Origin of the sequence: Caecibacteroides pullorum, assembly GCF_019239235.1 — a bacterium.
GTDB classification, from domain to species: domain Bacteria; phylum Bacteroidota; class Bacteroidia; order Bacteroidales; family Bacteroidaceae; genus Bacteroides; species Bacteroides pullorum.
Map to the genome: position 1 here is coordinate 115,343 of NZ_JAAZTS010000001.1, position 115,343 is coordinate 230,685.

100 protein-coding genes, 1 tRNA gene, 2 pseudogenes and 1 riboswitch (2 of these 104 running past the window's edge) are annotated in these 115,343 nt (G+C 49.8%); of the genes and pseudogenes, 67 read left to right on the forward strand and 36 right to left on the reverse strand.

Annotated features, from left to right (window positions below; all coding sequences use genetic code 11):
* The 9 genes from HF894_RS00405 to HF894_RS00445 all read left to right on the forward strand — a co-directional run.
* A protein-coding gene (locus tag HF894_RS00405) for a beta-galactosidase (RefSeq protein WP_246593085.1) crosses the window boundary here: on the forward strand, positions 1-1,440 show its 3' portion. The gene continues 978 nt to the left of window position 1, outside the view; only the last 1,440 of its 2,418 coding nucleotides appear in the window; its start codon lies off the left edge, out of view; the stop codon is at positions 1,438-1,440.
* Between the two features lie 42 nt (positions 1,441-1,482).
* The gene (locus tag HF894_RS00410) at positions 1,483-3,432 is read left to right on the forward strand and encodes a family 20 glycosylhydrolase (protein ID WP_204970711.1); all 1,950 of its coding nucleotides are present in this window, start codon (positions 1,483-1,485) and stop codon (positions 3,430-3,432) included.
* Positions 3,433-3,446: 14 nt separating this feature from the next.
* Positions 3,447-5,909 (forward strand): glycoside hydrolase family 3 N-terminal domain-containing protein, encoded by a 2,463-nt coding sequence (locus HF894_RS00415; protein ID WP_204970712.1) that lies wholly within the window; start codon positions 3,447-3,449, stop codon positions 5,907-5,909.
* A gap of 310 nt (positions 5,910-6,219) precedes the next feature.
* Complete coding sequence (locus tag HF894_RS00420) at positions 6,220-6,774, forward strand: DUF4251 domain-containing protein (RefSeq protein WP_204970713.1); 555 nt, start codon at positions 6,220-6,222, stop codon at positions 6,772-6,774.
* A 46-nt stretch (positions 6,775-6,820) separates the two neighbouring features.
* A complete protein-coding gene (locus tag HF894_RS00425; protein ID WP_204970714.1) occupies positions 6,821-7,441 on the forward strand; it encodes a DUF4136 domain-containing protein in 621 nt (206 codons plus the stop codon).
* A gap of 16 nt (positions 7,442-7,457) precedes the next feature.
* The gene (locus HF894_RS00430) at positions 7,458-8,102 is read left to right on the forward strand and encodes an outer membrane beta-barrel protein (RefSeq protein WP_021847062.1); all 645 of its coding nucleotides are present in this window, start codon (positions 7,458-7,460) and stop codon (positions 8,100-8,102) included.
* A gap of 281 nt (positions 8,103-8,383) precedes the next feature.
* On the forward strand, positions 8,384-9,271 hold the full coding sequence (locus HF894_RS00435) for an electron transfer flavoprotein subunit beta/FixA family protein (protein WP_204970715.1): 888 nt from the start codon (positions 8,384-8,386) through the stop codon (positions 9,269-9,271).
* Between the two features lie 6 nt (positions 9,272-9,277).
* Entirely contained in the window at positions 9,278-10,297 is a 1,020-nt protein-coding gene (locus HF894_RS00440; RefSeq protein ID WP_204970716.1) for an electron transfer flavoprotein subunit alpha/FixB family protein, read from the forward strand.
* The gene (locus tag HF894_RS00445) at positions 10,297-12,003 is read left to right on the forward strand and encodes an acyl-CoA dehydrogenase family protein (RefSeq protein ID WP_204970717.1); all 1,707 of its coding nucleotides are present in this window, start codon (positions 10,297-10,299) and stop codon (positions 12,001-12,003) included. The genes HF894_RS00440 and HF894_RS00445 overlap by 1 nt, the downstream gene beginning before the upstream one ends.
* A 93-nt stretch (positions 12,004-12,096) precedes the next feature.
* Here the strand turns inward: HF894_RS00445 and HF894_RS00450 are convergent, their stop codons facing one another.
* Positions 12,097-12,879, reverse strand: a complete 783-nt coding sequence (locus HF894_RS00450; protein ID WP_204970718.1) for a DUF6261 family protein — start codon at positions 12,877-12,879, stop codon at positions 12,097-12,099.
* Between the two features lie 346 nt (positions 12,880-13,225).
* Between HF894_RS00450 and HF894_RS00455 the strand changes: the two genes are divergently transcribed.
* Both HF894_RS00455 and HF894_RS00460 read left to right on the forward strand, forming a co-directional pair.
* Complete coding sequence (locus HF894_RS00455) at positions 13,226-13,780, forward strand: helix-hairpin-helix domain-containing protein (RefSeq protein WP_204970719.1); 555 nt, start codon at positions 13,226-13,228, stop codon at positions 13,778-13,780.
* Positions 13,781-13,893: 113 nt separating this feature from the next.
* Positions 13,894-14,199 (forward strand): GNAT family N-acetyltransferase, encoded by a 306-nt coding sequence (locus HF894_RS00460; protein WP_317196509.1) that lies wholly within the window; start codon positions 13,894-13,896, stop codon positions 14,197-14,199.
* A gap of 130 nt (positions 14,200-14,329) precedes the next feature.
* On the opposite strand, the gene nifJ is transcribed toward HF894_RS00460, so the two are convergent.
* Both nifJ and HF894_RS00470 read right to left on the reverse strand, forming a co-directional pair.
* Positions 14,330-17,887: a pyruvate:ferredoxin (flavodoxin) oxidoreductase gene (gene nifJ / locus HF894_RS00465; protein ID WP_075317656.1), complete on the reverse strand. Its 3,558-nt coding sequence runs from the start codon at positions 17,885-17,887 to the stop codon at positions 14,330-14,332.
* Between the two features lie 75 nt (positions 17,888-17,962).
* Positions 17,963-19,141, reverse strand: coding sequence for an ATP-binding protein (locus tag HF894_RS00470; protein ID WP_075317655.1), 1,179 nt, complete (start codon positions 19,139-19,141; stop codon positions 17,963-17,965).
* A 102-nt stretch (positions 19,142-19,243) separates the two neighbouring features.
* Here HF894_RS00470 and HF894_RS00475 point away from each other — a divergent pair, with 102 nt between their 5' ends.
* A complete protein-coding gene (locus HF894_RS00475) occupies positions 19,244-20,413 on the forward strand; it encodes a hypothetical protein (RefSeq protein ID WP_204970720.1) in 1,170 nt (389 codons plus the stop codon).
* Here HF894_RS00475 and HF894_RS00480 read toward each other — a convergent pair.
* On the reverse strand, positions 20,410-21,891 hold the full coding sequence (locus HF894_RS00480; protein WP_204970721.1) for a glycoside hydrolase family 10 protein: 1,482 nt from the start codon (positions 21,889-21,891) through the stop codon (positions 20,410-20,412). The two genes, HF894_RS00475 and HF894_RS00480, sit on opposite strands and share 4 nt — an antisense overlap.
* A 117-nt stretch (positions 21,892-22,008) precedes the next feature.
* Here HF894_RS00480 and HF894_RS00485 point away from each other — a divergent pair, with 117 nt between their 5' ends.
* From HF894_RS00485 to HF894_RS00510, 6 genes are all read left to right on the forward strand, one after another.
* Entirely contained in the window at positions 22,009-23,451 is a 1,443-nt protein-coding gene (locus tag HF894_RS00485) for a carbon starvation CstA family protein (RefSeq protein WP_204970722.1), read from the forward strand.
* Entirely contained in the window at positions 23,448-23,648 is a 201-nt protein-coding gene (locus HF894_RS00490) for a hypothetical protein (RefSeq protein WP_021847076.1), read from the forward strand. The genes HF894_RS00485 and HF894_RS00490 overlap by 4 nt, the downstream gene beginning before the upstream one ends.
* 86 nt (positions 23,649-23,734) lie before the next feature.
* A complete protein-coding gene (locus HF894_RS00495; RefSeq protein ID WP_021847077.1) occupies positions 23,735-24,214 on the forward strand; it encodes a hypothetical protein in 480 nt (159 codons plus the stop codon).
* A 133-nt stretch (positions 24,215-24,347) separates the two neighbouring features.
* Positions 24,348-24,448: riboswitch (TPP riboswitch) on the forward strand.
* Between the two features lie 79 nt (positions 24,449-24,527).
* On the forward strand, positions 24,528-25,151 hold the full coding sequence (locus HF894_RS00500; protein WP_204970723.1) for a thiamine phosphate synthase: 624 nt from the start codon (positions 24,528-24,530) through the stop codon (positions 25,149-25,151).
* A gap of 12 nt (positions 25,152-25,163) precedes the next feature.
* Positions 25,164-26,882, forward strand: coding sequence for a phosphomethylpyrimidine synthase ThiC (gene thiC, locus HF894_RS00505; protein WP_021847080.1), 1,719 nt, complete (start codon positions 25,164-25,166; stop codon positions 26,880-26,882).
* Positions 26,883-26,923: 41 nt separating this feature from the next.
* The gene (locus HF894_RS00510; RefSeq protein WP_075317650.1) at positions 26,924-27,697 is read left to right on the forward strand and encodes a sulfide-dependent adenosine diphosphate thiazole synthase; all 774 of its coding nucleotides are present in this window, start codon (positions 26,924-26,926) and stop codon (positions 27,695-27,697) included.
* A 67-nt stretch (positions 27,698-27,764) separates the two neighbouring features.
* On the opposite strand, the gene HF894_RS00515 is transcribed toward HF894_RS00510, so the two are convergent.
* Positions 27,765-28,157, reverse strand: a complete 393-nt coding sequence (locus HF894_RS00515) for a hypothetical protein (protein WP_218417841.1) — start codon at positions 28,155-28,157, stop codon at positions 27,765-27,767.
* 8 nt (positions 28,158-28,165) lie between these two features.
* A complete protein-coding gene (locus HF894_RS00520) occupies positions 28,166-28,840 on the reverse strand; it encodes a hypothetical protein (RefSeq protein ID WP_204970725.1) in 675 nt (224 codons plus the stop codon).
* 451 nt (positions 28,841-29,291) lie between these two features.
* Between HF894_RS00520 and HF894_RS00525 the strand changes: the two genes are divergently transcribed.
* From HF894_RS00525 to HF894_RS00535, 3 genes are all read left to right on the forward strand, one after another.
* Positions 29,292-30,200: a helix-turn-helix transcriptional regulator gene (locus tag HF894_RS00525; protein ID WP_204970726.1), complete on the forward strand. Its 909-nt coding sequence runs from the start codon at positions 29,292-29,294 to the stop codon at positions 30,198-30,200.
* A 377-nt stretch (positions 30,201-30,577) separates the two neighbouring features.
* Positions 30,578-31,843: a hypothetical protein gene (locus HF894_RS00530; RefSeq protein ID WP_204970727.1), complete on the forward strand. Its 1,266-nt coding sequence runs from the start codon at positions 30,578-30,580 to the stop codon at positions 31,841-31,843.
* A 3-nt stretch (positions 31,844-31,846) separates the two neighbouring features.
* Positions 31,847-32,173, forward strand: a complete 327-nt coding sequence (locus HF894_RS00535) for a hypothetical protein (protein WP_204970728.1) — start codon at positions 31,847-31,849, stop codon at positions 32,171-32,173.
* A 1,164-nt stretch (positions 32,174-33,337) separates the two neighbouring features.
* Here the strand turns inward: HF894_RS00535 and HF894_RS00540 are convergent.
* Positions 33,338-34,147 (reverse strand): hypothetical protein, encoded by an 810-nt coding sequence (locus HF894_RS00540; RefSeq protein ID WP_021847083.1) that lies wholly within the window; start codon positions 34,145-34,147, stop codon positions 33,338-33,340.
* Positions 34,148-34,495: 348 nt separating this feature from the next.
* On the opposite strand from HF894_RS00540, the gene dinB reads away from it, so the two are divergent.
* The 3 genes from dinB to HF894_RS00555 all read left to right on the forward strand — a co-directional run bounded on the left by dinB (position 34,496) and on the right by HF894_RS00555 (position 37,507).
* On the forward strand, positions 34,496-35,587 hold the full coding sequence (dinB, locus tag HF894_RS00545; RefSeq protein WP_204970729.1) for a DNA polymerase IV: 1,092 nt from the start codon (positions 34,496-34,498) through the stop codon (positions 35,585-35,587).
* Between the two features lie 143 nt (positions 35,588-35,730).
* Complete coding sequence (locus HF894_RS00550) at positions 35,731-37,080, forward strand: FimB/Mfa2 family fimbrial subunit (RefSeq protein WP_204970730.1); 1,350 nt, start codon at positions 35,731-35,733, stop codon at positions 37,078-37,080.
* A 52-nt stretch (positions 37,081-37,132) separates the two neighbouring features.
* Positions 37,133-37,507 (forward strand): YccF domain-containing protein, encoded by a 375-nt coding sequence (locus tag HF894_RS00555; protein ID WP_204968646.1) that lies wholly within the window; start codon positions 37,133-37,135, stop codon positions 37,505-37,507.
* 93 nt (positions 37,508-37,600) lie between these two features.
* On the opposite strand, the gene HF894_RS15255 is transcribed toward HF894_RS00555, so the two are convergent.
* On the reverse strand, positions 37,601-37,729 hold the full coding sequence (locus tag HF894_RS15255; protein WP_021847087.1) for a hypothetical protein: 129 nt from the start codon (positions 37,727-37,729) through the stop codon (positions 37,601-37,603).
* Positions 37,730-37,957: 228 nt separating this feature from the next.
* Here HF894_RS15255 and HF894_RS00560 point away from each other — a divergent pair, with 228 nt between their 5' ends.
* The 4 genes from HF894_RS00560 (at position 37,958) to HF894_RS00575 (ending at position 44,335) form a co-directional block, all read left to right on the forward strand.
* A complete protein-coding gene (locus HF894_RS00560) occupies positions 37,958-38,860 on the forward strand; it encodes a LytTR family DNA-binding domain-containing protein (protein ID WP_204970731.1) in 903 nt (300 codons plus the stop codon).
* Between the two features lie 143 nt (positions 38,861-39,003).
* A complete protein-coding gene (locus HF894_RS00565) occupies positions 39,004-40,944 on the forward strand; it encodes a TonB-dependent receptor plug domain-containing protein (RefSeq protein ID WP_204970732.1) in 1,941 nt (646 codons plus the stop codon).
* 102 nt (positions 40,945-41,046) lie between these two features.
* Positions 41,047-41,460: a DUF2141 domain-containing protein gene (locus tag HF894_RS00570; protein WP_204970733.1), complete on the forward strand. Its 414-nt coding sequence runs from the start codon at positions 41,047-41,049 to the stop codon at positions 41,458-41,460.
* A 181-nt stretch (positions 41,461-41,641) separates the two neighbouring features.
* Positions 41,642-44,335 (forward strand): transglutaminase domain-containing protein, encoded by a 2,694-nt coding sequence (locus HF894_RS00575; protein ID WP_204970734.1) that lies wholly within the window; start codon positions 41,642-41,644, stop codon positions 44,333-44,335.
* A gap of 252 nt (positions 44,336-44,587) precedes the next feature.
* Here HF894_RS00575 and HF894_RS00580 read toward each other — a convergent pair whose 3' ends face one another.
* A complete protein-coding gene (locus HF894_RS00580) occupies positions 44,588-44,791 on the reverse strand; it encodes a hypothetical protein (protein ID WP_021847091.1) in 204 nt (67 codons plus the stop codon).
* 216 nt (positions 44,792-45,007) lie between these two features.
* Here HF894_RS00580 and mtaB point away from each other — a divergent pair, with 216 nt between their 5' ends.
* Together mtaB and HF894_RS00590 are read left to right on the forward strand one after the other, a co-directional pair.
* On the forward strand, positions 45,008-46,327 hold the full coding sequence (gene mtaB, locus HF894_RS00585) for a tRNA (N(6)-L-threonylcarbamoyladenosine(37)-C(2))-methylthiotransferase MtaB (RefSeq protein ID WP_204970735.1): 1,320 nt from the start codon (positions 45,008-45,010) through the stop codon (positions 46,325-46,327).
* Between the two features lie 25 nt (positions 46,328-46,352).
* The gene (locus HF894_RS00590; RefSeq protein ID WP_204970736.1) at positions 46,353-47,369 is read left to right on the forward strand and encodes a glycosyltransferase family 2 protein; all 1,017 of its coding nucleotides are present in this window, start codon (positions 46,353-46,355) and stop codon (positions 47,367-47,369) included.
* On the opposite strand, the gene folB is transcribed toward HF894_RS00590, so the two are convergent.
* The gene (gene folB / locus HF894_RS00595) at positions 47,364-47,732 is read right to left on the reverse strand and encodes a dihydroneopterin aldolase (protein WP_204970737.1); all 369 of its coding nucleotides are present in this window, start codon (positions 47,730-47,732) and stop codon (positions 47,364-47,366) included. The genes HF894_RS00590 and folB overlap by 6 nt on opposite strands.
* Before the next feature lie 161 nt (positions 47,733-47,893).
* On the opposite strand from folB, the gene HF894_RS00600 reads away from it, so the two are divergent.
* The 3 genes from HF894_RS00600 to HF894_RS00610 all read left to right on the forward strand — a co-directional run bounded on the left by HF894_RS00600 (position 47,894) and on the right by HF894_RS00610 (position 50,824).
* Positions 47,894-48,661, forward strand: coding sequence for a DUF1295 domain-containing protein (locus HF894_RS00600; protein WP_204968653.1), 768 nt, complete (start codon positions 47,894-47,896; stop codon positions 48,659-48,661).
* 91 nt (positions 48,662-48,752) lie between these two features.
* A complete protein-coding gene (locus tag HF894_RS00605) occupies positions 48,753-49,976 on the forward strand; it encodes an NADH:flavin oxidoreductase (RefSeq protein WP_204970738.1) in 1,224 nt (407 codons plus the stop codon).
* A gap of 2 nt (positions 49,977-49,978) precedes the next feature.
* On the forward strand, positions 49,979-50,824 hold the full coding sequence (locus tag HF894_RS00610; protein WP_075317635.1) for an SDR family oxidoreductase: 846 nt from the start codon (positions 49,979-49,981) through the stop codon (positions 50,822-50,824).
* A 105-nt stretch (positions 50,825-50,929) separates the two neighbouring features.
* Here HF894_RS00610 and pfkA read toward each other — a convergent pair whose 3' ends face one another.
* The 3 genes from pfkA to cmk all read right to left on the reverse strand — a co-directional run bounded on the left by pfkA (position 50,930) and on the right by cmk (position 53,636).
* Complete coding sequence (gene pfkA, locus HF894_RS00615) at positions 50,930-51,910, reverse strand: 6-phosphofructokinase (RefSeq protein ID WP_021847098.1); 981 nt, start codon at positions 51,908-51,910, stop codon at positions 50,930-50,932.
* Positions 51,911-51,982: 72 nt separating this feature from the next.
* Positions 51,983-52,861 carry a 4-hydroxy-3-methylbut-2-enyl diphosphate reductase gene (locus HF894_RS00620; RefSeq protein WP_021847099.1) on the reverse strand — a complete coding sequence of 293 codons (879 nt, stop codon included), beginning with the start codon at positions 52,859-52,861 and terminating at the stop codon, positions 51,983-51,985.
* Positions 52,862-52,946: 85 nt separating this feature from the next.
* Positions 52,947-53,636, reverse strand: coding sequence for a (d)CMP kinase (gene cmk, locus HF894_RS00625; RefSeq protein ID WP_204968657.1), 690 nt, complete (start codon positions 53,634-53,636; stop codon positions 52,947-52,949).
* A 280-nt stretch (positions 53,637-53,916) separates the two neighbouring features.
* On the opposite strand from cmk, the gene HF894_RS00630 reads away from it, so the two are divergent.
* The 9 genes from HF894_RS00630 to HF894_RS00670 all read left to right on the forward strand — a co-directional run bounded on the left by HF894_RS00630 (position 53,917) and on the right by HF894_RS00670 (position 59,923).
* Positions 53,917-54,609 (forward strand): energy transducer TonB, encoded by a 693-nt coding sequence (locus HF894_RS00630; protein WP_021847101.1) that lies wholly within the window; start codon positions 53,917-53,919, stop codon positions 54,607-54,609.
* An 87-nt stretch (positions 54,610-54,696) separates the two neighbouring features.
* Complete coding sequence (locus tag HF894_RS00635) at positions 54,697-55,674, forward strand: polyprenyl synthetase family protein (RefSeq protein WP_204970739.1); 978 nt, start codon at positions 54,697-54,699, stop codon at positions 55,672-55,674.
* 38 nt (positions 55,675-55,712) lie between these two features.
* A complete protein-coding gene (locus HF894_RS00640) occupies positions 55,713-56,426 on the forward strand; it encodes a hypothetical protein (protein ID WP_021847103.1) in 714 nt (237 codons plus the stop codon).
* Positions 56,426-57,208, forward strand: a complete 783-nt coding sequence (locus HF894_RS00645) for a TatD family hydrolase (protein WP_204970740.1) — start codon at positions 56,426-56,428, stop codon at positions 57,206-57,208. Before HF894_RS00640 ends, HF894_RS00645 begins: the two co-directional genes overlap by 1 nt.
* A gap of 164 nt (positions 57,209-57,372) precedes the next feature.
* Positions 57,373-57,460 (forward strand) — tRNA-Ser (locus tag HF894_RS00650).
* Positions 57,461-57,540: 80 nt separating this feature from the next.
* Positions 57,541-58,347: a MotA/TolQ/ExbB proton channel family protein gene (locus tag HF894_RS00655; RefSeq protein ID WP_021847930.1), complete on the forward strand. Its 807-nt coding sequence runs from the start codon at positions 57,541-57,543 to the stop codon at positions 58,345-58,347.
* 15 nt (positions 58,348-58,362) lie between these two features.
* Complete coding sequence (locus HF894_RS00660) at positions 58,363-58,848, forward strand: hypothetical protein (protein WP_246593086.1); 486 nt, start codon at positions 58,363-58,365, stop codon at positions 58,846-58,848.
* A gap of 20 nt (positions 58,849-58,868) precedes the next feature.
* Complete coding sequence (locus HF894_RS00665) at positions 58,869-59,459, forward strand: biopolymer transporter ExbD (protein ID WP_021847932.1); 591 nt, start codon at positions 58,869-58,871, stop codon at positions 59,457-59,459.
* Entirely contained in the window at positions 59,459-59,923 is a 465-nt protein-coding gene (locus HF894_RS00670) for an ExbD/TolR family protein (RefSeq protein ID WP_204968661.1), read from the forward strand. Before HF894_RS00665 ends, HF894_RS00670 begins: the two co-directional genes overlap by 1 nt.
* Positions 59,924-60,157: 234 nt before the next feature.
* Here the strand turns inward: HF894_RS00670 and HF894_RS00675 are convergent, their stop codons facing one another.
* Positions 60,158-60,691, reverse strand: a complete 534-nt coding sequence (locus tag HF894_RS00675; protein ID WP_021847934.1) for a GNAT family N-acetyltransferase — start codon at positions 60,689-60,691, stop codon at positions 60,158-60,160.
* A gap of 34 nt (positions 60,692-60,725) precedes the next feature.
* Positions 60,726-62,003, reverse strand: coding sequence for an IgA Peptidase M64 (locus HF894_RS00680; protein WP_204970741.1), 1,278 nt, complete (start codon positions 62,001-62,003; stop codon positions 60,726-60,728).
* A 146-nt stretch (positions 62,004-62,149) separates the two neighbouring features.
* On the opposite strand from HF894_RS00680, the gene HF894_RS00685 reads away from it, so the two are divergent.
* Complete coding sequence (locus tag HF894_RS00685) at positions 62,150-62,635, forward strand: Lrp/AsnC family transcriptional regulator (protein ID WP_021847936.1); 486 nt, start codon at positions 62,150-62,152, stop codon at positions 62,633-62,635.
* Between the two features lie 30 nt (positions 62,636-62,665).
* On the opposite strand, the gene HF894_RS00690 is transcribed toward HF894_RS00685, so the two are convergent.
* From HF894_RS00690 to HF894_RS00715, 6 genes and pseudogenes are all read right to left on the reverse strand, one after another.
* Positions 62,666-63,154, reverse strand: coding sequence for a dihydrofolate reductase (locus tag HF894_RS00690; protein WP_204970742.1), 489 nt, complete (start codon positions 63,152-63,154; stop codon positions 62,666-62,668).
* Between the two features lie 21 nt (positions 63,155-63,175).
* Positions 63,176-63,970: a thymidylate synthase gene (locus HF894_RS00695; protein WP_204970743.1), complete on the reverse strand. Its 795-nt coding sequence runs from the start codon at positions 63,968-63,970 to the stop codon at positions 63,176-63,178.
* 74 nt (positions 63,971-64,044) lie between these two features.
* A complete protein-coding gene (cls, locus tag HF894_RS00700) occupies positions 64,045-65,295 on the reverse strand; it encodes a cardiolipin synthase (RefSeq protein WP_204970744.1) in 1,251 nt (416 codons plus the stop codon).
* A 75-nt stretch (positions 65,296-65,370) separates the two neighbouring features.
* On the reverse strand, positions 65,371-65,697 hold the full coding sequence (locus HF894_RS00705; RefSeq protein WP_204970745.1) for a DUF5056 domain-containing protein: 327 nt from the start codon (positions 65,695-65,697) through the stop codon (positions 65,371-65,373).
* Positions 65,684-66,229: an RNA polymerase sigma factor gene (locus tag HF894_RS00710; protein WP_021847941.1), complete on the reverse strand. Its 546-nt coding sequence runs from the start codon at positions 66,227-66,229 to the stop codon at positions 65,684-65,686. Before HF894_RS00710 ends, HF894_RS00705 begins: the two co-directional genes overlap by 14 nt.
* Before the next feature lie 128 nt (positions 66,230-66,357).
* Positions 66,358-66,990, reverse strand: a pseudogene (locus tag HF894_RS00715) (DUF6249 domain-containing protein); the annotation flags it as partial.
* Positions 66,991-67,177: 187 nt separating this feature from the next.
* On the opposite strand from HF894_RS00715, the gene HF894_RS00720 reads away from it, so the two are divergent.
* The 8 genes and pseudogenes from HF894_RS00720 to HF894_RS00755 all read left to right on the forward strand — a co-directional run bounded on the left by HF894_RS00720 (position 67,178) and on the right by HF894_RS00755 (position 78,030).
* The gene (locus HF894_RS00720; protein WP_204968669.1) at positions 67,178-67,501 is read left to right on the forward strand and encodes a hypothetical protein; all 324 of its coding nucleotides are present in this window, start codon (positions 67,178-67,180) and stop codon (positions 67,499-67,501) included.
* Between the two features lie 73 nt (positions 67,502-67,574).
* Positions 67,575-69,875 (forward strand): TonB-dependent receptor, encoded by a 2,301-nt coding sequence (locus tag HF894_RS00725; protein ID WP_204970746.1) that lies wholly within the window; start codon positions 67,575-67,577, stop codon positions 69,873-69,875.
* Positions 69,876-69,989: 114 nt separating this feature from the next.
* Positions 69,990-70,304, forward strand: coding sequence for a phage integrase SAM-like domain-containing protein (locus HF894_RS00730; RefSeq protein WP_204970747.1), 315 nt, complete (start codon positions 69,990-69,992; stop codon positions 70,302-70,304).
* An 841-nt stretch (positions 70,305-71,145) separates the two neighbouring features.
* Positions 71,146-71,343: pseudogene (locus HF894_RS00735) on the forward strand (DUF3575 domain-containing protein); the annotation flags it as partial.
* 302 nt (positions 71,344-71,645) lie between these two features.
* Complete coding sequence (locus HF894_RS00740) at positions 71,646-72,917, forward strand: DUF3575 domain-containing protein (protein ID WP_204970749.1); 1,272 nt, start codon at positions 71,646-71,648, stop codon at positions 72,915-72,917.
* The gene (locus HF894_RS00745; RefSeq protein ID WP_204970750.1) at positions 72,914-73,918 is read left to right on the forward strand and encodes a DUF5119 domain-containing protein; all 1,005 of its coding nucleotides are present in this window, start codon (positions 72,914-72,916) and stop codon (positions 73,916-73,918) included. The genes HF894_RS00740 and HF894_RS00745 overlap by 4 nt, the downstream gene beginning before the upstream one ends.
* 34 nt (positions 73,919-73,952) lie before the next feature.
* Positions 73,953-75,152 carry a fimbrillin family protein gene (locus HF894_RS00750; protein ID WP_204970751.1) on the forward strand — a complete coding sequence of 400 codons (1,200 nt, stop codon included), beginning with the start codon at positions 73,953-73,955 and terminating at the stop codon, positions 75,150-75,152.
* 112 nt (positions 75,153-75,264) lie between these two features.
* Positions 75,265-78,030 carry a fimbrillin family protein gene (locus HF894_RS00755; RefSeq protein ID WP_204970752.1) on the forward strand — a complete coding sequence of 922 codons (2,766 nt, stop codon included), beginning with the start codon at positions 75,265-75,267 and terminating at the stop codon, positions 78,028-78,030.
* Positions 78,031-78,141: 111 nt separating this feature from the next.
* Here the strand turns inward: HF894_RS00755 and HF894_RS00760 are convergent, their stop codons facing one another.
* Together HF894_RS00760 and HF894_RS00765 are read right to left on the reverse strand one after the other, a co-directional pair.
* The gene (locus HF894_RS00760; protein WP_246593087.1) at positions 78,142-78,774 is read right to left on the reverse strand and encodes a transposase; all 633 of its coding nucleotides are present in this window, start codon (positions 78,772-78,774) and stop codon (positions 78,142-78,144) included.
* Positions 78,775-79,189: 415 nt separating this feature from the next.
* A complete protein-coding gene (locus tag HF894_RS00765; RefSeq protein WP_204970753.1) occupies positions 79,190-80,320 on the reverse strand; it encodes an ISAs1 family transposase in 1,131 nt (376 codons plus the stop codon).
* 250 nt (positions 80,321-80,570) lie between these two features.
* Between HF894_RS00765 and HF894_RS00770 the strand changes: the two genes are divergently transcribed.
* Together HF894_RS00770 and HF894_RS00775 are read left to right on the forward strand one after the other, a co-directional pair.
* On the forward strand, positions 80,571-81,242 hold the full coding sequence (locus tag HF894_RS00770; RefSeq protein ID WP_246593088.1) for a DUF5106 domain-containing protein: 672 nt from the start codon (positions 80,571-80,573) through the stop codon (positions 81,240-81,242).
* 280 nt (positions 81,243-81,522) lie between these two features.
* Positions 81,523-83,004: a methyltransferase RsmF C-terminal domain-like protein gene (locus tag HF894_RS00775; protein WP_204970755.1), complete on the forward strand. Its 1,482-nt coding sequence runs from the start codon at positions 81,523-81,525 to the stop codon at positions 83,002-83,004.
* On the opposite strand, the gene HF894_RS00780 is transcribed toward HF894_RS00775, so the two are convergent.
* From HF894_RS00780 to HF894_RS00805, 5 genes are all read right to left on the reverse strand, one after another.
* A complete protein-coding gene (locus HF894_RS00780) occupies positions 82,999-84,225 on the reverse strand; it encodes a TolC family protein (protein ID WP_204970756.1) in 1,227 nt (408 codons plus the stop codon). The genes HF894_RS00775 and HF894_RS00780 overlap by 6 nt on opposite strands.
* A complete protein-coding gene (locus HF894_RS15335; RefSeq protein ID WP_246593089.1) occupies positions 84,222-87,482 on the reverse strand; it encodes an efflux RND transporter permease subunit in 3,261 nt (1,086 codons plus the stop codon). The genes HF894_RS00780 and HF894_RS15335 overlap by 4 nt, the downstream gene beginning before the upstream one ends.
* A gap of 100 nt (positions 87,483-87,582) precedes the next feature.
* Positions 87,583-88,824: an efflux RND transporter periplasmic adaptor subunit gene (locus tag HF894_RS00795; RefSeq protein ID WP_075317603.1), complete on the reverse strand. Its 1,242-nt coding sequence runs from the start codon at positions 88,822-88,824 to the stop codon at positions 87,583-87,585.
* Between the two features lie 111 nt (positions 88,825-88,935).
* Positions 88,936-89,355, reverse strand: coding sequence for a DUF6769 family protein (locus HF894_RS00800; protein WP_204970757.1), 420 nt, complete (start codon positions 89,353-89,355; stop codon positions 88,936-88,938).
* Positions 89,356-89,388: 33 nt separating this feature from the next.
* The gene (locus HF894_RS00805) at positions 89,389-91,026 is read right to left on the reverse strand and encodes an ABC-F family ATP-binding cassette domain-containing protein (protein ID WP_204970758.1); all 1,638 of its coding nucleotides are present in this window, start codon (positions 91,024-91,026) and stop codon (positions 89,389-89,391) included.
* 301 nt (positions 91,027-91,327) lie between these two features.
* Between HF894_RS00805 and HF894_RS00810 the strand changes: the two genes are divergently transcribed.
* The 4 genes from HF894_RS00810 to fucP all read left to right on the forward strand — a co-directional run bounded on the left by HF894_RS00810 (position 91,328) and on the right by fucP (position 96,037).
* Complete coding sequence (locus HF894_RS00810; protein WP_204970759.1) at positions 91,328-92,311, forward strand: GntR family transcriptional regulator; 984 nt, start codon at positions 91,328-91,330, stop codon at positions 92,309-92,311.
* Between the two features lie 87 nt (positions 92,312-92,398).
* Positions 92,399-94,174 (forward strand): L-fucose isomerase, encoded by a 1,776-nt coding sequence (fucI, locus tag HF894_RS00815; protein WP_021847961.1) that lies wholly within the window; start codon positions 92,399-92,401, stop codon positions 94,172-94,174.
* Positions 94,175-94,315: 141 nt separating this feature from the next.
* On the forward strand, positions 94,316-94,705 hold the full coding sequence (locus HF894_RS00820) for an L-rhamnose mutarotase (protein ID WP_075317600.1): 390 nt from the start codon (positions 94,316-94,318) through the stop codon (positions 94,703-94,705).
* Between the two features lie 21 nt (positions 94,706-94,726).
* Positions 94,727-96,037, forward strand: coding sequence for an L-fucose:H+ symporter permease (fucP, locus tag HF894_RS00825; RefSeq protein WP_204970760.1), 1,311 nt, complete (start codon positions 94,727-94,729; stop codon positions 96,035-96,037).
* Between the two features lie 95 nt (positions 96,038-96,132).
* On the opposite strand, the gene HF894_RS00830 is transcribed toward fucP, so the two are convergent.
* Entirely contained in the window at positions 96,133-96,960 is an 828-nt protein-coding gene (locus HF894_RS00830; protein WP_204970761.1) for a hypothetical protein, read from the reverse strand.
* A 118-nt stretch (positions 96,961-97,078) separates the two neighbouring features.
* Here HF894_RS00830 and HF894_RS00835 point away from each other — a divergent pair, with 118 nt between their 5' ends.
* Positions 97,079-98,515 carry a CCA tRNA nucleotidyltransferase gene (locus HF894_RS00835; RefSeq protein WP_204970762.1) on the forward strand — a complete coding sequence of 479 codons (1,437 nt, stop codon included), beginning with the start codon at positions 97,079-97,081 and terminating at the stop codon, positions 98,513-98,515.
* On the opposite strand, the gene HF894_RS00840 is transcribed toward HF894_RS00835, so the two are convergent.
* The 6 genes from HF894_RS00840 to HF894_RS00865 form a co-directional block, all read right to left on the reverse strand.
* The gene (locus tag HF894_RS00840) at positions 98,504-99,667 is read right to left on the reverse strand and encodes a DUF4249 domain-containing protein (protein WP_204970763.1); all 1,164 of its coding nucleotides are present in this window, start codon (positions 99,665-99,667) and stop codon (positions 98,504-98,506) included. The two genes, HF894_RS00835 and HF894_RS00840, sit on opposite strands and share 12 nt — an antisense overlap.
* A gap of 24 nt (positions 99,668-99,691) precedes the next feature.
* The gene (locus HF894_RS00845; protein ID WP_246593090.1) at positions 99,692-102,433 is read right to left on the reverse strand and encodes a TonB-dependent receptor; all 2,742 of its coding nucleotides are present in this window, start codon (positions 102,431-102,433) and stop codon (positions 99,692-99,694) included.
* Positions 102,430-103,317, reverse strand: coding sequence for a FecR family protein (locus tag HF894_RS00850; protein ID WP_204970764.1), 888 nt, complete (start codon positions 103,315-103,317; stop codon positions 102,430-102,432). The genes HF894_RS00845 and HF894_RS00850 overlap by 4 nt, the downstream gene beginning before the upstream one ends.
* Before the next feature lie 10 nt (positions 103,318-103,327).
* Positions 103,328-103,756 (reverse strand): hypothetical protein, encoded by a 429-nt coding sequence (locus HF894_RS00855; protein ID WP_204970765.1) that lies wholly within the window; start codon positions 103,754-103,756, stop codon positions 103,328-103,330.
* A gap of 339 nt (positions 103,757-104,095) precedes the next feature.
* On the reverse strand, positions 104,096-104,635 hold the full coding sequence (locus HF894_RS00860; protein WP_021847972.1) for an RNA polymerase sigma-70 factor: 540 nt from the start codon (positions 104,633-104,635) through the stop codon (positions 104,096-104,098).
* A gap of 111 nt (positions 104,636-104,746) precedes the next feature.
* The gene (locus tag HF894_RS00865) at positions 104,747-106,084 is read right to left on the reverse strand and encodes an MFS transporter (RefSeq protein ID WP_204968691.1); all 1,338 of its coding nucleotides are present in this window, start codon (positions 106,082-106,084) and stop codon (positions 104,747-104,749) included.
* 443 nt (positions 106,085-106,527) lie between these two features.
* On the opposite strand from HF894_RS00865, the gene HF894_RS00870 reads away from it, so the two are divergent.
* The 7 genes from HF894_RS00870 to HF894_RS00900 all read left to right on the forward strand — a co-directional run bounded on the left by HF894_RS00870 (position 106,528) and on the right by HF894_RS00900 (position 111,312).
* Positions 106,528-107,712: an alpha-L-fucosidase gene (locus HF894_RS00870; RefSeq protein ID WP_204970766.1), complete on the forward strand. Its 1,185-nt coding sequence runs from the start codon at positions 106,528-106,530 to the stop codon at positions 107,710-107,712.
* Entirely contained in the window at positions 107,675-108,235 is a 561-nt protein-coding gene (locus HF894_RS00875) for an alpha-L-fucosidase (protein ID WP_204970767.1), read from the forward strand. The genes HF894_RS00870 and HF894_RS00875 overlap by 38 nt, the downstream gene beginning before the upstream one ends.
* Positions 108,236-108,429: 194 nt before the next feature.
* Positions 108,430-108,753, forward strand: a complete 324-nt coding sequence (locus tag HF894_RS00880) for an ArsR/SmtB family transcription factor (protein ID WP_204970768.1) — start codon at positions 108,430-108,432, stop codon at positions 108,751-108,753.
* A gap of 61 nt (positions 108,754-108,814) precedes the next feature.
* Positions 108,815-109,261, forward strand: coding sequence for a nitrophenyl compound nitroreductase subunit ArsF family protein (locus tag HF894_RS00885; protein WP_204968693.1), 447 nt, complete (start codon positions 108,815-108,817; stop codon positions 109,259-109,261).
* A 12-nt stretch (positions 109,262-109,273) separates the two neighbouring features.
* Positions 109,274-109,981, forward strand: coding sequence for an aromatic aminobenezylarsenical efflux permease ArsG family transporter (locus HF894_RS00890; protein WP_204970769.1), 708 nt, complete (start codon positions 109,274-109,276; stop codon positions 109,979-109,981).
* Positions 109,982-110,002: 21 nt separating this feature from the next.
* Positions 110,003-110,236, forward strand: coding sequence for a thioredoxin family protein (locus HF894_RS00895; RefSeq protein ID WP_204970770.1), 234 nt, complete (start codon positions 110,003-110,005; stop codon positions 110,234-110,236).
* 107 nt (positions 110,237-110,343) lie between these two features.
* Positions 110,344-111,312, forward strand: coding sequence for a permease (locus tag HF894_RS00900; RefSeq protein ID WP_204970771.1), 969 nt, complete (start codon positions 110,344-110,346; stop codon positions 111,310-111,312).
* A gap of 120 nt (positions 111,313-111,432) precedes the next feature.
* Here the strand turns inward: HF894_RS00900 and hemW are convergent, their stop codons facing one another.
* Positions 111,433-112,566 (reverse strand): radical SAM family heme chaperone HemW, encoded by a 1,134-nt coding sequence (gene hemW / locus HF894_RS00905; protein ID WP_204970772.1) that lies wholly within the window; start codon positions 112,564-112,566, stop codon positions 111,433-111,435.
* Between the two features lie 270 nt (positions 112,567-112,836).
* On the opposite strand from hemW, the gene HF894_RS00910 reads away from it, so the two are divergent.
* Both HF894_RS00910 and HF894_RS00915 read left to right on the forward strand, forming a co-directional pair.
* Positions 112,837-114,780 (forward strand): glycoside hydrolase family 97 protein, encoded by a 1,944-nt coding sequence (locus tag HF894_RS00910; protein WP_204970773.1) that lies wholly within the window; start codon positions 112,837-112,839, stop codon positions 114,778-114,780.
* 46 nt (positions 114,781-114,826) lie between these two features.
* Positions 114,827-115,343 carry the 5' end (the start) of an alpha-L-arabinofuranosidase C-terminal domain-containing protein gene (locus HF894_RS00915; RefSeq protein ID WP_204970774.1) on the forward strand. It continues 2,003 nt past the right edge of the window, so the window shows 517 of its 2,520 coding nt (coding positions 1-517); the start codon lies at positions 114,827-114,829; the stop codon falls past the right edge of the window.

Consider the following 115,343-nt stretch of genomic DNA (forward strand, 5'->3'; position numbering starts at 1 on the left):
GGAGGTACCAATTTTGATTATACTAATGGAGCCAATACAGCTTATGGGTATGCTCCTCAACCTACCAGTTATGATTATGATGCGCCTTTAGGAGAGTATGGAAATGCTACTCCGAAGTATTATGCTTTTCGTGAAGTTATTCAGAAATATCTACCTGAAGGAGAAAAGCTTCCTGACGTACCAGAAGAAAATCCAATCATATCCTTTCCGACTGTGAAATTGGCACAGTCCGCTCCATTGTCTGCCGCATTTACGAAACGAATCAAAACTCGTGTTCCTTTAACAATGGAAGCTGTCCATCAGGATTTTGGATACATCCATTATGAAACAGAGTTGACCGAACAGATTAAAGACGGTATTCTGGTACTAAAAGATTTGCGCGACTATGCTGTTGTTTTGTTGAACGGCAAATATGTAGGAAGTTTGGATAGAAGACATCGGCAGAATAAATTGCGGATTTCTGTTGATGAAATTCCGGCACGGCTTGAAATTCTTGTAGAGAATGTTGGACGTGTGAATTATGGGGAAGATATTCAGAATAACTTAAAAGGTATTACGGATAAAGTATTGTTGAATGGTAAAGAAGTAGAAGGGTGGATAGTCAGTCCCCTTCCGCTTTATCAGGCTGATGTGAGAAAATTCAACTGGAATGACGCTTCGGTCAAAGGATCTCCAGCCTTCTTTAAAGGTACGTTCCATTTGGATAAGATTGGCGATACCTTCCTGGACGTACGTGGATGGGGAAAAGGAGCGGCATGGATTAATGGGCATTCTTTGGGTAAATTTTGGTATATAGGACCTCAACAGACCTTATATGTGCCGGGACCTTGGCTTAAAGAAGGTGAAAATGAAATCGTAATATTCGAAATGGAAGATCAAGGATGTCGTACTGTATGCGGATTGGACAAGCCAATATTAAACGATGTTAGAAAAGATAAAAATGCACCAGAGCGCGAAACAAAATATGATGAGCAAGAACCCATATTGGACAGAGGAGACCAAATTTATGAAGGACAGATGGAGAAAAATGCAGACTGGCAGACATTTATGTTTAATGGAAAAAAAACGTTGCGGCATTTATGTTTAGAAGTCTTGTCGTCTTATGATGGAAAACATTCTTGTATTAGCGAAATAGAATTGCTGGACGGAGAAGGAAAGAGCCTTTCGAAAGATTATTGGAAAATATTATATGCCAGCACGGAACAGAAGGGCGAAGGGTATGCTGACCAGTTGATAGATGGTGATGTACATTCTTATTGGCATTCTCAATGGCAAAGCACTGCTTCTCATTTTCCTCATCAGTTGATTATAGATTTAGGAGAAATACAAGTGATCGGAGGAATACGTATAAAGTTACGTAATTCACAGGCTGCCGGTTGTATTAAAGACTTTCGGTTATATGGACGTCCTCAATTCTTTTTGTTTCGTAACCGCAAATAAATCATACTCAATTTAGTACTTAATTTTAAGTTGTAGAGAATTATGTTTAAAATATTCGTTACTCTTTTGTTTTTGTGTGTCCATATCCTAGTTGACGCACAAGAAAACAAGCCTTTCGTCATCCCCGAACTGAAAGAATGGAAAAGTGCTGAAGGTACATTCACGCCCACCGATGGAGGACGTGTTGTTTATAGCGCCCGTCAGCCGGAACTGAAAGCTACTGCAATCACCTTTGCCGAAGATCTTCATCTTATGTTCGGCAGCATATGGACTGTCAGCACCGACAAAGCTCGTCCGGGAGACATCGAACTGACACTCCACACTAAACGTCCTAAACATTCACCGGAAGAATACGAAATCAACATCGGTAAAAAAGTCCGCATAACCGCTCCGCAAGCTGTCGGTATCTATTGGGGAACACGTTCACTGCTACAAATCATGGAACAGAATGATACACACGCACTGCCCTGTGGTACCATTACCGACTGGCCCGACTATGCTGTGCGCGGCTTCATGCTGGACTGCGGTCGAAAGTTCATCCCCCTAGAATTTCTTCAGGATTACGTCCGGATCATGTCCTACTACAAGATGAACACTTTCCAGATACACCTGAATGACAATGCCTTTCCGCGGTTTTATCACTGGGATCTGATGAAGACTTACTCTGCCTTCCGACTGGAGTGTGACACCTATCCGGGACTGACGGCACAAGACGGCTCCTATACGAAACAAGAGTTCATCGACCTGCAGATATTGGCCGAAAGCAAGTTCGTCAACATCATCCCCGAAATCGATGTCCCTGCCCATTCACTGGCCTTTACCCAATACAAACCCGAAATAGGGAGTCAGAAATACGGAATGGACCATCTGGACCTGTTCAATCCGGAGACCTATAAGTTTGTAGACAATCTCTTCAAGGAATATCTGGAAGGGGAGAATCCGGTTTTCAGAGGGAAACAGGTACACATCGGTACGGACGAATACTCCAACAAGGACACGGCTGTAGTCGAAAAGTTCAGGTACTTCACCGACCACTACATCAAATATGTTGAGAAGTTCGGCAAGCAGGCATGTATTTGGGGCGCACTGACGCATGCCGCCGGAAAAACACCGGTCAAGTCGGAAAATGTCATTATGAACGCCTGGTACAACGGATATGCCGACCCGGCAGAAATGATCAGACAAGGCTACAAGCTGATAAGTATCCCCGACGGATGGTTATACATCGTACCCGCAGCCGGATATTATTATGACTATCTGAACACCGAACGGCTTTACAAGGAATGGACGCCTGCCCGTATCGGGAAGGCTGTTTTCGAAGAAAAACATCCCTCCATTCTGGGAGGCATGTTTGCCGTCTGGAACGATCATGCTGGCAATGGCATTTCAACTAAAGACATTCACGACCGTGTATTCCCTGCCGTACAGACATTGGCTGTAAAGATGTGGACTGGAGCACACCCGGTATTACCCTTTGAAGCTTTCGATCAAGAACGCAAGCAACTAAGTGAAGCACCAGGAGTTAATCAAAGGGGAAAGATAGGAAAAGGACAAGGACTGGTTTATGAACAATCCCAAATACACCCCAATTCGACTCTGCCTTATCGGGAAGCCGGATACGGCTATCGAATCGAATTCGACCTGCAAGGACAACCTGAAGCCTACGGTACAGAACTGTTCCGCTCGCCTACAGCCGTATTCTATCTGTCCGACCCCATCAAAGGCATGATGGGATTTGCTCGCGACGGTTATCTGAACACCTTCCCCTATCGGGTAAAAGACGAACAGGTAAAAGTCTGCGTGGAAGGTGACAACCGTTCAACACGTCTTTATATCAACAACAAACTGATAGAAGACATGCAAATAGGTCGCCAATATTTCAACGGGGGGAAAGACTCCATGAAATATGTACGCACACTGGTGTTTCCATTGGAAAAATCGGGAAACTTTAAAAGTCGGGTAACCAATTTGAAAGTATTTCAACAACAATAGTAAATGAGATGAAAATGAAAAGATTGACAGTCATGTTATTATGCGCCGGAATGTGCTTTCCGGCTTTAGCTAGAAAAATTCAAGATCCATTTCCCCACAAAAAGGAAATCTATAAAAAGGGCTGGATCGACTTTAACAAAAACGGAAAGAAGGACATCTATGAAGACCCGACACAGAATATCGAGAAACGAATCGACGACCTGCTTTCACAAATGAACCTGGATGAAAAGACTTGCCAACTGGCTACCTATTACGGTTACAAGAAAGCTCTGGAAGACAGCGTACCTACCGCCGCATGGAAAACAAATATACTGAAAGACGGAATAGCCAACGTAGACGAACACCTGAACAAGGAAATTGGAGATCCGAATACATTGGCCACGGCGCTGGCCGAAACTCAACGTTTCTTTGTGGAATATACTCGATTGGGTATTCCTGTGGATTTTACAAATGAGGGAATTAGAGGTCTATGCGCGCGTAGTGCAACCAGTTTTCCGTCGATGAATGGACTGGGATGTACATGGGACAAGGAACTGGCTTATATGCAAGGTGTCATTGAAGGCCGGGAAGCCCGTGCCATGGGCTACACCAACATCTATGCCCCTATTCTGGATGTAGCGAGAGACCAACGCTGGGGGCGGTGGGAAGGGTCTATCGGTGAAGATCCCTATTTAGTAGCACGTATCGGAGTAGCCATGAGCAAAGGTATACAGAGCCAGCGGGTTGTATCCACTCCCAAACACTATGTCGGTTACGGTGACTGTAAGGCGGCCCGTCAATGGGATTCGCGTACTGATCCTCATATTACTCCTTCGGAAATGTATTATATTCATGAATACCCCTTCCGGAAAGTCTTTCAGGAAGCAGGCGCTTTGGGCGTGATGTGTGCCTACAATGACTACGACGGGGTACCTATGGCCGGTAATTATCATTATCTGACAGAAGTTCTGCGTAAAGAAATGGGATTCAAGGGTTATGTAGTATCAGACAGCTATGCTATTGGCCGTTTGAATGGTGTACACAAGGTTACCCCCAATTATAAGGAATCTGGGCGTAAGGCTATAGAGGCAGGACTGAATGTACGCACCGAGTTCAATGATCCTACTGAATACATCACAAATATTCGCGAATTGGTACTGGAAGGCAAGCTATCTATGGAGAGGGTAGATGAATTGGTAAGAGATGTCTTGTATGTTAAGTTCTGGTTGGGCTTGTTCGACAATCCCTATACCGGTTCTACCAAGGAGGCTTCCGATATCGTTTCATGCGAAGATCACTTGAATACCGCATTGCGGGCTTCGCGTGAATGCCTCGTACTGTTGAAGAATGCTGATAACATGCTTCCCCTCCAGACCCGATACCGCAAGATTGCCGTCATCGGTCCCAATGCCGACTCGAAAGATTACATTCCAGCACATTATGGTCCGATGGGCTTCGAACGTTTTTATAGTGTAGTCGACGGACTCAAAAGTGTCTATCAACATGATGATGTAGAAATCAATTACGTCAAAGGTATCGATATCGTAAACCCGGGTTGGCCCGAAAACGAACTGATGTGCGACACCCTGACGACCGGCGAACAACAATCCATACAGGAAGCCGTAGAACTGGCACGCCGCAGTGACGTGGCCGTACTGGTATTGGGAGATAACCAACGCACATCCGGCGAAAGCCGTACACGTAGCAGCCTAGATTTGCCCGGACATCAGGAACAGTTGCTCGAAGCAGTCGTAAAGACAGGAAAACCTGTTGTGTTGGTTCTCATCTGGGGACGTCCCGCAACTATTAACTTCGCTGATCGTTATTGCAAAGGTATTTTGGCTGCTGGATATCCGGGTGCACAAGGTGGACTGGCCATTGCAGAAGCATTGAAGGGAGACTATAATCCTGGAGGCAAACTTACCGGTACTTGGCCAAAAACGGTCGGCCAGCTTCCAATGAATATACCGACCAAGCCCAATGCTAATTGGGAACCTATGAAATATCATTCGGTTGCCAACAAAGGATTACTGTATTGCTTCGGACATGGATTATCCTATACAACTTTCCGTTATGATGATTTGAAGATAGACAGTATTCACACCCAGACCGCTCATGTCAAAGTATCGTGCCGAGTGACTAATACGGGAAGTGTGGCTGGAGACGAAGTGGTACAGCTATATGTCAACGATGTAGTAAGTTCTACCACCACCTATGAGAAGAATCTTAGGGGATTTGAACGTATCCATTTGCTGCCAGGTGAAAGTAAGGAAATCACTTTCAACATCGTTCCCGATGATTTGATACTTATTAACGAACAGAAGGAACGGGTAGTAGAACCTGGCGAGTTCAAAGTGATGGTGGGCAGCTCATACGAGGACATTCGTCTGGCTGATAGTTTCTACTATCGTTCGGATATCGCAACGGATGGAGATCTTCAGCCTATAGAAAAAGGAAAGATGATTGATGAATCGAACTTCAAGGAAGAAAAGGAATAACGAAGGAGTTTCTAAAATGAAAGAGCCAGCTTCTGCATGAAAATGCGAGAGCTGGCTCTTTTTGTATCGTCTTATTTCTACTGTCATTTCGGCAGGGCTTTTTTACACTTCGGTAGTTTTTTCATGATTGCAACAGTAATAACCATTACTTTTACTTCCGCAAAAATAAAGAAATCTTGAGATGCTTGAATAAAGGATAAAAATGCTTCTGCTTAAGCATTATTAGTCAAAATACAAGCAGTAAAAAGGCATGGATTTTGTTTTAATAATAAAGCTTGGGTAATGTTGCCCGGCAGAAAAAATGTGAACGATGAAGAATTTGACATGGATGATGGCGATGTTCCTGCTCATGCTGGCAGGGAGCGCCGCAGCACAAGAAGAAAAGGAATTGACAAAGGTTGAAAAGAAAGCCTTGCAGGAACGTATTGACAAGTATCTGCACGATGAGGCAGAAGAGGCTCTTAACAACCGCGCTTTCACACTGGAGGCTGATCAGGTGATATTCAAGTATGGACAAACGGCACATGTGACGGCTAATACCAACTTTGTTTCGGTGAAGGATGACCATGCCGTTGTGCAGACTGCTTTCAATATCCCTGTCAGTGGTCCGAATGGACTGGGCGGTGTGACTGTAGAAGGGATATTTTCGGACTATGAGCTGAAAAAGGACAAGAAAGGAAATATCTCGCTTTCTATCAACGTGATGGGTACAGGTATTTCGGCTCGTGTGGACATCACGCTCTATGAGGGAAGTAACAAGGCTACGGTCAGCATTACGCCTAACTTCAATTCGAATCGCATGACGCTTAACGGTGTGATCGTGCCGATCGAAAAAAGTAGCGTATTCAAAGGACGTTCTCTATGAGAAGGACAGGACAAATGATGTGCAATAAACTTAACTATAGAAATTTATGAAAAAGATTTTATTATTGGCTTGCATGGCGCTGACGATTGCGGCATGTGAAAAAGATCCCGATCTGGGACAACTGGATTCGGATATGGTGGTTTACACCGATTATGACAGCGAGACGGATTTCAGTAAATTCCAGACTTATTTCCTGCCGGACAGTATTCTGGAGGCAGGAAGTCACCACGCTACATACTGGAAAGACGAGAATGCGCAAAAACTTATTGATGCTGTAGTGGCTGAAATGAATAGTCGTGGTTATCAACGGATCACTGACCCTGAACTGAAGTCGGAGGCTGACCTTGGTGTACAGCTTTCCTATATCGCCCAGCGAGTAAATATCTCCAGCGGTTGGTGGGGTGGCTGGTGGGATTACGGCTATTGGGGTCCCTGGTGGGGCGGCTGGTACTATCCTTACACTGTCAACTATAGCTATGATACCAATACGCTGGTTATGGAAATGGTAGACCTCTCGGATGGGGGAGAAGAGAATGCCAAATTGCCTGTGGTATGGTATGCTGACGCATCGGGTTACCAATATAATTCGAATTACGATATCCGCCTGATGACCGAGGCCATTGGACAGGCTTTTGAGCAGTCACCCTATATTCAGTCTAACAAATAAGAAACGGAGGTTTACAATGAAAACAATATATAACCAAAACATACTGAAGACTCTAGCGTTGGCAGCTTGCATGCTGCTGGCCTTCCTTCCACAAGCACAGGCTCAATATGCTTCGCAGCGAAAAGTACACTTTGCCGTAGATTGGCAGATGAATGCTCCTCTGGCTACCGATTTCACTGACAAAATCAGTGGCTGGGGTATGAATTTTGAAGGCGTTTACGACGTGACGTCCCATTTTTCGGCTGGTGCGTTCCTCTCGTTTCATACCAATCATAGCTACGTAGGGCGCCAGACCATCAGTCTTTCGCCAACCGAAAGCCTGACTACGGACCAGCAACGCTCGGCTTTCCAATTACCTTTCGGAGCCACGACGGCTTATACCTTCTGCACGAATTCGAACGTCCGCCCTTATGTCGGCGTCAAGCTGGGAGCCATGTTTGGCCGTTATACTACTTACTTTGGTACAGGTGGTCTTTATGATACCAGCTGGGGATTTTATGCCTCGCCTGAAGTTGGCCTCAAAATCTATCCGAACTTACAGAAGAACTGGGGCTTCCATATTGCCGGTTACTATAGTTATGCGACGAACCGGGCAGAGACATTGACTGTCGATATTGAGGGACAGAACAACGTCGGGTTCCGCCTGGGTGTCTTGTTCTGAACGAGGACAGACCGTCCTTTTTATATTCTGTGATTTATTTGAAGAGCCCGCAGGCTTGTCATAATCTTTGGCAAACTTGCGGGCTTTTCTTGTAAATAACAGGAGGAAAATGGGTAGGGGAACAGGGTGTAATTGCTCATTCCCGTCTGTATTGTGCATTTTCTGTCCCTATTTCTTGCCAAACCCGACACTTTCCGTAAATTTGCAGGCTGATAGCCAACTATATATTGACAGTTGACAGAAATAAAAAAGAGAAATACTTATACTAATTATTTAATATCATGAGTTTGAAAATCGTAGTATTGGCAAAACAAGTGCCCGACACCCGCTGTGTGGGCAAGGATGCCATGAACGCCGACGGTACCATCAACCGTGCGGCCCTTCCGGCCATTTTCAATCCGGAAGACCTCAATGCGCTGGAGCAGGCGCTACGTCTGAAAGACGCATACCCGGGATCGACCGTCACCATGCTCACCATGGGACCGGGACGTGCAGCCGAAATCATTCGCGAAGGACTTTACCGCGGTGCCGACGGCGGCTATCTGCTGACCGACCGTGCCTTTGCCGGTGCCGACACGCTGGCCACCTCGTATGCACTGGCCACGGCCATCCGCAAGATAGGCGAGTATGACATCATCCTCGGCGGCCGCCAGGCCATCGACGGCGACACGGCACAGGTAGGCCCGCAGGTGGCCGAAAAGCTGGGCTTGCCGCAGATTACGTACGTAGAGGAAATCCAGGAAGTGAAGAACGGCCGTATCCGCGTGAAGCGCCATATCGATGGTGGCGTGGAGACCGTAGAAGGTCCGCTGCCCATTGTGCTCACCGTGAACGGTAGTGCCGCTCCTTGCCGTCCGCGCAACGCCAAGTTGGTGCAGAAGTACAAACGTGCCATGGGCGGACAGGAGAAAGCTGCTCTGACTAAAGACGGTGCTGAACTGCCCTATGCTTCGCTCTACGAACAGCGCCCCTATCTGAACATCACGGAGTGGAGCGTGGCTGACGTCAACGGCGATACCAAGCAATGCGGTCTCAGCGGTTCGCCCACCAAGGTGAAGAAAATCGAGAATATCGTCTTCCAGGCCAAGGAGAGCAAGACCCTGACAGGCAGCGATGCGGATGTAGAAAACCTGATTGTTGAACTTTTGGCTAACCACACTATCGGATAAAGAATTATGAACAACGTATTTGTATATTGTGAGATGGACGGCTGCCATGTTGCCGACGTCAGTCTCGAACTTTTGACCAAAGGCCGTAAGTTAGCCAATGAATTGGGCTGCCAGCTGGAAGCCATTTGCGCCGGCACCGGCCTCGAAGGTGTAGAAAAACAAGTGATGCCTTTCGGCGTAGACCGCGTACACGTGTTCGACGCTCCGGGTCTCTTCCCTTATACTTCCCTGCCCCACACTTCCATCCTTGTCAACCTGTTTAAGGAAGAGAAGCCTCAGATCTGCCTGATGGGTGCCACCGTCATCGGCCGTGACCTCGGCCCGCGTGTATCTTCGGCCCTGACCAGCGGATTGACCGCCGACTGTACACAGCTGGAAATCGGTAGCCACGAGGACAAGAAGCTCGGCAAGACTTACGAAAACCTGCTCTACCAGATCCGTCCTGCTTTCGGCGGTAACATCGTAGCCACCATCGTCAACCCCGAACACCGTCCGCAGATGGCTACTGTCCGCGAAGGCGTGATGAAGAAAGAGATTCTCGACGAAAACTATCAGGGGGAAGTAATCCGTCACGATGTGGCCAAGTACGTGCCCGAAACGGATTATGTAGTTAAGGTTATTGACCGCCACGTGGAGAAGGCCAAACACAACCTGAAAGGCGCTCCCATCGTAGTGGCCGGAGGTTATGGTATGGGCTCGAAGGAAGGCTTCGACATGCTGTTCGAACTGGCCAAGGAACTTCACGCTGAGGTCGGTGCCAGCCGTGCTGCCGTCGATGCCGGCTTTGTCGACCACGACCGTCAGATCGGTCAGACTGGTGTAACGGTTCATCCCAAGCTGTATATTGCCTGTGGTATCTCCGGCCAGATCCAACACATCGCTGGTATGCAGGACGCAGGTATCATCATCTCTATCAACAATGACGAGAACGCTCCCATCAACGCCATTGCCGACTATGTCATCAATGGAACGGTGGAAGAGGTAATTCCTAAAATGATTAAGTACTACAAAAAGAACAGTAAGTAATGGCAAACTTTTATACTGAACACCCGGAATTGCGCTTCCATCTGAACAACCCGCTGATGGAACGCATTTGCGAACTCAAGGAACGCAACTATAAAGACAAGGATGAGTACGACTACGCGCCGCAGGACTATACCGACGCGATGGACTCATACGATAAAGTATTGGAAATCACCGGTGAGATTACCGGCGAGGTGATTGCCGCCAACGCAGAAGGCGTGGACGAGGAAGGTCCCCACTGTGCCAACGGCCGTGTGGAATATGCCAGCGGTACGAAACAGAACCTCGACGCCATGGTGAAGGCCGGCCTGAACGGCATGACCATGCCGCGCCGCTACGGTGGCCTCAACTTCCCCATCACTCCCTACACCATGTGTGCGGAGATCGTGGCCCAGGCTGATGCCGGCTTCGGCAACATCTGGTCGTTGCAGGATTGTATCGAGACGCTGTATGAATTCGGTAACGAAGACCAGCACAGCCGTTTCATTCCCCGCATCTGCGCCGGCGAAACCATGTCTATGGACCTGACCGAGCCCGATGCCGGTTCCGACCTGCAGAGCGTCATGCTGAAAGCTACCTACGACGAGGCTAACCAGTGTTGGCGCCTGAACGGTGTGAAGCGATTCATCACCAACGGCGACGCCGATCTGCACCTCGTACTGGCCCGCTCCGAAGAAGGTACACACGATGGTCGCGGCCTCTCCATGTTCATTTACGACAAGCGCGACGGCGGTGTGGACGTACGCCGTATCGAGAACAAGCTCGGTATCCATGGTTCACCCACTTGCGAACTGGTTTACAAGAACGCCAAGGCCGAACTTTGCGGCGACCGCAAGCTGGGTCTGATCAAATATGTGATGGCGCTGATGAACGGTGCCCGTCTGGGTATTGCCGCACAGTCTGTCGGCCTCAGCCAGGCAGCCTACAACGAAGGTCTGGCCTATGCCAAAGACCGCAAGCAGTTCGGCAAGGCCATCATCGAGTTCCCCGCCGTTTACGACATGCTGGCTACGATGAAGGCCAAGCTCGACGCCGGCCGCTCGCTGCTCTACCAGACTTCACGCTACGTCGACATCTATAAGGCGCTGGACGACATCGCCCGCGAGCGCAAGCTGACGCCCGAAGAACGTCAGGAGCAGAAGAAGTATGCCAAGATGGCCGACGCCTTCACACCGCTGGCCAAGGGTATGAACTCCGAATACGCCAACCAGAACGCCTACGACTGTATCCAGATTCACGGCGGAAGCGGCTTCATGATGGAATATGCCTGCCAGCGCATCTACCGCGACGCACGTATCACGAGCATCTACGAAGGTACTACCCAGCTGCAGACGGTGGCCGCCATCCGCTACGTGACAAACGGCACATACGCTTCCATCCTGCGTGAGTACGAACAAATCCCATGCAGCGAAGCCATGCAGCCGCTGATGGACCGTGTGAAGGAGATGACCAACAAGCTGGAAGCCTGCACCAACGCCGTGAAGGAAGCCCAGAACCAGGAACTGCTCGACTTCACCGCACGCCGCCTCTACGAGATGGCCGCCGACTGCGTGATGTCACAGCTCATCATCCAGGATGCTACAAAAGCTCCCGAACTCTTCGCCCAGTCAGCACAAGTTTATGTCAACTACGCTGAGGCCGAAGTAGAGAAGCACTTCAACTTCATCCGCAAGTTCAAGGCCGAAGAGTTGGAAAGCTACCGCAAGTGATACGTGTCCGCCTTCGGGCGACGCACTATAAACGAAAAAGAGGATGTCCCCGCTGTGGGGGCATCCTCTTTCCGTTTTTTCTGAGGGATGGCGTCAGTCCTCTGCCCCTTGTGTCGGAGGCGTTCCGTTGTCGGCCTCCCCGCGCTTGCGGCGCCGCCCCTGGTTGGCCAGCTCCTGACGGAGGCGATAGGCGGCACCGTTGTGCCAAGCCACGACGGTCAGCACTTCGTCCGTTGGTTGGGTGATGGCCAGGGCACTGATGTATTGCGTTAGGGCGCGATAGGCACGGTCTACCTGTCGGCGCGTCTGCTGCGTGTCGATGGCGTGCAGCTCGCTGCGTAGCAGGGCGTCGTCGGCCGCTTCGCCGCGGTAGACGGACTCGAACGCACGTTGCGCCTCGTCCAGCGCCTGCACCTCGGCGGCGAGGCCCAGCAGGGCGATTTCCGAGGCAGTGGGTTCGGCTTGCAGGAGCTCGGTCAGGCGGCTGTAGGCCGACGACGACTCGCCGTACTTGCGGCGTCCCGTCCCGCGGTAGGGGGCGAGTAGGTCGATGAGGTGTTGCGCCGCACGGCGGCGGGGCTCCAGCGGATTGGCGCGGTGGGCATTCACGGTTTGCAGGATGACGCCCAACAGGCGGTCGCGGCGGAGGTCGGCTTCGAGCAGCTTGCGCGTGCTGTTCAGGCCGCGCGGGCGCACGTAGATGCGGCTCTCCACCTGTAGGGCGGCGCGGTAGGCCTGGAGCAGGGGCGTCAGGTTGGGGAAGGACGCCTCCAGCGGGGCAACGATGTCGGCAAAATCGTTGTGGAAGCCGTAGTGCGTGGCGGCGGGCAGCTGTGATACGGGAAATTGGTCGAACTTGGGGTGATTTTTGTCCATATTTCGGTTCGTTTATGTTTTCATGCGGCTAAGATAGTGGATTTTTGTTTATTTGCAGGGGTGCAAATGATTAAAAATCTCGATTTTTGTTTGTTTTTAGGGATACAAGTGGTTAAAAATTGCGATTTTTGTTTGTTTGTAGGGGTACAAGTGATTGAAAATCGTGATTTTTGTTAGTTTGCAGGGGTGCAAGTGATTGAAAATCGCTTTTCCCACCCCGCTGCCAGCCGTTTTCCGCCCTACGGAGCCGGCGGACGGGCAGCAGGGTGGAGGATTGCGAAAAATGGCATCCTCGGGTGGGCGGTCGCGTGGAAAATTGTATCTTTGTCAGACAAGATTTCAGGCTATGAGCGAACTCAGACAAATCCCCAACGTCGGAGCCCAGACGGAGCAGGACCTCCTGGACATGGGCTACCCTACTATCGCCTCGCTGAAAGGCAAGCGGGCCGAAGACCTGTATGCTGAAGAATGCCGCCTGCGCGGCTGTACCCTCGACCGTTGCCAGCTTTACCTGTATCGTGCCGTGGAGTATTTCGTCAACACGCCCCAACCCGACCCGGCCAAGTGCAAGTGGTGGTTGTGGAAAGACGAGTTCGTGCGGCCGTCACCCTGCGGGGCGGTGTGTGCCGAGTGTGCCAGCTTCCCCACGGCCTGTGGCGGTTGCCGGAAGATACGCGGCAAGGTGTTTTGGCTGACCTATACGGACAAGGACGTATGTCCTATCTACGAATGCTGCCGCGACAGGAAGCGACGGAATTGCGGCGGCTGTCCCGAGCTGCCTTGTGCCCGCTTCATGAAGGACCCGACCCTCTCGGATGCAGAAAACGAGGCGCATCTGCGACAGATGCTGGCTCGGCTGGAGGAAGGCGTTGGAAATGAGAATGAGGGAGGCGCGGAATAGAAACAGGAGCGTCGTTATAGTACAATGTCATCCTTCACAGCGTGAAGGATGACATTGTATTTTTTTATTCGTAAGAGGAGTATTGGTAAGTAGAATCTTAAAATTAGAGCATTATGATGGATATTCTTCACGACCCAGAAAAACATCGTTTTACTTTATTACAAAATGGTGAAATGGCTTATGTAGCCTATCGTATTGAAAATAAGATGTTCGATATTCGCCATACTGTCGTTCCAGTTCCTCTGGAAGGCCAAGGAATTGCTTCAGCACTTGTTAAAGAGGCTTATGATTATGCGCGTCAGCAGGGCTATAAATTAGTGGCTACTTGTTCTTATGCAGTTTGTTGGTTGCAACGTCATCCAGAATACGGCGGAGAGCCCAGCTCGGATTATTGTGAGGGTAATGCTTGTGCTCTTTGATTGCAGATAATAACAAAATCCCCTACAGATATGTCTTCTTCCAGTGAAGACATCTGTAGGGGATTTTTGTATGAGGGGTAATGGAAAGCAGGCGGATGTCCGCCTATGCTTTCCTTATGATTTAGCTGGATTATTCAGCAACTTCAGCTCCCCAGTTTTCACGGGCCAGACGCTTGTAGCTGTTGTAACGCCACTTAGCGTTGTCCTCGGCAGCCTGGAAGAGTTGTTCGGCTTCTGCAGGATATTGCTTCATTACAGATGCGTAACGAACTTCACCCTTCAAGAAGTCTTTGAATCCTTCCCATTCGGGCTCTTTGCTATCCAGTGTGAACGGATTCTTGCCTTCAGCTTCCAATGCCGGGTTGTAACGCCACAAGTGCCAGTAACCACACTTAACAGCTTTTTCTTCCTCAGCCTGGCTCTTACCCATACCAGCTTTCAGACCGTGGTTGATACACGGAGCGTAAGCAATGATGAGTGACGGACCGGGATAAGCTTCAGCTTCGCGCAGAGCCTTCAGAGTCTGAGCCTGATCGGCACCCATAGCAATCTGTGCTACGTAAACGTAACCGTAAGTAGTAGCCATCAGACCGAGGTCTTTCTTACGTACGCGCTTGCCGGCAGCAGCAAACTTGGCGATAGCACCTACCGGAGTAGCCTTAGAAGACTGACCACCAGTATTAGAGTAAACCTCTGTATCGAGTACGAGGATGTTTACGTCTTTACCGCTGGCGATAACGTGGTCAAGACCACCGTAACCTATATCGTAAGAAGCACCGTCACCACCGATAATCCACTGGCTGCGTTTTACGATGTACTGTTTCAGGTTGTAGATACCTGCGCAAACCGGACATTTGTCTTTGGCAGCTTCCAGCATCGGAACGATACGTTCGTAGATGTCTTTGGTCTTGTCTGCATCCAGGCTGTTTTCCAACCATTCAGTGAAGATAGCTTTGTATTCAGCCGGAGTAGCTTCGTTTGCAATGCCTTCTTCCATCAGTTTGGCGATACGGGCACGCATCTTTTCGTTAGCCAGTTCCATACCCAGACCGAATTCGCAGAAGTCTTCAAACAATGAGTTAGCCCATGCAGGACCGTGACCCTTCTCGTTCTTGGTGTAAGGAGTAGAAGGAACAGAACCTGAGTAGATAGAAGAACATCCTGTAGCGTTGGCTACCATTTCACGGTCACCGAAGAGCTGAGAAATCAGCTTCACATACGGAGTTTCGCCGCAACCAGAGCAAGCTCCAGAGAACTCGAACAGCGGAGTAGCGAACTGAGAGTTCTTCACGTTGGCCTTGATGTCTACCAAGTGCTGTTTGCTCTTCACGTTCTCTACGCAGTAAGTCCAGTTGGCTGCTTCGGCCATCTGGCTTTCCAGGTGAACCATTGACAAGGCTTTGCCACCTTTCTTCGGATTACCCGGACATACGTCAACACAGTTGCCGCAACCCAGACAGTCGAGTACGTCAACCTGCATGCGGAATGTCATACCGTCGAATACCTTACCGACAGCTTTCAGCTGAGTGAAGTTAGCACCCTTCTGCTCTTCAGCGTCGAGGATGAACGGACGGATGGCAGCGTGAGGACATACGTAAGCACACTTGTTACACTGGATACAGTTTTCGGCATTCCATTCGGGTACGAATGCTGCAACACCGCGTTTTTCGTACTTGGCAGTACCTTGTTCCCAAGTACCGTCTTCGATACCCTTGAAGGCAGATACCGGCAGCAAGTCGCCGTCCTGAGCGTTGATAGGACGAACTACTTCGTTGATGAATGCAGGATCGTTGTTGGCGGCCTTTTCGTCATCAGGCAGGTTAGCCCATGCCGGATCGATAGTCAGTTGTTTGTATTCGCCACCACGGTCAACGGCAGCATAGTTCTTGTTTACAACATCTTCACCCTTCTTGCCATAAGACTTCACGATGAACTTCTTCATCTGCTCTACAGCCAGATCAACGGGGATAACGCCTGTGATGCGGAAGAATGCAGACTGCAGGATAGTGTTGGTACGGTTGCCCAATCCGATTTCCTGTGCAATCTGAGTAGCGTTGATGTAGTAAACAGTAATGTTGTTCTGTGCAAAATATTTCTTAACCTTGTTCGGCAGGTTCTTAGCCAGTTCTTCGCCTTCCCAGATGGTGTTGAGCAGGAACGAACCGTTCTTGCGCAGACCGCGGGTTACGTCGTACATGTGCAGGTAAGCCTGTACGTGGCAAGCTACGAAGTTAGGTGTATTAACCAAGTAAGTAGAGCGGATAGGAGTGTCACCGAAACGCAGGTGAGAGCAAGTGAAACCGCCTGACTTCTTAGAGTCGTAAGAGAAGTATGCCTGACAGTGCTTGTCGGTATTGTCACCGATGATCTTCACTGAGTTCTTGTTGGCACCTACTGTACCGTCAGCACCCAAACCGTAGAACTTGGCTTCGAACATGCCTTCGCCACCTACGGCGATTTCAGCTTCCTGAGGCAGAGAAGTGAAGGTTACGTCGTCTACGATACCGATTGTGAAGTGGTTCTTCGGAGTCGGCAATGACAGGTTGTCGTAAACGGCAAAGATTTGTGCCGGAGTGGTATCTTTCGAACCCAAACCATAGCGTCCGCCAACGATAAGCGGGGCATTTTCCTGTCCGTAGAAGCAGTCTTTAACATCCATGTAAAGAGGTTCGCCGTTAGCACCCGGTTCCTTAGTACGATCGAGTACGGCGATGCGCTTAGCAGTCTTAGGTACAGCTGCCAGGAAGTGCTTAGCCGAGAACGGACGGTAGAGGTGAACAGCTACCAAACCTACTTTTTCGCCCTTAGCACGCAGGTAGTCGATAACTTCGCGGATAGCCTCTGTTACAGAACCCATGGCGATGATGACGCGATCAGCTTCGGGATCACCATAGTAATCGAACAGACCATAGTTGCGGCCAGTGATTTCGCTGATCTTCTTCATGTAGTCTTCCACGATGGCAGGAACTGCATCATAGAAGCTGTTGCAAGATTCACGATGCTGGAAGAAGTGGTCGGGGTTTTCGGCCATACCACGTGCTACCGGAGTCATGGGGTTCATGGCGCGGCTGCGGAATTCAGCTAAAGCTTCCTGGTCGATCAGCGGAGCGAGGTCTTCGTTATCCAGCTTCTCGATCTTTTGGATTTCATGAGAAGTACGGAAACCGTCGAAGAAGTTGATGAACGGAACGCGTGCCTTCAGTGTAGACAGGTGAGCAACACCGGCGAGGTCCATCACTTCCTGTACAGATCCTTCAGCCAACATGGCGAAGCCTGTCTGGCGGCAAGACATAACGTCCTGATGGTCGCCGAAGATACACAGAGCGTGGCTGGCCAGTGTACGTGCAGATACGTGGAATACGCAAGGCAGGTTTTCACCGGCAATCTTGTACATATTGGGGATCATCAGCAACAGACCCTGAGAAGCAGTGTAGGTGGTAGTCAGTGCACCTGCCTGCAATGAGCCGTGTACAGCGCCGGCAGCACCAGCTTCCGACTGCATTTCCTGTACCAATACTGTTTCGCCGAAGATGTTCTTACGACCTGCGGCAGCCCATTCGTCTACGTGCTCAGCCATCGTAGATGACGGGGTGATGGGGTAGATAGCTGCTACCTCGGAGAACATGTACGAGATGTGAGCAGCGGCTTCGTTACCATCACAAGTGATGAATTTTTTCTGTTTAGTCATAACTAAATGAATTTATTAAGTGAAAAATCTCTTTTTTATTTTAGTTTCGTTTTTCTGCGTTTTTACCGTGTGTGTTTAGTACAAGAAACCGAACAGCCACAACGGGATCTGGTTGTCACGTCCGATTTCCATCTTGTGCATAGCATACACCATGTTAGGATTATTTTTTATTTTGATCCCTTCCGGACAAATCTTGAAAGCTTTGTCCTTATCTACCATGAATGAGACGTTTTTATCTCCTCGATTCACCTTGTGGTCTTTCCACAGGGTGTTGACGAAGAACGTGTCAAGCACATCCTGCTCTTCAACCTTGACCGGGTAGATGGAATACATCAGATTTGAATTGTGCATCATGATTTTGGCCGGCTTCTTGGGGAATTCTTCTCCTACAGGATAGACCATGTTGATGAGGCGGGCGTCAGCCAGGTATTTGATGTAGTTCATTACCGTGGCGCGCGAAGTCTCTATATCGTTGGCCAGTTGGCTTACGTTGGGTGCTTTAGGCCCGTCTACTGCCAAGAGATACAACAGCTTTTTTATTTTCGACAAGTATTTCAGTTCGATTTGCTTGATGAGCAGGATGTCCACTTCTACCATCATGTTCATGGTCTTGAGCAGATTTTCGGAAAAATTACGCTTTTCGAGGAAGAAGGGGTAGAATCCATGGTGCATGTAATCCTGAAAATAGTCCAACGGATGTACTTTGGCCAGTATACCCTTGGCTATCTGTTCGTGGTTGTTCAGGATTTCGTCCAGCGTGTAGGAGTGGAATTTCATGCCTGTCTGAAGGTTCAGGAATTCGCGGAAAGAGAAGCCACGCAGGTTGTAACTTTTTACGATGTCGCGCAGTTCGAGGTTTTCTTCTTTCAGGCGCATGACCGACGAACCAGTGAAGACAATCTTCAGGTTGGGGAAACGGTCGTAGCACATGCGCAACTCCTTACTCCAGTTAGGAAACTTGAATACCTGGTCAATCAGGAGCACTTTGCCGCCGCGGCGTTGGAATTCGTAAGCAAATTCTACGATGCCGTGGCCGGAAAAGTAGAAATTGTTCATGTTGATAAAGAGGCAGGAGCGGTCGGTCCCGAATTTTTCCTTGGCATATTGAAGCAGAAAAGTCGTTTTACCTACACCACGCGTTCCTTTAATGCCTATGAGACGGTCGTTCCAGTCAATCTCGTCCATGAGGTCGCGACGAACCGGAGCGTTTGTGTGCTCCACAAGATAGGCGTGTGTGCGGTAGAATGCTTCCATATCATTAAACTCTTATCGGCCACAAAGATATAGCTTTTTTATAGAATTGCAAAGTAGACATTGCAAAAATTGCGTAAGTTTGTACCCGAAAATGAAAAAAGTATGAAGCTGCATGTTTTTAATCCAGATACGGATTTGGCTTTGGCCTGCAATGGGAAGCATTATCTGGCACCCGAACAGGTACGTGGGATGACACGCGATCTGGCGTTGCTTCCTTTATGGTATGCGAGGGCGGGAGAAAAGGTATGGATTCCCGATGGGAAAGCAATGCTTTACGCATCGCAAATGTGCCTTTTGTTCAATCTGCAGGTAGAGGTTGTGACGGGTGCTGATGTGATGCGGATGGAAGAGGTGGAAATGTCGCCTTGGGGATGGAATCCTGCTATTCGTCATTTCTTTCTGAAGAATGGTGTTGCTGCCGGCCGTTTGCCTTCTGCTGATGAGATAGAAACCTATCGGACGTTGGCGTCCAGACAAACTTCCGCGGCTTTGTTGGGTAAGTTGCCTGCCGATGGGGCGTATTGTGGTGAGGCGGAAGTTTTCAAAACGCTGGACGCTTGTCGGACGTATGTCGAGGCGCATCAGGGTGGAGTGGTGTTCAAGGCTCCATGGTCCAGTAGCGGAAAGGGGTTGTGTTGGTGCAGAAATGGATTTTCTGCCGTGGAGGGATGGTGCGGACGTGTCTTGAAGGAACAAGGGGCATTAATAGCTTCTCCTATATATAGTAAGGTAGATGATTTTGCGATGGAGTTTGTGATTGACGCTTGTGGAAAGGTCGTTTTTGAAGGCTATTCTTTGTTCTTGACCGATGGACGAGGCCGTTACTTGGGGAATCGGGTCCTTTCATCTGCCCTTTTTGAAGCATATATGTCACGCTATGTTTCTGTTGGGGTATTGGATAGTTTGTGCACACGTGTAGCTCTGCTGTTAGAGGAATATGCTGAAGCAGGCTATCGAGGCCCTTTGGGAGTAGACATGATGGTGTGTAAAGAGGAGGACGGCTTTCGTCTTCATCCGATGGTGGAAGTCAACCTGCGTATGAATATGGGGATTGTGGCACTTCGTCTGGCAGAGCGTGTACTGGCTCCTGGCTTGAGCGGTTTGTTTCATATCGAACATTACCCTGCACCTGGCGCCTTGTACGAAGCTTATGCTGAACGAATGAGGAAATCGGCTCCTGTTATAGAAGGCGGACGACTGGTACGTGGCTGCCTTCCTTTGGTGCCCGTTACGTCTGAAAGCCGTTGCCTGGCACTGCTCGAGGTGGATTAATATCGACTGGCAGGAGCCGAAGGCTCACTTTCGTTGCCATATCTGTCTATGGCCGTTACGACAAAATGGCGACGCGTTGTCCAAGGCAGGATCGGAGCATAGATATATTCCGTTTCACGTATGCCTGTAGCTACGATGTTTGCAGGGTTTTGTGTGTCGACAGGCAGTTCGTCTGAGGCATAAACTACATAAGTAGGTGTGTTTTGCTTGTCGTTGTCGGTTGACGCTTTCCAATGCAGGCGCGTGTATCCTTCAGAGATTTGTTCGGCTTTCAGCTCGGATGGAGCTGAAGGGGCGATGCTGTCTGCCCATGTCATAGGAGGTTGCAGGGCAGGGTAGGCGTAGAAATCGTTTTGAAGTATGTCATACAAGTTTTGGGTATTGTCTGTCACGAATTTCACCCGATAGTGCGCTTCGCCTGCCAGGTGATGGTTACGTATGAAGTTGATTTGCCGTTGTATTTCGTCCAGGCTCCAGTCGCCTTCGCTGGGGTGGAGGAAGTAGACGCCAAGGCCGGGCACTACGTGGCGGCCATTGCTTTGCTCCTGCCAGTCGAGGGCGAACGGATAGAAAGCGTTGCCGCGGAAGTACATCATGGGGTAAATCTGATCCAGAATACCTTCGCCCAGCCATCCTTGTACATCCTGGTAGACAACATGGAAGGCATTCCATCCTTTGGATGAGTAGCGGCTGGTATCACGATACTTTCCTACAGGGCAGGTGCTGACTTTGACCCAAAGTTTCAGTTGTTTTACACCTTTATATATGTAGCGCAAAATTTCCGTGATGTTGTCCCTGCGCCATTGGTCGAGGCTACGTCCGTTGCCGTACTTTCGATAATCATAGCTGTCAGGGAAACGGAAGGCACGTTCGGGATAGCGCAGGTAGTCGAAATGTACACCATCCACGTCATATCTTTCCACGACTTCTTTGACCAGGCTCATCAGGTATTCTTTCGTTTTAGGATTGCCTGGGTTGAGAAAATACTCGCGTTTATAGGGTACGCAGATTTTGGGTTGTCGGCGGGTAACAGATTGTTTGCCCAGTGAGGCTACATGTTTGCGTCCTCCCAGTGGAATGGTCACCATCCAGGCATGACATTCCATGCCCCTCTTGTGGCACTCTTCTACGGCAAAAGCCAGTGGATCGTAACCTGGGTCCTTGCCACTTTTGCCTGTCAAAATGGAATTATAGGGTTCTATGTCCGATTTGTAGAGGACATCGCCACGTGTACGTGCTTGAAACAACACGGTATTGAAGTTGGCTTCTTTCAGTTTGTCCAAGATCTCTACCAGTTCTTCCTTCTGCTTTTGTATGCCGGCTGGGGTTGTCGCTTTGGTGCGTGGCCAGTCGAGGCCATATACTGCAGTTATCCATGCTGCGCGTACTTCGTACTTGGGAGCAGGTTGTGCGGATAAATTGAACAGTATCAGGAAACTGAAAACAATCAGCAGGTATATGCAGTTTATATTTATCATGCGGAAATTGCTTATTCTTATTTTTTGTCGGCGAAATTACAAAAACTGTTGCTAAATAGTGCAAGATAAATAGAAAACAATTACTTTTGCTTCCAAAAAATAATAAAAGAAACTACTATGATTACTTTTACAATTGCTTTGTTGGCATTGGTTGCCGGCTATTTCCTCTACGGACGCTTGGCGGAACGCATCTTCGGTCCGGACGATCGTCCAACTCCTGCGCTGACACAAGCAGACGGAGTTGATTATATACCTTTGCCAACTTGGAAAGTCTTTATGATACAGTTTCTCAACATTGCTGGCGTGGGGCCTATCTTTGGTGCTATTATGGGAGCAATGTTTGGCACAGCTTCCTATTTGTGGATTGTGCTGGGCAGTATTTTTGCAGGAGCCGTTCATGATTACCTGGCTGGTATGCTTTCGTTACGTAACGGAGGCGAAAGCTTGCCCGAACTCATTGGTCGTTATTTGGGTTTGACTACCAAGCAAGTCATGCGTGCGTTTACTGTGTTGCTGATGATGTTGGTGGGGGCTGTCTTTGTGGCTTCTCCTGCAGGACTGTTGGCTAAGTTGACGCCCGAATCCCTCGATATGACTTTCTGGATTGTAGTTATATTCATTTATTATGTCCTTGCTACCATGTTGCCGGTAGATAAGATAATCGGCAAGATTTACCCTGTTTTTGCTGTGGCTCTTATTTTCATGGCAGTAGGGATTTTGGTGATGCTTTATGTACATTTTCCAGCCTTGCCTGAGGTCTGGGATGGAATGCAAAATACGCACCCCAAGGCTGAAACGACTCCAATTTTCCCGATGATGTTCATTACCATTGCCTGTGGAGCCATTTCGGGTTTCCATGCTACACAAAGTCCCTTGATGGCACGCTGTATGACGAGCGAACGTCATGGGCGCCCCATCTTCTATGGAGCTATGATCACCGAGGGTATTGTCGCTTTGGTATGGGCAACGGTTGCCACTTATTTTTTCCATGAGAATGGTATGGGTATCAGTGATGCCTCCATCGTTGTATTCGATATCAGCAAAGATTGGTTGGGCGAAATCGGTGGTGTATTGGCTATTTTGGGTGTTGTTGCTGCTCCCATTACCAGTGGTGATACGGCTTTCCGCTCAGCTCGCCTTATTGTAGCCGATTTTCTGAAGTTAGAGCAGAAATCCATACGGAGTCGTTTGTACATATGTATTCCCATGTTCGTTGTTGCCACCGCTTTGCTGATCTATAGTTTGCGCGATGCTGATGGTTTCCAGATCATCTGGCGTTATTTCGCGTGGGCCAATCAGACCTTATCTGTCTTTACTTTGTGGGCCGTTACTGTTTGGCTGGTGCGTGAACGTGCTCGTTTTCGTTTCTGTATCACCCTGTTGCCGGCTCTGTTTATGACGGCAGTCTGTACCTCCTACATCTGTGTAGCTCCTGAAGGTTTGAATTTGGGGCTTCAGAATGCGGGGCTGATTGCAATGGGAGTTGCAATTGTAGCTTTTGTATGGTTCAATATCTGGAAGGCTAAATATGAAAAGCTGAGAAGGGAGGGGAGAGCATGAAAAAGATGAAGAAATCGTCTGCCTTGAGTTTGGCATTGCTGATTTATATATCGGCAACAGCTGCATATTTTTTGCCTCGCAATTCAGAGATTAGTGTGGCCGAAAAATATGTAACTGTGTTTGCTTCTTATGTCATTGTGCTGTTGCTATGGCTTGTGTTGCGTCATAAAGAACATAGAAAAGAAAGAAACGGATAACTTTTTCTTTTATCAGTCATCAAAAGTCTCACTTTTTTGGTTTATATTTGCATTAAAGACATTATTTAAACTAAAGTGATAGGTATATGAAAAAACTGATGTTCATTTTCAGCCTCTTGTTGGTCACAGTTGTGGCTCAGGCACAATTCGAGAAAGGAAAATGGTTTGTTAATCCGTCTGTGACAGGGCTGAATCTGTCTTATAATACCCAAACGGAAAAAGCTCATTTTGGTATTGAAGCCAATGGAGGTGCTTTCCTGGTAGACAATCTGGCTTTGTTGTTGCGTGCTGGTGCCCAATGGCAAGGTGGAGGCTCTGATGATTATATTCTGGGTGTAGGCGGACGTTACTACTTTGATGCGATAGGTGTGTTCTTGGGTGCTAATGTCAACTTGAACCATCATGTTTGGGAACATGACAAGCGCACGTTGGTAGGTTTTGGAACTGAGGCAGGTTATGCCTTTTTCCTTTCAAAGACAGTGACTATTGAACCTGCCGTTTATTGGGATATTAATAAAGATCGTTCTGAGTTTGGATTGAAAGTCGGTTTCGGATTCTATTTCTGATAAAAATATTCTGTTATGATAGGAGAAGAGAGCGTTCCGCTGGAAGTGCTCTCTTTTTTTGTGGGTAATAATAATCCTAAAAAGGGGTTATCTCCTTTGATATTCCGTTTTTTATTCCGTTATTTGCTGCAGATTTCAGAAAAGGGGGTGCCTTGTGCGAACGCAATGGCTGAGATTATACCCAATGAACCTGATACGGATCATGCCGGCGGAGGGATTTTTTTGAGTGTTTATTTCTGTTTTTTTCATCACAGCGTCTGTGCGGATGCTCCTTTTCTGTTGTTTATGATATAGTTTAATATGAAAGGAGCTTATGTTTCAAGTACAATTCATTACTCATTTTACCGATACCATTGGCTATGCCGAGTCAGCCCGCATTGCCCTTGAAGGTGGATGCCGTTGGATTCAGTTGCGTATGAAGGATGCCTCGGACGAGGAGGTAGAGACCGTGGCGCGACAAGTTCAGGCTATGTGCCATGATTTTGGAGCTTATTTTGTGCTGGACGATCGTGTAGAGCTGGTGAAGCGTCTTCATGCGGATGGTGTCCATTTAGGTAAGCTTGATATGCCCGTCGACGAGGCACGAGCCTATCTGGGACCTGAGTTTATCATTGGCGGCACAGCAAATACCTTTGATGACATACAGCGTCTTCATCGTGCAGGGGCCGACTATATCGGATGTGGTCCTTTTCGCTATACGACAACTAAGAAGAATCTGGCACCTATCCTTGGTTTGGAAGGGTATCGCAGGCTCCTGTCGCAGATGGAGGAACATGAAATCAACCTGCCCATCGTAGGTATTGGCGGTATCGGGGCAGACAATATAGCCGATCTGAAAGCTACAGGTCTGAATGGCATCGCCTTGAGCGGTAGCATCCTGCGTGCTTCAGATCCAGTGGAAGAAATGAAACGAATCATAGAATTAACCCAAAAATAACAGTATAAACTTATGGAAGACAACATTAAAATAACCTATCCCGATTCGGAGAAAGTCTATTTGAAGGGCGAAATCCATCCCGACGTGCGGGTAGCTATGCGTCGTGTCAATCTGACTCCGACTGTCACCATCGAAGACGGCCGTCGGGTGACGCGTGAGAATGCTCCCGTTTATGTCTACGATACGAGTGGTGTCTACAGCGATCCTTCTGTAGAAGTGGATTTGCGTAAAGGTTTGCCGCGCCTGCGCGAAGCCTGGATACGTAGTCGTGATGTAGAAGTGCTGCCCGAAATCTCCTCGGAATATGGTCGTGAACGTCTGGCAGACAAGAGTCTTGATCATTTGCGTTTCGAACATATTTGCCTGCCCTATAGAGCGAAAAAAGGTTGTCAGGTGTCGCAGATGTACTATGCTAAGCAGGGTATCATTACCCCTGAAATGGAATATGTAGCCATCCGCGAGAATATGAACAATCGTGAATTGGGCATTGAATCATATATTACTCCCGAGTTTGTGCGCCAGGAGATTGCAGCCGGACGTGCTGTCTTGCCTGCCAATATCAACCATCCTGAGGCCGAGCCGATGATTATCGGTACACGTTTTCTGGTGAAGATCAATACCAATATTGGTAACTCTGCTACCACTTCGACCATTGAAGAAGAAGTGGAAAAGGCTATCTGGAGTTGCAAGTGGGGAGGGGACACGCTGATGGATCTTTCTACAGGAGAGAACATCCATGAAACGCGCGAATGGATTATCCGTAACTGCCCTGTTCCTGTGGGTACTGTGCCTATGTATCAGGCAATGGAGAAAGTAAAAGGTAAAGCAGAAGATCTGACGTGGGAACTTTTCCGCGATACGCTCATTGAACAGTGCGAGCAGGGCGTAGACTATTTTACCATCCATTGTGGCATCCGCCTGAAGAACATCCATTATGCCAACGAACGTCTTTGCGGCATGGTGAGTCGTGGAGGAAGTATCATTTCGCAATGGTGCAAGGTGCATCAGAAGGAAAGTTTCCTCTATGAGCACTTTGATGACATCTGCGACATCTGTGCACAGTACGACGTAGCCCTTTCGTTGGGCGATGGCCTCCGTCCGGGTGCCATCTACGATGCCAACGACCGCGCTCAGTTTGCCGAACTCGATACGATGGGCGAACTTGTGGAGCGTGCCTGGGCTAAGAATGTGCAGGCGTTTATCGAAGGTCCCGGCCACGTGCCCATGCACAAGATTCGTGAGAACATGGATCGCCAGATTGAGAAGTGTCACGAGGCGCCGTTCTATACGTTGGGTCCTATTGTTACTGACATTGCTCCTGGTTATGATCATATTACGAGCGCTATTGGAGCTGCTCAGATTGGTTGGTATGGCACGGCCATGCTTTGTTACGTTACGCCGAAAGAACACCTGGCTTTGCCGCAGAAGGAAGACGTTCGTGTAGGTGTGGTTACTTATAAGATTGCAGCCCATGCTGCCGATTTGGCCAAAGGACATCCGGGTGCCGAGGTGCGTGACAATGCGCTTAGCAAAGCCCGTTATGAGTTCCGTTGGAAAGACCAGTTCAACCTGAGCCTCGACCCTGAGCGTGCATTGCAATATTACAAGGAGGCCAATCACTTGAATGGCAAGTATTGTACCATGTGTGGTCCTCACTTCTGTGCCATGCGTATCAGTCAGCGCCTGACTGATTGTGACTATACAGAGCAGGAAACGGTGAAGGATAAGTAAACAAGATAAAATGATTATAACATTCTAATTTTAAGAACAAAATGATTGAAACAAAAGTATCACAAGGTATCATCAGTACCTATTTTGAGAAGTTGGAGAAGAACCTCGACCTCGATGTCGCTATTGTAGGCGGTGGCCCTTCGGGTATTGTGGCTGCTTACTATCTGGCCAAGGCCGGCCTGAAGGTAGCTCAGTTCGATCGCAAGCTGGCTCCCGGCGGTGGCATGTGGGGCGGTGCCATGATGTTCAACCAAATTGTCATCCAGGAAGAAGCGATGGACATCGTGCGCGAATTCGAAATCAACCATGCACCTTTTGCCGACGGACTCTATGTGATGGATTCCGTGGAGAGCACTTCGTCGTTGCTCTATCACGCCGTACATGCAGGTGCCACTATCTTCAACTGCTACTCGGTGGAAGATGTCATCTTCAAGAACAACCAGGTGAGCGGTGTGGTAGTTAACTGGACCCCTGTCCTTCGTGAAGGTTTGCATGTCGACCCGCTGAACATCCTGGCAAAGGTTGTTATCGACGGTACTGGCCACGATAGTGAGATAGCCGCTACCGTTGCCCGCAAGAACGGTATCCGTCTGGCTACAGAGACCGGTGCGGTTATCGGCGAGCGTTCGCTGGATGTTGTGTCAGGTGAGGAAGAAGTGGTGAACGGTACGAAAGAAATCTATCCCGGTCTTTACGTTTGCGGTATGGCCGCATCAGCTGTATCGGGTACTCCTCGTATGGGTCCCATCTTCGGCGGCATGTTGATGTCCGGTAAGAAGGTGGCTGATGAAATCATTGCCCGCTTGAAGAAATAACCTGTTTTTTCAAGATATAGAATAAGGCACGGATGATGCGATTGGCATTATTCGTGCCTTATCTTTTTCAGACTTTCTCCAGTAGGGAAAGTACGGCTTTTATATTCGGGTTGTCTAGCTGTTTTTTTGCTTCTTGTATGAGTTGCTCTTCCGCTTTCTTTTCATCCTTTCTGATCAGATTTTTTAAATAGATCAATGCTGTAATCGAGAAAAACATTATATAGATCAGAACCCATGAGTCTCCACCGACATCGTTGCGTAGTAGGTGGATAGCAGTTCTTCCGTCAGTTTGGTAAATCAGCGATAGAATCTTGTACATAGCTGGAAATGTGAAAACTCCTACCATAACCGAAAGTGGATCGATCAATTTTTGTGTGTATATTTTCTTTTTGTTCATCAGGAAGCAAAGCTCGTTGATTAGGTGTTGCTCCCTCTTGTTCTTTTGTTTTCTTGTATTCATAAGTCGATTCAATCTTCGTTTGATAATATATTCTCCCATAGGGTATAGTCGTTTATTTTCTCCTTGAATTTGAAGATGATCATAGTCCAGTCGTTATCCATAATCAAACGCTCGTTTCCTTCATCTTCAAATACCATGTTCAGCTCATCTGCAATAATTTTCTTACCGGATATGGTGTAGTTACTGAAGGTCTTCTGGGTTATTTCGTATGTGTTGTAACTCAGAAATAATAGCTTCTTGTCATTGATAAACACCAAGAAGGCGCCTCCTTCATCATCGCTGGCCGCATAACATTTTCCGCCATATTTCCCTTGCGGGTTTATTCTTTTGACTCTTTTGTCGGGTTTATAGATTTGGCCTTTGTATTTGAGGCTCTCTTTTTCGAAGAATATGCGTTCGTCAGTGATTGTACTTCCTTCCATAAGATAAGCAAATCCGTTTGCTTTTTGATAACTGGCCGCTAATACTATTCTGCCGTAGCACATGTATAAGTCATCATGTTCGTTGACTTTCCATAAGGGTATTTCCGAAATGAGAATTTTCTCGTTGTCAAACAGTTGTATGGCAGTCAAAGTTTCTCCGTCAACTCGGGTGTAGACAACGTCTGTTTCATCATTTTGGCATCCGGCGGCTAAGGCGAGAATCATAAGGACTGTGGTAATGTTCAATAATCTTTTCATCATTCTGTTGTTTTTTTATTCTGTTTTTACTTTTATTTCGATGAATCAGCTTTATCGGCTTGGATTAAAAGTCTTGGGGTAAGGTGTATTCAGCATGATGTACGTGTTGTATTGGTAATAGATGCACCTTCCTTTCAATCTGTTGTTTAACTTTCGTATAGTTCTGTTCTTAAATTGGAGGATTGAAAAATGATGGCGCATTTCTCGGGTGATATCCACAATGTCATTGTTTGTTAACTTGGCTATTACGAAATAGTCGTATTCCTTTTGGTTGGCATAATAGGTGTGTATATAGATGCCATGCTCGATTTTTTGAATAATTCCTTTCATTATTTTCTGTATATTTACTTTAGTTTCTTTTGTTTGTGCAAAGATATTGGTAGCTTGCACACGAAAATGATGCAGTCTTTCGCTATTTTTGCGCACAGAAAGTAAGATTGAACGACACTCGATTATGAAAAACCGGATAAATATATGGTTGGTAAGCCTGTTGTTGCGTCGCAAACGCATCAAGCTGGCAGAGATACAGGATGCCTGGCAGGAGTATAGTGGAGAGTACGGCATGGAATTGCATCGCAATACCTTTATGAAATATAAGCGGATGGCCGAAGATATGTTCGATATTAATATCGAATGCGATCGTCGTACAAACGAATATTATATTGATTCACCCGAAATGCTTAATCGTTCGGCATTGAATCAGTGGCTTATCCAAACAGCTTCTTCTTCTGACGTGATTGCACGGCGTAAGAAGTTGGTCGGCCGGATTGTATTGGAAACCACTTTTGGCGGTGAGGAACATCTGGACGCTATTACTGAAGCGATGATGAAGAACAAGTGTGTGAGCATCGTGTATCATTCCTATTGGGGAGAAGCCGCTACCTTTACCGTGGAACCTTATTTCATCAAGTTTTTCAAGCAACGCTGGTATCTGATAGGGTTCTGCCGGGAACGTGAAGGGGTACGGGTCTATTCATTCGACCGTATGGACAATGCCGAGCTGACTACCGAAAGTTTCAGGATGTCTCCCGAACATACGCCGCAGGTGATGTTCAACGATACATACGGTATCATCAACGACGATACCCGGGTGGAAAATGTTGTCTTGAAATTCAACTTGAAACAAGGTAACTACATCCGTACCCGTCCTCTCCATCATAGCCAGGAACTGGTATTGCAGGACGAGGATTCGATGACTTTCCGGTTGAGGCTCAAGCCTACCCTCGATTTTGTGCAGGAACTGCTTTCCTACGGTTTCACCTTGCAGGTGCTGGCGCCGGAATCCCTGGTTCAGGAGATGCGCAGAACGGTGAATGAACTGTGTGCGCTGTACCGGCAGGAGGGTACGGATGTAGAAAGCTGATAAAAAGCATAAAAGCGGATTTTGCCCATAATAATATTCATGAAAAGAGCGTCATATTGAACAAAAAATGTATATTTGCAGAGCATCGGCTGGAGAAATGGCCGGTGGAGTATGTGAAAGCGTTTTTTGCTTTATCCTAAAATCGAAATCGCCAAATTTTAGTAGAGGGATAGAGACAATATGGCGCTCATACGTTTTGTATATGTATGCCTGTACAGCCTGTGCTGTATGGTAACCTTTACATACCGGAACGGCGTGAGTATTGTTTCTTTATTCATTTCTACGGGGCGTTTGGCGATGCCTGATTTTGATGAGTGGAGTAGGCAATGGACTCACGCTTTTTTAGTTGTATATTATTAAAAATGAATATTTTTGATATGGATAGACAAGAATTTTTAAAGCGAAGAAAAATTTTAGCTCAAGATGCAGATTTGTTATTTTCTAAAATAGAGAAAAATTCACAAGAAGAGGGAAGAGTTATAAATGTATTAAATAATGCTTCTGTTCTATTAGATGATATTGAAAAGGACTTTGAAAAAAGAACTTCTTTTGATAAAACAGATGTTTATGTTTTATTCCTTTCTACAGCACTTCAATTGTTAAGAATATATGTCCTTCCAAAATTTCAAAAGAAGTTTGAAGATGGAAATAGAGTGACTCATAATGATCCTAAAATAAAAAAGGAATTGGCTGAAAAAGCAGATGATTATGTCACTAGGAAAAAGGCAAATGGGTGGACTGTTAAGAAGGGGAAATATCCTACATGGGAAGATATTGTAAGAGGAAATACTGGGGTAGGTTATGATAAGACAAAGGGTGCAAAAGATTTTGGGATAAAAATGCATGGAGGCCTTCATAGGGTAAAAGCTTTAGGTCATGATCCCATTTTAGGTTGGATCTATGGAGTTGCAAATATTTTAACTAATACAATAACGATTGCCCCTGAGTATCTTTTAGGAGAAAAAGAACATAGATATATGTCCTTATTAAGTGTGAAATCTTATCAAATAGTCACAGGAAGAAGAGGAAAACGGATAGAAACTTTTTGGGGACATCCTATATCTACTTATTTCTCTTTTTCAAAGGAATCAGTATTTTATAATGCTTTTGAAAGTTTGCGTGAAGATAAAAAAAGGCTTCTTGCTGCTGTTTTTGCACAAGGAAACCATTTATATTCGGATAAATATACTCCTGAAGGTTTACCAGTTCCGTTCTTAAGTTTAATAGATACTGATAAGGCTTTTGAAATTTACAAGAAGGGATATGATTGGCTTGATTTTAAGTATGATGTTCAAATGACAATGACATCCGCATCTATAGCGGTTATGTTAAATAATATAATAGAGTTGATTCATTTGTATTTTTATAATCCAAATAAGGAATCTGATTTTAAACTGTATACGGTTAAATCGCATAAAATTGTCTTGTATTCCAATCTTTTGGCTACAAGCTCTGATGTGATTCAAACAGCCATTCGATCTTGTTTGAATGATACAAATGCTCTTAAAACTTTTGATTTAGGTGGATTTCTTGTTACTTTGTATAGATTGATAAAAGATGTTCACTTTATAAGAAAAGTAAAAGAAGAATTTATATTAAGGGAATGGGAAAACGTAATATTTAATGTTAATCAAATATTATAAATTATGGTAGATAAAATTTTGGTAGTATTACAACAGGTTATACCTGTAATAGAAAAAAGTGCTGTTCAAATTGTGAAAAAAATTTCTGAACATTTCGTTCAACATGGTGGTAAATATATAGCAGGAGCTGGAGGAGCAGTAGTTGCTGGAGGACTTGCATATTCTAAAGGAAGGGATAAAGGTAAGAAAGAAGGGATGGGAAAACAGGCTGGGATTGATGCTAGAAAAATTCAACAATTAAAAGATAATCAAGATAAGGAGCGTGAGGACTGGAAAAGGCAAAAGAAAGGTTATGATGATTTGCTTGATGACATAGAAAAAAATATTTAATGTCTATGGTTAAGGCTACTCTATTTTATATGCCATCTTGCTTATTAGGAATATTTACTGAATATTCCTGATTGGAACCTGCTCCTGTTCGAAACGGTTTTTATCAATTGAATATTTTTACACCAATAGTAATAAATTGATAACTTGCATCTATTTTATTGTAGGTACAACTTCAACGACAGACCGTTTTATTGTACCTGCAATTCTAATCCTTCAAATTTTAATCTATTCATTGCAATTTAGCTATTTATTCACTTTTAAATTACTAAATCTTCGTGATATACAGAATTTTTCAAAACCTTTTTATATCTATTCAACGAAAAAAATCTAAACTTGGGCTAGATATAATCTGATAACTCTCCATCAAGACAGTAATCACCGTCCTCATCCTCATAATATTCAATCCACTCATTGTGGAGATTATTGCTAAGCTCGCTGACGAGATCATATGTTATTCTACTACGGTCATAGTAGTCTCGAATATCATTCTCGTCAATATCTACTTCATCACCATTATACAACACTGCATAAGTGTTAGTATATCTAACAGGATGGACATCAGAACACCAATGATCTGATTGACATTCCTCGAACCAGATACTTCTGGTTACATACTTAACTTTACCTCTCATACGGGTTTATAGTTTATTGTTTTGATTAGTACTATTGCTAAATCGTGATGCGAAAGTAATGAAAAAAATGAAGAACTCAACACACAATATGAAGAATCTCTTCAAAAGGCTTTTAGGCGTGAAACTTGGATATCATGCTTCGCTTTCACAGAACAGTTTCGTGAGAAACAGAACTTTTTACGGTGAAGTTTCATCGCAATCTGTTGGATGACAGTGATTTGCTGTGAAAGATGCTTTCTGTCGGTGAATTCTTTGCTTTCACCGTAAATCAATGTAATAGAACGGATTAGGACGATGTGAAAGCGTGAAGGATTTTTGGGGAAACTTAGAATAAATAGGGGGGAGGGACGTTTTTACTGGTTTGAAGTGGGAGAAGGGTATTCGCACCAAGTCCTTCTTTAGCTTCGTAAAGTCCCTCTTTAGCTCCCTAAAGTGGCACTTTACGCGGCTGAAGTTGCTGATTGTGACTTGGAATGTATATAACAAACGGGGGGGATTGAGTCTTTTAATCTTCCCCGTTTGCGTTGAATGGTTAGAATTTATAGGTAGCACCTACAGCAAAGATGCCGTATGAATTTGGATATCCTTTGTCTTTGTCTTTGATGTTCGCACTGATTAAGCCAAATTGGGTTCCGATACCCCAACTTTCGGTCAGGAAGTAAGTGGCTCCAACGTATGTTGCCATTGCCGGTACTATTTTAGAGCCTCCAACAGAAGACCATTTGACATGATCGAGGTCGTTGTAATTGTATCGGGTGGTTATGTCTGTATATTGTGTTTCTCTATGATCGTTGACGCTTGCGCTCTGAAAACCATCTGTATTTTGATAGTTGCCGACGAGATAGGTCATGTAACCGACGCCGGTTCCGATTTTCAAATATGTGTCAAGCTGCGGTATGGGGCTGTAGTGGAAAGAGATGGTCACCAGAGCATTCACATCTTCTCTGGTAATATCGGCATCGGCTGTACCTATTCCTTCACGGGATACTTTCTTGGTTTCATTTATCCTGTCCCATTTCTTGGTGCTGAAGTTGTAGACTTTACCAAAAGTGGTGCGAGTATATTTGTAGTCATACTCTCCTATTACCTTGTTTTGATACTTTCCTCCGTAGGTGTTATTTACAGCAAATCCGAAGCCTATTGTCACTTTATCGGCAATACGCCCGATGCCCCATTCCATTCCGAAATGTTGGTCGAATGTGCCTCGTGATTTATCGGCATAAGCTACTGTACCCACTCCAATGGCTAAATCCATTTTTCTGTCGCCTTTGTCAAAGGCGTCCTGTGCGTGTACGCTGAAGGCTATCAAGCCCATTGCGCCTAAAAGTAAGAACTTCTTCATTTGTAACTAATTTATGATTAATATTAGAGAGTAATCGATTTACTTGATAAAATAAAAATGATTAACTAGGTATGAGTCTTATTAATTAGCTTTCTGTATTATTGGTTTTGATATTATAACTTGATATCTATCCGAACTTTTGATTTGATTTTTTACAAAAATAGAAAATAAATGTTTACGATATTTTATTTTTATATAAATTAACGCGTGAAAATGGGATGAATGGAGATGACTATTCTATTTATAAAACAAGATGTGACTTTGTGAAAAAATCGAGCGAGCTTGTTTTTCTACTTTCTACTTTCGCTATCTTTGTTACTGTTTGATAATAGAGAAGGAAAGCAATCAATGACTGAACGTAAAATCATACATATCGATATGGATGCTTTCTATGCATCCGTGGAGCAGCGCGACCATCCTGAACTACGCGGTAAGCCCATTGCGGTGGGGCATGCCGAGGAGCGGGGTGTGGTGGCTGCTGCCAGTTATGAGGCGCGTCGCTATGGAGTACGTTCGGCCATGTCGTCGCAAAAAGCCAAACGGCTCTGTCCGTCGCTTATCTTTATTCCCGGCCGTATGGAGGTGTACAAGGAGGTGTCGCGCCAGATACATGAGATTTTCCATGAATATACGGATGTCATCGAGCCGATCTCGCTCGATGAGGCTTTTCTCGATGTTACTGACAATAAGCCTGGCATCCCGTTGGCGGTGGACATTGCCCGTGAAATCAAGCGGAAGATACGCAGCGAACTGAACCTCGTGGCTTCGGCGGGCGTGTCCTACAACAAGTTTCTGGCGAAGATTGCTTCGGATTATCGCAAGCCGGACGGGCTTTGTACCATCCATCCCGACCAGGCACTCGACTTCATTGCCCGTCTGCCCATCGAGAGCTTTTGGGGGGTGGGACCTGTTACGGCCAAACGGATGCATCTGCTGGGTATACACAACGGTGCCCAGTTGCGCGCCCGTTCGTTGGAGATGCTGACTAGAGAGTTTGGCAAGGTAGGGGCGGTGTATTATGACTTTGCACGCGGCATCGACTTGCGGCCTGTCGAGGCGGTGCGTGTACGTAAGTCCATCGGGTGTGAGCATACGCTGGAGAAGGATATCAACCGCACCTCGTCGGTCATCATCGAGCTGTATCATGTGGCAGTAGAGCTGGTGGAGCGCCTGAAGCGGAAAGACTTTCGCGGCAACACGCTGACCTTGAAAATCAAGTTTCACGACTTCCGCCAGATTACCCGCAGCATCACGCAAGGACAGGAACTGACGGAGTTGTCCGTCATTTTGCCTCTCGCCAAGCAGTTGCTTCGTGAGGTGGATTATGAGGAACATCCCATCCGGCTCATAGGCTTGTCTGTGTCCAATCCGCGCGATGCGGAAGCCGATCGTCACGGAGTGTGGGAACAGCTCAGCTTTGAGTTCAGCGACTGGGAATAAGGACGTTAGCCTGATTTTGTAACAAATGACAGAAAAAATGTATGAATGTTGGGCTATATATGATAAATAGTATTATTTTTGTGGGCATAAGGTGAAATCCCGACAGGGATGGACAATTATTGAAACCTGTAAAACGAATTACCATGAAAAACACTATCTTCTTGCTACTTACACTCCTGTCTTTGCTGGCTGCGTGTCAGAATAGCATTCAAGCAGAATTGGATGAGGAGAACGAAAACTTTTCGGAGGCTACATTGAGGGTACAGACACGTGCGGGAGGAACTTCTTCTCTCACTTATCCTGTTTATATTTATGCTTTTTCGGACAACGGTGCGTATGCGGCTTCTACAGAGATGCGTTCTGAAGAGGACAGTGCGATGGAGCTTTGCCTTGCAGCGGGAAATTATACGATAGTGGCTTTGTGTGGCGTGGATGGCTATTCGTTTTCTGATCGGCCGGATATGGAGGATGTTGTGACATTTTCAGGTCAGCAGATGGCTGAAGAAGCCCTGATGTGCGGCATGGCCAAGGTACGTGTAGATGGAGATGCTTCGACCAGCATCACGCTGACGGCAGCCGTGAGCCGTTTGGAAATCGAACTGCATGCCATTCCCGATGATACAAAAGCAGTGCATGTCACTGTCGGGCCTGTGTATGCTTCGCTTGCCATGGACGGCACTTACGGTGGGAGCACCTCGTTGACGACTGCTTGTAGCGATGCGGGTAGAGGGGTGTGGACATCTCCTGTCTTGTATGTTTTTCCTTCGGCCGATCGTGCCAGGGTGTCGCTTTCCATTGCCTTGACCGATAGCAAAGGGACTGTTTCTACCTATGGTTATACCTTGTCTGAACCGCTGGTTGCCAATACTCCTTATGAACTGGAAGGGACTTTCTCTGCAGGCTTCAATCTGTCGGGCGAGATTACGGCTGAAGATTGGAAGGATGTGCGCAACATTCGTTTTGACTTCGGCAGCACGACAGGCGGCGGTAATGAGGGTAGCGGTGAGGGTGATACTGAAATCAGTGGAACGGATGTTCCTGCCGCCGGTACATTGTGGGAAGGTCACTTGGTAGCGCTTTCTACTCCCGACGACAATGGCGGCGCTACTTTGCTTTTGTTGAGTACGAAAGAATGGACGGATGTTCCTTCTGCTTTGAATACGGAAAATCCAAGCGAGGCAGCCGGCCTTGTCAATGCCTATACGGAAGGCAGTCTTAGCGGATGGCGCTTTCCGACGGCCGATGAGGCGAAGGCTATGCGAAATACTATCGGTGGAACTCACTTGTCGCAGACTAACAAGTTGCTGTCTGATAAAGGATTGGATATTTTAGAGACTGGCTATGAACCGGGTACAAAGGATACGCCTGTCCGCTATCTTTGTGAAGATGGTGAGAAAACGTATGTCTGGGGTGATGGTACTATTTCTAAGGCCGGTTCTTCACGTACTTATCGCTTGCGGGCGGTTAAAGAAGTCACGTTTCGCAAGCAGTGAAAGATAAGTTTGAGACAGAATGATCATTGTTATATTGGAAAAATAAAAAGATATGGGTTGTTTGATGAACGTTTTGTGGTTGCTGTTCGGAGGAATTCTGACGGCAATCGAATATGTGGTAGCCAGTCTGCTGTTGATGGTGACCATTGTGGGTATTCCTTTCGGCATACAGACGCTGAAGATGGCTTCGTTGGCCTTGTGGCCTTTCGGCAAGGAAGTGCGTAGCGGTAGCCGTTCGGACGGTTGTCTGTACATACTGATGAATGTGGTGTGGATTTTGCTGGGCGGTATCTGGATCTGCTTCTCACATCTGATTTTCGGAGCCATCCTTTGTATTACCATTATAGGTATACCTTTCGGCCTGCAGCACTTCAAGCTGGCAGCCGTGGCGTTGATGCCTTTTGGCAAAGATATTGTGGAGGCTTGAAGGGATAGGAAGTATTAAAAAGACAAAAGAGAGTGCATCCACTGAGGATGCGCTCTCTTTCTTTTCATATTGTTTAAAGGGTTGTTTACTAAGTCAAGCTTGCTGTGCAAGCAGTTTCTGAAGTTTGCCATTCAAGGCTTGGCACATGGCACCGTTTCCCATTGCTTGATAGCGTTTGATACGGTACTGTAACATCATGATTTCATTTACGTTTTTTTTCATAATCGTCTTGGTTTTGTGCCTTCCGCGTTTCGGAAAGCGGTTTGTACATCTTTTCTTGTTTTCTCTTCTAATAACACTGCAAAGATACGAATTGTTCACAAAAAATATGTTCTATAACATAAAAATCTTGTTGTTTCTTCCTGAATTTGCGTCAAAACACTCCGTTTTGCCATCTGGATATTACAAAAATATGACTATCTTTGCGTGGAAATCCTTTTGAAAAGTGATATGAAAACTCTATTCGATAAGCTGGTGGTGTTGCTGTGCAGTCCCTATCCTGAGTTGAGGGCGCGTTGGAAAACGGTGGTGTTGCCTTCGCTGCTGGTGTTCTTCATTCTTTATGTTCTCCAGCCTTTCGGAATCTCGCGGATGGAAGGGAACAAGCTGCTTGTATTGGCGGGCTATGCGGTAGTGTCGTCGGCCATGCTGGCGGTGGCGGTTTACGTGTTTCCGGCCCTGTTTCCTGCGTGGTATCGGGAAGAACGGTGGACGGTGGGCAAGGAGATACTTTCCACGCTGCTGCTGTGCGTGCTGATTACGTTGGGCAACTGGTGCTATACGGCAGGGGTATTCGGCTTGGAGCTGAACTTGCGCCTGCTGGCCGTCTGCCTGTTGTGGATGGTGGTGATCGGGCCCTTTCCCATTGTGCTGTTCGTGATGTGGAACCGTAACCTGCAACTGAGCCACAACTTGCAGGAGGCGGTGGCGATGAACGCCCGTCTGGCAGAAAGGGTACAGGCGGAAGCAGTATCGGAACCTCGGTCGGCGGCAGCCCGTGGGGAAGTCCTGCTGGAAGGAGGGACGAGGGAGAGTCTGGCACTCGACCCCGCCCGGCTGCTCTATGCCGAGTCGGAAGGTAACTATGTACGGCTGCGCTACCTGGACGCCGGTAGCGGCAAGACCGCGGTGAAGCTGCTGCGCCTGACGCTGAAGCAGGCGGAGGATGCGTTTTTGGATTACTCGTATATAATAAGGTGTCACCGCGCCTATCTCGTTAACCTGCATCGAGTGGCGCAGGTGTCAGGTAATGCGCAGGGCTATCGGCTCCATCTGGAGGGGTGTGGGACGGAAATACCCGTTTCGCGGAGCTATGCCGTCCGTGTAAAAAGAGCTTTGGAGGGCAGCGAGTAAGCTTGCCGTTTGTCCCAGACCTTTGTTATTCATCCCTTGTGGATGCAGTTGGTCACATATCCGGGTTATCTGTCCCGGATATTTTTTTGTCTGTCTACTTGCTTGTAATTTCGCTTTCGGTAAACGAAAAGAAAAGCAAAACAATGAAACGGTTATTCCTTATTCTGATGGTATTGACTGGAGCAGTCGCCCCGGATGCCGACGCGCAGATTGCCGTGACCGACACCATCTGCCTGACCTTGGACGGCGTGACGATGACGGACAGCGTGGGGCTGGATGAAGTGGTGGTGAAGCGTCGGCGCACGCCGGCGGCCAATAGCCGGTGGAGCGACCTGCATCCCGTGGAACTGGTTACGGTAGGCGGAGCGAACGGTGACCTCTACCGAGCACTCCAGACCCTGCCGGGCACGCAGGTGCAGGGTGAGACGGGCCGCCTGCTGGTGCGCGGAGGCGACGACCGAGAGACGCAGACCTACATCGACGGTATGCACGTACTGGTACCCTACACTTCGGTGGGTATCGGCGCCTCGGCCCGTAGCCGTTACTCCACCTTCCTGTTCAGCGGGGTAAACTTGGCTTCGGGCGGCGCACCACTGGAGTATGGTGGGGCACTCTCGGCCGTTCTGCCGTTGGAGACGAAGGATTATAGCACGGTGGATAAGCTTGGGCTGAATGCTTCCATTGTAGGGGCGGGCGGGGGAGGAACGCGCACGTTCGGCAAAGGATCGGCTTCCGTAGATCTGAACTATCAGAACATGGCGTTGCACAATCGGATTTACCCCGGTCGGAAGGACTTCGGCCGTCCCTATCAGCTGCTGTCGGGAGCCACGCAGCTGCGCTTTACACCCGATGCATTGACCGTGGCCAAGTTGTATGCCCAGTACGATCGGACGGACTTCGCCACTTACGAGGGTGACGACCGCCGACTGTTTGGCCTTGGCGAGAACAACGCCTATTTGAACGCCACGCTGCGGCGCACGTCCGGTGCCGGTTGGGAGTGGTTTGCGGGTGCGGCCTGGTCGTACAACCGCCAGATGGTGGACAATGCTGCCGCCGAGGGGGACGCCTGGCTGCAACGCCAGCAAGAACTCCATCTGAAGGCCAAGTTGGGCCGGCGCTTGTCCCCGCTTTTCCGCTTGGACGGCGGAGTGGAGGCGTTTGTCCGCAGTTATGCCATGAGCTACCGTTTTCCGGCTTCCGTCGGTGAGGCGGAGGGGCACGTGTCGCCTTCGCTGGGTGCTGTCTTCCTGTCTGCTGCCTGTTTCCCGCTGGAGCGGCTCAAGGTGGAGGGCTCCGTGCGGGCCGAATATCACGGGCTGAGCGGAGCGACGGAAGTGTCGCCACGACTGGCACTGAACTGGTTTCAGGGCGACGTCGTGCTGACAGCCGTGGCAGGGCGATACACTCAGCCGGCGGCAGACAGCCTGCTGCTGAAGCAGACGAGACTGAAGCCCGAAGTATGCTGGCAGTATAACGCGGGCGCACAGTACGGTCGGGGTGGTCGACTGGCCAAGGTGGAGGTCTATTACAAGAAGTACAGCCGCCTGCCCCTGTGGAAGGGCGCTAGAGAGGCGGCTTCGGTGCTGACTTCCGGCGGCTACGGCTACAGCAAGGGTATCGACCTCTTCCTGTCCGACCGCACGTCGCTCAGGAACTTGGAATACCGCCTGTCTTATACCTACAACCTGCCTCGCCGTCGGACAGGTCGCGACTCCGAGCTGACCGTCCCCCAATATGCCACGCGCCACAATGCCTCCGTCGTTGTCAAGTGGTCGCTTCCCCGCCTACGCACCGTCCTGAGCCTGACCGATCGCTTCAGCAGCGGGCGCCCGTGGCACAACCCCGAACGGCCCGGTCTGATGAACGACGAGGTAAAGCCCTACAACAGCCTCGACGTAGGGCTGACCTTCCTGCCATCGAAGAAGGTCATCGTCCACGCCTCGGCCACCAACATACTGGGTCGTCGCAACGAGTTCGGGTACGTGGACGGGCGGCCTGTGCTGGCTGCCGCCGACCGCTTCTTCTATATCGGCGTCTTCGTGACGCTGGGGCGCCATGCGGCCTACGACGTTTCTAACTTTTAGTCCGCTGAGGTACCTCATCAGCCTTTCCGAGACCTTTGCTGCCGAAGGTGGCGCCAGAGATCGAAACTTGTCTTTATTTACGAATTTAAAAATACAAAACGTATGAAAAACTTGATTTTACTTGTATTGCTGGCCCTCCAAGGCCTTGCCAGTGCGCTCCATGCGCAAACGCTGACCCTCCGTGTGAACGATATCCAGAAACCGAAGGGGCAACTCTACGTTGCCTTCTATGTCTCCGAGGCCGATTTCTTGAAGAAACCCTTGACGGGCTTCCGCGTGGCGGTGACCGACACCATGCTCGTCATCCCTTGCCGCGGACTTCCGGCGGGCGAGTACGCCTTTTCACTCTTCCTGGACACGAATGGTAACGGACAACTGGATACGGCGGCTTTCGGCATTCCGACAGAAAAATACGCTTTCAGCAACGATGCCGAAGGGGTGATGGGTCCTCCGGCCTACGAAAAGTGTCGCTTCCGCTTTCAGAATGATACGACTATGGTTGTTCGGCTGCGGTAAGCCCGCGCGGCACGGGGTAGGGGTAGAGAGGAGAAAGTCGCCAGAAGCTGGTGAAAGTAGACGGTAAATAGCTGATGAATATCGGCAATTTTTTGATTCGTTTTGTCAGTACATTCGGGAGTTGCGAGTTGGTAGAATGGAAAACTTATTGTACATTTGTCAGCATAACAACCTCTCATTTATGAAATATATCGTCTACATCTTCAGCCTGGTCTGGCTGACATGCTTGTTTGCCTCGTGCAGTAGCAAACATGCCCATTTTATCAGTGATTCAACCTATCGTGCCCGTGTGGAGCAGGACTTCCAGCAGAAGCAGGTCGTCATGTCCAAGGGTAACTTGTTCGCCATCTTCGATACTGATCTGACGCTCTACGAGCGCGAGGCGCTGGAGTTTCTCTACGCCTACATGCCGCTGGCCGACATCACGGACTACTCCGGCGGTTTCCACCTGATGAATGTACAGGCGGCCCACCGTGCTTCCGAAGAGATGCCTTGGGGGCGGATGGTTTCCGAAGAGCTGTTCCGCCACTTTGTTCTCCCTGTGCGGGTGAACAACGAGCCTCTGGACAGTGCCCGCGTGGTGTTCTACGAAGAACTGAAGCCGCGCGTGCAACACCTCTCCATGCGTAATGCCATTCTGGAGGTGAACCATTGGTGCCACGAGAAGGCCGTCTACCAACCCAGTGACGCACGCACCAGTTCGCCGCTGGCCACAGTCCGCACCGCTTACGGACGCTGCGGCGAGGAGTCTACCTTCCTGGTGGCTGCCCTGCGCTCAGTGGGCATTCCCGCGCGCCAGGTCTATACTCCCCGTTGGGCACATACCGACGACAATCATGCCTGGGTGGAAGCCTGGGCTGACGGCAAATGGTACTTTCTCGGTGCCTGTGAGCCTGAGCCGGTGCTTAACTTGGGCTGGTTCAACGCGCCTGCCAGCCGCGGCATGCTGATGCACACCAAGGTCTTCGGCCGTTACGAAGGACCGGAAGAAGTGATGTCCGTCACACCCAACTATACCGAAATCAACGTTATCGACAACTATGCTCCCACTGCCCAAGCTACGGTGACCGTGACCGACGAGGCCGGACAGCCCGTCAGCGGAGCGTTGGTGGAGTTCAAGCTTTATAACTACGCCGAGTTCTATACCGTGGCCCGCAAGCAGACCGATGCATCGGGGCAGGCCTCGCTCACGGCCGGCAAAGGCGACATGCTGGTGTGGGCGTCGAAAAACGGACGCTTCGGTTTCCAGAAGCTTTCGTTTGGTAAGCAGGACGCCTTGACCGTGAAGCTCGACCGTCGCGATGGTGACCCGTTCGAATTGGATTTGGACATCGTTCCGCCCGTTGAGTCGGCCAATCTGCCCGCCGTTACGCTTGAACAGCGAGCAGAGAACGACCGTCGCATGGCCGCAGAAGACTCCATCCGCAACGCCTATGTGGCTACAATGATGACGCCCGAGGCAGCGCATGCCTGGGCTTCTTCCCAGAAGGGACTGAACGAAGCAGAGCAGCAGCGTGTGGCCGATTTTCTGGTGGCTTCGCGTGGTAATCATGCTGTCATCAAGGCCTTTGTTGCCTTTGCTTTGGAGCAGGGACAGGGCGGCCGGGCTGTCGAGCTGCTGGGCGCTGTGTCTGCCAAAGACTTGCGTGATGCCCGTTTACCCATTCTGAAAGACCATTTGCTGCATACGGCGGTTGTGCCTTGCGAGCAGAGCGTGTCGGCGTTGCTGAACCCGCGCATTGCGACAGAAGAACTGACAGCCTATAAGTCTTTCTTCCAGCAAGTCATTGATGAGCAGACAGCCGAAGACTATCTGTATCATCCGCAGAAGCTGGTGGACTGGTGCCGCGAGAATATCGCTCTGAACGATACCTTGAATTCACAACGTATTCCCATGTCGCCCGAAGGCGTATGGAACGCCCGCATGGCCGACACCTATTCGCGCGACATCTTCTTTGTGGCCGTGGCCCGCAGCTTGGGCATTCCCGCCTGGATTGACGAAGTGACCGGAGCTGTATGTTATTTGGACTTGGCCAATCATCCGAATCTGAAGAACGGAAAACTTTATCATGTGGACTTCAATATGGGCGCTACACAGACTGTATCGCCTTCGGGCAGTCTGGTGGCAAAGTTCCAGCCCACTAAGTTCATCGACGATCCTAAATACTACAGCCATTTCACCCTGTCACGTTGCGAGAACGGTGTACTTCGCCTGCAAAGCTATGATGAAAGCGGTGCTTCATGGAACACCTTACTGCGTACCCCCTTGCAGATGCCGGCCGGCTACTATGTGATGGTGAGCGGTACGCGTCTGGCCAGCGGTGGCGTGCTGGTGCACATGAGCGGCTTGAATGTAGAGGCGGACAAAACGGTGAATACAGCCTTGACAATGCGTGAAAGTAAGGACCAGATACAGGTGATAGGTAACTTCAATTCCGAATCGCTCTTTACGCCTATCGCTGACGGTGTCGTGGCCGATGATCCCATCAGCGTATTGACGGCATGTGGTCGTGGCTATTTCGTGGTTGGCGTCTTGGGTGTAGGGCAGGAGCCTACCAATCATGCTCTGAAGGACATTGCCAAACTGAACAAAGACTTGGAGAAGTGGGGGCGCAAGATGGTACTGCTCTTCCCCGATGCCGAGAAGTATGGCAAGTTCCGTCCGCAAGATTTCCCGGGCTTGCCGTCTACCATTGTCTACGGTATCGACAGCCACGGCATTGCTGCCCAGATTATAGAGAATATGAAGCTAAAGCATAAAGACACGCTGCCGGTGTTTGTGATAGCCGACACGTTCAACCGCGTGGTGTTCGTTTCGCAAGGCTATACTATCGGTCTGGGCGAACAGCTGATGCAGACAGTGAAGGGCCTGTAAGCGCTCTTCCTGACACAGTGCTTCGTTGGGTTCTGACACAGTGCTTCCTCACCTTCTCATGCAGTGCTTCGTGAGAGGATGAGGAAGCACTTCGTTAGACCCTCATCCAGTACTTCATGGAGGCCCCATGTCGTATGGTATGGAAATCTGCGTTGATATAAAGAGGAGGATACGAACCGTACGGGCATAAAAAAAGTCTGGTGTGCTTTCGCACGTCAGACTTTCAATTCTCTCTGTGTTGTTGTACTGAAATTATTCAGCTACAACAGCGCTGTCAGCTACTACAGTATCAGCTGCCTGAGCTGCTGCCTCAGCTGCGGCTGCTTCAACAGCTGCGATAGAGTCAGCGATACGGATAGAATCAGCTGCTGCTTGTTCAGCGTTAGCTGCTTTGTTACCACAAGATGCGAAAGATACTGCTACGATAGCTGCTGCCATCAAAACTAATTTTTTCATTTTCTTTTTACTTTAAAAAACGTAATACAATCAATTGCTTTATTAAAACGCCGCAAAGGTAGGGACTTTTTGGATATGTTGTTCTCGAAACCCCAACTTTTTTTATATTTTTTTTCGAAGCCTGTCTCTGAATGTCCTATGTCGGTGAGGAAATAATGGAATATAGAATAATAATGTGTAACTTTGCATCCGCATTAAAAGTTATGTAAGCAAATTATGATTGATACCAATATATTTCAGAATAAGACAGCTGTCTATTATACGTTGGGCTGCAAACTGAACTTTTCGGAAACGTCCACTATCGGCAAGATGTTGAAGGAAGCCGGAGTACGTACGGCCAGACGGGGAGAAAAGGCTGATATTTGCGTAGTAAATACCTGTTCGGTGACCGAAGTGGCTGACAAAAAGTGCCGTCAGGCCATTCATCGGCTGGTGAAGCAACATCCGGGTGCCTTTGTGGTAGTGACGGGATGTTATGCACAGCTGAAGCCGGATACAGTGGCCCATATCGAAGGCGTAGATGTGGTTTTGGGTGCTGAGCAGAAAAAAGATTTGCTGCAATACTTGGGCAACCTTCAGAAGCATGAAACAGGTGAAGCCTTCACGTCGGCTTTGAAAGACATCCGTTCGTTTGCCCCGTCGTGTTCGCGTGGTGACCGCACGCGTTTCTTCCTGAAAGTGCAGGACGGTTGCGATTACTACTGTTCCTATTGTACCATTCCCTTTGCCCGCGGTCGTAGTCGTAACGGTAGTATTGCTTCGTTGGTTGAACAGGCACGGCAGGCTGCGGCCGAAGGTGGAAAAGAAATCGTATTGACGGGAGTCAATATAGGCGACTTCGGCAAATCGACAGGTGAAACTTTCTTCGATCTGGTGAAGGCGCTGGACGAGGTAGAAGGTATTGAGCGTTATCGCATTTCGTCTATCGAGCCCAATCTGCTGACCGATGAGATTATCGACTTCGTATCACATTCCAAGCGGTTTATGCCTCATTTCCATATCCCGCTGCAATCGGGTTCGGATGAGGTGTTGAAGCTGATGCGTCGTCGGTATGATACAGCTCTGTTTGCTTCCAAAGTGCATAAAATCAAGGAGGTAATGCCCGATGCCTTTATCGGTGTGGACGTCATTGTGGGAACGCGTGGCGAAACGGAAGAATATTTCGAGGAGGCATATCGCTTTATAGAAGGACTGGATGTCACACAGTTGCATGTGTTCAGCTATTCTGAACGGCCGGGTACGCAGGCGTTGAAGATAGATCACGTTGTGTCGCCAGAAGAAAAGCATCGTCGCAGCCAGCGTTTGCTGGAACTTTCTGATCTGAAAACCAAGGCTTTCTACGAGAAACATATCGGACAGACCTTGCCTGTGTTATTGGAAAAATCCAAGCCTGGTACACCTATGCATGGCTTTACGCCTAACTACATACGGGTGGAAGTGCCCCATAACGATGCACTTGACAACTGTGTGGTGACTCTTCGATTGGGCGAATGGAACGAGGAAGGGACCGCTTTGAAGGGCTTGCCCTTGGAATAAACCACAGAAGAGAACGATGGAAGATATGGAAAAGGTTGCAGTCGTCATATTAAACTGGAACGGATGCGAGATGCTTCGTTCTTTCTTGCCTTCGGTCGTGGCCCATTCCGAAGCGGATGGGGCCGTCGTATATGTCGCAGACAATGGGTCTACAGATGCTTCGGTTCAGCTTGTCCGGAAAGAATTTCCTTCAGTGCGTCTTATTCAGCTGGAAAAGAACTGGGGTTTTGCCGACGGCTATAATGAAGCCTTGAAGCAGGTAGAGGCGGAATATGTAGTGCTGCTCAATTCGGATGTGGAGGTGACGGCTCATTGGTTGCAGCCGCTTCTGGCCTATATGGATACTCACTCGGAAGTAGCCGCTTGCCAACCCAAGTTGTTGAGCTGGCATGACAAGAGCGCTTTCGAGTATGCAGGTGCTGCCGGCGGTTTCATCGATTGCTATGGTTATCCTTTCTGTCGCGGACGCATTATGAGTGTTGTTGAAAAGGACGAGGGACAATATGATGCGGTTGTTCCTGTCTTTTGGGCTACAGGGGCTGCTTTGTTCATTCGTTTGAAGGATTATTGGGAAGCGGGTGGATTGGACGGTCGCTTCTTTGCGCACATGGAGGAGATTGATTTATGTTGGCGTCTTCGTGCCCGCGGTCGGCAGTTGGTATGTATCCCCCAAAGTGTAGTTTATCACGTGGGTGGTGCTACGTTGAAGAAAGAAAATCCTCGCAAGACATTTCTGAATTTCCGTAACAATTTGTTGATGCTTTACAAGAACCTGCCTGCCGAAGAATTAGGCAAAGTGATGCGTGTTCGTTGGTTGCTCGACCAGGTGGCAGCTTTTGTCTTTCTGCTGAAAGGTCAGTGGGACAATGCTTGTGCCGTTTGGCGGGCACGTCGGGAGTATTGTCGGCTTCGTCCCTCGTTCCGTCCGTCGCGCGAGGAGAACGAAAAGAAGGCCTGCACATCGGTGATACCCGAGCGTACACGTTACAGTGTTCTGATACGTTACTATCTGCAGGGGAAAAAACGTTTTTCAGGCCTATAAAGTCTGTCTTTCTATATGCACCTCCACTCCTGCTGTTTCAATATCGGCTCCCATGGGTGGATTGCGTTTGGATAGTTTCAGGTCAATGCGTTCGATCGTCGGAAAATCGTTGAACAGACGGCGGACAATGCGTCCTGCGACATGTTCAAGTAGTTTGGAAGGAATATCCATTTCTTCTTTTACGGCTTGGTGGATTTCAGCATAGTTGACGGTATCGGCCACGTCGTCACTTTCCATTGCACGTGCAATGTCTGTTTTCAGTCGTAGCGATACGACGAACTCATTGCCTACAGTCGTTTCTTGGGGAGCTACGCCATGGTAAGCAAAAAAGCGGATGTTTTCGAGAAGGATATAACTTGTCATGTCTGCCTGTTTCAATAAGAAAATATTAAAAATGGAACAGTTTTTTATCAATAAAATTGTTTATTGAACAGTTGCCGTTTTAATAGTGCAAAGATAAAATAAAAGGAGGGCGTCGCAATATTTTTTTCGTTATATTTGTGCGTCTTAAATATAGAATACTTATGTCTTTGCATCAATTTCATCTCTTTTTATGGGTGATGAGCAGTGTGGCTTTGCTCGTTTTCATAGCCCTCTATTTTGTAAAAGCTGGTTACGGCATGTTTCGTACCGCTTCGTGGGGATGGTCTATATCCAACAAAGTGGCTTGGGTGCTGATGGAGGCACCTGTCTTTTTCGTGATGTTGGGTTTGTGGATGATAAGTGGGGTTGGATTCTCTGCACCACAATTTTTGTTTTTGCTTCTGTTTGAATTGCATTATTTGCAACGTTCGTTTGTCTTTCCACTTTTGATGAAGGGGCGTAGCCGTATGCCGGTAGCTATCATGGCAATGGGCATTGTATTCAATGTGTTGAACGGATTGATGCAGGCTGGTGGAATATTTTGGTATGCGCCCGAAGGATATGCCGAAGGATGGACTTGGTTGATGCGTCCGCTTTCTATTATAGGTTTGGTGCTGTTCTTCGTTGGTATGGGTGTCAATCTGCATTCCGATCATGTCATTCGTCATCTGCGCAAGCCGGGTGACAATCGGCATTACCTGCCAGGCAAGGGAATGTACCGTTATGTCACGTCTGCCAACTACTTTGGAGAACTGGTGGAGTGGACGGGGTTCGCCTTGTTGACCGCTTCACCTGCAGCGTGGGTATTTGTTTGGTGGACAGCGGCCAATCTAGTGCCTCGAGCTGACGCCATACACAAGCATTATCGCGAAGAGTTTGGCAACGAAGCCGTGGGGCGTAGAAAACGGATTATACCTTATATATATTGATGGCTAGAAAAAAAGAAAAAGGATGCTTTTCTTGATCTTAAAAGGCTGTGATCGTCTTCTTAAAACATCCTTTTCTAAAATTAGATAGATTATGAGTTCGAAATTATTTACTCCAGTAACCTTGGGACCGCTGACGCTACGTAATCGTACGATCCGTTCAGCGGCCTTTGAGAGCATGTGCCCTGGCAATAAACCTTCAGAGCAATTGCTCGATTATCATCGTTCAGTTGCGGCCGGCGGGGTAGGCATGACGACCGTTGCCTATGCGGCTGTGACTCGTAGCGGCCTTTCATTCGACCGCCAGTTGTGGATGCGGCCGGAGATTATCCCTGGACTCCGTCGCTTGACAGATGCTATCCATGCTGAGGGAGCTGCCGCCAGTATCCAATTGGGGCACTGTGGCAACATGTCCCATAAAAGTATCTGCGGTTGCTTGCCCGTGGGGGCCAGTACAGGATTCAATTTGTATTCTCCTACATTTGTTCGCGGCCTTCGGGCAGATGAATTACCCGAGATGGCGCGTGCCTATGGTCGTTCGGTTAATCTGGCTCGTGAAGCAGGATTTGATGCGGTAGAAATTCATGCGGGGCATGGCTATCTTATCAGTCAGTTTCTTTCTCCTTCTACCAATCATCGAAAGGACGAGTTCGGAGGTTCGTTGGAGAATCGTATGCGCTTTATGGATATAGTGATGGACGAAGTGATGAAGGCGGCTGGCAACGACATGGCTGTATTGGTGAAGATGAACATGCGCGACGGCTTTCGTGGAGGAATGGAGATTGATGAATCTTTGCAGGTGGCTCACAGGTTACAACAATCGGGAGCACATGCCTTGGTGCTGAGTGGAGGATTTGTCAGCAAGGCACCGATGTATGTGATGCGCGGTGAGATGCCCATCCGTACCATGACCCATTACATGACCTGCTGGTGGTTAAAGTATGGAGTACGCATGGTGGGTAAGTGGATGATACCTACTGTTCCTTTCAAAGAAGCTTATTTTCTGGAAGATGCTTTGAAATTCAGGGCTGCGCTCGATATGCCTTTGGTCTATGTAGGAGGATTGGTGGCCCGACAAAAGATTGACGAAGTGTTGGATCATGATTTCGAGGCCGTACAGATGGGACGCGCTCTGCTCAATGAACCTGGCTTTGTCAATCGCATGCGTGAGGAAGAGCATGCACGCTGTTCTTGTAAACATAGTAATTATTGCATTGCTCGTATGTATTCTATCGATATGGCTTGTCATCAGCGTCTGAAGGAAGAGCTTCCACTTTGTTTGAAAAAAGAAATCGAACGAATAGAAAGTCGAGGATAGCGATGGAAAAGAAATTGGCTATAATAACAGGTGCCGATGGCGGTATGGGAACGGAAATAACCCGTGCTGTCGCCTTGGCTGGCTATCGTATACTGATGGCATGCTATGATCCGCAGAAGGCAGAAGAGAAAAGACAAAAGCTGATCAAAGAAACAGGTAATACAGACATTGAGGTGCGAAGAATTGATCTTGCTTCGTTGGACACGGTAGCTGCTTTTGCCGATTACCTGTTGGGGCGGGGCGAACGTGTATCGTTGTTGATGAACAATGCCGGCACAATGGAAACGGAACGTCGCATAACAGTAGACGGATTGGAGCGTACGGTCAGTGTCAATTATGTCGGACCTTATTTGTTGACGCGGAAATTACTTCCGTTGATGGGAGAGGGAACCCGCGTGGTCAATATGGTTTCATGTACTTATGCCATTGGACGGCTGGATTTTCCAGAATTTTTCTTGAAAGGCAAGAAAGGCAGTTTTTGGCGTATTCCTATTTATAGTAATACTAAACTGGCGTTGACCTTGTTTACACTTGAGCTTGCTGAACGTGTGAAGGACAAGGGGATTGTGGTTAATGCGGCTGATCCAGGTATTGTTTCAACGGATATCATTACTATGCATATGTGGTTCGATCCTTTGACGGATATTCTTTTCCGTCCTTTTATTCGTACGCCACGCAAAGGAGCAGCTACGGCGGTCAGTCTTTTGTTGGATAAGGATGCTGGGGAACGTACAGGAACATTGAATGTCAGTTGTCATCCTAAACAACTTTCAGAACGATTCACTCATCACAAGCAGGCTAAAGAGTTGTGGGAACGGACGGAACTGCTTGTAAAGAAATGGCTTTAGTTTTGGAAAGAGAATGTAGATCGTATCAAATGAAAAGCCAGACATTTCATATTGAGATGTCTGGCTTTTTAGTTGGAAACACTTAAAAATTTCTATTGTTTTTTCTTAGATAGACAGTGCCCGCAATACATTGACCAGCTCTTTCTTGATGGGCTTGTCATTTTTGATAGCCTTAGTGAAGGGAACATAAACGACTTCGTCATGTTCGATACCGATCATTACATTGCGTTGTCCTTCCATAATGGCGTCAATAGCAGCGGCACCCAGTCGGCTGGCCAGGATACGGTCGTGAGCCGTGGGGCTTCCGCCACGTTGCAGGTGGCCGAGGATGGTAACGCGTACATCGTATTGTGGATATTCATTCTTTACACGTTCAGCATAGTGCATGGCACCTCCCGTCAGTTCGCTTTCGGCAACGAGGACGATACTGCTGTTCTTTGACTTGCGGAAGCCGTTCTTGATGAACTCTTCCAACTGGTCGACTTCCGTACTGAATTCGGGGATGATGGCTGCTTCGGCACCCGATGCAATGGCTCCGTTCAGGGCCAGGAAACCTGCGTCGCGTCCCATGACTTCGACGAAGAACAGGCGCTCGTGTGATGTAGCCGTGTCGCGGATCTTGTCGACGGCGTCAAGGATGGTGTTCAGAGCCGTATCGTATCCGATGGTGGTATCCGTACCATAGAGGTCGTTGTCGATGGTGCCAGGCAGGCCGATGCAGGGCACGTCGAACTCTTGTGCGAAGATGCGGGCGCCTGTCAGCGAACCGTCACCGCCGATGACTACGAGGGCGTCGATGCCTTCCTTCTTCATATTGTCGTAGGCTTGCTGACGGCCTTCAGGAGTGGTGAATTCCTTGCAACGTGCTGTTTTCAGGATGGTTCCTCCCAGCTGGATGATGTTACTTACATTCTGGCTCTTGAATTCTTTGATTTCGCCGGTCACCAGACCTTTGTATCCTCTATATATACCTTTCACTTGAAGTCCGTTGTAGATGGCTGCGCGTGTCACCGCACGGATGGCAGCGTTCATACCCGGAGCGTCTCCTCCGGAGGTCAGGATGCCGATGCACTTAACTATTCCCATAACAATCTTTTTTAGTTAATAAATGACGTTGCAAAGATACGAAAAAGCTTAGGGTAGCTGTAATAATTTTCGTTAATTTGCCGAAGTTTGAAGTTTCTCTTCAATCGTTGCAGAGATTTTTTCCATCAGCCATTTAGGGGTGGAGGTAGCTCCACAAATGCCGATGGAGGAGGCTTTTGCCAGCAGGGAAGTGTCTATTTCTTCAGGGCTGTCTATCAGGTGAGAGTTGGAGTTTACCTTCTGGCATTCGCTGAACAGCATCTTGCCGTTGGAGCTCTTCTTGCCGCTGACGAAGAATATCAGATCGTGCGAGGCGGCAAACTTGCGGATATTAGGAATGCGGTTGGCTACCTGACGGCAGATGGTGTCGTAGTATTCGAAGGTTGCGTCGGGCGAGATGTGCTCTTTGATATATTCTACGATGCGTTGGAATTCGTCGAGCGATTTGGTTGTCTGCGAGTAGAGGCGAATGCTGCGGCTCAGGTCGAGCGACTTGGCTTCTTCCAGCTTCTCGATGACGATGGCCTTCCCTTCCGTCTGCCCGACGAGCCCCAGTACCTCGGCATGGCCGTTCTTGCCATAGATCACTATCTGCTTGTCTTCTTCCGTGTTTTGGGTATATTCCTGCTTGATGCGTTTCTGCAGGCGGAGGACAACGGGGCAGGTGGCGTCGATGATTTCGATGTGGTTTCGGCGGGCCGTCTCGTAGGTCTCGGGCGGTTCGCCATGGGCACGAAGCAGTACCTTGGCGTCGTGCAGGCGGTTGAATTCGTCGTGGTTGATGGTGACGAGCCCCATGGCTTTCAGGCGCTCCACCTCACGGCTATTGTGCACAATGTCGCCCAGGCAGTACAGCGTGCCGCCTTTGGCCAGCTCTTCTTCGGCTTTGCTGATGGCGTTGACAACTCCGAAGCAGAAGCCCGATCCTTCGTCTATTTCTACTTTTGCCATACGATAAAACGGTGTTTTACGAGTTGGAAAACATTGCTTTCCTGTTCGGAAAACGGTGTTTTCCTGGTTAGAGGAAAATGCGTGGTCAGTTGCCGGCCACGCGTGCGAATTGTTCGGCCAGCCATTCCTTTTGCTGTTCGATGGTCAGATGGCTGTTGTCCAGCAGCAGGGCGTCGTCGGCCTTGCGCAGGGGACTCACTTCGCGATGCTGGTCGATGTAGTCGCGCTGCTTCACGTTCTCCAGTATCTCGTCAAAGTCTACGGCTTGTCCTTTGGCCTTCAGCTCGTCGTAGCGGCGCTGGGCGCGTATCTCGGGCGAGGCGGTGACGAATATCTTCAGCTCGGCGTCGGGGAAGACGGTGGTGCCTATGTCGCGGCCATCCATCACGATGCCTTTCTTTCGTCCCATTTCCTGCTGTTGCTTGACCATGGCTTCGCGTACGAAGTCGAGGGCAGCCACAGGACTGACATGGGAGGATACTTCCATGGTGCGTATCTTGCTTTCTACGTTCATGCCGTTCAGGTAAGTGTCAGGACGGTTGGTTTCCGCATTGGGGCGGAAAGTGATGTGGAGGTTGTCTATTTCGTTCCGAAGTTTTTCTACGTCGATCTGTCCGTTGTGCAGGAGTCCGTTTTCGATGCAGTACAGGGTGACGGCACGATACATGGCTCCGCTGTCGATGTAGATATAGCCGATCTCGCGGGCCAGGTCTTTGGCCATGGTGCTTTTTCCGCAGGAGGAAAATCCGTCAATGGCGATAGTTATCTTTCTCATTTTTCCTATATATAATAAGGTGGTTGTCTGTTCAAATGGAATGGCCTTCGTCATAAAACGAAAACATTTCATTTTTTGTTCAAAAAAACATGCCAAAGATAAGGGTATTTTTAAAATATCTCGTTACATTTGTGGCATAAAAGCGAAAGTAGCGTTTTGAACAATTAAAAAAACGAAAATGCAGCATGGAATGTGTAAAAAAAAGCATCCGTGTGTGACGTTTCGGGGGAAAAGTGCTATATTTGCCCAAAATGAGAAACACTAAAATTAATAATAAATTATGGAAGTTAAAAAATCGCCTAAAGCAGACTTGGAGAATAAGAGATCGACTTGGCTGCTCGTCGGTTATGTGGCTGTGCTTGCTGTCATGTTCGTCGCCTTCGAATGGACGGAGCGTGATGTGAAGATTGATATGAGCCAAGCTGTAGCCGACCTTGTGTTTGAAGAGGAAATTGAAATTCCTATTACGGAACAACCGGAAATGGCTACTCCTCCGCCTCCTCCTGAAGCACCCACCATTGTTGAGACTTTGACAATTGTGGATGACGATATGGATATCGAGTCGACTGAGATCGCTTCTTCTGAGGAAACCGGTCAGGCTGTAGAAATCGCCTACGTGCCTCCTACGGTAGAAGAGGAAGAAGTAGAAGAGCAGGAAATCTTCGAGGTTGTAGAGCAGATGCCTGAATTCCCCAACGGTGGTATGGCAGGTCTGATGCAATACCTGAGCAAGAACATCAAGTATCCTACCATCGCACAGGAGAACGGTACGCAGGGTCGTGTGACTGTACAGTTCGTTGTCAATGCCGACGGTAGTATCGTAGATGCCAAGGTTATCCGTGGTGTAGACCCCTATCTGGACAAAGAAGCCCTTCGCGTGATCAACTCCATGCCGAAGTGGAAACCGGGTATGCAGCGTGGTAAGGCCGTACGTGTAAAATACACCGTGCCTGTAATGTTCAGATTGCAGTAATTTTATAGTTTGATAATTAGGGAAGAGGTTGCCGTATGTGCAGCCTCTTTTCGTTCCTGTCCATTTCTTTTCTTTCCGAGATTAGCTATGTTTAAATCATCCGAACTACTTGAGAAAATCAATGCTCATATTGCCGGCCTTCAGTTTACTCGTCGTCCTGAAGGACTTTATGAACCAGTGACTTATGTGCTTTCATTGGGTGGAAAACGCATACGCCCCGTGCTGATGCTGTTGGCTTACAATTTGTATAAAGAAGATGTAGAAACAATCTTCAATCAGGCAACGGGAATCGAGGTGTATCACAATTACACCTTGTTGCACGACGACCTGATGGACAAGGCAGACCGTCGTCGTGGCAAGCCGACGGTGCATAAGGTTTGGAATGAAAATACGGCCATTCTTTCGGGTGATGCCATGTTGGTGTTGGCCTATCGGTATATGGCTGAAGGATGTCCTGCCGACCTCTTGAAACCGGTCATGGATTTGTTCGGACAGACGGCGCTCGAGATCTGTGAAGGACAGCAGTTCGACATGGAGTTTGAAAATCGTAACGATGTGTCGGAAGCAGAGTATCTGGAGATGATTCGGCTCAAGACTTCTGTTCTGCTTGCGGCCAGTTTGAAGCTGGGTGCCCTGTTGGGTGGAGCTTTGCAGGAAGATGCTGACCGTCTGTATGATTATGGTGTCAATATGGGCTTGGCTTTTCAGTTGAAGGATGATTTGCTGGATGTCTATGGCGATCCGAAAGTCTTTGGCAAAAATATCGGTGGCGACATCTTGTGCAATAAGAAAACCTATATGTTGATACAAGCTCTCGAGCGTGCATCTGACGACCAGCGGAAAGAGTTGGAGCGGTGGTTGGCTGCCGATGATTTTGTACCGGCCGAAAAAATAGCAACTGTGACGCACCTTTATGACGAGATTGGTATCAAGGATTTGTGCGAACAGAAAATCTGCGAATACACCCGCCTGGCAGAAGAAAGCCTTTTGCAGGTAGGAGTGGCAGAAGAACGTAAGCATGAGTTGCAGGCGTTGCTGGAAGGCCTGGTGCATCGTGAGTCGTGAGGTTGGTGCGATTTAATCGTCTAAATTGATAAGACAGAATGCCCTATAGAAGATTACCCAATACGGATCAGGCACGTATTCGAGCTTTGAAAGCTGCGATCGAAAAAGCCGATGCCTATGACAATCCGTACGGAATTCCTTTCAGTTTCAAGGTGCTTGGAGCTGCAAGAAATTTTCTGCCTCGCTTTGAGGCGGCTCACATCTTCTATATGGAATGCTTTGAAAGGCAGGCCGCTGCCGGGAGAAAGCATCAGGCACATGTGAAAATGGCCCGCCTGTATCTTTCTCATTTCATACAGGTGCTCAATTTAGCTGTGATACGCTCGGAGATACGTCTCTCCCATAAGGAATATTATGGCTTGGATGCTCAAAATTCCCTTCCCGATTTGTCCAGCGAACAGGCTTTGGTAGAGTGGGGACGCAAGGTCATCGAAGGAGAGAACCGTCGTATTTCCCAAGGGGGCATTCCTATTTATAACCCTACCATTGCCAAGGTGAAAGTCCATTATGATATCTTTCTGGAAGGCTACGAAAGGCAGAAAAGCTTCCAGTTGGCTACAGCTCGTGCCTTGGAAGCATTGGCGGCCATGCGTCAGGAAGCCGATGCACTGATCTTGGATATCTGGAATCAGGTGGAAGCGAAGTTTGAACAGATACTTCCCAATGAAAAACGTCTCGAACTCTGCCGTTCGTATGGATTGATTTATTATTATCGAACCAGTGAGAAAATGAAAATAGAAGGAGGATGCTGATGACAATGATTGATACACATTCCCATCTTTTTTTGGAAGAATTTGCTGACGACTTGCCTGAAGTGATGGAACGGGCACGCCAGGCTGGTGTCAGTCATATTTTTATGCCTAATATTGACAGTACGACTCTCCAGCCTATGTTGGATGTGTGTCGTCGCTATGAAGGATATTGCTTTCCGATGATTGGGCTTCACCCGACGTCTGTCCGTGCCGAAGATTATGAAGATGAACTGGCTGTAGTTGCTCGTGAATTGGCTTCCGGCCGGAAGTATGTAGCCATTGGTGAGATCGGTATGGATTTATATTGGGATCAGACTTTTCAGAAAGAGCAGGAGGATGCGCTTCGCCGCCAGTTGGATTGGGCTTTGGATTATGATTTGCCAGTTGTGATCCATTGCCGCGAAGCGTTTGCGCCTATATATAAGATAATGGAAGATTACCGTTCTACCCATCTCTGTGGAGTCTTTCATAGCTTTACGGGTACAGCTGACGAAGCACAGCGTATCTTGGAGTTTCCTGGCTTTTATTTAGGTGTGAATGGCGTGGTGACTTTTAAGAAATCCCATCTGCCCGAGTTGTTGTCGTCCGTTCCTTTGGATCGTATTTTGTTGGAGACAGACTCTCCATATTTGACTCCAGTTCCTTATCGGGGACGCCGAAATGAAAGCGCCTATGTGCAGTACGTTTTGCTGAAAGTCGCCGAGGCCTGTCGATGTACGCCTGACGAGGTAGCGAAGCAGACATCTGAAAGCGCGTTAAAAGTGTTTGGAATGCTCAAATAAGGTCGCAAAGACTTTAAAGTTTATTAATTTTGGGTTTTTCTTAAAGATTATAGGCGGAGAATGCGATGCGAGAACAAAAAAAAGAATACATTTGTAGCTGAAAACGCTGGAGGTTCGCAATTTTTTTGTAATTTGCAGCCGTTTTTAAGAAAAGCATAGGAAAAGGAGAGATGCTCGAGTGGTTGAAGAGGCACGCCTGGAAAGCGTGTATACCCCTAAAGGGTATCGGGGGTTCGAATCCCCCTCTCTCCGCAACAGACGATAAAAAGCGAATAATAAATAAACATAATAACAAGTAATTTAATTAATTAATCTTAAAAATTAGACACACAATGAAAAAGTTATTTGCAATTGTTGCTGTGATGGGAGTCTTAACATTTGGCTCAACTCAACTTGCTAAAGCTCAGGATGCTCCTGCAGCGGAACAAACAGAACAGGCTGCTCCCGCAGTAGAAGCTGCTGCTGACGAGGCTGCTGCTCCTGTAGTAGTAGAAGAAGGTGGTATTCACAAGGAACTGAAGATCAAATATATCGAAGGTTCTGCATTCTTCATGAGTTTTATTTCTATTGCATTGGTTATCGGTTTGGCTTTCTGCATCGAGCGTATCATTTATCTGAGCTTGGCCGAAATCAACACGAAGAAGTTCATTGCCGCTATTGAAGCAGCTATGGAAAAAGGTGATGTAGAAGGTGCTAAGGATATTGCACGTAACACCCGCGGTCCTATCGCTTCTATCTACTACCAAGGTCTGATGAGATTGGATCAAGGCTTGGACGTTGTTGAGAAATCAGTAGTTTCTTACGGTGGTGTACAGGCTGGCTACTTGGAAAAAGGTTGCTCTTGGATTACGCTGTTCATCGCAATGAGCCCGTCTTTGGGATTCTTGGGTACTGTGATCGGTATGGTGCAAGCATTCGATAAGATCCAGCAGGTAGGTGATATCTCTCCGACGGTCGTTGCTGGTGGTATGAAAGTGGCCTTGATTACGACTATCTTCGGTTTGATCGCAGCCTTGATTCTGCAGGTATTCTACAACTACATCCTGTCTAAGATTGAAGCTCTGACCAGTGATATGGAAGATTCTTCTGTAACGCTGTTGGATATGGTTGTGAAATATGAACTGAAGTACAAAAAATAATAATCTTATTGCAAGATGAAGAAATTTAAAATACAAAGGGTTTCAGGATTTATCCTGTCTGTAATGCTCCTCATTACACTGATCATCCTGGGCTTGTTCTTCTTCGGTGGAGAAACCCCAATGGATCAGCGTGTGGTGGCTGACCCTTCGCTGTCAGAGCCGCTTTACACGGACGCTATCCTGTATTGGAATTATATTTTGTTTGTGTTGGGAGTTATAGCTATTGTTGTTGGTGTCGTTTATCAATTTGGCTCCACGTTCGCAGATTCTCCTAAGACTGCTCTTAAATCATTGGTTGGTATTGCCTTGCTCGTTGTTGTATTGGTTGTAACATGGGCTGCGGGTGATGCAACACCTTTGGTCATACCGGGATATGAAGGTACAGAGAACGTTCCTTTCTGGTTGAAATTGACCGATATGTTTATATATACACTTTACATAGAAGTAGGTGTGATGATTCTATTAATGATAGGATTTGGCGCTGCCAAAAAGTTTAAATAAATCAAGTAAGAGGAATTAATATGGCTAGAAAGAAAAGAACCGTTCCCGAAGTCAACTCAAGTTCTACGGCGGATATGGCTTTCATCTTGTTGCTGTTCTTCTTGCTTACCACTTCTATGGATACCGACCAAGGTTTGGCAAGACGTTTGCCGGAACCTCCACGGCCAGACCAGAAAAAGGAAGACAAGGATATCAAGGAGCGCAACATCCTGCAGGTCTTCGTGAACTTCAACGACCAGTTGATGTGTGGAAGCGACTATGTCAGCGTAGAACAGCTGCGCGACAAGGCAAAGGAATTCATTGCCAATCCGTACAACGACGAAAAGTTGCCGGAAAAAGTGGCTGTCGAAGTTCCTTTCTTTGGAACCCAGATGGTGACAAAATTCCACGTTATCTCTTTGCGTTGTGACCGCGGTACGTCCTACAAAGCATATATTGCTGTACAGAATGAACTGGTAGCTGCCTACAACGAGTTGCGTAATGAACTGGCACAGTCCAAGTGGCAGAAAAATTATGCTGACTTGAATGAAGAGCAGCAGGAAGCGATACGTGAGATTTATCCTCAGGTGATTTCTGAGGCGGAACCTAAAAAGTATGGAGAAAAGAAGTAATGGGAAAATTTAATAAAACAGGTAAGCGCGGCATGCCCGCCTTGAACACTTCTTCACTGCCTGACCTTATTTTCACATTGTTGTTCTTCTTCATGATTGTAACAACCATGCGTGAGGTTACTTTGAAGGTTGAGTTTAGAGCTCCGCAAGCTACTGAATTGGAGAAACTTGAGAAAAAATCGTTGGTAACGTTTATTTATGTAGGAAAACCGACGAAAGAGTTTCGTGCGAAGCTGGGTGAAGAAAGCCGTATCCAGTTGAATGACGCTTTTGCCGAGGTATCTGAAGTATACGATTACATCAACGGTGAACGTGCTAGTATGAAAGAGGAAGACCAGCCGAATATGACTGTCTCTCTGAAGATTGACCAAGACACCAAGATGGGTATTGTTACTGAAATCAAGGAAGCTCTCCGTCAAGCTTATGCATTGAAGATTAACTATTCAGCGCAGCCGCGTCAGTAATAGTTGAGATAGATATTGAAAAAGGGCATATCTTTTTGGGGATATGCCCTTTTTTGTTTCCCAAACTATTGGAATATTTGTTCTGCAAGTTACGTGTAGCTTGTTTATAATGTATAACCTGTGCCTTTGACGAAGCACTGCATGAGGCTCTCACTCAGCACTTCATGAGGGGCTCACGAAGCACTGTGTTACCTTGTCATGAAGCACTGTGTTATACCCTCACGAAGTGCTGTGTCAGTGGGCGTTGTACACGTCCCGATAGATTCTTTGCTTTACTTTCTCATAATCTTTCTGGCTGTCCAGTGCTCCATGTACCATCAGGCGCATGGGCAGGAAACTGTCACCCGCTTTATAGGGAGGCTGGTAGTACTCGTTTTCCCACAGCGTGAAGCCGTTCCGTTGGTAGAATCCTATTCGTCGTTGTGCCATTTCTTCTTGGGGCATCTCCACTTCCAGTACGATCGGTTTGTCCAGAATCGTGCACAAGTGTTGCAGCACTGCCTTGCCGTATCCACCGTTTCTTTGGGCCGGATCTATGGCGAAATGTTCGGCATAATAGAAGTCGTCGAAGTCCCAGTAGCTGATAAGGCCGATGGGGCATCCGTCGTTCAGCACGATATTGTTGTAGAAGTGCGTACGGTGATCCGTAAAATCTCTCAGTTCGTTCAGGTCTCTATATTCGTCTGCTGGGAACGAACGTGTCATCAGTTCTTCCAGAAAAGCATACAGCTTCCGGTCAGAGGTAGTAATGCGTTGCAGTGTAATCATGTATGGTTTGTTTATGGATGTAAGATGATTTTCTTTATTCTGTGTAAAATTCAATCAGTCGTTGGATGGCCCGTTGGCAGACGGGGCAGAACGTGGGATATTCGTTGGTGCGCATCCGGCAGTTGTCAGCCGGGCGATAGATGCCTTTCGCGGAATAACCTCCCCCTTCGTAGACGCCTACCGGATAACGTTCGCTTTCGGCTGTCGGGGTGGGAATCGGTGTTCCCTTACCGAGTATATCCTCCCATTTCGATGCAAAGTCAATGCGGGTGCTGATGTTGGGCTCCCATGGTTCCACGTCCAACGGGTAGGTATCCGTCATAACGTCGTCGTCATAAAAGTATTCATCGGCCAGTCCGGCAAAGCTGTGTCCGAATTCGTGTACCACTACGGGGCGGAACATCGGATGGTGGGCAGTGGTTAGTGTATAGGCGTTATAGATTCCTCCACCGCCATATTCGTCTGTGTTGGCCAGGATGATGATATGTTCGTAAGGTATGCCGGCCAGTGCGTCGTGTATAGACTTCACGCGCGATGTTGTCAGGTAGCGATCAGAGTAGAACGTGCTGAAATGTGAACTGAAGGCGGTCTGTTTCCAGTCATTCAGGCGTGGGATGCTGACGCCACTGTCTTTCGACGGGCTGGCTACGGCCACTACGTTGAAACGGTTTTTCAGCGACTTGAACGGTTCGTGTCCGAACAAACTTTCACAGGCTGTGGCTGCATCACGGTAGAATGTTTCCATTTCGGCTTCCGTATAGCCCTCTGCCAGGATGGCTACGTCGATGCACCGCTCAGCGCTTCCACTTTGTATCAGGTATTTATGGGGTGTCACGTCGCTGAATCCTTTCGGATGGATCAGGATGTCGGCAGGATCTACCGTATGCTTCATGCTGGCTTTCGGTTTCAGGCGTTTGTCGAGGAGGGTTACTTCCACTTCGACCGGTTGCTTGGGATAGGGCAGTAAAAACGTGTTTTCGAAGCCTTTTTGTACCTTGCGGGCTTCGTCTGTCTCCAACCATTCCTGAAAGAGAGTAGAGAAAGACGTGCGGTAGATGACGGTCCCTTTTTCCAGGTCACGAACCGTTATCTGTCCGTAGCCGGTGAGTGGCAGTTGGGCCAGATTGTGCTTGCGCCCGCTCCAGCCGGGCAGTACCGACAACTCGTCTACCCAGATTTCCTGGCGTTCGGCGTTGCCGGTAAAGAAGTAATCCACACGGAGCGTCTTGTCCGTAAAATACTGCGAAAAGTCCTGCGCAGCCAGTGTGCCGACTGTTAGTAGCAGGATGAGCATGCATGCATATTTTTTCATCACTTATTCTTTTTATGGGAAACACAAAGATACAGCTTTTATCATATATATACAAGAAAAGTAACAATCTCGCTCTTTTTTGCTGAAAAAAATGCTAACTTTGCAGCCTGATAATTTGGATTATTATAATTATAAGAATTTAAAAAATGGGACATCATCAATTGGATACTTTGGACGAGCAGATTTTGAAACTGATAGCTGACAATGCCCGTATCCCTTTCTTGGAAGTGGCTCGTGCCTGCAATGTATCTGGCGCTGCCATTCATCAACGCATTCAGAAACTTACCAATTTGGGAATACTGAAAGGATCGGAATACATTATTGATCCCGAAAAGATCGGTTATGAAACGTGTGCGTACATCGGTATCTATTTGAAAGATCCTTCATCGTCAGATGCAGTTATCAAGGCTTTGGAGAATATTCCCGAGATTGTGGAGTGTCACATCACTACCGGCAAGTACGACATGTTCATCAAGCTTTATGCACGCAACAACCGTCACCTGCAGAATATTATTCAGGAAAAACTGCAGCCGCTGGGTATGGCGCGGACGGAAACCTTGATTTCCTTCCACGAAGTGATTAAGCGCCAGATGCCGATTCTGATCGAAGACGAAGATCAGGAAGAAGATTGAGCGAAGTGGAATCAGTGGCCCTGTCAGGCATTAGCTCCTGACATAGTCTACAAAGGCATACGGACAGGGATGTTTTTCATCGGCAGGATGAACATCCCTGTTTTTTTCGTGCCATATCTCAGGCTGTACCTGCGGGAAGTAAGCATCCGCTTGCGGAGCTTCCGCGTCTATCTCTGTCAGACAGAGCCGGTCGGCCAGCGGCAGGGCTTGCCGGTAGACGCTTTCGCCGCCGATGATATAGACCTCTTCGTCGGTATCGCAGTGGCTTAGGGCTTCCTCCAGGCTGGTGAAAACTTCCGCACCCGGGCAGCTAGTAGCAGCGTTGGACGAGAGTACGATGTTGCGTCGGTTAGGTAGGGCGCCTTTGGGTAGCGATTCGAAGGTCTTGCGGCCCATGATGATGGTATGGCCTGTGGTCAGTGCCTTGAAGCGTTTCAGGTCGTTGGGCAGCCAGAAGAGCAGTTTGTTCTGGTAGCCGATGGCCATGCGGCGGTCTACGGCGGCTATGATGCTGATCATGTTTTTTTCGTTTTTGGGGTGTTAAACGGATACTTTGCCTGCAATATGTGGATGCGGATTATAATTTACCAGCTCGAAGTCATCATACTGGAAATCGAAGATACTCTTCACGTCCGGATTGATTTTCATCTGCGGCAGGGGACGCGGTTCGCGCGTCAGCTGCAGTTTCACCTGCTCCAGGTGGTTCAGGTAGATGTGTGCGTCGCCCAGCGTGTGGATGAAGTCGCCTGCCTTCAGGCCCGTCACCTGTGCCATCATCTGCAGCAGCAAGGCATACGAGGCGATGTTGAACGGTACGCCCAGAAAAGTGTCCGCACTGCGCTGGTACAGTTGCAGGCTCAGCCGTCCGTCGGCCACGTAGAACTGGAAGAAGGCGTGGCAGGGCGGCAGGTTCATGTTGTTCAGGTCGCCCACGTTCCAGGCACTCACGATGATGCGGCGTGAGTCGGGATTGTGCTTGATGGTTTCCACCGCCTCGCTGATCTGGTCGATGAAGCCGCCCTGATAGTCGGGCCACGAGCGCCACTGGTAGCCGTAGATATGTCCCAAGTCACCGTCCGCGTCGGCCCATTCGTTCCAGATGCGCACGCCGTGCTCCTGCAGGTACTTCACGTTGGTGTCGCCTTTGAGGAACCAGAGCAGTTCGTAGATGATGGATTTCAAGTGCAGCTTCTTGGTAGTGAGGCAGGGGAAGCCGTCGTCCAGATTGAAGCGCATCTGATGGCCGAACACACTGATGGTGCCCGTGCCGGTTCGGTCGCTCTTCTCGACGCCTTCGGTCAATATGCGGTTGAGCAGGTCTAAATATTGTTTCATGGCGTAACTTCTTTATTTGGATGCAAAGGTAACCTTTTTAGGCAAAGAAAGAAGAACCTGCGGGATGGATTTTTTCAGAGGAACGGTGTGAACAGATGGGCAAACCATCCTACAAACTTCTTCCACGCCGACCGTTCTTTCCAATATTCGGGCGTCATCAGCGTACTGTTCTGTTTGTCTCTGTTGAACATTTCAGTCAGTTCAGCCGTCGTTTCGGGATCGAAGATGAAGGCATTGGTTTCGTAGTCGTAGCGCAGGCTGCGGCTGTTCAGGTTGGCCGTCCCCACGGTACAGAAGCTACCGTCCACCATCATTACTTTAGAGTGATGGAAGCCGCCGTTGAACAGATACACCTTGGCGCCTTTCTTCATCAGTTTGTGCAGGATGTAGAAGGCGGCTTCAGGCGTAAAGGGTACGTCGGATACCGAAGGAACCATGATTTCCACTTCTGTTCCTTTCTTCAATGCATGTTTGATGGCTTCCTTGATGGACTTGGTAGGCACGAAGTAGGGGTTGACGATGCGTATCAGGCTGTCGGCTTCACGGATGGAAGTCGTGTACGCACGGCTGATGGAGCGCGGCGTCTCGCGGGGGGTACGGTCTACGATCATGATCTCCTCCGCGATGCTGTCCGGCAGCTGGGGCGTGTCGGGAAAGTATTCCGGTCCGCCGATGTGTTGTCCTGTTTCGCGGTTCCACATGGTCAGGAAGATACCTTGCAGGTAGCGGACCGCATCACCCTCGATACGGGCGTGGATGTCGTGCCATTCGCCGATCTTGGGTAGGCCCTTGATGTAGTAGTCGGCCACGTTCATCCCTCCTGTGTAGCCAATCTTTCCGTCGATGACCACGATCTTGCGGTGGTCGCGATGGGCGGCGTGGTTGAACCAAGGGAATGTGAAGGGATCGAATTTCACGATTTCGATGCCCTGCTCGCGGATGGCTTTCAGGTGTTTCTTGGTCAGCGGTTTGTTGTTCGACAGATTGCCGAAAGCGTCAAACAGGGCACGCACTTCTACGCCTTCCTTTACCTTTTGGGCCAATAGTCGGAACAGGACACCGGCGATGGAGTCGTTACGGAAGTTGAAGTATTCCAGATGGACATGGTGGCGTGCGCCACGGATCGCTTCGAACAGGTCGGTGAATTTCTCATCACCGCTCATCAGCAGTTCTACCCGGTTATTGTAGGTCAGCGGAGCACCCATGTCTTTCAGGCGGTGCATGACGATGCTGTCGCTTGGGGTAGTCTGGGCAGCGGTATGTCCAGTCAGGAATAATAATGCCGTTGTCAGTAATAAGTGATATATAAAAACTCTCTTTGCCATTTTAGTTTTTTGCAGGGGCAAAGATATAACATCTCATGGACAATATTGTTCTGAGTATAGGAAAAAAAGCTGTTTTTAAGCCAAAGAAGCTATTTTTTTGTACATAAGGAACAACAGTACTACGACGGCCAGTGCCAGCGATTTGGGGTCTGTCTGCGCCATGCCGTTTTCCAGAGTGGTGGTGAATGTCTCGCGTAGCGTGTCCCACACCAGTTGCACTCCGTCCAGCAGAACAAACAGTACGGCGGCCAGCGTAAATCCTCCGGCTGTCCACAAGCGTGCCAGGCGGTTGCTACGGCAGGGCAGGCTGCGCATTACGCGGCGTGTGAAGCCGTTGTCGGCCACTTCCTGCCGCTGTCCGGCGAAGAAGCTTTCCAGTAACTTGTCATTATTTTCCGTCATATCCATTCTGTTTTAAGTACGTCGCCATCTTTTCCTTGGCCCTCGAAAGGTGGCTTTTTACGGTTCCCGTAGGGCATCCGGTAATGCTTGCTATCTTGTCTATGCTCTGGTCCTCCAGGTAGAAGAGGGTGATGCAGGTTCGCTCGATGTCTCTCAGCGTGGCCAGTGCGCGGTGCAGGTCCGACTGCAGGCCCGTGTCCGGCTGGCGCACGCTGCATTGGGCGTCTACCCGTGTCGTGTCCAGGTCGTCTGTCTCCTTCCGGCTGCGAAGATAGTCATAATATTGATTGTACGCAATACGGTAGAGCCAGGTGGAGAAGCTGGACAGGTTCTTGAAGGAAGCCAGGCTGGTGTAGGCACGGATAAAGGTGTCCTGCGCCAGGTCGTCGCTCAGTTCGCTGTCGCCGCAGGTCAGGTTCAGGAAGAAGCGCCTCACGGGCGACTGGTATTTCCTGACCAGCTGGTCGAAGGCGCGGTTGTTGTGGAACATCACGACTTGTGCAATCAGCGATATGTCGTTGAGCTGGCTCATTCTTTCGGTTTGTTAGTGTCTTCGGCGTCGGGAGTGTCTTTCTTTTCAGTCTGGTCGCGGAGTTCGATGCCGCCCACTTTCATGTAGCGGTAGCCGGTCTTTTCATCGCGTTCCATGCGGATGAAGGGCTTGCCGTCGCCTTGTCCCGGCTGGGTATAGTAGATGGTTACCTGTCCGAAACCCGTGAACATGATGAGCAGCCCGATGCATCCCAGACTGAATTCACCTGTAAGAGCCCAGAGAAAGATGAAAAGCCCGATGCCCAGGAAGATATTCTTGATACCCCGGCTGCGCAGGTCTTTGCTTTCTCCTTCCTTGGTTTCTTTGAAGAATTCGGGTGGAAGCTGCTGTCCGGCAGCCAGTGCCTGTTCGGCCAGGCGATATTTGGCCTTTCGGTTCTTGTAACGGAAATAGAAGATAATAAAGAGGAGCAGCGCGGGCAAGCCGAACACGAAGATGATGGCTGTCAGGGCAACAATTGTTTCCGGTGCGTCTTCGCCGAAGTTGAAGCCCACCCATTGCAGACCGCTGCTGTCGTGGCGGTGGCGGTAGGTGCCGTCACTGTCGGCTTCGCTGGAGTCGGTGCCTTCGTAGGTAGTGATGCTCAGGGTGTCGGTAGTCTGTTGCCCGTTTATCACGGTGTCTTGCAGTTCGATGACGCGTTTCTTGCCGTCTACGGTGTCGGTCACGGTTCTGTTTTCGGCCTGCATGCCCAGGCTTGTGGCGGCCATCAGGCCGAGTAGGATAAGGATACGTTTCATATTCGTCAGTCTTTTATTCGTTGCTTATTTTTTGTTTTCTTTGTTGGTTAGACGGAATATCCGTCCCACAAGGTTGCAAAGTGACGACTTTTTTTTCAGATTTCTTCGAATAGCTTCTGTTTTTTCCATTATCTTTGCCGCCACAATCAATCATAAACAAACGCTTTTGGAGAAACTGCGCCGCATTATGAAGTATTTTCTTCCCTTGCTGTTCCTGGCGTATTGGGGAGGAGTTACGCTGTTCACCCACTCACATGTGGTGAACGGAGTTATCATTGTGCATTCGCATCCCTTCAAAACCGGTCATCAGCACACCGAGAGCCAGGCCGAGACCATTTTCTTCCTCGACCACTATGTGGCTTCCTCCGTTCCTGTGCTGTTGGTTGCCGTTCCCTGCTTCTGTGCCCTGTTGGGCTTGCTGGTTGTGGCGCGTACGTCGTGCCTCTGCCTGCGTCGGCCGGACGACGGCATCCGTTTGCGCGCCCCTCCCGCTTGTGTCTTCTCTTGTTGATGTAATCTGTGGTGAGCATCTGTTTAGATGCATCTATCATTTCCTTTATTCAAATTATTAAAATAGAAGACACATGAAAAAATATATCTTTCTTGTGGTGGCTCTGCTGTGCGCATTGCTGCCCGCCACTCTTATGGCCGAAGAACTGAAGAGTTCGGATGCCAACATCGTAGGACATGTATTGGAAAAACATTCCAAAGAACACCTCTCTTATATTACCGTTTCCCTGAAAGGAACCACCATCGGTACCCTGACCGATGCCACCGGACACTATTTTCTGAAGAATCTGCCCGAAGGCCGCTTTACGTTGCAAGTCAGTTCCGTAGGTTACAAGACACTGACACGCGAAGTCGTTCTGAAGAAGGGCGTCACGCTGGAAGAGAATTTCGAACTGGAGGAAGATCTCGTGGCGCTGGACGGCGTGGTGGTCACCGCCAACCGCAGTGAGACGACCCGACGCTTGGCCCCCACGCTGGTCAACGTCATGGACTTCAAGCTCTTCGAACAGACCAACTCTACCACATTGGCTCAGGGACTGAACTTCCAGCCCGGCGTGCGTGTGGAGAACAACTGCCAGAACTGCGGTTTCCAGCAGGTGCGCATCAACGGCCTCGACGGTCCCTATACCCAGATTCTTATAGACTCGCGCCCCGTATTCAGTGCTTTGGCAGGTGTGTACGGGTTGGAGCAGATACCGGCCAACATGATCGAACGTGTGGAAGTGATGCGTGGAGGCGGTTCGGCCCTCTTCGGCGCGTCGGCCATTGCGGGTACCATCAATATCATCACCAAGGAACCCCTGCGCAACTCCGCCCAACTGGGACATACGATTATGGGTGTAGGAGGCTTCTCTGCGTTCGACAACAATACGACCATGAACGCTTCGCTGGTGACCGACAACCACAAGGCGGGCATCTATGTCTTCGGGCAGAACCGCCAGCGCAGCGGTTTCGACTACGACGGCGACGGCTTCACCGAGCTGCCCAAGCTGCGCAACCAGACCGTAGGCTTCCGTTCCTTCCTCAAGACCAGTACCTACTCCAAGCTGACCTTCGAGTACCACCATCTGCAGGAGTTCCGCCGTGGCGGTAACCTGCTCGACCGTCCGCCCCACGAGACCGACATCACCGAGCAGACCGAGCACAGCATCAACAGCGGTAGCGTGAAGTTCGACTACTTTTCGCCCAACGAAAAACATAAAGTCAATGTCTACGCCTCCATGCAGCACATCGACCGCGACAGCTACTACGGTGGCGACCATTCGCTCAATGCCTACGGTGCCACTACAGACCTGACGTGGGTAGTCGGTTCGCAGTACGTCTACCACTTCGACCGCTGCCTCTTCCTGCCTGCCGACCTGACGGGTGGTGTGGAGTACAACCAGGATGCCATGCACGACAAGATGTGGGGCTACAACCGTTACATCGACCAGACGGTGCGCATCGCCGGCGCCTTCCTGCAGAACGAGTGGAAGAACGACCACTGGAGTTTCCTTGTAGGCGGACGTTTGGACAAGCACAATCTGATAGACCACGTCATCTTCAGTCCGCGTGTCAACCTGCGCTACAATCCCACGAAAGATATCAACCTGCGTGCCGCCTACTCCGTGGGCTTCCGCGCCCCGCAGGCCTTCGACGAGGACCTGCATGTCGAGAACGTGGGTGGCAACGTATCCATGATCCAGCTGGCCAAGGACCTGCGTGAAGAGAAGTCGCGCAGCGTCAGTCTTTCGGCCGACCTGTACCACCGTTGGGGCGCCTTGCAGGGCAATCTGTTGGTCGAAGGTTTCTACACCAACCTGTCCGACGCCTTTGCCTTGCGCCAGATCGGCACCGAAGACGGCATCTTGAAAAACGAACGCTACAACGAAAAAGGAGCCCGTGTCTATGGCGTGACGCTCGAAGGCAAACTGGCCTGGCTCACTACGCTCCAGCTTCAGGCGGGCGTCACCCTGCAGAAGGCCGAATACAAAGAAGCCCGCCAGTGGAGCGACGACGAAACCGTTCCTCTGGAGAAGCGCATCTTCCGCACGCCCGACACCTATGGCTACATGACCCTGACCTACAGTCCCGTGAAACCGTTGAGCATCGCCCTGTCGGGTACCTATACGGGTAGCATGCTGGTGGAACACCGTGCCGGCTACATCGAGAAAGACCGTGCCGAGACTACGCCCAGTTTCTGGGAAATGAACCTCAAGGCCGCTTACGACTTCACCCTCTACAAGGATATCACCCTTCAGGTGAATGCCGGCGTACAGAACCTCTTCAATGCCTATCAGAAAGACTTCGACCAGGGCAAGCTGCGCGACTCCGGCTACATCTACGGTCCCGGTCTGCCCCGTTCCTATTTTGCGGGAGTGAAGATCAGTTACTGATGCGTGAAAGCTGATACAGATTCTCCTGCAAAAGAAAAATGGGAGATTCTTCGTTCATTCTCAGTTCTTTTCCTTATTTTTCCTTTGGATTTTAACTCATAACCCATGAAGCTTATGAAAAAAGGAAAAGAATCTTTGACGGCCTGTATGGCCGCCCTGATCCTCCAATTGGAGAAAGAGGGACGCCCCGGCACGGCACACGTCTATCGCAGTACGCTGCGTCGTGTGCTCGACTTCACCGGGGGTGTCCCTCTTTCTTTTTGTGAGGTGACCCCTCTTTGGTTGAAAAGTTTCCAGAACTACCTGCAAAACAGGTTTGCCATGAGTCATTCATCTGTAAAGGTTACTGAAACCTATTTCAAACGGCATACAGACGAACGTATCGGACAGATGAACCGGGAGATTCTTTCACAAGTATTTTGTGCCTGATCTCTTGGGGCTTTTCTTTTGCCTTTGGGCGGAAGTGTCCCCCAATTAGGTGACAACCGTATAATCAGGTTGTAATTTGGTGAAAGGAGATTATTTTACGTTTCGGGAAAGATGTGCAGATACGGTTACTTTGTAGGTAACGGTGAAAGACGTTTTTCAGGACTCTTCTTCCTTTCACACGAAATAAAAAAAGTTCTTTCAATGAAACTTCACTACAAGAAGCTGTGTGTCAATAGCTTGTAGTGAAACCGACAATTTCCCCTCCTGTAACTGTGAAAGCAGTGTGAAATACATCTTGTTTCACTTCATTCGGTTGCTGTTCAGTGTTTTATGCTTCGTGTGAAGCCTTGAAGGCAGAATCTGGAAGAGAACTTGTAAACATCTACTTTAGCGTCATAAACATCTACTTTAGCCGCGTAAACAGGCACTTTAGCCAAGCCAACATCTATATTTGTGGAAGGCGGTTCCTTTCTGTAGGCAGGTCCGGCCTCACAGTAGGGGCGTGAAGCGGAGGGCGGTTTTCAGGCGTATAGAAGGCTGGCTGTCTGAGCGTAGCGAGTTCCTGTCTTTTAGCCTGAAAATCGTTCGAAGTAGTCCCGGAAGTGCAGACGGCATCTTTTCTTTTTTTTGTATCTTTTCCTTTAGGTCTGTCGAAAGAAAAAGTATGAACTTTATAATCGAACTGTAAATTTTTAATGTTAAAATTTAGTTTTAGTTTGTTTGTTTGTAAATAATAGTTTTATTTTGTGCTATTGATTTAAATCACCGTTACCTACAAAGTAACAGAAAAGTCTCTTTTTTTATTGAGATTGAAAGAAATCGTGCTATAAAAATGAAAAATATGAAACGAATCTTGCTCTTATGGATGCTGTTTGTCAGCATTTCTTTGTCGGCTCAAGATTGGGCTGTCAAGACCAACCTGCTTTACGACGCGACAGCAACGATCAACCTGGGTGCGGAAATCGGCCTTGCCCCCAAGTGGACGCTGGATCTGTCTGCCAACTACAACGGCTGGACCTTCAACGACAACAAGAAATGGAACACGGCTCTTTCATTTAAGCTTAGAAGAAGGTATATAATCCCCCCACCCACTTCTTATGGGAAGCAGGAACTTTGGTATAATTGATGCTCAATATGTTACAAATCCTCTGAAATTACAAATTATTTTCAATAATTACAATTACAATCCTTACAATTATGTTTACCCCGATTGCTGGCGTTTTTTTTGCGGTGTTTTAAATATTTTAACACCATATATATCCTTATCTTCTAAAATATTACTATTATTACGGCGTGATAAGATTTGTTTAAAAAAAGATACTAAAAAAGACAAAAACTACCATGTGGAGGAGAAATTGTTGCATCATGCTGCTTTTCATGTCTGTACTTCCTGTATCCCAACACGTTCAGGCACAAGAGGTTCGGGATTCGGTACGGATTTATTTCCGGCAGGGACGCTCGGAGCTGGACATGTCTGTCCGCAATAACCGGGCTGCATTAGGACGCATAGCCGACAGCCTGAGCACCAGCTATGCCGATTCGGTCTACATCTTGCGAAAGATTCTGGTGGAAGGCGGGGCATCGCCCGAAGGCAGTATCCCGCTGAACCGGAAACTATCGGAAAAACGTGCGGAAACTTTGTTCGGGTACTTGTCGCAATATGGCGAATTGCCCGACTCGCTGACTACTTTCCGCTTTATAGGAAGAGACTGGGCAGGGCTGCTCCGGCTGGCAGAAGCCGACCCGGGCCTGCCCTACAGGGAGCAGACGCTGGACTTGCTGCGCCAGGCGGCGGAAAGCGCGCGGTCGGGAGAGCGGGCTGAAGACAATTACGTAGGTAAGCTCGCGCGCCTGGCGGGCGGCAAGCCATACCGCTACATGTACCGCCAGTTTTTCCCCGAGCTACGCGCCTCGCGCCTCCACCTGTGGTACCAGAAAGTGTGGAATCCGCTGAAGACGCCCGTCCCCGTCCCGTTCGTCACGCCTTTGCCCCTTGCCATGCCGGAGAGGCTGGAAGCTCCCCATACGCCCGAGCCTCCGCGGAAGCCGTTCTACATGGCCGTGAAGACGAATCTGTTATACGATGCGGCGCTTATCCCAAACGTAGGCGTGGAGTTCTACCTGAAAGACGGCTGGAGCGTCGGCGCCGGATGGATGTACGGCTGGTGGAAGAAGGACCGCATCCACTGGTACTGGCGGACGTACGGAGGCGACATCTACGCGCGCCGCTGGCTGGGCAAGGCCGCCGAAGAGAAACCGCTCACGGGACATCACCTGGGCGTGTATGCGCAAGTGCTGACCTACGACTTCGAGACCGGCGGGCGTGGCTACCTGGGCGGCGAGCCGGGCGGCACGCTCTTCGACCGCGCGAGCTTCGCCGGAGGAGTGGAATACGGCTACTCATTGCCCATCAAGCCGAGGCTGAACCTGGACTTCACGATAGGCATAGGCTATCTGGGCGGAAAATATTACGAATATATACCGATGGACGAATGTTATGTATGGCAAGAGACGAAGATGCGCCACTGGTTCGGCCCCACGAAGCTGGAAGTCTCGCTGGTGTGGCTCTTAGGGCGCGGCAACGTCAATAAAGGGAAAGGAGGCGGCAGATGAAACGATTGTTTTACTTCATCACCCTGGCTCTGCTCTGCACGGCGTGCGAGCACAAGGAGCTGTGCTTCCAGCATCCGCACCTGAAAACCGTGCGGGTGGAATTCGACTGGCGTGACGCTCCACAAGCCGACCCCGACGGAATGTGCGTCTACTTCTATCCCGTGGCGGGTGGAAGCGGCCAGCGTTTCGACTTCCGGGGCACGACGGGCGGAGAAGTGCAGCTCAGGGTAGGCGAATACGTAGTGATATGCTATAACAACGATACCGAAATCGTGGAGTTTTACAATACCGACGACTTCGGCACCCACGGCATCTACACCCGTGAAGGAAACCCGCTGGAGCCGATATACGGCAATGCAGCCAACTATGCCCCGCGGGCGGAAGGAAGCGAGGAAGAGCGGGTGACGGTAAGTCCCGACATGATGTGGGGATGCACCGCCACGGAAGTGGAAGTGACCGACGAGGGGCTGAGCTACGTATGCGTGCCCTTCGAGGGGCAAGACAAGGAAGCGGTGACAGAACGCGACGAATACGTCATCACGCTCTATCCGCACGAATTGGTCTGCACGTACACCTACGAGGTGCGCAACGTGAGCAACCTGAAGCACATGTCGCAAATGTGCGGCACCCTGTCGGGCATGGCGGGCACGCTGACCTTCGCCTCCGAAGAAGTGGGCAGGGAGAGCGTAACGGTGCCTTTCGCGTCAGAATCGGACGGAGTATCGACGGTGACGGGACGTTTTTACACCTTCGGCCACCACTTGGAGAACCCCGACCCGCACCGGATGGTGTTCTACGTGGTGATGGACGACGGGTCGAAGTATTGCTACAAGGATACGGAGAAGCTGGACGTGACTACGCAGGTGCACGAAGCACCCGACTTCCGCCACGTGCATATCATCATCGACGGGCTTGACCTCCCCCAGCCCATCGAGAACGGCCACGGTTTCGACATGACGGTGGACGACTGGGAGGTAGTGGAAGAAGAAATTGAGATCTGATCAAATATGTTTAATCGATTAAAATTAAAGTGAAATGAGAAAGTTTTATTTAGGAGCATTGGGGCTGTTAGTAATGGCATCGTGCTCGCAAGACGAAACCGTCGGCATCAACCATGACGGCGATGAAATCACATTCAGTGTGGTGACGAACAGTGCTACAAGAGCGGAGAATGTGTTCTGCAACAACAACTCTGCGACTAATTTCCATGTGTCGGCTATCAGCGACGGAAAGTCGTACATTGAAGGAGACGATATTGCATACCAAGACGGGAAGTGGGTAAATCAAGACGGTACCCGTTATTGGCCTGACGAATCGGTTGACTTTTATGCACACGTCAATGGAGGTACTACCTATGATTGGAGTGTAAGCGAAGGCAAAGCAACCGCTAAATTCAACAACTTCAAGGTAAACCAGACGGTAGCCGACCAAGTGGACTTAATGTATTCGGTTAAGACAGGCCAAACAAAAACGGCTAATTCGAAAGTAATCCTTAACTTCCGCCACGCCTTGTCTCAAATTGTGTTCCAAGCCAGAAACGAAAGCGAAAACCTGCATGTGGAAATATCGGGCGTATCCATCTGCAAGCTGAACGATACGGACAATTTCACGTTTCCGAGCACCAGCACAGACAATAATTTCGTAGACCATAACGGAGAGAAGCCGAACACTGCGCTTACCAACCAAGGGACATGGGCAAACGAAAACACGAGTAAGGCTGGTACGGCATCCTATTCGGTTACATTCCCGTCCGTTACTATCAAGGCGGAGAATACACCGCTTACTACGACCGATGACGCAAGCAAAAACGGGGAATACAACGCGAACACCATGTTGCTTTTGCCGCAACAAACTACCGCATGGGAACCTAAGGCAGGTGTAGGGAAACCTGCTGACCAGACGGGTTCTTACTTCCTCGTGAAATGCGCCATCTACAATGTAGCGGGAAGCTCATTCGATGCTGATACAGACGTGCCTCTTTGGGGAACTCAAGCCGCACATAAAGAGGTTGCTATCCCTGTAGCCGCTAATTGGGACCAAGGCAAGAAGTACATCTATACCTTCGTGTTCGGTAATGGAAACGGCGGTTATGAACCAGATCCTGACCCCGAAGATCCGGATCCAGATCCAGAACCCGTACTCGTCCCGATTACATTCGACATTACAATTGACGACTTTGTTACGGTAGATCCCGATATCGAAATCGAAACCGGCGTTCCGGGAGCAGGTGAATAACCTTTAAGCACATTTTGTTGCGGAATACTTCTTAATTACACAGGCTGGGCGGGGTTGAATGTTCCCTACCCAGCCACCATATTCAAAAAAACTTTTTACGGAGGAACTGGAAATGAATACACGACATCTGATTCAGAAGATAGGGATGGCAGGGGCGGTTGCCCTTGCCGCGGCATCGTGCACGCAAGACGACCTGACGGGCGGGCGAGGCACGAACGGCAACGCCATCGGGTTCGGCATCACCACCCTTGCCGAAAACACCGCCGAAGGACGTGCCTCGGAAGCCGACGATAAGCCCATCGTATTGCCCTTCCCCGGAGGGCGCGACACGCTCTACCTGCACCCGTGGGCGGAAGAAAACCGCTCCGTCCCTTCCGCCCCGCAAAAAGAAGAAACACGAGGCGTGCCGGTGACGACGGAGGAGGACTTCAAGGACGTATGCAAGAGCTTCGGCGTGACCGCCTATACCGACGACGGCAGGCTCTTCATGCCGAACGAAAAGGTGACGAGCGCATCGGGAAACCTGTGGACTACCGGCGAGACCTACTTCTGGCCCGCCGAGGAAACCCTCAACTTCTATGCCTACGCCCCATACAGCAGCACCGGTGACGGTTACGGTGACAATATGACAATTAATCAAAACGCAAAAACCATCACGTTCAGCCATACCGTGCCCGACCAAGCCACCAAGCAGCCCGACATCTTGTTCACCCACAAAGCGTGCAGCAAGGCGTCATCCGAGAACGGCACCGTGCCCCTCAGGTTCCACCATGCCCTTGCCGGCGTGAAGTTCGTGGCAAAGAACGTGACGCCGTGCACCGTCACCTCCATCACCCTGAGAGGCTTGTACGGGCAAGGATTGTGCACCTACACCTACGATGGCGATACGGGCACCTTCGCATGGACGACAACCGGAGATAAGCGGGATTTCTCGGAAACATTTAACGTGACGCTGAATAATAGCGAGGGCGAAAACACCCAGCCCATCACCGACGAGAAGCCCGAAACCACCTTCATGATGATTCCGCAAACGCTGGAGGGCGTAACGGTGGAAGTGGGCGTAACCACCAGTGAAGGCGAATTCACCCTGACCGGCTCGCTGGCTCAGACCGGCGCGTGGGAAGCGGGCAAGATATACACCTACGCCATCTCCACCGAATCAATCAACTGGGTATACGTATTCGATGTGACCCCCGACAACGACGGCATCACCTTGCCTCTCGGCGAAACCCAAGGGACGTACACCGTAACGAGCTACCGCTTCCGGAGGGGGACTCCCAATGAGAAAGAACCGGTGGCATGGAGTGCGGTGAATACGGCGTGTACGGAGACTGACCAAGACACCGGAATCGAGGTAGCTGGCATCACCTTAGCGGATGTATTGCGAACTTTCACCTACGGAGACAATACGCCTTCGGAAAGCGAAGATTATACCATCGGCTTAACGGAAACGACCCTGAAAACCGATTGGCCCGGCGACCAGACTCTGAAAAACAATACGAAGAAGGGAACCCCGGAATCTCCCTACGACCTTTCCACCCACGATGAGAAAGGGGGCACGATAAGCCAAACCACCGCCAATTGCTACGTGGTGAACGCGGCGGGCACGTACATGCTGCCCCTCGTATATGGCAATGCCATCAAGAACGGAGGGGAAAACTCGGCGGCTTACCAAGGAGGCCAGTTCAACGATTACTTGGACCGGACGATAAGCAACTCCCAAATAACGGGAGCCGACGATGCCGTATTGGTATGGAGCGACGGATTCTTTATGTTTAAGGACATCAAGCTAAGCGATGACAAAAAGTACCTTGTCTTTACCATCGACCCCGACTACATGCAGCAAGCCAACGCCGTACTGGCGGTGCGCGACGCACAAGACCGCATCATGTGGAGCTGGCACATCTGGGTGACCGAACGACCCGTCTATACAGAGACAGAGATACATACGCTGACCGACCTTTTCGACCAAAACAACAAATACGGCATGATGCAATGCAACCTGGGCTGGGTAGACGGGAAAATGGTTTACTACAACCGGCGCAACCTGACCTTCAACTTCACCCAAACCGGTTCGGGCAACACCGACCAACTGACGGTTGTGCAAGAAGGTGCCGAGTTCGACTATAAAGACGTAGGCTCTACCTACTACCAATGGGGACGCAAAGACCCGCTGGTAGCGTTGAGGAACTGGAATTCGTACCGCTTCGAAGATTACCGCCTGCACGAGACGGGCGACCCCGACTATGTGTACCGCACGGCAACAGGCCCCGCCAGCTTCGGACAAGCCATCCAGCATCCCAATGTGTTCTACACGCGTGGCGGCAATGCGGGTACCGACTGGAATAGCGAACACGTAGCTACGCTATGGAACACCAGGGACAGCGGAGGCGAACTGGAATCTACCGTTTCTACCAAGACCATCTACGACCCTTCGCCCCGAGGCTTTAAAGTGCCGGTGCCCCGCACATTTGCCGTATTCGTAAACGGAGGCACCAGCACCACTACGGGAGGTACGTTGAACGGGTATCGCTACGAAGACGATGTGCATAACAAATACCGGGTCTATCCCCAACCCAACCGGGGAGGTACTGCAATCCCCCTGACCGCTACGGGACAACGCGCAGACCGTGCCGGACTGGAAGCTTATGTCCCAGGGGATGGTAAAGGAGAAGTAGGAGGACTGTGGTCATTGTTTGGCGTATATTATTGGACTTGTGTGCATGAGCAAAACCATACAGGAGTCAATACGAATGCTTACACGCTCGTCATACGTAGCGACTATCCGAGTGGAAGTGGAATTGAGGTCTATTCCTACGGATTTGTAGGTGCTAAGACCATGGCACGCCCCGTGCGTCCCATCCTGGACGACAGATGAAGGACAGGCAATTAAGCATTTTATATCTCTATCAAAACCCGTAGGGAAGTGTCCCTACACACATTTTACTTAAATTATGCGAATCAGGAGTTGGCTTCCTGATTCAAAAGATTAAAAATTGACAAATGTAAGTAGAGCAATAGCCAACTTTCCAAAGGTATGTACCAACAAGCCTTTGGTAGCTCTAACTTTAGACGCTCTTTGAATTTCTGTTTTTTCATTCAGCCAATTGAAAAAGGATTCGATAGGTTGTCTGAGTTTGGACACAGCTTGTGAGAACAAGTCCCTGGCTGCTTTATCCCTCTGTTTGAGCACTTCCGGCTCTCCCTTAATCTCCTTATGCGGGGTAAGGACTTTAACCGGATTACTCTCGTTGAAGAAAGAAAAGTCGCTGTAAATCTTGTCCCCGAGCACGGTCCTTCCGGACAGGTATGGCGCGCATTCGTTTTTGAATACGGCCAGGTCGTTGTCCGAAGCCGGTGTCAGAATTATCATCTCAGGAAAAGGTATTGTACCCTTCCTCCGCTGTCCTACCATGTGCAGTTTCATGCCATAGTAGTACATGTTCTTGGTAGAGCAATATCCTTTTGATGTTATCTCCGTTGCCACTTTTCCTTCCCGGTTCTTTCCTTTGCAGGTAACATTCGGCATGGAATCCACAATGGAAACGAGAGAGTCGCAATCCTCAGGCTTGAATGATTGTATCATGGTTTCCGCCAACACTTTAAAGGCTTCTGAAAGCATGTTCAAACGTGCATTGAATGTCTGGTAAGACGGCAGCTTGGGAAACCACGATGACAGATACTCCTTGGCGAAAGTATGTATCTCCTTGATGCCGAACTATCTCTGGCAGTAACCGCAGAACAGATAGACGGTAAGAACCTCCTCGTCCGTAAACTCGGGATTGGAGTTGTTGCTGAATCTCTGGCAGTAGAAACGCAGAGAAGACTTATAGACATCACAGATATACATATACAGACTTATTAGTTTTAACTTTTTCTCCTTGGGAATCATAATTAGAAAAATGAGTGGTTTTATTCTTCTAATATACTGATTTTCAAGGAGATTACAAAGTAAAACGATGAGATAATTAACTGAATTACAAACTTTTAAAACTTGAATCAGAAGCTATTTTCAACTCCTGATTCGCATAATTATCTCATTTTTGAGCCAGCATATGTATTATTGCGGTAAAGTTCATGGAAAGTTCTCCGATAAGTTCGGCCGTTCCCTTTGCCTTGTCCGAGAGCTTTTTCCTTTTGCCTTTCCATATCGAGAGTATTGCCAGTACCATCCTCTGTATCGTGTCAAGATTTCTGGCGGACCTTGCATCTTTCCGTCTGATAAAGTCCTGCCTCAGGTTGCGGTCAAGGTCCCAGTGCATGCTTTCTATGGCCCAATGCATTCTGGCTATTGTGCCCAGCCGCCGGGCACTTCCGTGAAAGCTGGAGACATAGAACCTTCTTTCGGAAGATTTCTGACCGTCAGATTTCCTTTCCGTTGCAGTCCGTATTTCGACAACCGTCAGATCTCCATTCCACTTTTCCCTGTCCGTAATCAGGTCATTTCCACGAAAGATGCGGCATACCCTGGTCTCTATCCTGCCATGTTCAAGGAAAGGCCCTTCCGAATATACATCCACAGGCTCCGCAAGCCCGACATTGTCCTCAATCCCATATCGCAAAGTCCTCTGGTTCGCCTTCAGTTCGATAAGGAAATCACCGCCTTTTTCCCGGATTTTATCTATGATGGCTTTCTGGAAGGACATGGCGTCCGCTGTAACTATGCATCCCGACACATCCACCTTGTCCAGCAGTTTGGGCACGGAAGTTATCTCGTTGCTTTTTTCTTCGCACATGTCCGTGGCAAGAGTGACACCTCCTTTAAGGGAATAGGCTGACACGATGTCGGGGTTGCGTCCGTTTTCAAGTACCGTCCCTCTCATCGCCTTGCCGTCAATACAGAGGATGTCCCCGGCAAAACCGACAAGTTCAGCATGGAAAGCGGCAGTAAATTCAGACATCCGTCCAGACATGGCTTCATCATCTATATGTTTGAATACACGGCAGAGCGTAGGCTCAGAAGGCACGCCCTCCAACAAAATCCCTAAAGAGCGGAAGCGTTTCAGATTACGCTCGCCGAATCTGATTATATCCGGCCTTGTTATACACTTGCCCAGCCGTCCGAGTATTACAAGAAGAAGAATATCTTCCAGCTTGTGTTTGTAGTTTCCCTTGTCTGTCCTGCGGTAATCCGGCACTGATTTCACAAATTCTTTCAGATGTTTCATTATGCTGCCACTATGGCGGAATGCATGTTTCTTTTTAATATATTAAACACGCAAAATGTTGCATATCAGCAAAATAAATTGTATTTTCGCATAGCGAAAATTAAGGCGGAAATCAAAAAAACGACCTCTGTCGCATTGGATTTCCGCCTACAAAAAAATTTTATATGAACGATAAAAAGAAACACCGGAAGCGGTGCTTCCTGTATCGCTGTGCGCAAAAATAATGTTTTTTCGGAGAATAACAAGGAGTATGGAGATTATTTTAAATGAAAGAGCCGTGACCCGCGAGAGCCTGGAGAACTGGTGTGCGGGCTTCGTAGGGAAAGAACATGCCCGCCGGGTGTTGACGCAAACGGCGGACAGCTATCTTTTCAACCCTAATTCGCCTTTCTACAACGAGGCACTCTACGGATTGTATCTGGAGACGTTGCTCGGCAAGTTGCCGAAGACGGACGCCCGACGCTCCACGTATAGTTTCAGATTGGAACTGGTAAGACGCAACAACGTTGGTAGCCGTGCTACGGATTTTACCTATTATCTGCCCGACGGAACGAAGCATACGCTGGCCACCACACCGGTGAAGAACGACCGTCTGCTGCTGATGTTCTACGACCCCGAGTGTGAGTCGTGCCACGAGGTACTGCTACAGATGGTGGCCGACACGGCACTGGCCGAAGCCGTACGGGCCGGCAAGTTGAGTGTCCTGACCGTCTATACCGAAGGCAATGATGCCGCATGGCGAAAAGCCTTGCCCGACATGCCCGAAGGCTGGATGGTGGGTACCGACCGCGAGGTGGTGAAGACCGGAGCACTGTACGACCTGAAGGCAATGCCGTCGCTCTACCTGCTGGACGGAAAGAAAACGGTGCTGCTGAAAGACGCGGCCTACGAAAAAATACGTGCGGCTCTGCAGGAACGCTGAAGCCGTCGCAAAGAGAAATCGTCGTGAGACGAGCCTGCCTGTCCGGGCTTGGAGAAGCGGGACGGGAATAGCTTATTAATCGTAATAAGCAATTGTTTGTTTTGTTTGTCAAGCCATATCGTCAAAAGCGGTATGGCTTGTTTTTTCCCAGTCAGACAATCTTTTTTCTCCAGTAAAGGAAATCTTTTTTTCCAGTCAGGGAAAAATATCTGTGAATTAAGGAGAGGAACTTCCCTTCAAATTCTTTATTTTTGTAGCCGAACATTTCAAGAAATATGCCATGCAACTACCCGCTCCTTTTGTAGACTATGCCCGTGCCCTGCTGGGCGAAGCAGAATACAATCGTTTTTCCACCGCCCTGCTGGAGGACGAACAACCCGTCAGCATCCGCCTGAACCCTCAGAAGTGGGATAATTCTCCATTCTCCATTCTTCATTCTCCATTAAAAGAGGTTCCCTGGGCTACCGGTGCTTGCTACCTGGACCAGCGTCTGACGTTTACCTTCGATCCCCTGTTCCATGCCGGAGGCTACTACGTGCAGGAAGCGTCGTCCATGTTTGTGGAGCAGGCGGTGAGGCGGTATCTGCCGGAGCGGGCAGTGGCGGTGCTTGATCTTTGTGCGGCTCCGGGCGGCAAGTCGACCCACCTGCGCAGCCTGTTGCCTGCGGGCAGCCTGCTGGTGGCCAACGAGGTGATGCGCAACCGGGTGCAGGTGCTGGCGGAGAACCTGACGAAGTGGGGACATCCCGATGTCGTAGTGACAAACAGCGATCCGGCGGAGTTCACGTCACTGGAACATCTGTTCGACTGCATCCTGACCGATGTGCCCTGCTCGGGCGAAGGCATGTTCCGCAAGGACGAGACGGCCATCGGGGAGTGGAGTCCGGAGAATGTGGAAATCTGCTGGCAACGCCAGCGGCGCATCCTGATGGACATCTGGCCTTGCCTGAATCCGGGTGGACTGTTGGTATATAGTACATGTACCTATAATACGAAAGAGAACGAAGAAAATGTGCGTTGGTTGTGTCGGGAGTTGGGAGCCGAAGTGCTGCCGCTCGACGTGCCAGCTGAATGGGGGATCACTGGCAATTTGCTGGCTGGAGAAGATTTCCCTGTCTACCGTTTCTTACCACATAAGACGCAGGGAGAAGGATTCTTCCTGGCCGTGCTGCGCAAGGCGGGCGATGAAGAAGAGGCGGATGGCATGCGAATGGCGCAGATGGGGCGGCCGAATGCGGATAAGCTAATCTCGGGTAAACAGAAAGGAAAGAAGGGAAACGGCGGTAAAGCTGCCTCTTCGATGGCTTTCGGCAAGGAGCAGCTGGCAGCGGTACAAGGCTGGCTGCGCGGGGCGGAAGGATACAGCCTGATGCCCGAGGGACAGACGCTGACTGCCTTCGCTACGTCGTGGCTCCCAGTGTTGTCGGCTTTGAAGCAGCATGTCCGTGTGTTGCAGGCCGGCGTGACGCTGGCCGAGGCGAAAGGGAAGGATTGCGTTCCTGCCCATGCACTGGCCATGAGCAGCCTGCTTCGCCGTGAAGCTTTCGCCTGCGAAGAGGTGGACTATCCGACGGCCATTGCTTATCTACGCAAAGAGGCCGTCACCCTTTCGGGCGCGGCCCCTCGCGGTTTTGTATTGCTTACTTATCGGGATTTTCCTCTTGGCTTTGTGAAGAATGTCGGCAACCGGGCCAACAACCTTTATCCGCAGGAGTGGCGCATCCGTAGCGGCTACCTGCCGGAAGAAATAAGAATCTTATAGCCGGCTCTTATAGATTTTAGCCATCACTTTCTGATACTGGTTTTCCAGCTGTAACAGATTGGCCTGGCTCTGGTAGATGACGGAGACTTCGACGAAGTACTCGATCATGCTGATCTGTCCGCCGTCCAGTGCCTGACGCAGCAGCTTCAGGTCCTGCTGGCGGCCGAAGGTCTCGGCATACTCCTGCATGGAGGCGTGGAGGTTGCAGGCCTCGTCGTAGAGCTGCCACAGGGCGGTGCTGGCGCTGAGGCGGGCGTTCTCTTCGCGGAAGTCGGCGCTGAGGGCCTGCGAACGGGCGGCCTTCACCTTGCCGTGGTTCTGGAAGATGGGGAACGAGAAACCCACCACCAGACCGTTCAGCGGATGGCGGCTCTCGGTGTTGCGGCGGTAGCCCAGCTCCAGGCCGGGCAGCCAACCCTGACGGCTGACGGACAGCTGCTTCTGTGCCGCCTGGCTCTCCTGCCGGAGCGAGAGCAGGGCAGGGTCGGAGGCCAGCAGCTCTTCGCACAGCGGGCCGAAGTCGGCAGGCAGGGGGACGGAAGGATAGTCCGTCAGGCCCAGGTTCTGCGCCGTGGCGGCGGCAGGTCCGTCGGGCATGGGGCGGCCGGGGACGAGCGACAGGTTGCCGTTCAGGGTCGTGAGTTCCTTCAGCTTGCTGTCCAGTGCCGTGCGGTTCATGCGGGCCTCGGTGCGTACGTTCAGCAGTTCCAGGTTGATTTTATTGGTTTCCAGCGTGCTGGCGTCGCCCGTCTCCAGGCGGCGGCGGTAGTAGGCGGCCAGCTCCTCGGCATTCTTCAGCCGTTCGTCCAGCAGCTGCTGCTGGCGGCTGAGGTGGATGATGTCGAGGCAGGCTTCCTGTGCCTGGAGCAGGATGGCCTGCCGCTGGGCGTTGGCCTGCGCGTCCAGTGAGTTGGCCTTGAGGCGGTTCAGGCGGGCACGGCTGACGTAGAGCGAGGGGAAGTCGAAGCTCTGGGCAATGACCAGCTCGCCTACGGTGATGTTTTTGTCCTGCGAGTCCCACAGGTGGGCATACGACAGGGTGGGGTCGGCCAGGTTGTTCGAGGCACGGTTCTCCAGCTTCTGTGCCTCCGTGGTACGGGCGTTGGCCTGCAGTTCCTTGTTGTTGGCCTCCACCTGCTGGAGGATGGCTTCGATGCCGCTTTGGGCGTGCACCCCTGCCGCCAGGGCAAGGCATGCACAGATGATTATTGTCTTCTTCATTTCTTCTTGGTGTGTATGAGCAGATAAACGATGGGGATGATGAACCCGTTGAGGAAGGTCGACGTCAGCAGACCGCCGAGGATGACCTTCGCCATGGGGCTCTGTATCTCGTTACCGGGCAGGTCGCCGCCCAGGGCCAGCGGGATGAGGGCCAGCGCACTGCTGAGGGCCGTCATCAGGATGGGGTTCAGACGGTCGAGCGAGCCGCGGATGATGCTGTCGTGCAGCGAGTAGCCTTCCACGCGCTGCAGGTGGTTGTAGTGGCTGATGAGCAACATACCGTTGCGCGTGGCGATGCCGAACAGCGAGATGAAGCCGATGATGGCCGGAATGCTCACCTCGCCGGTGGTCAGCAGCAGGGCGAAGACACCTCCGATGAGGGCCAGCGGCAGGTTGATGAGGATGACGGCGCTCTCCCTGACGCTGCGGAACTCGTGGTAGAGCAGCAGGAAGATGACGACGATGGACATCAGTGACGTCAGCAGCAGCGTGCGGCTGGCCGCCTGCTCGCTCTCGAACTGGCCGCCGTATTCCACATGGTAGCCTTCGGGCAGCTTGATGTCGGCGTCGATGCGGGCCTGGATGTCGGTCACCACGGAGCGCAGGTCGCGGTCGGCCACGTTGGCCGAGATGACTATCTTGCGCTTCACGTTCTCGCGGCTGATGCTGTTGGGGCCCATGGACGAGCGGATGTCGGCCACATAGTTGAGCGGCACCTGACGGCCGTCGCCCGTGTCAATCATCAGGTCGCCTATCTTCGAGGCCTGGTCGCGCAGGTCGTCGCGCAGGCGGACGGTGAGGTTGAACGACTTGCCCTGCTCGTAGACCTGCGACACGGCCTCGCCCGCCAGGCAGGCGTTGACGTACTCGGCAAACTGGGGCAGGGTGATGCCGTAGCGGGCCAGCATCTCGCGGCGGGGCGTCAGCGTCAGCTGCGGACGCTCGATCTGCTGCTCCACGGTGAGGTCGGCCACGCCCTCGACGTCCTGTATCTTGTCCCTTATCTGGCTGGCGAGGCTGAACATGCGGTTCAGGTCGTCGCCGAAGAGCTTGATGGCGATGTTGGCTTTTGTGCCGCTGAGCATGGCGTCGATGCGGTGGCTGATGGGCTGGCCTATCTCGACGTTGACGCCGGACAGGGTGGCGAGCTTCTCGCGCACCTCGGCCACCACCTCGCTGCGCGAACGGTCTGTCAGCTCGAAGGGGGCCTCGATTTCCGACCCGTTCACGCCGCGCGAATGTTCGTCCAGCTCGGCGCGGCCGGTCTTGCGGGCCACGGTCTGGATTTCGGGCACGGTGAGCAGCAGTTCCTCGGCCCGTCGGCCGATGGCGTCGCTCTCTTCGAGCGAGATGCCCGGCAGCGAGGAGAGGTTGATGGTGAACGACCCTTCGTTGAAGGGCGGCAGGAACGAGCGGCCCAGGGTGAAGAACAGGCCCAGGGCGACGGCGAAGAGTGCGACGGTGCAGCCCAGCACGGCACGCTTTTGTTGTAAAGCTTTTTCGAGCACGATGCCGTAGACCTTCTTCAGCGTGCGGGCCACGGCGGAGTCGCCCGAATCGGCCCCACAGGTACTTCTGGAGGGGGGTGCCGGAGACTCTAAGGAGTCGTCGCCCGAAACTCTAGGGAGTCTTGCTTCATGACTCCCTAGAGTCTCAGCCTGTAACTCTAGGGAGTCTTCGGGGCTGACTTCGGGGTGTATCTGAATGTCTTCAGAATGTTTATCTTCTTTACTGCGAAGCAGGTACGAGCAGAGCACGGGCGTCAGCGTCAGCGCCACTACCGTCGAGGCGGCCAGGGCGGTGATGAAGGCGATGCCCAGCGGGACGAGCATGCGCCCCTCCATGCCGCTCAGGAAGAACAGGGGCACGAAGCTGACGACGATGATGAGCGTGGAGTTGAGGATGGGCATGCGCACCTCGCGCGAGGCGTTGAACACTACCTGCAGCACGGGCAGACGGCGCTCGGGCGGCAGGAGGCGGTTTTCGTGCAGGCGGCGCCAGACGTTCTCCACATCGACGATGGCGTCATCGACCAGCGAACCGATGGCGATGGCCATACCGCCCAGACTCATGGTGTTGATGGTGAGCCCCATGTAGTGGAGCACCAGCACGGACACGACGAGCGACAGGGGCAGGGTGACGAGCGAGATGAGGGTCGTCCGCACGTTGGCCAGGAAGAGGAACAGCACGATGACCACGAAGATGCCGCCTTCGACGAGCGACTTGCGCACGTTGCCGATGGAGCTTTCGATGAAGCGGCTCTGGCGGAAGATGTCGGTCGATACCTTCACGTCGGGGGGCAGGTTCTTCTGCAGGTCCTGGAGGGCGGCTTCCAGCTTGCCGGTCAGCTCCAGCGTGCTGGTGGCGGGCTGCTTGGTCACGGTGAGCAGCACGGCGGGTTTGGCGCGTTCCGAAGCCAGTCCCAGCTTGGGCGTCTGCGCGCCGATGCGCACGTCGGCCACGTCTTCCAGCAGGACGGGGGCGGCGAGTGAGCCGTCACTGTCCGTAGCGGACTTTACCACGGTCTTGCCCAGCAGTTCGGTGTTGGTCGTAGCTGTCAGTCCGCGCACGATGTACTCGTTGCCGTATTCGTAGATGACGCCTCCGTTGGCGTTGAGGTTCATGCCGCGGGTGGCACTGAGCACCTGGCCCAACGTGACGCCGTAGTGGCGCATGCGCTCGGGGTCGAGCTGTATCTGGTATTCCTTGATGTCGCCTCCCAGCACGGCCACCTGCGCCACGCCTCCAGTGGAGAGCAGGCGCGGACGGATGGTCCAGTCGGCCAGCGTGCGCAGGTCGAGCATGGAGGTGGAGTCGGCCGTGAGGCCCACGATCATCATCTCGCCCAGAATGGACGACTGCGGTCCCAGCGTCGGCTTGCCCACGCTTTCAGGCAGTTCTTCGGCCACGAGCGAGAGCTTTTCGCTGACAATCTGTCGGGCCAGGTAGATGTCCGTGTCCCAGTCGAATTCCACCCAGACCACGGAGAAGCTGTGGGTGGACGAAGAGCGTACGCGGCGCACGTGTGTGGCGCCGTTGACGGCGGTTTCGATGGGGAAGGTGACGAGCTGTTCCACCTCCTCGGCTGCCATGCCGTTGGCTTCGGTCATGACGACCACGGTCGGCGCGGTGAGGTCGGGGAACACGTCCACTTCCGTGTGCATGGCGGTGTAGGTACCGCCCACGAGCAACAGCACCGAGGCGACGAGCACCAGGATGCGGTTCTGTAGGGAGAAGTGTATGATTTTGTTGAGCATAACTTGTTAAATGAAGAATTAAGAATGAAGAACGAAGAATTCCTGTGTATGGAAATTCTTCATTAGGAAGCGCAGCTTCCATTCTTCATTTTTCGTTTAATTAGTGTTCATGACTATGCGCCGGAAGTGCGTTCGCCGCTCCGGCCAGTTTCACCTGATAGGCACCGCGGGTCACGAGGCGGTCGCCGGCCTTCAGCCCGCTGAGCACCTGCACGCGCTGGCCGTTGTCGGCACCCAGGGTGACGAGCTGCTTGCGGTAGCACTCCTCGTCCAGCTGCAGGTAGACGTAGAAGCTGCCCTGTTCTTCGGTCAGGGCCGAGCGGGGCACGCTGATGACACCCTCCATCGGGCGGGCCAGCAGGTAAATCTCGACGAAGGAGCCGGGCACCACGTCGCCGCGGTTGTCGAACTCGAAGGTCACGGGGATGTAGTAGCTGCCTTCGCCCGAGGCTTTGCCGTAGGACAGCAGACGGCCGTTCAGGTCTTGCAGGGCATACACCTTGCTGTTATAGGGCGTGCAGAAGTTGGCCGAGGTAATGGCGGGCAGCGAGGCATAGTACTTCTCCGACACGTCGGCGCGGAGGAAGAGGCGGCGGTTCTGTGTGATGCTCACCAGCGGCTGGCCCACGGTGACGTAGTCGCCTTCCTTCACCAGCAGGCTCTTCACGTAGCCGCCTATGGGAGCGGTGACGGCCTGCCCGCGGTCGGTGTGGTTCTTGGCCACGGCCTCGTAGCTGATGCGGGCGTTCTCGTACGCCTGTTTGGCCTGAGCGAAGTCCTTCTCAGAGACGATGCGGCTCTCTACGAGTGCCTGCATGCGTTCGTATTCCTTCTTCGACACCTCGTAGGCTACACGGGCTTTCTGCACGGGGTCGCCCTCGGCGATGTTGCCCGACGAAAGCAGGACGAGCGGCATGCCTTCGCGTACGCTCATGCCCTCGGTTACCTTTCCCTTGAACGACACGACACCTGCCACGGTGGCTACGGCTACCCGTTCGTCACCCTGCGCGGCCAGTACCTGCCCGCTGGTCTTGATGACCTGGGTGAAGTTGCCCGGTTCTACGGTACCTGTCTCTACGCCTGCGGCCTGTGCCTTGGCGGGCGGCATGACGATTTCGTCCGAGGCGCCTTCGGCGTGTCCCTCTTCTTCAGCATGTGCGTCTCCTTCATGGTCGTGGCTGTGGCCTGCTTCCTCGTGGGCATGCTGTTCGTGGTCATGGTCATGTTCGTGGTTGTGGGCTTCGGTAGCATGGTCGTGCCCTTCGTGTCCGTGGTCGGACTGGCTGTTGCAGGAGCCCAGCGACCATGCGACGAGGACTCCCAGAAATATCAGTTTCTTCATTGATAGATGTGGATTAAGTTCTTGCAAAATAAACAGAAGTAATTTCCGGTTGCAAAAGTAATGCACGGAGGCTGCAACCGGGTTGCAATGTGCAGATGCACACGGCAATGCTTATGCAAGAAGGCTGGGAGGAGCCCTTAATCCCGAGGCACGGGCGATGTAGACGCCGTGCAGCGATTCGATATAGGGAGAATATAAAGCAGTTGAATAAAAAACGGTGTAGGGAGACAACAGGCTGACAAGCAGACTGAGGTCGGCCGGTTGCAGGACAGGGAGAGGCTGGGGAGCCTGGCGCTCCACCCGCGGCGTGCGCTGGACGAACTGGTGGGTGAGGCAGCCCTTGTCGTGGCAGCAGTTGGGATGGCCTGCCGGATGGTGGTGATGATTCGTTTCGCCGCAACCCGTATGCAGGTCGTTCTTCAGGCAGATGGCCTCACTGCCATGATGATGATGGGGCACGACGGGCACTGCCAGCATCAGGATGCTGAGCAGGAGCAGCAGTGCGGTAATGTAGGGCTTCCGTATCATCATAGCGTTCAGTGTGGAGTTGCGCAAAGATAAGGATTATTTCTTTTCCAGCTCGCTGAGTGACTCCATTTTTTTCTTTTCCAGGAATTCGTAAACGCCGCAGAGGTGTTCGCGGACTCGCTGGTGGCCGAACTCATAGACTTTGCTTACCAGGCCGTCGAGGAAGTCGCGGTCGTGGCTTACGACAATCAGGGTACCGTCGAAGTCCATCAGTGCTTGCTTCAGGATGTCCTTGGTCTTCAGGTCGAGGTGGTTGGTGGGCTCGTCCAGGATGAGCAGGTTCACCGGCTCGAGCAGCAGCCTGATCATGGCCAGACGGGTACGCTCGCCGCCGGAGAGCACCTTGACCTTCTTCATCGAGGCTTCGGGACTGCCGAACATGAAGGCGCCCAGCAGGTCGCGTATCTTGTTGCGTATCTCGCCCTTGGCCACGTCGTCGATGGTCTGGAAGACGGTCAGGTTCTCGTCGAGCAGGGAGGCCTGGTTCTGGGCGAAGTAGCCTATCTGCACGTTGTGGCCCAGCGTCAGGGTACCTTCGTGCTCAATTTCGCCCATGATACATTTTACCAGTGTGGACTTTCCCTCGCCGTTGCGGCCCACGAAGGCCACCTTGTCGCCACGCTCGATGGTGAGCGTCGCGTTCTTGAATACCACGTGGTCGCTGTACGTCTTGCCCACGCCATCCATGATGACGGGGTAGTTGCCCGAGCGGGGCGATGGGGGGAACTTGAGGCGCAGGGCCGAAGTGTCTTCCTCGTCTACTTCGAGGAGTTCCAGCTTTTCCAGCATCTTCACGCGGCTCTGCACCTGCAGGGTCTTGGAGTAGGTGCCCTTGAAGCGTTCGATGAACTCCTTCGTCTCAGCGATGAATTTCTGTTGCTCGTCGTAGGCCTTCTGTTGTTGTTCACGGCGTTCCTTGCGGAGCTCGAGGTATTTGGAGTAGTTTACCTTGTAGTCGTAGATGCGGCCCATCGTGACCTCGATGGTGCGGGTGGTGATGTTGTCCACAAACTTGCGGTCGTGGCTGATGACTACCACCGCCTTGCCGTTGCTGATGAGGAAGTCTTCGAGCCACTGGATGGACTCGATGTCGAGGTGGTTGGTGGGCTCGTCGAGGAGCAGTACGTCGGGCTTCTGAAGGAGCAGCTTGGCCAGCTCGATGCGCATGCGCCATCCGCCGCTGAAGTCGCTCGTGGGGCGGTTGAAATCCGTCCGTTCGAAGCCAAGGCCCAGCAGGGTCTTCTCTACATCCTCCTCGTAGTTGGTGGCGTCGATAGCATAGTATTTCTCGCTCAGGGCCGATACCTGTTCGATGAGCTCCATGTAGCTGTCGCTCTCGTAGTCGGTACGCGTTTCCAGCTCCTTGTTCAGGCGGTCAATTTCAGCCTCCATCTCGTGCAGATGGGCAAAGGCCTGTGCCGTTTCTTCGAACACGGTACGTCCGTCCTCGGTCATCAGGTGCTGGGGCAGGTAGGCGATGACACAGTCCTTGGGAGCCGACACCTTGCCGCGGGTGGGCTGGCGTACGCCGGCCAGAATCTTCAACAGGGTACTCTTTCCCGCTCCGTTCTTGCCCATGAGGGCGATGCGGTCTTTTTCGTTGATTACGAAGGATATGTCACTGAACAGGGTGGTGCCGCCAAACTCTACGGCCAGTCCGTCTATGCTTATCATATATATAATGTCATTGTTTGAGGGTGCAAAGATAGTGCAAACCGAGTGAAGTACAAAAGAGGAAAACATAGTTTTCATCTTTTGTATTTCCGAGGTGTAGCCTATGTTCTGAAAAGATAGTGCAAACCGAGTGAAGTACAAAAGAGGGAAACACAGTTTTCATCTTTTGTATTTCCGAGGTGTAAAAAACAAAAACTCTTATGTTGCATAACATAGCCTTTAGGTTGTTCCTTTCCGAAATATTTGTTTCCTTTGTATCAGCATAGTTCAGTACAGAAAAGGATTCAAGTAAACAGGTGCGATGGACGCTAAATTGTTCGGACAGCAATCGAGTAAGGTTACCCAGTTGGCGGACCTGATCAGCCAGGCAATTTCCATGCGGGAATTTCTTGAAGGGGATTCTTTGCCGTCCATCAACGAGTTGAGTCGGCGGTACGGAGTGTCGCGTGATACGGTCTTCAAGGCTTTCAGTGATTTGAGGGAGAGAGGTATCATCGATTCGACTCCTCGCAAGGGTTATTTTGTGACAGGCCAAGTCACCAATGTGCTGTTGTTGCTTGACCAATATACTCCTTTCAAGGAAATGTTATACAATAGTTTTGCAAAACACCTTCCAGTCAATTATAAGGTGGATTTGCTTTTCCATCAGTATAATGAACGTCTTTTCAGTACAATCGTTCGGGAGTCTGTCGGAAAGTACAACAAATATGTTGTGATGAATTTTGATAATGAAAGATTCAGCGCCTCCTTGAATAAAATCAGTCCTGCCCGTCTCTTGTTGCTCGATTTTGGGAAGTTTGAAAAAGAACGGTATTCTTATGTTTGTCAGGACTTTGATGAATCTTTTTATGGTGCCTTGCAACGTTTGGACGACCGCTTTTCTTCGTATCGGAAGTTTGTATTTCTTTTTCCTTCTTCTTTGAAGCATCCTCAGAGCAGTAAGGACTATTTCTTTCGTTTCTGTCAGGATTATAACCTTTCCGGAAGTGTAGAGGAAGATGTCGAAAACTTGAAAGTGGAGAAAGATACGGCCTATTTGGCAATTAAGCAACAGGACGTAGTGAAAGTGGTGAAGCAAGGAAGGCTGGCCGGGTTGAAGTGTGGAAGGGATTTCGGTCTGCTGGCTTATAATGACATTCCTTCTTATGAAGTGATCGACGAGGGGATTACGGCTTTGACGATCGATTGGCAGCAGATGGGAAATGAAGTGGCTCGCTTTGTGCTGGACAATGCGGTGGTGCAGAAATATCTGCCTACGGAAGTCCGGCTTCGGAATTCACTTTGATCTTTTGAAGTGTTTTCAGTACAGTTCAGTGTAGGAAAATGGATGAATAAATATAGATGATATTGTAAGAATTAAATAGAACAGTTTATGAAAAAGTATCCTAAAATTGGTATCCGCCCGACCATCGACGGTCGTCAGGGTGGTGTTCGCGAGAGTTTGGAAGAAAAGACCATGAGCTTGGCAAAAGCAGTGGCCGAGTTGATCAGCAGTAACCTGAAGAATGGCGACGGCAGCCCCGTAGAGTGTGTGATTGCCGACGGTACCATCGGTCGTGTGGCCGAAAGTGCCGCTTGTGCTGAAAAATTCGAACGCGAAGGCGTAGGCTCTACCATTACCGTCACTTCCTGCTGGTGCTATGGTGCCGAGACGATGGACATGAATCCTTATTATCCGAAAGCCGTGTGGGGCTTCAACGGAACAGAACGTCCGGGTGCCGTTTATCTGGCTGCCGTATTGGCTGGTCATGCTCAGAAGGGCCTTCCAGCTTTTGGCATTTATGGCCATGATGTACAGGACTTGGATGACAACACGATCCCTGCCGACGTGGCCGAGAAGATACTTCGTTTTGCACGTGCCGCCCAAGCCGTGGCTACGATGCGTGGCAAGTCTTACCTTTCTATGGGTAGCGTGTCTATGGGTATCGCAGGCTCTATCGTTAATCCAGACTTCTTCCAGGAGTATCTGGGCATGCGCAACGAGTCGGTTGACCTGACCGAAATCATCCGCCGCATGACGGAAGGTATCTATGACAAGGAAGAGTATGCCAAGGCGATGGCATGGACAGAGAAATATTGCAAGGTGAACGAAGGTGAAGACTTCAAGAACCGTCCTGAGAAACGCAAGACGCGTGAGCAGAAAGATGCTGACTGGGAATTCATCGTAAAGATGATGATCATCATGCGCGACCTGATGACGGGCAATCCGAAACTGAAAGAAATGGGCTTCAAGGAAGAGGCATTGGGACACAACGCCATCGCCGCAGGTTTCCAAGGCCAGCGCCAGTGGACCGACTTCTATCCCAACGGCGATTATCCAGAGGCACTGCTCAACACTTCCTTCGACTGGAATGGCATCCGCGAAGCCTTTGTGGTGGCTACAGAGAACGATGCCTGCAACGGCGTAGCCATGCTCTTCGGCCATCTGCTGACCAATCGTGCACAGATCTTCTCCGACGTGCGTACGTATTGGAGCCCTGAGGCTGTGAAGCGTGTGACGGGTAAGGAACTCACAGGGTTGGCATCCAACGGTATCATCCATCTGATCAATTCTGGTGCTACGACGTTGGACGGTTCTGGCCAGTCGGTGGACGAAGCAGGCAATCCTGTGATGAAGGAGCCTTGGAACATGACTCAGGCCGATGTGGACAACTGCCTGAAGGCTACGACTTGGTATCCTGCCGACCGTGACTACTTCCGTGGCGGTGGCTTCTCGTCCAACTTCCTGTCCAAAGGCGGCATGCCTGTCACGATGATGCGCCTGAACCTGATCAAAGGCCTTGGCCCTGTGCTTCAGATAGCAGAAGGATGGACGGTGGACATCGATCCCGAAATCCATGAGAAGCTGAATATGCGTACCGACCCGACTTGGCCTACGACTTGGTTCGTTCCTCGTTTGTGTGACAAACCTGCCTTCAAGGATGTTTATTCGGTTATGAACAACTGGGGAGCCAACCATGGTGCCATCAGCTACGGCCACATTGGTCAGGATTTGATTACGCTGGCTTCTATGTTGCGTATACCCGTCTGCATGCACAATGTGGAAGACGATAAGATCTTCCGTCCAGCCGCATGGAATGCTTTCGGCATGGACAAGGAAGGCGCCGACTATCGCGCATGCAATGTATATGGACCTTTGTATAAATAAAAATAACACGTTAGGGTGAAGTCTTGCTTTTGTCGGATGAAAGCATTGCTTTCTTGAGTAGAAAACGATGCTTTGTCCGTACGAAAGCAATGCTTTGTTTCTATCATATTAATGAATCGAATTTAAAAAAACGAGAACATCATGGACACTCCTCAAGAGGGTTATCGTGTACAGACCTATCATGTACCTGTAAAAAGATATTGCCAGACACTTGACTTGCGTGACAATCCTGAACTGATAGCCGAATATCGGAAGCGCCATAGCCGTGCGGAAGTGTGGCCGGAAATATTGGCGGGCATTCGTGAAGTGGGTATTCTGGAAATGGAAATATATATAGTGGGCACACGTCTTTTTATGATCGTAGAGACGCCGCTCGATTTCGATTGGGATACGGCGATGGCCCGGCTGGACACACTGCCCAGACAACGTGAATGGGAGGCCTATATGTCAGTCTTTCAGCAGGCTGATCCTCAAGCCAGCTCTGCTGGGAAATGGAAACTGATGGAACGGATGTTCCATTTATATGAGTAATAATAGATCCGATAAGAAACCATGAAAACCGATAAAGCTTCCATTCTTTCAAAGGACGGCGTAAGTTACCTGATTCCTTTTGTGTTGATAACTTCTTGTTTTGCCTTGTGGGGATTTGCCAACGATATTACCAATCCGATGGTGAAGGCTTTCTCCAAAATTTTCCGTATGAGTGCTACCGATGGTGCATTGGTGCAGGTAGCGTTTTATGGCGGATATTTCGCCATGGCTTTTCCTGCTGCCATGTTCATCCGCAGGTATTCGTACAAGGCTGGAGTCTTGTTGGGGCTCGGCATGTATGCTTTCGGAGCTTTCCTTTTCTTTCCCGCCAAGATGACAGGAGAGTATTATCCTTTCTTGATTGCATATTTTATTTTGACCTGTGGACTTTCTTTCTTGGAAACCAGTTGCAATCCCTATATCCTTTCCATGGGTACCGAGGAAACTGCTACTCGAAGGCTGAATCTGGCCCAGTCTTTCAATCCGATTGGATCGTTGGCGGGAATGTATGTGGCTATGAACTTTATTCAGGCGCGTCTTCATCCACTCGATACGGCCGATCGTGCTCTCTTGGACGAGCAGGAGTTTGAGGCGATCAAAGATAGTGATCTCAGTGTGCTGATTGCTCCTTATCTGGCCATTGGTCTGGTTATCTTGCTGATGTTGATACTGATCCGTTTGGTCAAGATGCCTAAAAATGGGGAGGAAAACCACAATATAAATTTTGTTCCTACCTTGAAGCGTATCTTTACACAATCCCGCTATCGGGAAGGTGTCATTGCGCAATTCTTTTATGTAGGTGCGCAGATCATGTGCTGGACGTTCATTATCCAGTATGGTACGCATCTTTTCATGTCGCAAGGTATGGAAGAAAAGGCGGCAGAAATCCTTTCGCAGAAATATAATATTGTGGCGATGGTCATCTTCTGTATCAGTCGTTTTGTTTGCACCTTTATTCTTCGTTATCTGAATGCAGGCCGCTTGCTGATGATTTTGGCTGTATTGGGAGGCGTGTTTACGTTGGGGGCTGTCTTCTTGCAGAATATTTATGGCTTGTATTCGTTGGTTGCCATTTCGGCTTGTATGTCTCTGATGTTTCCTACCATTTATGGTATTGCGTTGAAAGGGCTTGGCGAAGATGCCAAGTTTGGTGCGGCTGGTCTGATCATGGCTATATTGGGAGGCTCTGTGTTGCCTCCGTTGCAGGCACTTGTAATTGATATGAAGACTGTCGGTGGTTTCCCAGCAGTTAATCTGTCTTTCCTTCTTCCCTTTATCTGTTTTATCGTCATATCGTGGTATGGCTATCGTACGATTCGTAACAGATGGTAGGCTGGTGGGAGGAAAGTCGTTATAAAAAATGAGAATGTATCAAAATAGCTTCACTTCATTTTGATACATCCTCATTTTGAAAACAGAAATGGTATTTATTTCGTTTCTGTTTTTCGTTCTGTCATTTTCTTTTGGATGAATTGTATCTTTAGGTTGGCTTCTTCTATATTTTTCTTGATTTCGGTGATGGCAGAAAGCGTTTTGCCAAGTTCGTAGATATCGGATGCAGCTTGGCGGTCGGCTGGTAGCATGTGGGTTGTATAGGAACGCTCACCTTTGTAGTCAACGCGAAGGTTTTTGTCTTTGTTGGCTGCCACAAAAGCTATGACACCTCCGTCTTCTCCTAATTTATAATCCGCTTTTTCGATATACTCTCCCAAGTCGGTGGTTTCGTAACTGTCACGTGAAACGGAAGTCTCCGTGAAGTTACCATCGGGTGCGGTTACCTTTACGGCTGTGTGGTGGATGTTATAACTACCACAATAAATGGATGTCAGGCTGACTACACCTGTCTCGTCTGTTTGAAATCTCAGAAAGGAGCGGTGCAAATTTCGTTCAATGACTTGTGCGGGCACCAGGTAATGTCCGATGCGTTGATAGGCTGTGTCTTTCTCCAGGACAAATTTGCTTTTGATGGCTTCGAACTCTTGTTGTTTTACAGTTAGCATACTGTCCAGATATCCCAGTGTCTTTTGTTGCTCTTTCAGTTCGACTTCCTGCATCAGGTAGATACCCTGACGGCGGGTGTCGAAGGCTTTGGGATAAAGTATTTTGATGCTGTCTATTTGCATCTTCGCTTCGTTGTAGTTGCCGGCTTCGAAGGCGGCACGTGCTTCGGCCAGTTTTAGAGCGGCTTTTTTTTCTACGTTTTCGCATGCAACCAATGTGCTGCAAAGACATGCCAGAATGATAATTTTTTTCATATATGTAATCTGAATTTTTATGGATGTTACAATGTGGTTGTCCTTGTCGCGACAAAAATAGAAATAATATCGCTATCTTTGCCGCCGCGAAACCATTAAAATGCAAACAGACTGAATTATGATTGAACTGACAGCTGATGAACTGAAGCAGCGCTTCGATGCTAAGATATTCAAACAAATCTCTGAAACGGCCGATGAACTTGGATTGGAATGTTACGTCGTTGGTGGATACGTGCGTGACATATTCCTGCAACGTCCGTCAAAGGATATTGATGTCGTTGTGGTAGGTAGTGGAATAGCCATGGCTGAAGCATTAGGACGTCGGTTGGGACGTGGAGCTTATGTATCCGTGTTCAAGAACTTCGGTACAGCACAGTTGAAATATCGGGGAACGGAGGTTGAGTTTGTCGGTGCCCGCAAGGAATCTTATACACACGATTCACGGAAACCTATCGTCGAAGACGGCACATTGGAAGATGACCAGAACCGGCGCGATTTTACAATCAATGCCCTGGCTGTTTGTTTGAACAGTGCGCGTTATGGTGAATTGGTGGATCCTTTCGGTGGAATGGATGATCTGAAGGAACGCACCATTCGCACACCACTCGACCCTGACATTACGTTCAGTGACGATCCGTTGCGCATGATGCGTTGTATCCGTTTCGCCACGCAACTCAATTTCTATATTGATGATGAGACATTTGAGTCGCTTTGTCGTAATAGGGAACGCATCGGAATTATTTCCAAAGAGCGTATCGCAGACGAATTGAATAAGATTATGTTGTCGCCGATCCCTTCAAAAGGTTTTATTGATTTGGACAGAAGTGGACTTCTTGAACTGATTTTTCCAGAATTGGTGGCTCTGCAAGGAATAGAGACTCGTAATGGGCGGGCACATAAGGACAATTTCTATCATACATTGGAAGTGCTTGACAATATCAGTCGTAAGACTGATAACTTATGGTTGCGTTGGGCGGCTTTGTTGCATGACATTGCCAAACCTGCTACGAAGCGGTGGGATCCGCGTGCGGGTTGGACCTTCCATAACCATAATTTTATAGGCGAGAAGATGATACCCAATATTTTCCGCAAGATGAAGCTGCCTATGAATGAGAAAATGAAATATGTACAGAAACTTGTGGGATTGCACATGCGTCCGATCGTGATAGCTGATGAAGAGGTTACGGATTCTGCTGTTCGCCGACTACTTTTTGAGGCAGGTGATGACATTGATGACCTGATGACTTTGTGTGAGGCGGATATTACGTCAAAGAACTCTGAGCGTAAGAAGCGTTTCTTGGACAATTTCCAGTTGGTACGTCAGAAATTGAAAGATTTGGAGGAACGCGACCGCATCCGCAACTTTCAGCCTCCTATCAGTGGTGAAGAGATTATGCGTACCTTCGGCCTTTCTCCCTGTCAGCAGGTGGGAGCTTTGAAAAGTGCCATCAAAGATGCCATTCTTGACGGTGTTATTCCTAACGAATATGAGGCTGCCCGTCAGTTTATGCTCCAACGGGCAGAGAAGATGGGATTAAAGGTGTCAGAGGGATGAGGAACTAGTATTTCTGCATGGCCGTTCGGGGAAAGTGATCACCACCTCGCGTGGCGTAGCAATTCCTACAAATCCGATTCCTCCACTGACGTTGCAGGGTAAGGAAACGGGTTCCATCAGGGTGGTGTCGTAGTCATCATCATCCAGACAGTTCAGGGCCTTCAGGTAGCGGTAATAGTCGGCTGTCAGGTTGAGCAGGCGGATGTGGATGGATTGGGTACAATATGTCTTGCCGTAGGTAATGCCGTGGAGAGCATTGGCTGTAAAGTCATCGTAGAGGCGAGTGTATACCTTGAGCGTGGCCGAACTGTTGCGGAAACGGTTGTCGGTGAAGATGTTGTACTTGTTCTCGATGCGGGGAAACATCAGGTTGTCTTCATCTTCCTGTGAATGACTTATGTTGCCGTCGGTCAGGATGATGTCTTCGCGGTTGACAAGGTCGCTGTATATTTGGGTGGCCAGGCTGTCGCGTTCGGTGTATATCAGGTTATGGTTTTCGTCTTCGATGAAGTTTCCCTGTTCGTCCCTGAGGTATTCGTAGATGTGGTAGCGCACCAGAAACTGGTTACGGATGTCCAGTCGGTAATGGTTGATTTCGTTGGCTATGTCATTCACTGTCACGAGGTAACGACGATGGGGAGTGACGATGCCGCTGCCCATGTTGATCGGGACGGTACAGGTGTCCACACGGAAATCCTGGGGAGGTTGGGGAACCTGTACTTCTGCCGCAGCCCGAAGGGTTCCACCTTGGGCTGTTGCTTCCAGACGGATGAGGTCGCCGGGTTGCAGGGGAGTTGATAGGCGATATTTTCTGTAATGTATGTTTTTTAATAGCGTTTCGTAATCTTCCGGAGAGAGCCATTCTCCTGGATAAGGATAGATGTCTTCCGGTTTGAAAGCTTGGGGAGTTTCGGTGAGTCGTCCGTTGACGTAAAGGGTGAGTATGGCATCGTCATTTACTTTGTCCAAATTGTCGCCTGTACTTAGGTATAGATATACTTCGTTTGTTTTACCTTCTCCTGCTTCGAGTAGAGCGTTCATGACGAGGCAGGGTTGTTTCATTTCAGGGTTATAGGGAATTTCGTTTTCACATGACAATAATCCGCAAAGAGTTACTGTATATATAATAAAGAATAAATGTTTTTGTTTCATATTCGTTTGTAGGGAATGTAGTTCTTAAAATCTGTATGTATAGGTTACGGAGGGAATACATGGCAGGATGGTCAGTTTCTTGATGACGGTTCTTGACTTTGAATCTATTTGTATGGCGCCTCCTTGACCGTTATTGACCCAACTGTTGGTCAACTGCTTCCGTTGGGTATATACCAGGTTGGGGTTCATGGCGTTGTAGGCATTGTAGAGGCTGATGTTCCAGGTACGCATGCCGTGCTTGGTCTTCTTGTTGAAGTTTACGCCTAGGTTCAGGCGATGGGTAGCGGGCAGACGGTAGTTGTTACGTCCCGATATGTAGTCGGTTTCTTCGGTGCTACCGTCGGGCTTGACGATGGCTGTCCGTCGTTCGGGGATGGTGAGGCAGCCTCCCGTGTAGAAGATCCATGAGGCACCTACGTCGATACGGTTGCTGAAGCGATGGTTGACGCAAAGGTTGAGGCTGTGCCGCCGGTCGTATTTGTGGGGAAACCATCGGCCGTGGTTGATACTGCCGTTTGGGAAGCGGCGTTCGCTCTTGGCCAGTGTGTACGAAAGCCAGCCTGTCGTGTTTCCTATGGTGCGCTGAGCCATCAGTTCCAGTCCGTAGCTGCGGCCTTGGCCCATTTCTACTTTTTCTTCCCAATGGGTGGAGGTACCGAAGAAAGAGACTCCGTCCTGGTACTCCAGAATATGTCGCATTTGTTTGTAGTAACCTTCCAGTGAGAATTCCCAGCCGGGCAGGTCGGTATAGTATGTGCCGACGGAGTATTGGTTGGCATACATGGGGCGTATGTTTCGGGTGATGGGTACCCACAGGTCGGTAGGCATGGAGAAGGGAGTGGCGGTGAGCAGATGGACGTATTGGGCCATGCACGAGTAGGAGGCTTTGGTAGCGATGCCCTTTCCCCAGTCGTAACGGGCGGAGATGCGGGGTTGTACCGACAGATAGTTCTTGCCTTGTGTGTGGAACAACGAGGCTCGTATACCGAGGTTCAGGCTGAACCGGCCGGTAGCTTCCCAGTTGTCTTCTCCGTAGAGCGACAGTTCCATGCCCCGTTGCGGAAGGTTGCTGCTGGTGGCATAGGTGGTGTCCTGCCGGGCAGAGCCATCGTTTATGTTGCCGATATGTGAGGTTGATACACCCGGCGTGAACAGGTGATGGATGAACTCGCTACCGAAGCGGATGTGATGACGGGTGGAAGGTGTGAAGTCGAAGTCGGCACGCAGGCTCCAGTCGCGAATGCCCGAACGGAACTCCGAGCGATATCGGTGGTAGTCGTATAGTTTTCCCTGATAATCGGTACGATCTTCCGACGTTTCGTTCAGACTCATGCGGTACTGGTTGTAGGAAACAGTGAAGTTACTGAACAGCTGATTGCTAAATATGTGATTCCAGCGAGTGTAACCGATGAGGTTTCCCCAGTTCAGGCGGGTCTGGCTGATGTCTTTCTGATAAGTGATGTCGGATAGGGTGGGCGTACTGCTGAATTCGTTGTCGTACCGGTAGTGGTCTTTGCCCCGATAGAAGCCTAGGAACAGGCGGTCGCTGTCGCCGAACTTATGGTTCACCTTGGCATTGATATCATAGAAATAATAGTTATATCGGTCGATGTCTTTGCCATTGCTTCCATTCTCTGTGGTTTTGATACCTTTAGGCAGCAGGATGCTGGGTGTGACGCGCATGCTGAGCGAAAACGACGTGCGTTCCTTTCGAATGGGGCCTTCAATGTGAAATTTGTCAGTAAGCAAGCCGATACTGAGGGTACCATGATAGCCGTTCATGTTACCGTCGTTGGTACGCACATCGACCACAGACGACAAGCGGCCGCCGTAGCGGGCGGGAAAACTGCTCTTAAAGAGGGTGACGTTCTTCACCGCTTCGGGCGTGAACACCGAGAAGATGCCCAACAGGTGGTCGGCGTTGTAGACGGGGATGCCGTCCAGCATCACCAGGTTCTGGTCGGGCGTGCCGCCACGAACGTACATGCCTGCAAAGCCCTCCATGCCTGCCTGTACGCCCGGCATCAGCTGGATGGTTTTCAGTACGTCAGCCTCGCCGAGGATGGAGGGAGTGTGGCGTATCTGTGTCATGGGGATGTCGTGTGCACCCATGTTAGTGGCATTGATGCTCGCCTCCCGCTTTTCCGACGTGACGATTACTTCCTGCAGCTCATTGTGTGTGTTGAGGGCGATGTTCAGCGTGGTGTCTGCCTTCAGGCGGAAGCGATCGGTCCGTGTGGCGTAGCCCAGGTAGGAGGACGAGAGGCTCACCTCACCCTCGGGCAGGGTCAGGGTATAGAAGCCGTAGGCGTTCGAGGCCGTCCCCACGGCATAGCGGCTGTCCAGGATGTTGGCGCCTATCAGCGTTTCGGCCGAGGCGGCGTCGGTGACGTACCCGCTCACGGTGAAGCGGCGGCGTTCGCGCTTGCGGGGCATCTCGCGCTTGCGCAACACGATGTGTTTGCCCGAGATTTCGAACTCTACCGGCTGGTCGCTGAAGGCCTGTTCCAGCACTTGGCCGATGGTGAGCTTCTGTACTTTCAGGTCGATGCGGCGGATGAGTCTGACTTCGTCGCCATAGACAAAGGTGTAATCTGTGGCATTCTCCAGTCGCGACACCAATGCGCGGAGAGTGGCGTTGCGGATGTCCATTGTGATGGGGGCTTGCGGGTTTTGGGCTTGGAGGCAGACTCCAAGCAACACCGCGCCCATCAGGAGCAGGAGCCTGAGGGGGCGGTGGGAACAGCTTGGTTCAGAATAGTTCATGGGTGGTTAAGTTTAGTTTGTAGGATGATGTTTTGGTTCTTGTCTTGTCGGTAGGTGAATCCGGCCGCGGCCTGCAGCAGGTCGAGGATATGTGTCAGGCCTTCTCTGATGTCGAAGGTGGCCGTGAGGCGGTATTCGGCCAGCGTCGGGTCAGCGATGCGGATATCCGTCTGATAGGTGTTGGCCAGCTGGCGGACGATTTCATGCAAGGGCTGGCTCTGGAAGCTCAACTGGCCGTGGCTCCAGCTGATGTCGTCGGCGGCATTGGGCAGGGATTCTTGCGTCAGGCTACCGCTGCTTTTGTGGTAGACGGCCCGTTCGTTGGGAGTCAGTACCAGCCGTTGCGACCGGCTGGGGAGGCTGACGGCTACGGAACCTTCGAGCAGCGTGGTGCGTACCTCACGGTCACGCGGATAGGCCTCGACATTGAAATGCGTACCCAGTACCTCTACCTGTACTTCGCCCGCTTCTACCACGAACGGATGCGACGGGTCCTTCGCTACTTCGAAGTAGGCGCCTCCCTGTAGGGAGACTTCGCGTCGTGCCTCCCGCCGGAAGTCTTTCGGGTAGGTCAGCGTGGAGTAGCGGTTCAAGATGACTTCCGTGCGGTCGGGCAGGACGACGGTGCGCGTCTCCGCCTGTGCCGTCACCGTCATCATTTCCACGGGGCGGAGCTGTTCGTAGGCCTGCCATCCGGCTATGCAAAGCAGTACGATGGCCGCCGCTCCGGCCACCCGCATCCAGAGGGTACGTCGCAAGCTGGTTCTTTTCAGCCGCGACTGAAGCAACGGCCAGGAACGGGCGGCGCTGAACCGGCCGCGAGGCGAGCGGGTCGAGGCCACAAGTCGGTCGAGCAGGGTTTCAAAAGGGTCTTTCTCTGTCATAAGCGTTTCCTTATTTGACCGCCAGCTTCAGCGTGATGGTCGTTGCTTTTACTTTTTTGTCTTTTGGCGTGCAGGTTAGTCTGACTTCGTCCGATTTCTGGATTTTGGCTGGATATATCCGTATGCGTACATGGGCGGTCTTCTTTTTCGGAGCAATGGTCACCTCTTTATCCAGTAATGTGTAGGCTGGTTGTCGTCCTGGTAGGTTCTTGATGCTGATGGTGGCTTTACGTTCGGTGTCTGTTTTTTCGGCAGCAATTACCTTCAGTGTTATTTCACGACTTTCCACTCCTCGCTCAAAGGTGTAGTTTTCCAGAAACTTTTCAAATCCCAGGTAGTCTTTAGGATACTTGTCGTTGTGGTTGTCGCACGCGGTCAGGCTCATTACAGCCAGCAATACCAACATAAGGCTGGTTGTGGTAAGGATAGCTTTTTTCATGTTTAATCAGTTTTTATGGAGTTCCTTTTACCATTAAGACAGCGGAAAGTGGAAAACTCCCTACGCAGGAAACGATTTTTTTTCTGTGGGTGGCGTTTTTGTGTAAAGTTCCAATCGTTGTTCTGGCCATGAAAACGGGCAGCTTGAGACATGTCGTAGCCGATGAAGGTCGTTCCCAGTACTGGAAACGCCTGTTACCAAGGGTTGGAAACGGCTGTTCCCCGTGTAGGAAACGAGCGTTTCCAGTATATGGAAACGAGTGTTTCCTCCGATGGTAACTGGTGTTTCCTTGTAAGGTAACGGGCTTTACGGGCTGTGACTGGTGGAGGAGGACAGGATTTATTTCAGCATATCCCGCAGGCGGGAGACGGCTTTCTGCAGCTGGGCATCTACGGTCTTGACACTGATGCCCAGTTCTTCGGCCACTTGGGCATAGCTCTGCTTCTCTTCGCGGATGCGGATGAAGACTTCTCGGCAGCGTTCGGGCAGGCGGTCCAGCGCCTTGACGTAGCGAGCAAATAGCTCTTCGCTGATAAGGTTTTCCTCGGGCGAAGGGTCGGAAGCGTCGCTTTCGGTCAGGTCGGCGGAAAGGGAATCGTTTTGACGCGTTTCTTTTTCCAGGTAGTTGAGCGAGGCGTTGCGGGTAAGGATAAAGCAATAGTCCTCGATGTTCTGCACGGCGGCTAGCGTGTCGCGCTGCTTCCAGAGGGTGAGGAACACGTCGAGCACTACCTCCTGCGCCCATTCCTCGTGCTTCAGGTAGTAGTAGGCGATGCGGAACAGGCGGTCGTAGGTCAGGTCATAGAAGCCCTTGAAAGCCCTTTCGGAGCTTTCTTCCTTCATTTGTCGCAGGTATCTTCGGACTTCTTGTTCGGTCATGCCACGTAGTTTTTTTCATGTATATGTGGCTGCAAAGATAGATTTTGATGGCGAAACGAGCAATTCCTTCTTTTTTTTCAACCTTCTTTAACGCTGTACTCTTCTATCGTGTCATTCTTTACGTGTCAGCTTCGCATAGAAGATAAGCGCAATGGCCGAAATGGCTCCGATACCAGTGAACCAGTACCAGATGTAGTGTGCGTTGGCCGAAGCGGCTTCCCATTCAGCCGTACTGGAGAATAGAGCGGGGTCGGGGCAGTAGGCTGTGAGCAATATGCCCGACAGACCGAATCCAAGGATAGAAGCCAGAAAGGAATGCAGATGGCTGAAGCCCAGATACAATCCTTCCTCTCCTTTGGGTGCCTGTAGGGAGAAGAATTCCATGTAGCGTGGTGAGATGAAACATTCGGCTAAAGCCTGTACGGCAATACCGGCAATCATCATGACGGTGATGGGGTGCATGCCCAAAATATCACCGTTGAACAGGTTGCCTGCGGCCATAATCAGTGCCGAGAGGGGAATGAGGAACATGCCGACGGTCATGGAAGTCAATGCTTTTCGGCGGGCCATCAGTCGGGTGACGAGGTTCACCAGCAGCACCACGACAAACGGATTGACGTTGGCAATCCAACCCGGACGGGCCGTTTCGCCAGCCATGCGGATTACGTATTTGGGCATTGTGGCATACATCTGGTGCTGAATCATCCAAAAACCGGTGACAATCAGAATCAGGAGCAGTAAGCGTCCGTTGGTGAATACTTTACCCAAACCTTTGAATACTTCAGCCATGCTTTTCCCTTGTCCGCTGGTATTGGTCGAATGGAAGAACAGGAAGATCGTGATGAGCGCTACAAAACACAGTGTGGCCGATAGAAAGTTGATATAGATATAGGCTTCGTCACCCACCACCGAGCGGAGCGGGTCGACGAAACATTTGCCTGTAAAGGCACCGATGTTGACCATCATGTAGAAGATGGAGTATCCGCGGGCTCGGGTTTCTGATGTCGTCTCACGGGCTACCGAGGCCGAAATGATGGATTTGATGAACGAGCCGCCGATAACGAGGATTATCATGATAGGTACAATGAGCATACGCAGGTTGCTGTGCTCAATACCTGTGAATTGTGTCTTTTCACCATATACGACCAACCCCGACGATTCGAGCATCAGGGGAAGCATGCCCAGACCCAGATAACCGATGGTCAGCAATGTGAAAGCGATCAGGATAGCTTTCCGATAACCTATCTTGTCGGCAAAGGCGCCGGTAAACATCGGCAGGAAGTAGAGCCCGCCCGAAAATAATCCTGAAATCAGGCTGGCTTCCAAATCGTTGAAACCAAGTGTGTTCGACAGGTAGAGGGTGATCACGATAAAGATGGCATAATAGGCCATACGTTCAAACAGTTCGGAAGCATTGGCTGTCCAGAACGCGCGAGAGAATTTTGTCATCTGAATAAAAGTCTTTGTTAATGGTTTGTTAGTGGAAGTGTTTCCTTTTTTCGGACTCAAAGATAGAACAAATCTGGAGAATGACAAAATTACCTTCAAGTCTCTCTTTGCATTTCCTAAGTCCGTAGTTACGTCCGTCAAGTTCATGTTTAGTGAGCTAAAGTAGGTGTTTAGGAATGCAATATAGGTGGTGAGTAATGGATTGTCCAAATCTGCTTCCAATCCTTCATTGGTAGTGTAATCTGTTGCAAGAAAGAGATGTAGGTTGAAAGATAAAGTTTCACGGCAGTGTTCATTGTCTTCGGCTTTAAAGCTGCTACATCATTATGTCATTTTAACATGTCGATATTGTTTTATTGGCTATTTTTGTTTTGTTAAATAGATTTGTTACGGCTGAAAGTTTGTATAAGTTTGAATAGACTGTTTTTATATAGAATAAAACCATGAATAGAAATTTATTAATGACTACTGTTATGCTGAGTGTATGTTTCTGTTCTTGTACCCAGAAACAATCCGGTGTTTTCGGCGTCGATTATGAACTGGAGCCGATGCCGTCGGTTCATGCCCCTTTACCCGAAAATTCGGTACCGATGGGGGATGGGGACACATTTGAAGAAGTGAAGTTGGATCTGCCCATCGCTTCGGGACCGTATGAACCGACTTGGAATTCGATAGAGGCCAATTATCCGGGTACTCCAGCTTGGTTGCGTGATTCGAAGTTTGGTATTTGGGTGCACTTTGGACCGCAGGCAGCTGGCGAGAGTGGCGACTGGTATGCCCGCAAACTTTATGTGGAAGGGACCTCTGCATATGAAAACCATTTGAAGAAGTATGGTCATCCGTCGGAGGTTGGTTATAAGGAAGTGTTGCGCGACTGGAATCCTGCGAAATTCAGTCCAAAAGCTTTGGTGGATATCTATAAGGACGCCGGAGCACGTTTCTTGATTATACAAGGAGTACATCATGATCAGTTCGATATGTGGGACTCTAAATATCAGGCATGGAATTCGACCCGTCTCGGTCCTAAACGCGATTTCCTCGGTGAATGGGAAAAAGCTTCGCGGGAAGCCGGTATCCGTTTCGGTATTACGTTCCATCATGAGTATTCCTGGTGGTGGTGGCAAACGGCTTTTCAGAGTGACACCCAAGGCGATAAGGCCGGTATTCCTTACGATGGAAATCTGACACTGGAAGACGGAAAAGGTAAATGGTGGGAAGGGCTCGACCCACGATATCTGTATGGCGTCAATCTGAGGGAATATGAGTCGGTGGCCGAGGCAGCCAATACATTGTGGTCTCCTCCGAAGCCGGGTATCTTCAGCGGCCATCTGGAATTTGCCAAGTGGTATGCCAAGTGGTGGGCCTTGCGTATGATGGATGCGGTGGACAAGTATCAGCCGGACTTTATCTATACCGACGGTACCGACCAGCAGCCTTTCAGTGGTTCGGGTACGGGTACCGGATACAAGTGCGATGCCATGCAGCGTGTGATAGCCGATTTCTACAATCGGACATTGGCTGACAGAGGAGAAGTGGATGTATTCAGCATCGTCAAGTTCAGAAAGACGACCAACGGTACGGTCAACACCTGTGTGCGATTGGTTCTACGGGCCGAACTTTGTATATAGCTCGGACGCTGTCATACGCTATCTGCTTGAAATTGTGGCCCGTGATGGTTCGTTCGGATTGAGTATTCCGTTACGTCCCGACGGTTCGATGGATGAGGCCTGCCATGAAATGCTTCATGAAGTGGGTGAATGGATGCGCGTTAATGGAGACGGTATTTATGGCAGTTCGGCATGGAAAGTGTTGGGCGAGGGCAAAGATGGTAAACTGAATACTTTACCAGGAGGTCGTATAGGCCAATGGCAGGCTGACCACGTGTTTTACAATACCGATTTCCGTTTTACAGTGGGTAAAGACGGTACACTTTATGCTTGGTGTATGACGGTTCCCAAGGCGGGCGACAAGCTGACGATTGTATCGTTAGGCACGAACAAAGGGTTGTTCGATAAAAAGATTCGTTCTGTGGAGCTGATGGGGACGGAGCAGTCGGTAGACTGGAAACAGAATGCAGATGGATTGGAGATTGTCTATCCCGACTCCGTTGATTTAAAGACTGCAGTAGGATTCCGAATTGTTTGCGAATGATCATTCTTTTCGGAGTAAAAGATTGATGAGCTTTGAGGCACGGATTATACAGATATTACAGAAAGAGAACTTCTGTGAAATCTTGCATACTTCGTGCCCTAATATTATTAAGAAATCTGAAAAAAGAAATGATTTCTTTGTTTATTTGGAATATTGTTTGTTGTTTTGCGAATAACAAATAGAAAAGGTAAACGATGAACAAGAAATATTCGGAAGAACAGGAAAGAATGGCCCGCTTTGCCAAAGCCATGGGACATCCGGCCCGGATGACCATATTACAATTCCTGCTGGCACAGGAGTCCTGTTATTTTGGCGATATCCATGAAGAGTTACCCATAGCCAAGGCTACAGTCTCTCAGCACTTGAAGGAACTGAAGGATGCCGGATTGATTCAGGGAGAAATAGAGGCGCCAAAGGTGAGATATTGTATCAATAAAGAAAATTGGGAACTGGCTCGGAGAATGTTTGCTGACTTCTTTGGTCAGGCTGTTTGTAAAAAAGGGAGCTGCTGCGGGTAAGCTCTTTTTTTACCTTGAATGTTCGTAGTTTGACGAAATACTAATAACTGAAATAATAAAGATGAAAAAGATTTGTTTTTTGTGTTTGTGTTTGGGCTTGTTGCTGGCAGCTTGTGGAGGCAATACCAGGAAAGAGAGTTCTGTTGCTGATGCGCAGGAGGAAGTAGCAGTGAGCGACGGAGTGGAAGTGCTCTATTTTCACGGCAAGCAGCGTTGTGCTACTTGTATAGCCATCGAGAAAGGCACGCAAGAAGTGATGGAGAAAGATTTGGCCGATGCCGTCCGGAAAGGAGAAGTGAAGTTTCGCACGATAGACATCAGTCGTGAAGAGAACGAAGCCGTAGCCGAGAAATATGAAGTGACGTGGTCGTCGCTGTTTGTCGTGAAACACAAAGACGGGGTGGAGACCGTAGAGAACCTGACGGAATTTGCTTTCGGCAATGCCCGCAAGTCGCCGGAAGTATTCAAGGCCGGAGTGGTGAAGACCGTTCGTGAAATGCTGGAATAAACAACGGTAGCTATGGATGGATTGCAGACATTACTGGACAACAGTTCCACACCCGTACTGACGGCTTTTCTCCTCGGATTGCTGACGGCCCTTTCGCCTTGCCCACTGGCTACCAATATTGCAGCCATCGGGTTTATCGGAAAGGAGATGGAGGACAGAAAACGTGTTTTTCGAAACGGCCTGCTTTATACCTTGGGGCGTATCCTTGCCTATACCCTGCTCGGATTTGTATTGATCCTGATATTGAAGGAAGGTTCGAGTATGTTTGGCATACAGAAAACTATCGGTACGTGGGGCGAACGGGTATTGGGGCCTGCTTTATTTGTTATCGGCCTCTTTATGCTTTTCGGTGACAGGCTGAACCTTCCCCAATTCGGGTTCAAGGGAAACGCCGAGGGGCTTGCAAGGAAAGGAGGGTGGGGAGCTCTGCTGATAGGCATACTTTTTGCGTTGGCTTTCTGCCCCACGAGCGGTGTGTTCTATTTCGGTATGCTGATACCTCTGTCGGCTACCACTACAGCCGGTTATCTGCTGCCTGCCGTGTTCGCCATAGCCACGGCCCTGCCGGTACTTGTAGTGGCCTGGATACTGGCATTCAGTGTACAACAGATAGGCTGTTTCTATGGCAGGATGCGCACAGTACAGCGATGGATGAACCTGTTTGTCGGGGTGCTGTTTATCGCCATAGGCATTTATTATAGTTGGATGATGTATATGTAACACATTTAAAATATTACAGATATGGAAATTAAAGTATTAGGCCCAGGTTGTGCCAAATGTAAGACAACCTACAATGTTATTGAGAAAGTAATCAAGGAGAACAATCTGGATGTGAAGCTGACCAAGGTGGACGACATCATGGAAATGATGAACTATAACATCATGACTACTCCTGCCGTAGTGGTGGACGAAGTGGTGAAGATGAAAGGGAAGGTTCCTACCGAAAACGACGTAAAGCAGCTGTTGGGCATCTGATACACGAAGCTATTTGATGATAGGCGGCAGAAACGACCGTGTGAAGGCTCCTGCCGCCTTTATGGTAGTATGTTTGTTCGTATTTAAACGAATTAATCTAAAAAAGAATGATACAAGATTTTGCAGATTGGCTTGTTTACGGACTGTTCGGCCTGAGTGCCGACACATCGTTGGGAGTGGCCGTAAACTTTTTCTTTTACGACACCATCAAGATTCTTATCCTATTGTTTTTCATTAGTGTGCTGATGGGGATTGTCAATGCCTATTTCCCAATAGAGCGGTTACGTACCTATCTGGCTACCCATAAGATGTATGGCCTGCAGTACCTGTTGGCTTCTGTCTTCGGAGCCATCACTCCGTTCTGTTCGTGTTCTTCCATCCCGTTGTTCATCGGTTTTGTGAAGGGAGGCATTCCGTTGGGAGTGACCTTTGCTTTTCTGATTACGTCGCCGCTGGTCAACGAAGTGGCTGTTGCCATGTTCCTCGGTTCTTTCGGATTGAAAGTGACGGTGGTTTATGTCGTTAGCGGCATCCTGCTGGGAGTGATTGGAGGCATTGTGCTTGGACGGATGCGTCTTGCACCTTATCTCAGTGATTGGGTGAAGCAGATTCAGGCCCAGTCGTCTGTCCAGACAGAAGCATGGGAGAAAGACCATATTCCTTTTGTCAAACGGCTTCCCGCCATCATCCGCGACGCCTGGCGGATAGTCAGCGGTGTGCTTGTCTATATTCTGATAGGTATCGGTATCGGTGCCTTCATGCACGGCTTTGTGCCCGAAGGCTTCTTTGAACAGTACATGTCGAAAGACAACTGGTTTGCCGTGCCCCTTTCAGTTCTTCTTGCCGTGCCTATGTATGCCAATGCGGCCGGTATTGTGCCTGTCATCGAGGTATTTGTGGCCAAAGGTATTCCTTTGGGTACCGCCATCGCTTTCATGATGGCCGTGGTGGGGTTGTCCTTGCCCGAAGCTACCCTGCTCAAGAAAGTGATGACTTGGCGGCTGATAGGTATCTTCTTCGGTACCGTGGCCTTCTTTATTATTTTGTCCGGCTATCTGTTCAATTTCATTTTGTAATTCCTTGACTTTTTATTTGGACCATTTGTTTGAGCTGGATAAAGCATTGTTTTAGACAGGACAAAGCATTGCTTTATTCAGCTTAAAGCAATGCTTTGTTGCTAGCTGTTAATATGGCGCTTACTCTTCCACAAACATCAGGTCACTGATAATGCCGTCGGATACAAAGATTCCTTCGCGGGTGAGCTGCAGATGGTTGTCCTGCTGCTCTAGCTTGTTGCTCTTCAGGTAAGGGACGGCCATGGAGGTGCAATAGTCGGAAAGCTCCTGGCCGAAACGTTTTTTGAGTGTCGGCAGGTCAATGCCACGACGGGTACGCAGGGAGGTCATGATGTATTCGTTGTAGCGGGTCGTCAGGCTAAGTTCCTCTTTTTCATAGAGCCTGTTTTTTTCTTCAATTGCGGAAATATATTTCTCCAGTGAGGGAATATTCCATTCCCTACTGTGCATGTCGAACGAATGGGCAGACGGACCACAGCCCAGGTAAGGGATACCTTGCCAGTAGGATGTATTATGGCGTGAGTGAAAGCCGGGCTTGCAGAAATTGGAAATCTCGTAGTGTTCGTACCCTGCGGCCGAGAGGGTATCCATCAGCGTGGTGAAGAAACGTACGCTGCTATCTTCGTCTACCTCGTTGACCCGATGGGCTTGGAGCATCTGGTGGAGGGGGGTACCCTCTTCGTACGTTAGGTGGTAGGCTGAGATATGCTCTACGTCGAGGGCGATGGCCTGATGGAGGTCGCACTTCCAACGCTCGTCCGTCTCGCCAGGCAGGCCGTAGATAAGGTCGATGCTGATGTTGTGGAAACCATGCCGACGGCAGCGGTCGACGGCCTCAATGGCTTGGAGTGCGTTGTGCCGTCGGTTCAGCAGGCGGAGGGTGGCGTCGTCGAAGGTCTGGATGCCCATACTGATGCGGTTGAAAGGCAGACGGCGGAGCATGGCCACGTAGTCCTCGGTCAGGTCGTCAGGGTTGGCTTCGAGGGTAATTTCTTCACAGGCGTTGAGATCGTAGAGGGCGGACAGGGCATCGAAGACTTGGCGGAAATCTTCTTCTTCGAGTTGCGAGGGTGTGCCGCCGCCAAAATAGATGGTACGGACAGCTTCGTTTTTCAGGTAGTCGCGACGCATGGTGAGTTCCTCGCACAAGGCATTGATGTAGCGCCGTTTCAGGTCGCTGCGCGTGGTAGAGTAGAAGTCACAATAGATGCATCGTGTCTTACAAAAAGGGATGTGTATATAGATGCCTGCCATGGATGTTTTCTTTTTTAATGTTGCAAAAGTAAGAAACTGTTTTGGCATTTCTTCTTTGTCTAGCTGAAATATTGGGGGTAATTAGATGGAAGTTCTGCTTTTTTGTGAGGAATTTGTCTTTTTTGAGGGGATATGTTTGTATGTAAACTTTTAAATGTGTATTTTTGACACTTAATAAGTCGTATGACAAAGATTGTATGGAAGATACATGAAGAAAACTGCTATGCAGTAGCTCTGATAACCTTATGAATTAAACATAAAGAAAGAACCATGAAAAAGAAACTGAAAACGACTTTAGCCTTGTTGGTTATGGCAATGGCTTCGATGGCACAAAATGTAGAGATGACCGGTCCTGACGGACGATTGCGGTTGAAGGTGGTTAACGAAGGAGAGACAGGTGTGTCCTATTCGGTAACTTACGATGGCAAGCAGATGGTCGACGCTTCCCCCTTGGGCATGAAGACGAATGTCGGTGACTTCTCAAGTGGCTTGAAGCTGGTGAAACACGAAACGGCGCAGATAGATACGACTTATCAACTGACACGTATCAAGACTTCGCAGGTACATTATCAGGCCAATGAATTGGTATGTCATCTGTCAAACGCGCAAGGACAGTCTCTGTCGGTTACTTTCCGTATCAGTTGCAATGATATTGCTTTTCGTTATACTTTGCCCCGACAGGGCGAGACGGGTAGTGTGCGGGTGATGGAAGAATCGACAGGTTTTCACTTCCCCCAGCAGACTACAACTTTCCTTTGTCCGCAGAGCGATGCCATGATTGGTTGGAAACGGACCAAACCCAGTTATGAAGAAGAATACAAGGCAGACGCTCCAATGAATGAGCGTTCGCAGTATGGACATGGCTATACATTCCCCTGCCTTTTCCGCGTGGGCGACGATGGCTGGGTACTGGTCAGTGAGACGGGAGTGGACAGCCGTTATTGCGGCTCGCACTTGAGCGATGCCAACAACGGTCTTTATCGGATAGCTTTCCCCATGCCCGAAGAGAACAACGGCAACGGAACGGTAGAACCGGCTTTTTCCCTGCCAGGCAGTACGCCCTGGCGGACACTGACGGTAGGCGCTACGTTGAAACCCATTGTGGAGACAACTGTAGCTTGGGATGTTGTGACACCGCGTTATGAAACGAAACATGACTATCGCTTCGGTCGTAGTACATGGAGTTGGATTTTGTGGCAGGACAATAGTATCAACTATGACGATCAGGTACGTTTCATTGATTTGGCTGCTGAAATGGGCTATGAATATGTATTGATTGACGCCTGGTGGGACAAAAATATTGGCTACGAGCGTATGGAACAGCTCATTGCCTATGCACAAAGCAAAAAAGTAGATGTTTTCCTGTGGTATAGTTCCAGTGGCTATTGGAACGACATTACTCAGAGCCCGACAAACAAGATGGATAATGCGATCATTCGCAAGCAAGAGATGCGCTGGATGCAGAAGTTGGGCGTGAAGGGTATCAAGGTTGATTTCTGGGGAGGCGATAAGCAGGAAACGATGCGTCTTTACGAAGATGTGTTGAGCGATGCCGATGACCATGGTCTGATGGTTATCTTCCACGGCTGTACCCTGCCACGTGGTTGGGAGCGGATGTATCCCAACTATGTAGGTAGTGAGGCTGTTCTGGCTTCTGAAAACTTGATCTTCCAACAACATTTCTGTGATAACGAGGCGTTCAATGCCTGTCTGCATCCGTTCATCCGCAATACGGTGGGATGCATGGAGTTTGGAGGAACTTTCCTGAATAAGCGTTTGAACAGAGGAAATGATGGTGGCAGTATCCGAAAGACATCGGATGTCTTCCAATTGGCTACGGCAGTACTTTTCCAAAATCCCATTCAGAATTTTGCGTTGGCTCCCAACAATCTGACGGATGCTCCTCAGATTTGTCTGGACTTCATGAAACAGATACCTACTACGTGGGATGAAACTCGTTTTATAGAAGGTTATCCAGGTAAGTATATCGTATTGGCACGACGTCATGGCGATAAGTGGTATTTGGCTGCTATCAACGCAATGGAAGAACCTTTGAAGTTGAAATTCTCGTTTCCTGAACTGAGTGGTTCTACGGTATCTGCCTATACGGACGATAAAAAGATGCAACCACAATTGAAAACACAAAAGATAAAGGAAAAAGGAGAATTTCAGTTGACCGTACAGCCTTTGGGGGGAGCTGTGTGGGTAAAATGAGAGCCTAACTAACTTTTGACACACAAACATATTATATATAGGTATCATGAAAACACTTTTGAAATTGGGGATTACGGTCGGCTTGCTGTTGGCTGCCGTTTTCCCCATACAGGCCGGAATCAACAAGGTGGCAAACGAACCTGATTCTGTTTATTTGTTCTCATATGCGCGTGTCGATGGACAGAGTGGATTAAGATTTGCCTGGAGTCCTGATGGAAGGCGCTGGCTTTCTGTGGCAGACGGTTACGACTATGTAAAATGTGATTTTGGCCCTTGGGGAAGTGAAAAGAAAATGTTCTTTCCTCACTTGATGCAGAATACTTCCGATGGTTTATGGCATTGTATTTGGACGGCCACTCGTAGTGGGAAGGTCTTAGCCCATGCTGATTCGCCTGATTTGCTGAAGTGGGGGGCGCAAAGTTATTTTACGGAAGAAGAACTGAGTAAGTATGAATTGAAATCAGCTTATCCCACTGAGGAAACAAGTGTCCTTTTGGATGGGCAACAGGAAAGTGGTTGGATACAGCGAGTTTCTTATAAAACGATAGAGCAGTTGATTCGTT

Bases quoted from the DNA above. Each gene is read 5' to 3' on its own strand.
- HF894_RS00665 (WP_021847932.1), top strand. From the start codon at position 58,869: ATGGCTAGAAAGAAAAGAACCGTTCCCGAAGTCAACTCAAGTTCTACG.
- HF894_RS00780 (WP_204970756.1), bottom strand. From the start codon at position 84,225: ATGAAGAAGACAATAATCATCTGTGCATGCCTTGCCCTGGCGGCAGGG.
- HF894_RS00740 (WP_204970749.1), top strand. From the start codon at position 71,646: ATGTGGAGGAGAAATTGTTGCATCATGCTGCTTTTCATGTCTGTACTT.
- HF894_RS00490 (WP_021847076.1), top strand. From the start codon at position 23,448: ATGAAAAAGATGAAGAAATCGTCTGCCTTGAGTTTGGCATTGCTGATT.
- HF894_RS00530 (WP_204970727.1), top strand. From the start codon at position 30,578: ATGGATAGACAAGAATTTTTAAAGCGAAGAAAAATTTTAGCTCAAGAT.
- HF894_RS00865 (WP_204968691.1), bottom strand. From the start codon at position 106,084: ATGACAAAATTCTCTCGCGCGTTCTGGACAGCCAATGCTTCCGAACTG.
- HF894_RS00810 (WP_204970759.1), top strand. From the start codon at position 91,328: ATGGACGCTAAATTGTTCGGACAGCAATCGAGTAAGGTTACCCAGTTG.
- HF894_RS00690 (WP_204970742.1), bottom strand. From the start codon at position 63,154: ATGATCAGCATCATAGCCGCCGTAGACCGCCGCATGGCCATCGGCTAC.
- HF894_RS00575 (WP_204970734.1), top strand. From the start codon at position 41,642: ATGAAATATATCGTCTACATCTTCAGCCTGGTCTGGCTGACATGCTTG.
- HF894_RS00590 (WP_204970736.1), top strand. From the start codon at position 46,353: ATGGAAAAGGTTGCAGTCGTCATATTAAACTGGAACGGATGCGAGATG.
- HF894_RS00705 (WP_204970745.1), bottom strand. From the start codon at position 65,697: ATGACGGAAAATAATGACAAGTTACTGGAAAGCTTCTTCGCCGGACAG.
- HF894_RS00660 (WP_246593086.1), top strand. From the start codon at position 58,363: ATGAAGAAATTTAAAATACAAAGGGTTTCAGGATTTATCCTGTCTGTA.
- cls (WP_204970744.1), bottom strand. From the start codon at position 65,295: ATGGCAAAGAGAGTTTTTATATATCACTTATTACTGACAACGGCATTA.
- HF894_RS00680 (WP_204970741.1), bottom strand. From the start codon at position 62,003: ATGAAAAAATATGCATGCATGCTCATCCTGCTACTAACAGTCGGCACA.
- HF894_RS00420 (WP_204970713.1), top strand. From the start codon at position 6,220: ATGAAGAATTTGACATGGATGATGGCGATGTTCCTGCTCATGCTGGCA.
- HF894_RS00805 (WP_204970758.1), bottom strand. From the start codon at position 91,026: ATGATAAGCATAGACGGACTGGCCGTAGAGTTTGGCGGCACCACCCTG.
- mtaB (WP_204970735.1), top strand. From the start codon at position 45,008: ATGATTGATACCAATATATTTCAGAATAAGACAGCTGTCTATTATACG.
- HF894_RS00460 (WP_317196509.1), top strand. From the start codon at position 13,894: ATGATGGATATTCTTCACGACCCAGAAAAACATCGTTTTACTTTATTA.
- HF894_RS00415 (WP_204970712.1), top strand. From the start codon at position 3,447: ATGAAAAGATTGACAGTCATGTTATTATGCGCCGGAATGTGCTTTCCG.
- HF894_RS00565 (WP_204970732.1), top strand. From the start codon at position 39,004: ATGAAACGGTTATTCCTTATTCTGATGGTATTGACTGGAGCAGTCGCC.
- HF894_RS00640 (WP_021847103.1), top strand. From the start codon at position 55,713: ATGCCCTATAGAAGATTACCCAATACGGATCAGGCACGTATTCGAGCT.
- HF894_RS00770 (WP_246593088.1), top strand. From the start codon at position 80,571: ATGGAGATTATTTTAAATGAAAGAGCCGTGACCCGCGAGAGCCTGGAG.
- HF894_RS00775 (WP_204970755.1), top strand. From the start codon at position 81,523: ATGCAACTACCCGCTCCTTTTGTAGACTATGCCCGTGCCCTGCTGGGC.
- HF894_RS00440 (WP_204970716.1), top strand. From the start codon at position 9,278: ATGAACAACGTATTTGTATATTGTGAGATGGACGGCTGCCATGTTGCC.
- HF894_RS00845 (WP_246593090.1), bottom strand. From the start codon at position 102,433: ATGAACTATTCTGAACCAAGCTGTTCCCACCGCCCCCTCAGGCTCCTG.
- pfkA (WP_021847098.1), bottom strand. From the start codon at position 51,910: ATGGGAATAGTTAAGTGCATCGGCATCCTGACCTCCGGAGGAGACGCT.
- HF894_RS00830 (WP_204970761.1), bottom strand. From the start codon at position 96,960: ATGAAAAAAATTATCATTCTGGCATGTCTTTGCAGCACATTGGTTGCA.
- HF894_RS00620 (WP_021847099.1), bottom strand. From the start codon at position 52,861: ATGGCAAAAGTAGAAATAGACGAAGGATCGGGCTTCTGCTTCGGAGTT.
- folB (WP_204970737.1), bottom strand. From the start codon at position 47,732: ATGACAAGTTATATCCTTCTCGAAAACATCCGCTTTTTTGCTTACCAT.
- HF894_RS00670 (WP_204968661.1), top strand. From the start codon at position 59,459: ATGGGAAAATTTAATAAAACAGGTAAGCGCGGCATGCCCGCCTTGAAC.
- HF894_RS15255 (WP_021847087.1), bottom strand. From the start codon at position 37,729: ATGAAAAAAAACGTAAATGAAATCATGATGTTACAGTACCGTATCAAA.
- HF894_RS00750 (WP_204970751.1), top strand. From the start codon at position 73,953: ATGAGAAAGTTTTATTTAGGAGCATTGGGGCTGTTAGTAATGGCATCG.
- HF894_RS00725 (WP_204970746.1), top strand. From the start codon at position 67,575: ATGAAAAAATATATCTTTCTTGTGGTGGCTCTGCTGTGCGCATTGCTG.
- HF894_RS00860 (WP_021847972.1), bottom strand. From the start codon at position 104,635: ATGACCGAACAAGAAGTCCGAAGATACCTGCGACAAATGAAGGAAGAA.
- cmk (WP_204968657.1), bottom strand. From the start codon at position 53,636: ATGAGAAAGATAACTATCGCCATTGACGGATTTTCCTCCTGCGGAAAA.
- HF894_RS00855 (WP_204970765.1), bottom strand. From the start codon at position 103,756: ATGAAAAAAGCTATCCTTACCACAACCAGCCTTATGTTGGTATTGCTG.
- HF894_RS00425 (WP_204970714.1), top strand. From the start codon at position 6,821: ATGAAAAAGATTTTATTATTGGCTTGCATGGCGCTGACGATTGCGGCA.
- HF894_RS00895 (WP_204970770.1), top strand. From the start codon at position 110,003: ATGGAAATTAAAGTATTAGGCCCAGGTTGTGCCAAATGTAAGACAACC.
- fucP (WP_204970760.1), top strand. From the start codon at position 94,727: ATGAAAACCGATAAAGCTTCCATTCTTTCAAAGGACGGCGTAAGTTAC.
- HF894_RS00480 (WP_204970721.1), bottom strand. From the start codon at position 21,891: ATGATAAATATAAACTGCATATACCTGCTGATTGTTTTCAGTTTCCTG.
- HF894_RS00695 (WP_204970743.1), bottom strand. From the start codon at position 63,970: ATGAAACAATATTTAGACCTGCTCAACCGCATATTGACCGAAGGCGTC.
- HF894_RS15335 (WP_246593089.1), bottom strand. From the start codon at position 87,482: ATGCTCAACAAAATCATACACTTCTCCCTACAGAACCGCATCCTGGTG.
- HF894_RS00510 (WP_075317650.1), top strand. From the start codon at position 26,924: ATGATTGAAACAAAAGTATCACAAGGTATCATCAGTACCTATTTTGAG.
- HF894_RS00430 (WP_021847062.1), top strand. From the start codon at position 7,458: ATGAAAACAATATATAACCAAAACATACTGAAGACTCTAGCGTTGGCA.
- HF894_RS00445 (WP_204970717.1), top strand. From the start codon at position 10,297: ATGGCAAACTTTTATACTGAACACCCGGAATTGCGCTTCCATCTGAAC.
- HF894_RS00885 (WP_204968693.1), top strand. From the start codon at position 108,815: ATGAAAAAGATTTGTTTTTTGTGTTTGTGTTTGGGCTTGTTGCTGGCA.
- HF894_RS00800 (WP_204970757.1), bottom strand. From the start codon at position 89,355: ATGATGATACGGAAGCCCTACATTACCGCACTGCTGCTCCTGCTCAGC.
- HF894_RS00550 (WP_204970730.1), top strand. From the start codon at position 35,731: ATGAAAAACACTATCTTCTTGCTACTTACACTCCTGTCTTTGCTGGCT.
- HF894_RS00870 (WP_204970766.1), top strand. From the start codon at position 106,528: ATGAATAGAAATTTATTAATGACTACTGTTATGCTGAGTGTATGTTTC.
- HF894_RS00795 (WP_075317603.1), bottom strand. From the start codon at position 88,824: ATGAAGAAACTGATATTTCTGGGAGTCCTCGTCGCATGGTCGCTGGGC.
- HF894_RS00730 (WP_204970747.1), top strand. From the start codon at position 69,990: ATGAAAAAAGGAAAAGAATCTTTGACGGCCTGTATGGCCGCCCTGATC.
- HF894_RS00570 (WP_204970733.1), top strand. From the start codon at position 41,047: ATGAAAAACTTGATTTTACTTGTATTGCTGGCCCTCCAAGGCCTTGCC.
- HF894_RS00455 (WP_204970719.1), top strand. From the start codon at position 13,226: ATGAGCGAACTCAGACAAATCCCCAACGTCGGAGCCCAGACGGAGCAG.
- HF894_RS00820 (WP_075317600.1), top strand. From the start codon at position 94,316: ATGGACACTCCTCAAGAGGGTTATCGTGTACAGACCTATCATGTACCT.
- HF894_RS00840 (WP_204970763.1), bottom strand. From the start codon at position 99,667: ATGAAACAAAAACATTTATTCTTTATTATATATACAGTAACTCTTTGC.
- HF894_RS00555 (WP_204968646.1), top strand. From the start codon at position 37,133: ATGGGTTGTTTGATGAACGTTTTGTGGTTGCTGTTCGGAGGAATTCTG.
- HF894_RS00535 (WP_204970728.1), top strand. From the start codon at position 31,847: ATGGTAGATAAAATTTTGGTAGTATTACAACAGGTTATACCTGTAATA.
- HF894_RS00525 (WP_204970726.1), top strand. From the start codon at position 29,292: ATGAAAAACCGGATAAATATATGGTTGGTAAGCCTGTTGTTGCGTCGC.
- HF894_RS00475 (WP_204970720.1), top strand. From the start codon at position 19,244: ATGAAGCTGCATGTTTTTAATCCAGATACGGATTTGGCTTTGGCCTGC.
- HF894_RS00520 (WP_204970725.1), bottom strand. From the start codon at position 28,840: ATGATGAAAAGATTATTGAACATTACCACAGTCCTTATGATTCTCGCC.
- HF894_RS00755 (WP_204970752.1), top strand. From the start codon at position 75,265: ATGAATACACGACATCTGATTCAGAAGATAGGGATGGCAGGGGCGGTT.
- HF894_RS00880 (WP_204970768.1), top strand. From the start codon at position 108,430: ATGAACAAGAAATATTCGGAAGAACAGGAAAGAATGGCCCGCTTTGCC.
- HF894_RS00900 (WP_204970771.1), top strand. From the start codon at position 110,344: ATGATACAAGATTTTGCAGATTGGCTTGTTTACGGACTGTTCGGCCTG.
- HF894_RS00580 (WP_021847091.1), bottom strand. From the start codon at position 44,791: ATGAAAAAATTAGTTTTGATGGCAGCAGCTATCGTAGCAGTATCTTTC.
- HF894_RS00500 (WP_204970723.1), top strand. From the start codon at position 24,528: ATGTTTCAAGTACAATTCATTACTCATTTTACCGATACCATTGGCTAT.
- HF894_RS00515 (WP_218417841.1), bottom strand. From the start codon at position 28,157: ATGAATACAAGAAAACAAAAGAACAAGAGGGAGCAACACCTAATCAAC.
- HF894_RS00685 (WP_021847936.1), top strand. From the start codon at position 62,150: ATGGGACATCATCAATTGGATACTTTGGACGAGCAGATTTTGAAACTG.
- HF894_RS00635 (WP_204970739.1), top strand. From the start codon at position 54,697: ATGTTTAAATCATCCGAACTACTTGAGAAAATCAATGCTCATATTGCC.
- HF894_RS00540 (WP_021847083.1), bottom strand. From the start codon at position 34,147: ATGAAGAAGTTCTTACTTTTAGGCGCAATGGGCTTGATAGCCTTCAGC.
- nifJ (WP_075317656.1), bottom strand. From the start codon at position 17,887: ATGACTAAACAGAAAAAATTCATCACTTGTGATGGTAACGAAGCCGCT.
- HF894_RS00630 (WP_021847101.1), top strand. From the start codon at position 53,917: ATGGAAGTTAAAAAATCGCCTAAAGCAGACTTGGAGAATAAGAGATCG.
- HF894_RS00435 (WP_204970715.1), top strand. From the start codon at position 8,384: ATGAGTTTGAAAATCGTAGTATTGGCAAAACAAGTGCCCGACACCCGC.
- HF894_RS00720 (WP_204968669.1), top strand. From the start codon at position 67,178: ATGAAGTATTTTCTTCCCTTGCTGTTCCTGGCGTATTGGGGAGGAGTT.
- HF894_RS00710 (WP_021847941.1), bottom strand. From the start codon at position 66,229: ATGAGCCAGCTCAACGACATATCGCTGATTGCACAAGTCGTGATGTTC.
- HF894_RS00745 (WP_204970750.1), top strand. From the start codon at position 72,914: ATGAAACGATTGTTTTACTTCATCACCCTGGCTCTGCTCTGCACGGCG.
- HF894_RS00450 (WP_204970718.1), bottom strand. From the start codon at position 12,879: ATGGACAAAAATCACCCCAAGTTCGACCAATTTCCCGTATCACAGCTG.
- fucI (WP_021847961.1), top strand. From the start codon at position 92,399: ATGAAAAAGTATCCTAAAATTGGTATCCGCCCGACCATCGACGGTCGT.
- HF894_RS00410 (WP_204970711.1), top strand. From the start codon at position 1,483: ATGTTTAAAATATTCGTTACTCTTTTGTTTTTGTGTGTCCATATCCTA.
- dinB (WP_204970729.1), top strand. From the start codon at position 34,496: ATGACTGAACGTAAAATCATACATATCGATATGGATGCTTTCTATGCA.
- HF894_RS00675 (WP_021847934.1), bottom strand. From the start codon at position 60,691: ATGATTACACTGCAACGCATTACTACCTCTGACCGGAAGCTGTATGCT.
- HF894_RS00600 (WP_204968653.1), top strand. From the start codon at position 47,894: ATGTCTTTGCATCAATTTCATCTCTTTTTATGGGTGATGAGCAGTGTG.
- HF894_RS00890 (WP_204970769.1), top strand. From the start codon at position 109,274: ATGGATGGATTGCAGACATTACTGGACAACAGTTCCACACCCGTACTG.
- HF894_RS00560 (WP_204970731.1), top strand. From the start codon at position 37,958: ATGAAAACTCTATTCGATAAGCTGGTGGTGTTGCTGTGCAGTCCCTAT.
- HF894_RS00910 (WP_204970773.1), top strand. From the start codon at position 112,837: ATGAAAAAGAAACTGAAAACGACTTTAGCCTTGTTGGTTATGGCAATG.
- HF894_RS00495 (WP_021847077.1), top strand. From the start codon at position 23,735: ATGAAAAAACTGATGTTCATTTTCAGCCTCTTGTTGGTCACAGTTGTG.
- HF894_RS00645 (WP_204970740.1), top strand. From the start codon at position 56,426: ATGACAATGATTGATACACATTCCCATCTTTTTTTGGAAGAATTTGCT.
- HF894_RS00605 (WP_204970738.1), top strand. From the start codon at position 48,753: ATGAGTTCGAAATTATTTACTCCAGTAACCTTGGGACCGCTGACGCTA.
- HF894_RS00655 (WP_021847930.1), top strand. From the start codon at position 57,541: ATGAAAAAGTTATTTGCAATTGTTGCTGTGATGGGAGTCTTAACATTT.
- HF894_RS00835 (WP_204970762.1), top strand. From the start codon at position 97,079: ATGATTGAACTGACAGCTGATGAACTGAAGCAGCGCTTCGATGCTAAG.
- HF894_RS00485 (WP_204970722.1), top strand. From the start codon at position 22,009: ATGATTACTTTTACAATTGCTTTGTTGGCATTGGTTGCCGGCTATTTC.
- HF894_RS00850 (WP_204970764.1), bottom strand. From the start codon at position 103,317: ATGACAGAGAAAGACCCTTTTGAAACCCTGCTCGACCGACTTGTGGCC.
- thiC (WP_021847080.1), top strand. From the start codon at position 25,164: ATGGAAGACAACATTAAAATAACCTATCCCGATTCGGAGAAAGTCTAT.
- HF894_RS00760 (WP_246593087.1), bottom strand. From the start codon at position 78,774: ATGCTTTCAGAAGCCTTTAAAGTGTTGGCGGAAACCATGATACAATCA.
- HF894_RS00765 (WP_204970753.1), bottom strand. From the start codon at position 80,320: ATGAAACATCTGAAAGAATTTGTGAAATCAGTGCCGGATTACCGCAGG.
- hemW (WP_204970772.1), bottom strand. From the start codon at position 112,566: ATGGCAGGCATCTATATACACATCCCTTTTTGTAAGACACGATGCATC.
- HF894_RS00610 (WP_075317635.1), top strand. From the start codon at position 49,979: ATGGAAAAGAAATTGGCTATAATAACAGGTGCCGATGGCGGTATGGGA.
- HF894_RS00470 (WP_075317655.1), bottom strand. From the start codon at position 19,141: ATGGAAGCATTCTACCGCACACACGCCTATCTTGTGGAGCACACAAAC.